Source organism: Sphingomonas sp. DBB INV C78 (assembly GCF_042693015.1).
Classification (GTDB): Bacteria; Pseudomonadota; Alphaproteobacteria; order Sphingomonadales; family Sphingomonadaceae; genus Sphingomonas_E.
In genome coordinates this window covers 2,673,123-2,788,465 of record NZ_CP170544.1, presented here as the reverse complement: position 1 = coordinate 2,788,465, position 115,343 = coordinate 2,673,123, and the positions used below count along the sequence as shown (strand labels likewise).

83 protein-coding genes and 2 tRNA genes (2 of these 85 cut by a window edge) are annotated in these 115,343 nt (G+C 61.1%); 55 read left to right on the top strand and 30 right to left on the bottom strand.

The window, feature by feature from the left end:
* From ACFB49_RS13030 to ACFB49_RS13015, 4 genes are all read right to left on the bottom strand, one after another.
* Positions 1-754, bottom strand: partial view of a FadR/GntR family transcriptional regulator gene (locus ACFB49_RS13030; protein ID WP_380871640.1) — the 5' portion only. Its footprint begins 47 nt before the window's first position; the window shows 754 of its 801 coding nt (coding positions 1-754); its start codon is at positions 752-754; its stop codon lies off the left edge, out of view.
* Positions 755-931: 177 nt separating this feature from the next.
* A complete protein-coding gene (locus tag ACFB49_RS13025) occupies positions 932-2,179 on the bottom strand; it encodes a MaoC family dehydratase N-terminal domain-containing protein (protein ID WP_380871639.1) in 1,248 nt (415 codons plus the stop codon).
* Between the two features lie 206 nt (positions 2,180-2,385).
* The gene (locus ACFB49_RS13020) at positions 2,386-5,607 is read right to left on the bottom strand and encodes a multidrug efflux RND transporter permease subunit (protein WP_380871638.1); all 3,222 of its coding nucleotides are present in this window, start codon (positions 5,605-5,607) and stop codon (positions 2,386-2,388) included.
* A gap of 3 nt (positions 5,608-5,610) precedes the next feature.
* Complete coding sequence (locus ACFB49_RS13015) at positions 5,611-6,708, bottom strand: efflux RND transporter periplasmic adaptor subunit (protein WP_380871637.1); 1,098 nt, start codon at positions 6,706-6,708, stop codon at positions 5,611-5,613.
* Positions 6,709-6,858: 150 nt separating this feature from the next.
* Between ACFB49_RS13015 and ACFB49_RS13010 the strand changes: the two genes are divergently transcribed.
* From ACFB49_RS13010 to ACFB49_RS12960, 11 genes are all read left to right on the top strand, one after another.
* Entirely contained in the window at positions 6,859-7,545 is a 687-nt protein-coding gene (locus ACFB49_RS13010; protein WP_380871636.1) for a TetR/AcrR family transcriptional regulator, read from the top strand.
* Positions 7,542-8,627 carry an amidohydrolase family protein gene (locus tag ACFB49_RS13005; RefSeq protein ID WP_380871635.1) on the top strand — a complete coding sequence of 362 codons (1,086 nt, stop codon included), beginning with the start codon at positions 7,542-7,544 and terminating at the stop codon, positions 8,625-8,627. The genes ACFB49_RS13010 and ACFB49_RS13005 overlap by 4 nt, the downstream gene beginning before the upstream one ends.
* Positions 8,628-8,774: 147 nt before the next feature.
* The gene (locus tag ACFB49_RS13000) at positions 8,775-9,725 is read left to right on the top strand and encodes an alpha/beta hydrolase (protein ID WP_380871634.1); all 951 of its coding nucleotides are present in this window, start codon (positions 8,775-8,777) and stop codon (positions 9,723-9,725) included.
* A gap of 11 nt (positions 9,726-9,736) precedes the next feature.
* A complete protein-coding gene (locus ACFB49_RS12995) occupies positions 9,737-11,671 on the top strand; it encodes an NAD(P)-binding domain-containing protein (protein WP_380871633.1) in 1,935 nt (644 codons plus the stop codon).
* Positions 11,672-11,763: 92 nt separating this feature from the next.
* Positions 11,764-13,311 (top strand): class I adenylate-forming enzyme family protein, encoded by a 1,548-nt coding sequence (locus ACFB49_RS12990; protein WP_380871631.1) that lies wholly within the window; start codon positions 11,764-11,766, stop codon positions 13,309-13,311.
* Between the two features lie 4 nt (positions 13,312-13,315).
* Positions 13,316-15,052, top strand: coding sequence for an amidohydrolase family protein (locus ACFB49_RS12985; protein ID WP_380871630.1), 1,737 nt, complete (start codon positions 13,316-13,318; stop codon positions 15,050-15,052).
* Positions 15,053-15,354: 302 nt separating this feature from the next.
* Complete coding sequence (locus ACFB49_RS12980) at positions 15,355-17,049, top strand: amidohydrolase family protein (protein ID WP_380871629.1); 1,695 nt, start codon at positions 15,355-15,357, stop codon at positions 17,047-17,049.
* A 146-nt stretch (positions 17,050-17,195) separates the two neighbouring features.
* Positions 17,196-18,683 carry an aldehyde dehydrogenase gene (locus ACFB49_RS12975; RefSeq protein WP_380871628.1) on the top strand — a complete coding sequence of 496 codons (1,488 nt, stop codon included), beginning with the start codon at positions 17,196-17,198 and terminating at the stop codon, positions 18,681-18,683.
* Between the two features lie 486 nt (positions 18,684-19,169).
* Complete coding sequence (locus ACFB49_RS12970) at positions 19,170-21,572, top strand: TonB-dependent receptor (protein ID WP_380871627.1); 2,403 nt, start codon at positions 19,170-19,172, stop codon at positions 21,570-21,572.
* Positions 21,573-21,675: 103 nt separating this feature from the next.
* A complete protein-coding gene (locus tag ACFB49_RS12965) occupies positions 21,676-22,776 on the top strand; it encodes an NAD(P)-dependent alcohol dehydrogenase (RefSeq protein ID WP_380871626.1) in 1,101 nt (366 codons plus the stop codon).
* Positions 22,773-24,227 carry an aldehyde dehydrogenase gene (locus ACFB49_RS12960; protein ID WP_380871624.1) on the top strand — a complete coding sequence of 485 codons (1,455 nt, stop codon included), beginning with the start codon at positions 22,773-22,775 and terminating at the stop codon, positions 24,225-24,227. The genes ACFB49_RS12965 and ACFB49_RS12960 overlap by 4 nt, the downstream gene beginning before the upstream one ends.
* A 750-nt stretch (positions 24,228-24,977) precedes the next feature.
* Here ACFB49_RS12960 and ACFB49_RS12955 read toward each other — a convergent pair.
* The 5 genes from ACFB49_RS12955 to ACFB49_RS12935 form a co-directional block, all read right to left on the bottom strand.
* Positions 24,978-25,319 (bottom strand): 2Fe-2S iron-sulfur cluster-binding protein, encoded by a 342-nt coding sequence (locus tag ACFB49_RS12955; RefSeq protein ID WP_380871623.1) that lies wholly within the window; start codon positions 25,317-25,319, stop codon positions 24,978-24,980.
* A 78-nt stretch (positions 25,320-25,397) separates the two neighbouring features.
* On the bottom strand, positions 25,398-26,477 hold the full coding sequence (locus tag ACFB49_RS12950; protein WP_380871622.1) for a Zn-dependent alcohol dehydrogenase: 1,080 nt from the start codon (positions 26,475-26,477) through the stop codon (positions 25,398-25,400).
* A gap of 27 nt (positions 26,478-26,504) precedes the next feature.
* Complete coding sequence (locus ACFB49_RS12945) at positions 26,505-26,888, bottom strand: VOC family protein (protein WP_380871621.1); 384 nt, start codon at positions 26,886-26,888, stop codon at positions 26,505-26,507.
* A gap of 97 nt (positions 26,889-26,985) precedes the next feature.
* Entirely contained in the window at positions 26,986-28,590 is a 1,605-nt protein-coding gene (locus ACFB49_RS12940; RefSeq protein ID WP_380879956.1) for an ABC-F family ATP-binding cassette domain-containing protein, read from the bottom strand.
* A 369-nt stretch (positions 28,591-28,959) separates the two neighbouring features.
* A complete protein-coding gene (locus ACFB49_RS12935; RefSeq protein ID WP_380871620.1) occupies positions 28,960-29,895 on the bottom strand; it encodes a DUF2971 domain-containing protein in 936 nt (311 codons plus the stop codon).
* A gap of 670 nt (positions 29,896-30,565) precedes the next feature.
* Here ACFB49_RS12935 and ACFB49_RS12930 point away from each other — a divergent pair.
* Both ACFB49_RS12930 and ACFB49_RS12925 read left to right on the top strand, forming a co-directional pair.
* Positions 30,566-31,495 (top strand): hypothetical protein, encoded by a 930-nt coding sequence (locus ACFB49_RS12930; protein WP_380871618.1) that lies wholly within the window; start codon positions 30,566-30,568, stop codon positions 31,493-31,495.
* Positions 31,446-32,060, top strand: coding sequence for a hypothetical protein (locus tag ACFB49_RS12925; protein ID WP_380871617.1), 615 nt, complete (start codon positions 31,446-31,448; stop codon positions 32,058-32,060). Before ACFB49_RS12930 ends, ACFB49_RS12925 begins: the two co-directional genes overlap by 50 nt.
* A 166-nt stretch (positions 32,061-32,226) precedes the next feature.
* Here ACFB49_RS12925 and ACFB49_RS12920 read toward each other — a convergent pair whose 3' ends face one another.
* From ACFB49_RS12920 to ACFB49_RS12905, 4 genes are all read right to left on the bottom strand, one after another.
* Entirely contained in the window at positions 32,227-33,306 is a 1,080-nt protein-coding gene (locus ACFB49_RS12920; protein ID WP_380871616.1) for an alpha/beta hydrolase, read from the bottom strand.
* Positions 33,221-36,103 carry an ATP-binding protein gene (locus ACFB49_RS12915; protein WP_380871615.1) on the bottom strand — a complete coding sequence of 961 codons (2,883 nt, stop codon included), beginning with the start codon at positions 36,101-36,103 and terminating at the stop codon, positions 33,221-33,223. Before ACFB49_RS12915 ends, ACFB49_RS12920 begins: the two co-directional genes overlap by 86 nt.
* 95 nt (positions 36,104-36,198) lie before the next feature.
* Positions 36,199-37,035 (bottom strand): SDR family NAD(P)-dependent oxidoreductase, encoded by an 837-nt coding sequence (locus ACFB49_RS12910; RefSeq protein WP_380871614.1) that lies wholly within the window; start codon positions 37,033-37,035, stop codon positions 36,199-36,201.
* Between the two features lie 12 nt (positions 37,036-37,047).
* Positions 37,048-38,157, bottom strand: a complete 1,110-nt coding sequence (locus ACFB49_RS12905; protein ID WP_380871612.1) for a redoxin domain-containing protein — start codon at positions 38,155-38,157, stop codon at positions 37,048-37,050.
* A 209-nt stretch (positions 38,158-38,366) separates the two neighbouring features.
* On the opposite strand from ACFB49_RS12905, the gene ACFB49_RS12900 reads away from it, so the two are divergent.
* The 3 genes from ACFB49_RS12900 to ACFB49_RS12890 are packed head-to-tail and all read left to right on the top strand — an operon-like array spanning position 38,367 to position 40,896.
* Positions 38,367-39,638, top strand: a complete 1,272-nt coding sequence (locus tag ACFB49_RS12900; protein WP_380871611.1) for an epoxide hydrolase family protein — start codon at positions 38,367-38,369, stop codon at positions 39,636-39,638.
* Positions 39,639-39,667: 29 nt separating this feature from the next.
* Positions 39,668-40,081, top strand: a complete 414-nt coding sequence (locus ACFB49_RS12895; RefSeq protein ID WP_380871610.1) for an organic hydroperoxide resistance protein — start codon at positions 39,668-39,670, stop codon at positions 40,079-40,081.
* 26 nt (positions 40,082-40,107) lie between these two features.
* A complete protein-coding gene (locus ACFB49_RS12890; protein WP_380871608.1) occupies positions 40,108-40,896 on the top strand; it encodes an alpha/beta fold hydrolase in 789 nt (262 codons plus the stop codon).
* Between the two features lie 86 nt (positions 40,897-40,982).
* Here ACFB49_RS12890 and ACFB49_RS12885 read toward each other — a convergent pair whose 3' ends face one another.
* The 5 genes from ACFB49_RS12885 to ACFB49_RS12865 all read right to left on the bottom strand — a co-directional run bounded on the left by ACFB49_RS12885 (position 40,983) and on the right by ACFB49_RS12865 (position 45,362).
* Positions 40,983-41,516, bottom strand: a complete 534-nt coding sequence (locus ACFB49_RS12885; protein ID WP_380871606.1) for a cytochrome P460 family protein — start codon at positions 41,514-41,516, stop codon at positions 40,983-40,985.
* Between the two features lie 10 nt (positions 41,517-41,526).
* Complete coding sequence (locus ACFB49_RS12880) at positions 41,527-42,573, bottom strand: alpha/beta hydrolase (protein ID WP_380871604.1); 1,047 nt, start codon at positions 42,571-42,573, stop codon at positions 41,527-41,529.
* Between the two features lie 168 nt (positions 42,574-42,741).
* Positions 42,742-43,473 (bottom strand): SDR family NAD(P)-dependent oxidoreductase, encoded by a 732-nt coding sequence (locus ACFB49_RS12875; protein ID WP_380871603.1) that lies wholly within the window; start codon positions 43,471-43,473, stop codon positions 42,742-42,744.
* 79 nt (positions 43,474-43,552) lie between these two features.
* Complete coding sequence (locus ACFB49_RS12870; protein WP_380871602.1) at positions 43,553-44,089, bottom strand: TetR/AcrR family transcriptional regulator; 537 nt, start codon at positions 44,087-44,089, stop codon at positions 43,553-43,555.
* 229 nt (positions 44,090-44,318) lie between these two features.
* On the bottom strand, positions 44,319-45,362 hold the full coding sequence (locus ACFB49_RS12865) for a GlxA family transcriptional regulator (protein ID WP_380871601.1): 1,044 nt from the start codon (positions 45,360-45,362) through the stop codon (positions 44,319-44,321).
* Positions 45,363-45,424: 62 nt separating this feature from the next.
* Between ACFB49_RS12865 and ACFB49_RS12860 the strand changes: the two genes are divergently transcribed.
* The 3 genes from ACFB49_RS12860 to ACFB49_RS12850 all read left to right on the top strand — a co-directional run bounded on the left by ACFB49_RS12860 (position 45,425) and on the right by ACFB49_RS12850 (position 48,054).
* Entirely contained in the window at positions 45,425-46,135 is a 711-nt protein-coding gene (locus ACFB49_RS12860) for a dienelactone hydrolase family protein (RefSeq protein WP_380871599.1), read from the top strand.
* 60 nt (positions 46,136-46,195) lie between these two features.
* Positions 46,196-47,032 (top strand): alpha/beta fold hydrolase, encoded by an 837-nt coding sequence (locus ACFB49_RS12855; RefSeq protein WP_380871597.1) that lies wholly within the window; start codon positions 46,196-46,198, stop codon positions 47,030-47,032.
* A gap of 350 nt (positions 47,033-47,382) precedes the next feature.
* A complete protein-coding gene (locus ACFB49_RS12850; protein ID WP_380871596.1) occupies positions 47,383-48,054 on the top strand; it encodes an isochorismatase family protein in 672 nt (223 codons plus the stop codon).
* A 331-nt stretch (positions 48,055-48,385) separates the two neighbouring features.
* Here ACFB49_RS12850 and ACFB49_RS12845 read toward each other — a convergent pair whose 3' ends face one another.
* Positions 48,386-49,666, bottom strand: coding sequence for a DUF1214 domain-containing protein (locus ACFB49_RS12845; protein WP_380871594.1), 1,281 nt, complete (start codon positions 49,664-49,666; stop codon positions 48,386-48,388).
* Positions 49,667-50,010: 344 nt separating this feature from the next.
* Here ACFB49_RS12845 and ACFB49_RS12840 point away from each other — a divergent pair, with 344 nt between their 5' ends.
* A complete protein-coding gene (locus tag ACFB49_RS12840; RefSeq protein WP_380871592.1) occupies positions 50,011-50,496 on the top strand; it encodes a GNAT family N-acetyltransferase in 486 nt (161 codons plus the stop codon).
* Positions 50,493-51,539: a hypothetical protein gene (locus ACFB49_RS12835; RefSeq protein ID WP_380871590.1), complete on the top strand. Its 1,047-nt coding sequence runs from the start codon at positions 50,493-50,495 to the stop codon at positions 51,537-51,539. Before ACFB49_RS12840 ends, ACFB49_RS12835 begins: the two co-directional genes overlap by 4 nt.
* A gap of 9 nt (positions 51,540-51,548) precedes the next feature.
* Here ACFB49_RS12835 and ACFB49_RS12830 read toward each other — a convergent pair whose 3' ends face one another.
* From ACFB49_RS12830 to ACFB49_RS12800, 7 genes are all read right to left on the bottom strand, one after another.
* Positions 51,549-52,835 (bottom strand): hypothetical protein, encoded by a 1,287-nt coding sequence (locus tag ACFB49_RS12830; protein ID WP_380871588.1) that lies wholly within the window; start codon positions 52,833-52,835, stop codon positions 51,549-51,551.
* Between the two features lie 110 nt (positions 52,836-52,945).
* Complete coding sequence (locus ACFB49_RS12825; RefSeq protein ID WP_380871587.1) at positions 52,946-53,461, bottom strand: hypothetical protein; 516 nt, start codon at positions 53,459-53,461, stop codon at positions 52,946-52,948.
* A complete protein-coding gene (locus tag ACFB49_RS12820) occupies positions 53,409-53,885 on the bottom strand; it encodes a hypothetical protein (RefSeq protein ID WP_380871586.1) in 477 nt (158 codons plus the stop codon). The genes ACFB49_RS12825 and ACFB49_RS12820 overlap by 53 nt, the downstream gene beginning before the upstream one ends.
* On the bottom strand, positions 53,885-54,355 hold the full coding sequence (locus ACFB49_RS12815; protein WP_380871584.1) for a hypothetical protein: 471 nt from the start codon (positions 54,353-54,355) through the stop codon (positions 53,885-53,887). Before ACFB49_RS12815 ends, ACFB49_RS12820 begins: the two co-directional genes overlap by 1 nt.
* 135 nt (positions 54,356-54,490) lie before the next feature.
* Entirely contained in the window at positions 54,491-57,829 is a 3,339-nt protein-coding gene (locus ACFB49_RS12810; RefSeq protein WP_380871583.1) for a UvrD-helicase domain-containing protein, read from the bottom strand.
* Position 57,830: 1 nt separating this feature from the next.
* On the bottom strand, positions 57,831-58,430 hold the full coding sequence (locus tag ACFB49_RS12805; RefSeq protein ID WP_380871581.1) for a hypothetical protein: 600 nt from the start codon (positions 58,428-58,430) through the stop codon (positions 57,831-57,833).
* Positions 58,431-58,433: 3 nt separating this feature from the next.
* Positions 58,434-59,171 carry a sigma factor-like helix-turn-helix DNA-binding protein gene (locus ACFB49_RS12800; protein ID WP_380871580.1) on the bottom strand — a complete coding sequence of 246 codons (738 nt, stop codon included), beginning with the start codon at positions 59,169-59,171 and terminating at the stop codon, positions 58,434-58,436.
* Positions 59,172-59,862: 691 nt separating this feature from the next.
* Here ACFB49_RS12800 and ACFB49_RS12795 point away from each other — a divergent pair.
* From ACFB49_RS12795 to ACFB49_RS12730, 14 genes are all read left to right on the top strand, one after another.
* Positions 59,863-61,224, top strand: a complete 1,362-nt coding sequence (locus ACFB49_RS12795; RefSeq protein ID WP_380871577.1) for a hypothetical protein — start codon at positions 59,863-59,865, stop codon at positions 61,222-61,224.
* Between the two features lie 31 nt (positions 61,225-61,255).
* Entirely contained in the window at positions 61,256-61,984 is a 729-nt protein-coding gene (locus ACFB49_RS12790) for a type II toxin-antitoxin system PemK/MazF family toxin (protein WP_380871575.1), read from the top strand.
* A 64-nt stretch (positions 61,985-62,048) separates the two neighbouring features.
* Entirely contained in the window at positions 62,049-62,645 is a 597-nt protein-coding gene (locus ACFB49_RS12785; protein WP_380871572.1) for a hypothetical protein, read from the top strand.
* Positions 62,646-63,475: 830 nt separating this feature from the next.
* On the top strand, positions 63,476-64,435 hold the full coding sequence (locus ACFB49_RS12780) for an ArdC family protein (protein WP_380871569.1): 960 nt from the start codon (positions 63,476-63,478) through the stop codon (positions 64,433-64,435).
* Positions 64,432-64,662 (top strand): RNA polymerase sigma factor, encoded by a 231-nt coding sequence (locus ACFB49_RS12775; RefSeq protein ID WP_380871567.1) that lies wholly within the window; start codon positions 64,432-64,434, stop codon positions 64,660-64,662. The genes ACFB49_RS12780 and ACFB49_RS12775 overlap by 4 nt, the downstream gene beginning before the upstream one ends.
* A gap of 61 nt (positions 64,663-64,723) precedes the next feature.
* Positions 64,724-65,635, top strand: a complete 912-nt coding sequence (locus ACFB49_RS12770; protein WP_380871566.1) for a HEPN domain-containing protein — start codon at positions 64,724-64,726, stop codon at positions 65,633-65,635.
* A 579-nt stretch (positions 65,636-66,214) separates the two neighbouring features.
* Entirely contained in the window at positions 66,215-66,598 is a 384-nt protein-coding gene (locus ACFB49_RS12765) for a DUF2958 domain-containing protein (RefSeq protein WP_380871564.1), read from the top strand.
* Between the two features lie 115 nt (positions 66,599-66,713).
* Entirely contained in the window at positions 66,714-68,519 is a 1,806-nt protein-coding gene (locus ACFB49_RS12760) for a ParB/RepB/Spo0J family partition protein (RefSeq protein ID WP_380871562.1), read from the top strand.
* 440 nt (positions 68,520-68,959) lie between these two features.
* On the top strand, positions 68,960-69,280 hold the full coding sequence (locus ACFB49_RS12755) for a DUF736 domain-containing protein (protein ID WP_380871560.1): 321 nt from the start codon (positions 68,960-68,962) through the stop codon (positions 69,278-69,280).
* A 335-nt stretch (positions 69,281-69,615) separates the two neighbouring features.
* Positions 69,616-69,774, top strand: coding sequence for a hypothetical protein (locus ACFB49_RS12750; RefSeq protein ID WP_380871559.1), 159 nt, complete (start codon positions 69,616-69,618; stop codon positions 69,772-69,774).
* 309 nt (positions 69,775-70,083) lie between these two features.
* The gene (gene rlxS / locus ACFB49_RS12745; RefSeq protein WP_380871558.1) at positions 70,084-72,102 is read left to right on the top strand and encodes a relaxase/mobilization nuclease RlxS; all 2,019 of its coding nucleotides are present in this window, start codon (positions 70,084-70,086) and stop codon (positions 72,100-72,102) included.
* A gap of 173 nt (positions 72,103-72,275) precedes the next feature.
* The gene (locus ACFB49_RS12740; RefSeq protein WP_380871556.1) at positions 72,276-74,291 is read left to right on the top strand and encodes a conjugal transfer protein TraG; all 2,016 of its coding nucleotides are present in this window, start codon (positions 72,276-72,278) and stop codon (positions 74,289-74,291) included.
* Positions 74,288-74,689 carry a CopG family transcriptional regulator gene (locus ACFB49_RS12735; RefSeq protein ID WP_380871554.1) on the top strand — a complete coding sequence of 134 codons (402 nt, stop codon included), beginning with the start codon at positions 74,288-74,290 and terminating at the stop codon, positions 74,687-74,689. Before ACFB49_RS12740 ends, ACFB49_RS12735 begins: the two co-directional genes overlap by 4 nt.
* A gap of 81 nt (positions 74,690-74,770) precedes the next feature.
* On the top strand, positions 74,771-75,010 hold the full coding sequence (locus tag ACFB49_RS12730) for a helix-turn-helix transcriptional regulator (protein ID WP_380871551.1): 240 nt from the start codon (positions 74,771-74,773) through the stop codon (positions 75,008-75,010).
* A gap of 98 nt (positions 75,011-75,108) precedes the next feature.
* On the opposite strand, the gene ACFB49_RS12725 is transcribed toward ACFB49_RS12730, so the two are convergent.
* Both ACFB49_RS12725 and ACFB49_RS12720 read right to left on the bottom strand, forming a co-directional pair.
* On the bottom strand, positions 75,109-76,449 hold the full coding sequence (locus ACFB49_RS12725) for a tyrosine-type recombinase/integrase (RefSeq protein ID WP_380871549.1): 1,341 nt from the start codon (positions 76,447-76,449) through the stop codon (positions 75,109-75,111).
* Between the two features lie 168 nt (positions 76,450-76,617).
* Positions 76,618-76,707, bottom strand: a tRNA-Ser gene (locus tag ACFB49_RS12720).
* Between the two features lie 122 nt (positions 76,708-76,829).
* Here ACFB49_RS12720 and hspQ point away from each other — a divergent pair.
* The 16 genes from hspQ (at position 76,830) to ACFB49_RS12640 (ending at position 106,627) form a co-directional block, all read left to right on the top strand.
* Entirely contained in the window at positions 76,830-77,210 is a 381-nt protein-coding gene (gene hspQ / locus ACFB49_RS12715; RefSeq protein WP_380871547.1) for a heat shock protein HspQ, read from the top strand.
* Positions 77,211-77,286: 76 nt separating this feature from the next.
* Positions 77,287-77,655, top strand: a complete 369-nt coding sequence (locus ACFB49_RS12710; RefSeq protein ID WP_380871545.1) for a BlaI/MecI/CopY family transcriptional regulator — start codon at positions 77,287-77,289, stop codon at positions 77,653-77,655.
* Complete coding sequence (locus ACFB49_RS12705; RefSeq protein WP_380871543.1) at positions 77,652-79,235, top strand: M56 family metallopeptidase; 1,584 nt, start codon at positions 77,652-77,654, stop codon at positions 79,233-79,235. Before ACFB49_RS12710 ends, ACFB49_RS12705 begins: the two co-directional genes overlap by 4 nt.
* 116 nt (positions 79,236-79,351) lie before the next feature.
* Positions 79,352-81,052 (top strand): AMP-binding protein, encoded by a 1,701-nt coding sequence (locus ACFB49_RS12700; RefSeq protein ID WP_380871541.1) that lies wholly within the window; start codon positions 79,352-79,354, stop codon positions 81,050-81,052.
* 31 nt (positions 81,053-81,083) lie between these two features.
* Positions 81,084-81,332, top strand: coding sequence for an exodeoxyribonuclease VII small subunit (locus tag ACFB49_RS12695; RefSeq protein ID WP_380871539.1), 249 nt, complete (start codon positions 81,084-81,086; stop codon positions 81,330-81,332).
* The gene (locus tag ACFB49_RS12690) at positions 81,322-82,239 is read left to right on the top strand and encodes a polyprenyl synthetase family protein (protein ID WP_380871537.1); all 918 of its coding nucleotides are present in this window, start codon (positions 81,322-81,324) and stop codon (positions 82,237-82,239) included. The genes ACFB49_RS12695 and ACFB49_RS12690 overlap by 11 nt, the downstream gene beginning before the upstream one ends.
* On the top strand, positions 82,239-82,742 hold the full coding sequence (gene coaD, locus ACFB49_RS12685; RefSeq protein WP_380871535.1) for a pantetheine-phosphate adenylyltransferase: 504 nt from the start codon (positions 82,239-82,241) through the stop codon (positions 82,740-82,742). The genes ACFB49_RS12690 and coaD overlap by 1 nt, the downstream gene beginning before the upstream one ends.
* Before the next feature lie 68 nt (positions 82,743-82,810).
* The gene (locus tag ACFB49_RS12680; protein WP_380871533.1) at positions 82,811-83,509 is read left to right on the top strand and encodes a peptidylprolyl isomerase; all 699 of its coding nucleotides are present in this window, start codon (positions 82,811-82,813) and stop codon (positions 83,507-83,509) included.
* A 22-nt stretch (positions 83,510-83,531) separates the two neighbouring features.
* Positions 83,532-84,557, top strand: a complete 1,026-nt coding sequence (gene queA / locus ACFB49_RS12675; RefSeq protein WP_380871531.1) for a tRNA preQ1(34) S-adenosylmethionine ribosyltransferase-isomerase QueA — start codon at positions 83,532-83,534, stop codon at positions 84,555-84,557.
* A gap of 39 nt (positions 84,558-84,596) precedes the next feature.
* Positions 84,597-84,670 (top strand) — tRNA-Gly (locus ACFB49_RS12670).
* A gap of 197 nt (positions 84,671-84,867) precedes the next feature.
* Positions 84,868-86,064 carry a tyrosine-type recombinase/integrase gene (locus ACFB49_RS12665; protein ID WP_380871528.1) on the top strand — a complete coding sequence of 399 codons (1,197 nt, stop codon included), beginning with the start codon at positions 84,868-84,870 and terminating at the stop codon, positions 86,062-86,064.
* Between the two features lie 466 nt (positions 86,065-86,530).
* Positions 86,531-88,726 carry a type I secretion system permease/ATPase gene (locus ACFB49_RS12660; protein ID WP_380871526.1) on the top strand — a complete coding sequence of 732 codons (2,196 nt, stop codon included), beginning with the start codon at positions 86,531-86,533 and terminating at the stop codon, positions 88,724-88,726.
* Complete coding sequence (locus ACFB49_RS12655; RefSeq protein ID WP_380871525.1) at positions 88,723-90,192, top strand: HlyD family type I secretion periplasmic adaptor subunit; 1,470 nt, start codon at positions 88,723-88,725, stop codon at positions 90,190-90,192. Before ACFB49_RS12660 ends, ACFB49_RS12655 begins: the two co-directional genes overlap by 4 nt.
* A gap of 244 nt (positions 90,193-90,436) precedes the next feature.
* Positions 90,437-91,204, top strand: coding sequence for a hypothetical protein (locus tag ACFB49_RS12650; protein WP_380871523.1), 768 nt, complete (start codon positions 90,437-90,439; stop codon positions 91,202-91,204).
* A gap of 478 nt (positions 91,205-91,682) precedes the next feature.
* Complete coding sequence (locus ACFB49_RS12645) at positions 91,683-106,082, top strand: cadherin domain-containing protein (RefSeq protein ID WP_380871521.1); 14,400 nt, start codon at positions 91,683-91,685, stop codon at positions 106,080-106,082.
* An 89-nt stretch (positions 106,083-106,171) separates the two neighbouring features.
* Positions 106,172-106,627, top strand: a complete 456-nt coding sequence (locus ACFB49_RS12640) for a toxin-activating lysine-acyltransferase (RefSeq protein WP_380871519.1) — start codon at positions 106,172-106,174, stop codon at positions 106,625-106,627.
* Between the two features lie 388 nt (positions 106,628-107,015).
* Here ACFB49_RS12640 and ACFB49_RS12635 read toward each other — a convergent pair whose 3' ends face one another.
* Together ACFB49_RS12635 and ACFB49_RS12630 are read right to left on the bottom strand one after the other, a co-directional pair.
* Entirely contained in the window at positions 107,016-108,065 is a 1,050-nt protein-coding gene (locus ACFB49_RS12635; RefSeq protein WP_380871517.1) for an AraC family transcriptional regulator ligand-binding domain-containing protein, read from the bottom strand.
* A 22-nt stretch (positions 108,066-108,087) separates the two neighbouring features.
* Positions 108,088-109,278: a sulfotransferase family protein gene (locus ACFB49_RS12630; protein WP_380871515.1), complete on the bottom strand. Its 1,191-nt coding sequence runs from the start codon at positions 109,276-109,278 to the stop codon at positions 108,088-108,090.
* Positions 109,279-109,630: 352 nt separating this feature from the next.
* On the opposite strand from ACFB49_RS12630, the gene ACFB49_RS12625 reads away from it, so the two are divergent.
* The 4 genes from ACFB49_RS12625 to ACFB49_RS12610 all read left to right on the top strand — a co-directional run.
* Positions 109,631-110,890 (top strand): hypothetical protein, encoded by a 1,260-nt coding sequence (locus tag ACFB49_RS12625; RefSeq protein ID WP_380871513.1) that lies wholly within the window; start codon positions 109,631-109,633, stop codon positions 110,888-110,890.
* Positions 110,891-111,309: 419 nt separating this feature from the next.
* On the top strand, positions 111,310-113,688 hold the full coding sequence (locus tag ACFB49_RS12620) for a TonB-dependent receptor (RefSeq protein ID WP_380871511.1): 2,379 nt from the start codon (positions 111,310-111,312) through the stop codon (positions 113,686-113,688).
* 136 nt (positions 113,689-113,824) lie between these two features.
* Complete coding sequence (locus ACFB49_RS12615; protein ID WP_380871509.1) at positions 113,825-114,595, top strand: SDR family NAD(P)-dependent oxidoreductase; 771 nt, start codon at positions 113,825-113,827, stop codon at positions 114,593-114,595.
* 122 nt (positions 114,596-114,717) lie between these two features.
* A protein-coding gene (locus tag ACFB49_RS12610; protein WP_380871507.1) for an SDR family oxidoreductase crosses the window boundary here: on the top strand, positions 114,718-115,343 show its 5' portion. 223 nt of this gene lie beyond the right edge of the window; only the first 626 of its 849 coding nucleotides appear in the window; its start codon is at positions 114,718-114,720; its stop codon lies off the right edge, out of view.

Genomic DNA, 115,343 nt, shown 5'->3' with positions numbered 1-115,343 from the left:
CGCGCATCCAGATAACCGACTGCTGGGCCGAGCGCCGGGCTTCGATAGTGGCGATCGAGATATCGCTGTCCAGGATGGCATGGGCAACCTTGAGCCGTCGCTTGCTTGCCTCCTCGACGCGCTCCGGCCGTCCCCGGAAAACGTCCAGTTCGGGCGCAATGGTGCTGACGAGCTGAAGAAGGATGTCGAGATAGAGGTGTAGGACCGTGTTTCCGCTCGCTTCGCCGATCAGTTCGCCGAACCTGCGCTCAGCCCGCAGGAAGTCTCGATAGGAGAGCGGTTCCTGGAGCCTCTGCTCCTCTTCTTTGACAAATGCCTCAAGTCCCTTGCGGGCGGGAGAAGAGGAGTTGCGGGCAGCGAGTTCGACAAGTGCGACACGGATAGGTTCAATGGCCTCGAGAATATGTTCAAGACCTGTGTCACGTGTCTGGAGGAAGACGGCAGCCCGATGGGCGACCGCCGAGAAGGTTGGGCGCTCCGCAAAATAGCCGCCCCCCACACCCCGCCTGACACGGACGAGCTCCTCCTGCGATACCAACCCTGCAGCCTGCCGCAGCGTCGGCCGGCTGATGCCGTAGCGCGTGATCAGTACTTCCTCGCTTCCGATCAGTGTACCGGGGTCGACTGCAAGGGAATCCGCCCGCAACGCACTGACGGTACGCAGCACGGCAGAATTGCGGGTGCTTTTCTCTCCGATCAGCAACGGCAGGTTGTCGCCGCTGAGCAAAGTTTCGTCTTCTCCCTTTTTCGACATGTGCCGCCAATCCTCGTTGAGTTGGGTAATTCTGTACCCCTAGCCCAGTCCAGCAACAAGGATCCTATCGCCAATTATACGGAAATCGACGAATTCGGTTGATGGCGTACGCCATTGCGGCATCTCTATAGGGGCCGGACATCCCAGCCCCGCGATCGCCGACCGACGGGCTGATCGTCAATCGCGAAACGACGTCACTGCCGGTGCCGGCGGGAGGCGCACCGGTCCGGTCCGGCGGGAGGCGAGGAGAACTGTCACGCTTGCCCGCACATTTTCCTGTCCGCGCTGGTTGACGCCCCTGACTTCGATCTCCACCGACGGCCCCCACGGCGCATCAGGTGTGACCTCGACTATCGTGCCTGACAGCCAGGTGGTATCGCCAACATAGTTGAAGTTTCGCAGCTCATATCGCAGGCGATACAGCCAGGCATCATTTCCCATGAAGTTCGTGACTGCCTGACAGACCATGACGTAGCGCATCGGGCCGATGTCGTAGGTTCCGAGAACGCCGACCTTCTCGGCAAGCACCGGATCCCAGTGGACGCGCTGGATCGTGTCCCAGGCGTTGAACTCGTTGCGCGAGTAGAAGCCCTTGAGACGCTTTCGGTTCTCGTAGGCCAGCTTGAAGGGCGGGTTGCCATAAGTGAGCCAGCCGGCGCCCATGTGGAAATTGATCAGATCGGTGATCGTCAGCGGCCCCTTGACCATGACCGGAAGCTGCATGCCCGGTGAGACATCTTCAATATAAAGTGTATCCGCGCCACGAATATATTCGGCATCATAGGCTGCCTCTATTTCGGCAAGCTGCTCATCCGAATAATATGCCGCCTCGTCCTTGGTCTTGGCTGCCTTGCTCTTCTTGGAAGATTGCCGCTCGGCATGCACGAACCAGCGCGAGCTGGTCACATAAACATTGTCGTCCCGATCCCAATAGCAGTTTGCATTGTTCACAATCACGCTGCGGCTGGCGAAGCTGCTAACCTTCTCCTCGACATCTGCAACCCATTCGGACTTGAACAGTTCGGTGCCTTCGACGATCGGCTTGTGATAGAAATATTCCGCACCCGAATGATAGAGTTGAACGCCACGAAGCGCGCCACGCGTCGCCTGCTGCAGATCAGATGAAACGGTGCGGGTCCGGTCCCATCCCATTGACCATTCAAAGCCCGGAGGGGCGACCGACGCACCCCAGCACGACCCGCGCGCAATCTCGGGGTTGGCGTAAAAAGGATTGGCGTCGCCGATCGACAGGGCCCATCTGCGAACACAATCCGCCGTCGCCGTCGGATTCCACGGGAAATCCGTATACCCTTTTCGGAGAGTCGGGTTCGGATAGCCGATTCGCATCCGCATCTTTGCGATGTCATCGTCCGTGATCCGTCCACGGATTAGCCCGTCATCGACCTTCTCGCGCGTATCGCTCATGAATGTCCTTCAAGCTTTGAGCCGATTTTCCAGGCTCAATTGCGGTTGTTGCGCAGGCTGTCTTGCGAAGCACATGCGCAGTCTGTCTCCGCTTTCCTACGGACCTGCCCCTTCGACCAGCGGAGGTTGAAGCTAAAACAGGTAGCTCTATTATGCAAGGGCGATGGGAGGCTGGGTCCACGCGAGGTCAAGATGCCGGCCAGCCATCATTCGAGCAGGCCGCCGCCAGGACGATGCGACGCATTCGGGTGCTCTGCCCTGCCTGGCGAAAGGCGTTCGTCGTCCAGCTTTGGCCGCAATCCCTGCTTCAGCCATCGCCGCACGGTCGCGTAGAATAGGGGCGAGAAAAAGATGCCGAGGACTGTCGCGGCTATCATGCCGCCCATGACACCAGTGCCAACAGCATGGCGGCTGGCCGCGCCGGGTCCGCTTGCGACAACAAGTGGGATCATGCCGAGAATGAATGCCAAGCTGGTCATGAGGATCGGGCGCAGTCGTTGACGAGCACCCTCAGTTGCAGCCTCGATGGCCGATCGTCCCGCCTTTTCGTCCTTCAGTGCAAATTCTACCACGAGCATGGCGTTCTTCGCAGACAGCCCGACGATCGTGATCAGCCCGACATTGAAATAGACATCCGCGGCCAGGCCGCGGCCAAGCGAAAACACAACCGATCCCATGACCCCTATCGGCACCACCAGCAGCACAGCGAGGGGAATGGTCCAGCTATCATAGAGTGCCGCGAGCAGCAGAAACACCACGATCAGTGATATCAGAAGCAGCCAGATGACCTGAGCTCCGGCTTGCTTTTCCTCATAAGCCGCCCCCGTCCACTCGAACTGCTGGTCGCTTCGCAAGGTGGTGCGGGCAAGGCGTTCCATCTCCGCGATCGCGTCTCCTGAAGCGGATCCAGGGGAAGGTTGCCCGGAAATCGTCAGCGATGGATAGCCGTTATATCGCTCCAGTTGCTGGGGCGCATCGATCCATTGCACTCGGGCGAATGCGGAGAACGGCACCATTTCTCCGCCACTGTTGCGCACGCGCAAGTCAAGGACATCGTCAGCGAGCATGCGGTGGTCTGAGTCTGCCTGCAGGAAGACCCGCAATACATTGCCATTCAGGGTGAAATCGTTCGCGTAGGCCGAACCGAAGGCGATCGAAAGCGTGGCGTTCACGTCGGCAATCGAGAGCCCCAGTGCACGTGCCTGGATACGGTCGATCTCCACGTAAAGCTGGGGTGCATCCGGCTGTGCTTCGGAGCGAACGCCGGCGAGCTTCGGATTGCGTGCCGCCGCGGCAACAATGGCATTCTGGGCGTCGAGCAATTCCTGCCGGTCCCCCGAGCGGGATTCCAGCTTCATCGAGAAGCCTGTAGCATTTCCCAGCGCTGGAATAGGGGGAGGCGACAGGCCGAATATGGATGCGTCGGGTATGTCGGTGACATAACTCATAACGCGGCCGATGACGGCATCGGCCGAATTCTGCTGGCCGGGCCGCTCGTCCCACGGCTTCAATCGGACGAAGCTCAATGCCGCCGTTTGGCCCTGGCCGAAGAAATTGAAGCCCAAGACTGATACGATCCCGTCGGTTTGCGGCAAGGTGCCGAGATATTTTTCGGTCTGGTCTACTGACAGGGCTGTGCGCTGAAGCGTCGCACCGGGCGGTGCGTCGAAGTTCACAAAGATATAGCCCTGATCTTCGTTGGGAAGGAATCCTCCAGGCAATCGACTGAAGAGAAATCCGGTTAGCAGGAGAAGCAGGGCAAATACGGAGAGCCAGCGCAGCGGACGGTTCATGATCCGGCGGACGCCGCGCTCGTAGCTTAGCGTTCCACGTCCGAACTGCTCATTGAACCAGCAAAAGAAGCGATCGAGAGCGAGACGGCTCTTCGAAAAGCGGGAGTCATCCGCCGCGCCGGGTATCGGGGACTGCGGACTTCGCAGCAGGGTTGCGCACAAGGCAGGTGTCAAGGTGAGCGCAAGCAGAGCGGAGAATAGAATGGAGACGGACAGGGTTACCGAGAATTGTCGATAGATACCGCCTGTGGATCCCGGGAAAAATGCCATCGGGATGAAGACGGCAACCAGGACAAGCGTGATGCCGATGATGGCGCCCGAGATCTGCCTCATGGCTTTGACTGTCGCCTGGGGAGGCGAAAGTCCCTCTTCAGCCATGATGCGGTCGACATTCTCGACGATCACGATCGCGTCGTCGACCAGAATGCCGATCCCCATCACCATGGCGAATAATGAGAGCGTGTTGATCGAGAAGCCGGCGAGGTAGAGGCCAAGACATGCGCCGAGGAAGGCAATGGGAACCACGATCGCCGGGATCAAGGTCGCGCGCCAGCTTTGAAGGAAAAGGAACATCACGAGGAACACCAGCACCATCGCTTCGATCAGCGTGTGAACCACGCTTTCGATCGAGGCATTGATGAACGGGGTCGTGTCGAAAGGAATGCTCCAGGAATAATCGGGAGGGAAGGAGGTCGCCAGTTCGGTCATCCGGCGGTGAATTGCGCGCGCCGTCGCCACGGCATTTGCCCCGTTTGACATCTGGATCGCGATGGCAGCGATTGGGCGACCGTCGAGATTCGCTTTGAAGCCGTAATTTTCTGCACCAAGCTCGACGCGAGCCACATCTCCCAGCCGGACGGTGGCTCCGTTCGGCTGCGACCGGATTATGATCTGACGGAACTGGTCGGGCGTCGTGAATGTGTTCTGGCTGACGACCTTCGCCTGAAATTCCGTGCCAGGGCGGACGGGTTGATCGCCAAGCGAGCCCTGCGGCGTCTGGCTATTTTGTTCCTGCACGGCCGCGAGCACTTCTCCCGGCGATATCGCGAAACCCGCGAGCCGCTCCGGATCCAGCCAGATCCGCATCGCATACTGGCTACCAAAAAGCGTAACGTCGCCGACGCCTTCGATACGGCGCAGTTCATCGACGATGTTGTTCGAGGCGTAGTTGCCGAGTTCGACATCAGTCGCACGGCCGCTTCGCGAACTGAGGGCGACCATTTGCAGGAAGCCGGAATTGGCCTCCTGAATCTGAATCCCCTGTTGGCGAACCTGGGCGGGGAGGCGGGGTTCGACCCGGCTCAATCGAGCCTGAATTTGCGAACGGGCTATATCGAGGTCGGTGCCGGGGGCGAGGGTGATGGCGATTTGCGCCGTCCCGTTGGCTCGGCTTACTGAGTTCAGGTAGACCAGGTTCGGCACGCCGTTCATCTCTTTCTCGACGACCGACGTCACGTTGTGATCCAGCATGACGGCATCAGCACCGGGGTAATTGACCACGACGTTCAGCGTCGGTGGTGCCACGGACGGGTATTGCTCGACTGGCAGCCTGGTCAGGGCAATCGTGCCGGCGAGCGCGATGAAGGCCGCTATTACGCAGGCGAAGACAGGATGTTGTACGAAAAAGCGGTTCATGCCTCAGCGTGGTTCCGGGGCCGGGCGCGCCCGGACCTTGTCGCCATTGCGCACCTTATGCCAGCCGGCCACGATCAGCCTGTCTCCGGCGCGTAGTCCTGAGCGAACGATCCACCGGTTGCCGACCTGGGACCCCAGGTCGACCATATGGATCGAAGCCATGCCTTTGCTGTCGATCAGCGTGACGCTTGCCTGACCATTCTGCATGTGAACGGCGCGCGAGGGTATGGTGATGCCGGACTGAAAGACACCAGCCGTTATCCTCCCGCGTACGAATTGGCCGGGCAGCAGAATATTTGCCGGATTGGCGAAAGTGGCCCGAAGAGTCTGGCTGCCGGTCGAAGGGTCTACCGAAAGATCCGCGAAATCGAGATGGCCGACATATTCGTAACTGCGCCCGTTTCCCATGGTCAGTCGCACCTCGATGCTGCGCAGGGGTTGGGATGACAGCTCGCCCCTGCGGGCTTGCTCCATCAGGGTCTGCAGGACGGCGCTAGACTGGGTGAAGGTCGCATGGATCGGGTTCAGCTGATCAATGTTCGTAAGAAGTGTCGCATTGGTCGCGTCGACCAGCGCGCCTTCCGTCACCTGGGCGCGGCCTACCCGGCCTGAAATGGGCGCCCGGACGGTCGCGTAGCTCAGTTGCAATTCTGCGCGTGATAGGACGGCGCGCGCATCGGCCACGCTCGCCTCGGCCTGGAGCCAATCGGAGCGAGCCCGGTCATATTCCAGCGCGCTCACCGCATTTTCCCGCACCAACGGTCGATAGCGCGCTAATACCTCGGCAGTGTTGTCGCGCTCGGCAACGGCGCGCGCCAATATGGCGCGCGCCTGGGCAAGCTGCGCGCGCTTGTCACGCTCGTCGATCCTAAAGAGGGCCGCGCCGGCAGGCACGTCACTCCCTTCATCGAACAGGCGGCGCTCCACAATGCCGTCCGTCCGAGCTCGGACCTCAGCAGACCGGACCGCTTCGATGCGGCCGGGCAACTCGATCACATTCGGAACGGGCTCCGATCTGATCCGCACAAATTCAACGACCGGTGGCGGAGGACCAGCCATTTGTGGGTCGCTGCAGCCAGCCAAAGCGATCGTGACGAGCATCAGGGCTCCGACACCTTCGCCGCGCACCGCCGGCTCCCTCTGTTGATCATTAGGCACGACGAAGTGCTTTTAATTGGACAGTCCAAAAAAGCAACTCTATAGTGCTTTTATATTGCGGCTGCGAGCGAGCTCACCCTCAGGAGTCGACCCTTGGCAATCAAGACGCGGCGCGGCGCGGGCCGGCCCACAAAAGAATCCGCGGCGGAGATCGCCGACCGTGTCCTGGATGGAGCCAAGCGCGCCTTCTGCCGAAGGGGCATTTCTCGTGCACTGATGGACGAGATTGCCGCGGAGGCGGGTGTCACCAAGCACACCATCTATCGCCGCTATCCTCGAAAGTCCGCCCTGCTCGATGCGGTCGTCGAACGCGAGCTTGTTCGTTTCACGCAATGGATGGATTTGTCTGCGCAAGAGGGGAGCGACCCCCTGCATTCGCTGGAGCAAACAGCAGAACGCTTTGCAGACTATGGCGCCCGGCCGGAGAACGTCACCTTTACATTCTTCCTGCTGGCCGAAGGCGCCTTCTCGTCGCAGATGTTCGAGAAATTCCTTTGTTGGGAGAAGCTTGCTGTTCGGCCGCTGGTCGCAAAAATCTCTGCTGCGCAGGAGGCAGGCTACATCATCCCCGGCGATCCGAAAGAGATATGTGAGATCCTCACCGGCCTGATAGACGGCTTCTCACGCGGTCTGCGGCGCCCCACATCGCTGGATGGATACGCCCTGTGGAGGGCGCATTTCGAAGCTCGCTGGGCAACATTCGTCCGCGCTGTGGGAACAGGCTGGCAGCCCGTCCGGAAGCTGGAGAGCGACGTGGCCGCGCTCGGAGCGGCGGCATGAGCGAGGCTGTCCGCACCCGTTCCTTCCAGCAGCTTGAACCCATAATCGAGCCGGGGCTCCGCATCGTCGATGCGCACCATCATCTATGGGAGCATGCCGCGCCGCCGGGCGGGCCGCGTGATGTCCACCCGCTCCAGGCGATGACCGAAATTCTGCCGCGCTATCTGGTGGATGAGTTCATTGCTGACATTGCATGCGGGCACGCCGTCGAAGGGACTGTGTATGTCCAATCCGGACGAGGCTTCTATTGCGCCGATACGCCCACCCATTTCCAGCCAGTCGGCGAAACGGCCTATGTACGACAGGCGGCAGAGGCCGCGCGCGAACGGACGCGCGTGGATATTTGCGCGGCAATTGTCGGATATGCCGACCTCACGCTTGGAGATGCTGTCCAGCCGGTTCTCGAAGCGCATATCGCGGCCGGAGGAGGGCGGTTCCGCGGCATCCGAAACGGGATGGCTTGGGACGCGGATCAGCGGGTGATGGGGCCATTTGCAGGCCAGGCGGGCCTCTATGCGTCAGACAGTTTCCGCAAAGGCGCGAGGCGTCTGGCTGAACTCGGCCTTTCATTTGATGCCTGGCTGCTTGAGCCGCAGTTGCCCGAGCTGGTCCAACTGGCAAGAGCTTTGCCGGAGCTGACGATCATCCTGGATCATTTCGGCGCGCCTTTGGGGATCGGAGCCTATACCGGCAGCCAGAAGGATCGCTTTCCACTCTGGCGAAAGCAAATCGACGAGCTGGCCGCCTGCGAGAATGTTGTGATCAAGCTCGGCGGGCTCGGCATGCCTCTTGCCGGTCTCGGTAGCTTTCAACGCGCGGTGCCTTTGGGATCGATGGAACTGGCGCAATTGTGGTCACCCTATTTCCGTGCTGCTTTAGATGCATTCGGACCGGCCAGATGTATGTTCGAAAGTAATTTCCCCGCCGAGGCCGGATCCGCATCCTACCGGATAATCTGGAATGTATTCAAGATAATGGCTGCTGATTTGGGGATTGGGGAGAAGGCCATGCTCTTTGAGGGGACAGCCCGTCGGACGTACAGATTGGGTGCCGGCTCACCTCACCAAACTGTCACGAATTGAGTTTGATGTTCATCGTGGGACTTGTATAGAGATACCTGAATCGGGGCGCGATAAGCCCAGATCGGAACCGCTCGGTCCGAAAAAATGGCAAAGTCGCGCCGGGCGATCGCCCGGTGGCGGGAGCAGGGTCGCTTGAGATTGGAGCATATGCTGCACGCTGAGACCGAAAATCTTGTCGAGCTGGCCAGGGGGCGTCCGGGGCCGAAGCTGCGCGAGCGAGAGATCGGGGAGGCCCGGCAAGTCGTTCGCGACAGCTTCGCTGCTTTGGACCAGGACCGAGAGAGCGTCGCCGGAGTTCGCGACCTAATCATCGCCGGCTCCGGGGGAGGGCAGCTTGGTTTGCGGGCATATTGGCCAAGCTCTAGGACCACGGACGATGTCCTCCTGTTTTTTCATGGCGGGGGATGGACTTTTGGCGATCTCGAAAGCCATGACGGGTTCTGCCGCACCCTCACCAACAAGCTCGGTTTGCGCGTCGTGTCCGTTGATTATCGGCTGGCGCCCGAACATGTTTTTCCAGCTGCCCATCTCGACGGCGCTGCGGCACTCGACTGGCTCCAAGGTTCCCCTGGCGAGCTTGGGGAAGCTGTTTCCGGCATAGTCCTGGCGGGTGATAGCGCCGGCGGCAACATTGCCGCCGGGTTGGCTGCTGCCTGTCAGCCCAACGATCTGTTACGGGCGCAGTTGCTTTTCTATCCGGTTCTTGACGTCGCACAGCAGTCGGCGTCGTACAGGGAGTTCGGTGAAGGATATTTGCTCGAGGCCAATGACATGGCCTGGTTCATTGATGCCTATATCCCCGACATCGGGGCGCGCGAAGATCCGTGCGTCTCACCGCTTCGGGCCGCGTTCGAGGCTCTCCCGCCCACAATCATTGTGACGGCTGGATGCGATGTTCTGCGCGATGAAGGGCGCGCTTATGCCGCGAGGCTCGCGCGCTTGGGGGTCGACTGCCACTTTATCGAGGCGCGCGGTTTCACCCATAATTGGGCGACATCTCGACGCGTACTGCCCTCGGCCGTGCCGTTTCTGACGCGGGCTATTGATTGCCTGCGTCTCTTTCTCTCGCCTCCGCTGCGCCAAACCCGGTCAGCTTGAAAGGGATCCGGATGTCTGATGCATTCTCCATTGAAATGTTGGACACAGCTGTTGCCGGAGCGCACGTTCCGACGTTGCAGATGGTAATCTGCCACCTGACCGGTGACACTTCCATTCTTCGGCATGACTGGCGTCCGCGGGTCTCGAGTCACGTTTCTCCGGAATCGCAACTGGACCCTGAAGATCAGCAATATGTGCGCTCAGCAGCGCGTGATGCACTCATGAAATATTTCGAGGCAGAAGCCACCTCCTTGCCCGAGCTCAAGATGGACATGCTCGACAAGATGATCCGCTATCTGATCGGCGATGGGGCACCGCAAGCCTATCTTCCATTTCTGGAAGAGGAACTGGGCGTCGCTGATCTGAGGGCGCCGGACTGGAGCACTGCGGACCTCAAGCAGGGTGCGGCTGGCTTGTCTGCGATCATCGTCGGTGCAGGCATGTCTGGCTTGCTCGCCGCGATCCGTCTCAAGCAGGCGGGGATCGCGTTTACGATTCTCGAGAAGAATCCCGAGGTAGGTGGGACGTGGTACGAAAACACCTATCCCGGATGCCGGGTGGACTCGGACAATCAGCTATATTCATATTCATTCGAGCCGAATGCCCATTGGCCCCAGCACTTCTCGACGCAGGAGATCTTGCTCGAATATTTTAAAGGCGTGGTCGAGAAATATGACCTGCGTCCTCACATCCGGTTCGGCTGCAAAGTCGAAGAGGCGAACTTCGACGATGACGAAGAAACCTGGACGATCAGCTTCACTGATGATGAAGGAAGCGTCGAGGCATTGACCGCGAACATATTCGTAAGTGCCGTCGGTCAGCTCAATGTGCCCCGATACCCCGATATTCCCGGGCTCGCCGATTTTGCGGGGCCATCGTTCCACTCGGCGAACTGGCGGCACGATGTCGACTTGCAGGGCAAGCGCGTTGCCGTCGTCGGTACCGGCGCCAGCGCATTCCAATTTGTCCCCGAGATTGCCCCCGAGGCTGCGCATCTCGATGTGTATCAGCGCACGCCGCCCTGGTTGCTTCCGACCCCCCATTATCATGACCCCGTGAGCTCCGGGCAGCGCTGGTTGCTGGCAAACGTGCCCTTCTACCAGAACTGGTATCGCTTCTGGTTGTACTGGCGCACCGTGGATGGAATGCATCACGCCGTGAAGCGTGACCCTGCTTTCGACGGAGGCGGGCGCGCCATCAGTGCGGCCAACGCTGAATTCCGGGCGGTACTGGAGGGATGGATAACCCGGCAGGTCAGCGACACCGCGAAGATCGGGGATCATGTCGTTCCCAGATATCCCGTCGGTGGCAAGCGCGCGCTGAGAGATTCCGGAAAATGGATCAAGGCGCTTGAACGGGACAATGTCGAGCTGGTGACGGAGCCCATCGCGGCAGTGAGACCGGACGGGCTCGAGATGACTGACGGTGAACTGCGTCCCGCCGACGTGCTCATTTTCGGGACTGGATTTCGCGCGAGCGAGTTCCTGTCGACCTATACGATCAAGGGCCGCAATGGCGTCGACCTTCATCAGTCTTGGGATGGAAACGCGCGAGCTTATCTGGGCACGATGGTTCCCGGATTCCCGAATATGTTCATTCTATATGGGCCCAATACAAATCTCGTGATCAATGGAAGTATCATTCTGTTCGCAGAATGCTCGGTCGGCTACATGCTCCAATGCCTGAAGACGATGATAGAGCATGGCGAGCGCGCGATCGAAGTCCGCCAGGATGTCTTCGACAGCTACAATGCCCGGGTGGACGCCGCGAATGCTCAGATGGCGTGGGGCACCGAGGGCGTATCCAACTGGTATAAGAACGCTCTCGGGCGGGTAAGCCAGAACTGGCCGTTTCCCACGGTCGATTACTGGCAAGCGACACGTCGGGCCGATCCGTCGGATTTCGGCCTCGATGCAGCTTCCTCTCAGCAAGCGTTGGCGGTGTAAGCGCCGTGAAACAGCCGAACCTCAATTTGGATTGGCTTGTGCCACCGACCAATCGGGTGCCCATGCCCGGTGCTCCCGCTACGGCTGCCGGCATGATCGATATGCCGGTCCGGGAATATCCGGACAGGATCGGGCTGATCGGGCGGCATGGCCGCTTGAGTTATCTCGAGCTCGACCGCCGCGCCAATGCCGCAAGCGCTTTCTTGCAGAGCCTGGGCGCGAGGCCCGGGGACCGTATTGCAGCTACCGCGAGCAACGGTGCCGATCTTGTTACGGCATTCCTCGCCTGTCAAAGGATCGGTGCCATCTGGGTTGGCATCAACCGCAATTATGCGCCTGGCGAAAAGCAGTATTTTCTCGAGGATTCAGGTGCGCTTTTCTATCTCGCCGACCGCGATGCGGCGATGCAGGCGGGCGAGTTTCGGGGAGCGATCGTCGAGATGGAGCCAGGCGCCACGGCCTGTGCGTGGGCTCTGGGTTTGATGCAGCATCTGGGGCGGAGCCGGCCGGAGCTCGAACTGGATCCGTGGGCACCGGCGGCAATTGCCTATACCAGCGGAACAACCGGTCGGCCGAAGGGAGCGGTGCACAGTCAACACAATATGATCGTCGCTGCGACCATGTCGCAAGTGATGTCGCAAGATGATTCGGAACTTGTCGTTCGCGGCATGACCTCGCCGATGACCATTCTCAACATGATGATCCTCGGCGCCGTCGCGACGCTTTCGCGCGGTGATTGCCTTGTCTGCATTGATCGTACTGACGCACTCGGAGTTGCGGAATGGATTCGCGATGAACGGATCACGACGACAACTCTTGTCCCAACGATTGTCTATGACCTGTTGACGAGGCCAGACATTCCAAGGGAGGATCTGACTTCTCTGCGCTGGCTCGTCGTGGGCGGCGCAATGGTGCCGGAGGGGTTGCCGCGTCTCTACGAGGAGCGGTTTGGTTCCCGCATGACGACCGGCTACGGCCAGACGGAACTGCCTACCACGATCTCGAGGACGCATGATGCCTCCGCATCGACCCAAGGTGCTGTCGGACGTCCGCTTCCGCATCTCGAGGTTTCCATCCGCGACGAGGAAGATCGCTTGCTTCCCGCTGGAACTGCGGGTGAAATCTGTGTCCGAGCGGCCAGCTCGGGGCCCTATGCGCAGGTATATACGCCCACCTTGGGCTATTGGAACCGGCCCGAGGCCACACAGGCGACAATCCGCAATGGCTGGCTCCGAACCGGCGATATCGGTCATCTCGCGGAAGACGGTGACCTGTTCGTCCATGACCGACGCAGCGATGTGATTATTCGCGGCGGCGCGAACGTCTATCCCGCCGAGATCGAGCGTGTCCTGCGATGCATTCCAGGCGTGACCGATTGCGCCGTCGTCGGGCTGCCGGACCCACGGCTTGGCCAGTCGATCGCAGCCGTGATCGAAACCGCGCCAGGTGGCGATGGGGACGCATTGCTCGCTGCCCTGGAAGCGCAGTGTGCGGTGGACCTGGCAAGATACAAACGGCCGATTGCATGGCGCTTTGTCGATGGGCTTCCGCGCAATGCCGGAGGGAAAGTCGTCAAGGCAGGGCTCAAGAAATTGTTCGAACAGGTTCAGCCGTCGCAGGTGACGGATAGAAAAGGATAATCTGATGAGTGCTGAGCTGGACATCATCGTGCGTGGAGGCACGATCCTGGATGGTACCGGGGCGGCGGCGTATACGGCAGATCTGGGCATATCAGGTGGCAAGATTGCGGAGATCGGCAAGATAAGCCGGCGAGCACATGAAGAGTTGGATGCGCAAGGATGCATCATTACTCCCGGATTCGTCGACATCCACACCCATTATGATGGGCAGGCGACGTGGGAGAACTGCCTTCAGCCGTCTTCGGGCCACGGCGTAACCAGCGTAGTCATGGGCAATTGTGGTGTGGGATTTGCGCCGTGCCGATCAGGGGATCGGCAACTTCTCATACAGCTTCTGGAGGGCGTTGAAGACATTCCCGAAGTCGTCATGACCGAGGGCCTTCCATGGACTTGGGAGACCTTTCCGGATTATTTGAACGTACTCGCATCCCGGACCCTGGACGTTGATTTTGCAGCCCAATTGCCTCACTCGGCACTGCGCGTCTACGTTATGGGCGAGCGTGGGGCGAACCATGAGCCAGCGAATGCAGCCGATTTGGCGGCAATGCGGCGGCTTACAACCGAGAGCATCAAGGCGGGCGCAATCGGGGTTTCGACTTCCCGTTCACTTGCTCACAGGAGCAAGGCGGGCGACCTGGCGCCAAGTGTCGGCACCGTCGAACAGGAATTGCTCGCGATAGCACAGGGACTGGGAGACAGCGGCACTGGCGTGTTTCAGTTGATCTATGACGGGCACAGCGGTGCGGAACATGAATTCAGCCTGATGCGTCGGATTGCGGAAACATCGGGGCGCCCACTCTCATTTTCGCTGATGGATCATCCCAACTGGCCCGGTAGCTGGCGTACGATGCTTTCTGGGCTCGAGAAGGCCGTAGCAGACGGGCTGGAAATGCGAGCGCAGATCTTTCCTCGGCCTGTAGGGGTGCTGATGGGACTGCAACTCTCGCTCCATCCTTTCTCATTTCATCCCGGTTACAAGGCGATAGCCAGCATGCCGCTTGCCGAGCGCGTGGCGCGGATGAGGGATCCTGCCATGCGGGCGCAGCTGCTGGCAGAACAGCCCGAATGCCCCAATCCGATCACCCTTCGCCTGATCCAGCGGGTCAACGAGATGTTCGTTCTGGGCGATCCGCCGGATTATGAACCGGACTCCGCCGAATATATCGGCGCGCAGGCCGCCGCGCGCGGAGTGGCGGCTATGGAGCTCATCTATGACGCGCTTTTGACGGACGAGGGCGAAGCGATCCTGTGCCTTCCCGCCGCGAACATGACCGCTGACACACCGTACTCGACCTCGGCAATGATCCGCCATCCAAACACTGTGTTCGGGCTGGGCGACGGTGGTGCGCATTATGGTTTGATTTGCGATGCAAGCTTTCCCACCCATACCTTGATCCGCTGGGTTCGCGATGCATCCGGCGCGGAGCGCCAGGATCTTAGCCAGGTGATCCACAAGCTGACGGGCGGGCCCGCGCAGGCCGTGGGGCTTTTCGACCGCGGATCCCTGAAGCCCGGGATGAAGGCAGATGTAAACCTCATCGATCTCTCAAGGCTGAAGCTGCACGCTCCGCGCGCCAAGCATGATCTGCCCGCCGGCGCACTGCGCATCCGGCAGCAGGCCGAGGGGTATATCGCAACGATAACGAGCGGCCAGATCACCTATCGCAACGGTGAGCATACCGGAGCCCTTCCCGGGCGCCTCGTGCGCGGAAGCCAGCCATCTCCGGAGGCCCACCTGTAGTGTCCTTGAGGGCTGGCGGCAACGTGACCGCCGCCCTCGCGCCATAAAAAGCACTAGACAGTATCTTTTGCTTGCAACGTAATCAGCTTACTGTATAGGTCATACAGGCTGACGAGCTGGAGTCGATTTCGGCCGCTTCGGTCCTCCGAAACATGGATAGCGCGGCCCTGCCAGGGCCGGCGGAGCAGCCACGTATATCGTTAATCTCGCAATGATAGCGCGAGTATTAGGAAGGGAATGGCAAGGTGTCAGTTGTATATGACATGATCATTCGGGGTGGGACCATCGTTGATGGTACCGGAATGCCCAAATGGGTCGGCGACCTCGGCATCAAGAATGGCAAGATCGCAGCAATCGATAATCTCAAGAGCGCGACCGCAACCAAGGAAATCGATGCCGATGGCCTGATCGTTGCACCGGGCTTCGTCGATGCTCACACGCACTACGACGCGCAGATCTTCTGGGATCCTTATTGCACCATCTCTGGCTGGCACGGTGTCACCAGTGTCGTGATCGGAAATTGCGGCTTCGGCTTCGCTCCGTGCCGCCCTGAGGATCGCGACCGCTCCATGCTCTCTATGACCCGGAACGAGCAGATCGCGCTCGAGGCGATGCAGCAGGGTATGCCGTGGGACTGGACGACGTTTCCAGAGTTCCTCGATTCGCTCGATCGCACGCCGAAGGGCGTGAACGTGTTGACCTTTGCTCCGCTATCGCCGCTTATCATCTATGCAATGGGCTCCTTCGCGGAGGCCAAAAAGCGGCGTCCGAATGAGGAAGAGCTGAAGAAGATCTGCGATCTGATCGACAATGCGATGGAGGCCGGTGCTTGCGGCTGGTCTGTCCAGCGCATGGGTGAACATTCGATCCAGCCCGACTTCGACGGCACGCCGATGGTCACCGACATCATGACCGACGAGGAAGGCTATGCTTTCGCCGAAGTGCTGCGCAAGCGCGGTGCGGGCATCATCCAGCTCACCTATGCGCCGTCTGGCGACAAGATGGCCGAGGACTTCTTTGACCTGCCGACCGTCGAGGGCTGGGTAGAGAAGCTGGCGGAGACTTCGGGTCGCCCGGTTCTCCACAACACGCTGCTGGCAATCGACGGAAAGCCCGAAGTGCATCGGCACGCCGTGGAGTGGCTGCAGGCTTGCCATGACAAGGGGCTCATGGTCTACGGCCACGCGGATACCAACCGTAATTTCCAGCAGTTCAATTTCGAAACCTGGAACGGGTTCGATATTGCGCCCAACTGGAAGGCCGCGCTCATGGGAACGAGCGAGGAGCGGCTCGCCAATCTCAAAAACCCCGAGATCAAGGCGAAGATGATCGGTGACAAGCCCTGGCTCGCGAGCTTTGAGGGCATCGGACTTACCGTCGACGATATCGAGGTGCTCGATGGTGCCGGCTACCCCGAAGTCGAAAAATATGTAGGCAAGAATCTCGGCCAGATCGCTGCGGAGGAAGGCAAGGACAATCTCGAGGTGATGATCGACATTGCGGTCGCCTCGGAGCTTAAGGCCACTCTGCGCACGCCGATCGTGCATCGGCCGAACGCCGAATATATCGCCGAACTGATGCGGAGCGGCAAGGCGCTGCCGGGTATCTCGGATGGTGGCGCGCACATGAAATACTTCGTCGGCGGCGCCTATTCGACCGACTTCCTGACCTGGATGGTGCGCGACACCGGCCTGTTGTCGCTTGAGGAAGCCCATCACCTGCTCTCCGCGCTCCCGGCCCGTGTGAACGGCTTCAGGGATCGCGGTACCCTCGTCGAAGGGCAGGCCGCCGACATCATCATCTACGACATGGATGTCCTGAAGCAGGTGCCTGAGGGGCTGTTCGAGACCCGTCAGGATTTGCCGGGCGGCGACTGGCGCCGCGTGCGTTGGGCCGAAGGTTATCGCTGGACGATCGTCAATGGTGAAGTGACCTTCGAGAACGGGGTTTGCACCGATGCCGTTCCCGGCAAGCTCCTGCGCCATGGCCGTGCCTGATCGGGCCTTCTGCTAGATTGTCCTAAAAGGGGGGAGGAGCGTGGCTCGTGCCGTCATCAGGCGGACAGGGGTCACGCTCTTTTTCCGTTCGCGAATTCCAAGAACAATAACGAGGCGAAAGCGCCTTCTCGACAGTGGAGAGGATCATGACCGTCATGCAAACTCCGTCCAGGGTGCACGAGTTGGATCGCCTGTTCATCGGCGGCGAATGGGTGAAGGCAGCGTCCGGAGCCTGTTTCGAGGTCATTGATTCCGGCACCGAAGCGGTGTTCGCCCGTACCGCCCTGGCTTCCGGCGATGAGATGTCGCGCGCCATCGCGAGCGCACGAACCGCCTTTGATACTGGACCGTGGCCGCGAATGACGCATGCCGACCGGGCCAGCTATTTGCGGGCAATAGCCGCAGGTCTGCGCGAACGCGCAGGCGAGTTGGGAGAATGCTGGACCCGCGAGACCGGCGTGTTGCACAGCGCGGCGCTTCATGTCGGCGCCGGAGTTGCCGGCATGTTCGATTATTATGCGGATCTGGCGGATACATTCCCATTCGTCGCCGAGATGGCTCCGACTGCGGGCGGCGATCATGGCCTGCTGGTGCGGGAGCCGGTCGGCGTGGTTGGCGCGATCATTCCATGGAACGGCCCGCTCGGAATGATCGGGGCGAAGGTCGCACCCGCGCTGATAGCCGGCTGCACAATCATCCTCAAGGCTGCGCCAGAGGCACCCGCCGATCCCATGATTGTAGCGGAAATAGCGGAAGCAGCGGGGCTCCCGCCCGGTGTTCTGAATGTTGTCGTCGCTGATCGGGAGATTTCCGAGCAGCTCGTTCGCGATGCTCGTGTCGACAAGATAACTTTCACCGGTTCAACCGCGGCCGGGCGCCGCATCGCATCGATCTGCGGTGAGAGAATCGCGCGTTGCACGCTTGAACTTGGCGGCAAGTCTGCAGCGGTCCTGCTCGATGATGCCGACATTGAATATGCTGCGCGCCACCTTGCGGCATGCGAAACTTTGCTGACCGGTCAGGTCTGCTCGTCGTTGACGCGCATTATCGTCCCACGTCGGCTGCAGAACGATTTCGTCTCGGCATTGGCGGCGGCGTTCAATGAGGTCAACATTGGCGATCCGTTCGATCCGGCGACCGGCATGGGGCCGCTCGCAACGCAGCGCCAGCGCGATCGCGTGGAACATTATATTGCTAAGGGTATCGAGGAGGGCGGCCGCTTGGTCACCGGTGGCCGTCGACCAGATCATCTTGCAAAAGGATGGTTTTTTGAGCCTACGATCTTCGATAACGTGGATAATGGGTCGACCATTGCCCGCGAAGAGATATTCGGCCCCGTTCTGAGCGTAGTCCCGGCCGACAGCGAAGCGGATGCGGTCCGGATCGCGAACGACACAATCTACGGATTGAATGCCTCGGTATTCACGGCCGATGTCGATCGTGCCCTCGCCATCTCGCGGGAACTCAGATCCGGAACGGTCGGACACAATGCCTGGCGGTCGGATTTTGGTGTCGCTTTTGGAGGCTTCAAGCAATCCGGCATTGGCCGGGAAGGCGGCAGGGAAGGGCTCCTGCCATTTCTCGAAACAAAGTTCATCGTCCTGGACGGAGTGCCGCAAAAGATCGACGCCTGAGCTGCCGGCCAACCCGGGCAGCATTGAGTGCGCGAAGGCCGGTCGGCATGGCATCGGTCGATTCATATAGAGTGCTCTAAATTGGCGCTGATCGCTCATCATTTCAGCATTTTCGAAGCACGGCCTTCCGGCATCATCGCCAACCAAAGGGACTCGAACTTGCAGGATTTCACTTACTTTCGCAGCAAAAACCGCGCCTTCCCGAGCGAGCAAAGCGTCCGGCGATCCGGCCCAGCAGAATGTTGACAGGCACAGATATCGACTGGACGCTGGTTGCTTATTCAGGTATCTCAATAAACTCTTGCTGCCTTGGAGGAGGGATTCGATCAAAGCAGTCACCCTTAATGCGATCAGTGAATTGTCGGCCATCTGGATAGAGCCGGAACGGTTTCGCGCCCGCGTCAGAAAGCGGGTTTCAATTCACGGCGCATCTGGTGACCTTCAGGCAGCAAGAAGAAGAACGAACAGCATAAAGCGGGAGAGGGTATGACTTTGAAAGCATGGATCCTGAGCGGTGCCTCGCTCGTGATCATGTCGTCTGCTGCCTACGGGCAATCGACGGCGCCGAGCGACGACGGTCAGCATTCAAGGGCGGTCGAATCGGGGGGGATTGAGGATATCGTCGTAACGGCTCGCAAGCGGGCTGAGCTGTTACAGAGTGTTCCGGTCGCGATTTCCGCATTTAATGCTGAGAGCCTTGAGGAGAAGCGGATCGTCAGTGTCCCCGATCTTGCCAAGAATACGTCAGGGCTGACACTGCAATCCAGCACTACGACCCAGCAGTTCTCCGTGACAATTCGTGGTCAGAATACTCTGGATACCACACTCAACCTCGATCCGGCTGTCGGCATGTATGTTGATGGTGTTTATGTCGGTCCGGAGATCGGGAATGGCACGGCGCTGAACTTTGATGATGCCGCGAGCGTCGAGGTTCTGAAGGGTCCGCAAGGAACATTTTACGGACGCAATACGTCCGGTGGCGCCATCAAGCTCGATCACGTCGTCCCTGAATATGAGATTGACGGTTGGGCAACGGCCGAACTTGGTAACTATGATTATCGCAAGATTGCCGCGGCGGTAACCGTTCCATTGGTTAATGAAATAGCGACGGTGAGGCTATACGGTCGCTATAGCGACCGTAGCGGTTATGGTTACAACCCGACACAGGGTGTCGACGTCAACGACAGCGAGAATTACGCATTCGCCGGCACATTACGGCTCGATCCGGCTCCCGGACTGCGGATTGTCGTTCGAGGGTCCTACGATCATGACAGCAGCGGCGGGCCGAGCATTCGACCGGTCGCCCTCGCCGGCGGCACGAACCTCATGACACTTGCGATCGCGCTCGAGAACGGGCTTCCCCTGCAACCCGACGGCAGCCTGAGCGATGCGACGGCCGCACAAGCGCGAGAGCTGTATTTCGCGAATGCCCCGAAGGGATTCTACGATATGACCAGCCGTTTCCCGACGCGGAACCGTCTGGAAATCTGGGGACTATCGGGTATCATCGATTACGACGTTTCCGATTACATCCAGATCCGCTCGATCACCGGCTATCGTGACATCGATACGTATCGCGGCGTCGACTTCTCAGGTTCGTCTATCGTCACGAATGTTGCGACGGAGCAGCCCCTCAAATATCAGCAGTTCACCCAGGAACTGCTGCTCAACGGGCGTTCTGTGGATGACAAGCTTAAATATACGATCGGCGCCTTCTATCTCAATGCGGATGGCCGCGACATCGCCCGGGTGGCGACGGTGCCGATCCTCGGCGAGGCTTTCGGTGCTGCCTCGCCGATCCCGACGGGCCTGAGCATCCAGGATGGCGAGGTCGACAACCGCAGCTACGCGGCTTACGCGCAGCTGACCTACGAAATTCTTCCCCGTCTGAATCTTACCGGCGGGATCCGGTATACCAAGGAACATAAGGATCTGACGACGCACAATCAGTTCCAGGCGGGAACCTACAATCGCGAGATCGGCTTTGTGGACGTGCTTCCGCCGGTGCTCAATGAGACGGTTTTCTGCAGCGAGCAGACCCAGGGCGTGGGCGATGCCTGCTCTTCCTTTCAACCTTTCTCGTTCTCGAAAACAACCTATACGGCCTCCGTCGACTACGCGATTGACGACAATATCCTGGTCTATGCCAAATATAGTCGAGGTTTCCGAAGTGGCGGTGGTCAGTTGCGTTTGGGCGGTGCCGGCGCTCCGCCCTTCGGACCCGAGACGGTTGACGATTATGAGATCGGCCTCAAGGCGGACTTGTTCGATCGTCACGTGCGCCTGAACCTGGCATTGTATAATGACGATTATCAGGGACTTCAGAAGACCTTTGTGCAGGTGGTCAACGGTCAGGTCGGTGCGGTTGTTCAGAATGCGGGCAAGGCGCGCGTGCGTGGCATCGAATTCGACGCGATCGTGAAGCCGATCAACGAGCTTACGTTCAGCTGGACGGGTGCCTATACGGACGCTGAATATGTGGACTTCAAAAGTCCGGTGACGGGCGCCGATCTCTCGGCCCAGAAATTCCAGGGTGTCGCGGAGTTCGTTTGGACGCTGTCGGGACAATTCAACGTGCCGACCCCATTCGGGAGCCTCGAGGGCAATCTCGCTTATTGGCATACGAGCAACGTTCCGCTCGATCCGGACGGCGGACCGACCGGTTTCGGAGATGCTCCCTGGAACATCCAGAAGCCGTACGGATTGCTGAGCGCTCGCCTGGCTGCGAATATTCTGGATGAACGTCTCACCATCGCTCTCTGGGGCAAGAACCTGCTCGACAAGAAATATTTCACGTTCAGCACGGATCTTACGTCGTCGCTTGGACAGGCAATCAGCTGGGGCGGAGCCCCGCAGACCTTTGGCGTGGAAGTGAGCTATCGCTTCTAAACCGTGCCCGCGAAATATCTCAACCGCCCGGTCCCGGTGAGGTCGGGCGGTTGCCGCCACCGCTGACGCGGCGTCTCGAGGGATATTCATTGAGGTACTTCATGTGAGGATCGAAGGAGCAATCGTCCGAAATTCGAATGAGTTCGAGTTTGCCGATCTCGAACTCGATTCACCTCGGTCCGACGAGATACTGGTCCGCATCATGGCTGCAGGGATTTGCCATACGGACGTCGCAATCCTCGAAGGCGATATCCCCTGGCCGCGACCAGCTTTGTTGGGACATGAGGGCGCAGGGATAGTCGCTGCTGTCGGCGCCGATATCGAAGATATTCGGCCTGGCGACCGCGTTGTGCTCTCCTTTGCGTCCTGCGGTACTTGTGAGCAATGTTCGGCCGGCGCGGTTTCCTATTGCATGGATTTTGCGACCCTGAATTTTTCCGGTCGCCGGCGCGATGGGTCGCACAGCTGTCACCTGGATGGCCAGCCAGTTGGGGCGTCCTTTTTCAGCCAATCCTCATTTGCCAGTTATGCGCTCGCGCGGCGAAGCAATGTTGTCAAAGTCTCCAGCGACCTTCCCTTGGCCATGCTGGCGCCTTTGGGCTGTGGTATTCAGACAGGAGCCGGAGCTGTTCTCAATCGACTTCGTCCAGCACCAGGAACCAGTATCGCAGTGTTCGGTCTTGGCGCGGTCGGCCTGTCGGCGATCCTCGCTGCCGCCCTCATCGGCTGTTATCCGATCGTTGCGATAGATCTCCATGACCAACGGCTCGACCTGGCCCGCGAATTGGGAGCGACCCATGTGCTCCGCGGCGATTGCGCGGCCCTGCTTGACGAGCTGCGGTCTATTTCGGGTAACGGGTTCGCCTATGCCGTAGAAGCAACTGGCCTTCCGGGTGTCATGGCGAGCGCCGCCACCTGCTTGCGAAAGACCGGCGAGGTCGTGCTTCTCGGCGTGCCGGCCTCCCGTGAAATCCCGTTTCCCTCATCCATCATGCGAGGCGCGACGATCCACACATGCGTGGAAGGGGACAGCAATCCGCATGAGATGATTCCGCGTCTTATAGATCTTCATCACAGCGGGGACTTCCCGTTTGAGAAGATGATCAAGACGTTCGACTTCACGAACATAAACGCTGCTGTCGAGGCGATGAAGGATGGCAGCGTCATCAAACCGGTTCTGTTGATTGGAGAAGAAGCAGCATGAACGCCTCCGATGTCCGGCTCAAATTTGCAGATAAGCTCTATATCGGTGGCGAATGGGTATCGCCTGCCACGGACCGCCGCTTTCATATCGTACATCCGGGCGTGGCCGATATCCGCCTCAGTGTTCCTGAAGCGCGCGAGGACGATATCGACCGAGCGGTCAGTGCTGCGCGGGCTGCCTTCGATACCGGTCCATGGCCGCGGATGGAGCGCGCGGAGCGTTGCGCATGCTTGCTGCGCTGGGCCGACGCGATCGATAGGCGTGCCGAGGATCTTGCGATTGCCTATACCACCGAAGTCGGGGCAACGATCCACGCAACGCGGCAGAACATGGCTTATATGTCCAGTTTGATCCGTCACGGCGTCAAGCTCGCGGAAGACTATGCCTTCTCCGTGGAAATGCTTGTCCCGGGAGGTCGCGCCTTCGTGACGAAGGAGCCGGTCGGTGTCGTTGCCGCGATCGTGCCCTGGAATTTTCCTGCCCATCTAGGCCTCATAAAAATGGTTCCGGCGCTGATCGTCGGCTGCACCATGGTGATCAAGCCGTCGCCGGAAGCTCCGCTCGATATGATCCTGATGGCGGAATGCGCAGACGAAGCGCAGTTTCCGCCGGGCGTACTTTCGGTCGTACAGGCGGATCGTGACGTCGGTGATCGCCTCGTTCGCGACCCGAGGGTCGACAAGGTCAGCTTCACGGGATCGACAGCGGCCGGCCGCCATATTGGCGCCGTCTGCATGGATCGAGTGGCTCGCGTGAGTCTGGAGCTCGGTGGAAAGTCGCCGGCGATCATACTCGACGACATTTCGCTTGATGCGGTGATCCCTAGACTGGTCCGTATGTCCACCCTGATCTCGGGCCAGGCATGCATGTCGCTCACGCGTGTTTTCGTTTCCCAATCACGTGCGAAGCAGTTTGAAGAAGCGCTCGCCGCTGCTTACACCGCGATCAAGGTCGGCGACCCATTTGATGAGGCGGTGGAGATGGGGCCGCTGATCAATGAGCGCCAGCGCGAGCGCGTTGAAAGCTTTATCACGAGCGGGGTCGCCCAGGGCGCGCAGGTTGCGGCAGGCGGAGGGCGCCCCAAGGGGCTTGATGCCGGTTGCTTTGTCGAGCCCACCGTTTTCACAGGTGTCGGCAACGATATGAAGATCGCCCGCGAGGAGATTTTCGGTCCTGTGATCAGCGTGATCCGGTATCGCGATGAGGCAGAGGCGGTGGCTCTCGCCAATGACACACCTTATGGGCTGAACGCAGCGATTTTCACCGACGACGCTGATCGCTTCGCGGCACTGGCCCCACGCATCCGCGCGGGTACAGTCGCTCAAAACGCCCTCGGTCCCCAGATCAACATGCCTTTCGGCGGCTTCAAACAGTCGGGAATTGGTCGGGAAGGCGGCGTGGAGGCCTTTGAGCTCTACACGGAAGTCAAGGCGATCTATCAGGTGACCTGACGCTTGCGCAGCATCATTCGCTAATTCAGCGTCATATCGGTGGTCCCAAGGGAGAAAGGCACGCTCCCGGCCCTGCATGGTTAAGTCCGCTTGGTCGGACGAGCGGATGCTTTCACACCGCCCTGCTGGCTCATTAGGTTGTGTTTGAGTATGGCCAGAAGATAGCTGAGGGCAAGGACTCATGGCTCGAGACGTTCGGCAGAAAGTAGCAAGCTGAAGGCGTCAGCTTCACCTTGGCTCCCGGCTTCGATGCCTCAGGGCGTCTGCTCTTCATAGAGTATTCCAATTCTCTCGGAAGCTGGGGACGCACACCGCCTCCCCATTGCTGCTGGCGATACGATGCGGTCGCCTACGACGTGGCGGGCGGAAAGGTCGGAACCATCCGAATCCTGAGAGGAGGCGTTCGTCTTGATGAAGCCAGGTGCACCGGCAGGACACTGATCCCGCGGTCTCGAGGGCCGCTTACAGTATGTGCGGCGTGCATGACGGTCTCGGGGAGCAAACCATATCGGTGGCTGGCGGGGCGCTTAGACCGTCGATGTCGCAGACCTCCATGCATCGGGCGCGCGATCACGCTTGGGTGCGGCCTTGTCCGCGAAGCCGTGCGAGGTTCTCCTCGCCTGGCAATGATCTGCTTGTCTGCCCGGGCTATGGAGCGTCACGGCCGGTCAAGGCTGTCGTAAAGGAGGCTGCCTGCCGTGACGATCAGGAATATCGCGTCTCAGGCTGAATGGCGACAAGGACCGGATGTCATGCCGCAGGCTTGTCTTCCGTGAGAAAGCGGGCGCGCCGGCACAAGACCGTCGCACGGCCGGTGGGCTGCGCACAGCAGCCAAAACGGACGCGATTGCCCGACGCTCCGACACGCGCGACTGCGCGGAACAAGGCTTGCTCGGCGGGTGGTTCATCTGCGAAATTCTCTTCGCCCTCGAGTATTTCGAAGCGACAGGCACTGCACTGGGCTGCCCCCCGGCAGATCGTCGGCCAGTGCATCCCGTGCCGGGTAGCGCATTGCATCATTGTCTCGTCCGGCAGGCATGTGAGCGTGACGCCCGCAGGCTCGACCGTGACTCTAATCTCTCCACCGGGCATTTGCTATCCTTGAAACATGGCTGAGGAATAAAGAGGTACCTTAATAAACCGCGAGCGGATTACAAGCCGCTCCGAGGGTCAAAAGCCGATGACTATGCGCGTCGCCGCTCCCGCGGCGAGCCGGCCATAGCCTTCGTTGATCTCCTCGAGGGTGATCACGTCCGATACGAGTTCATCGAGTTTGAGCGCTCCCCGGCGGTACAGTTGCACAAGCCTGGGAATGGCAAGCTGGAATGGCACGCTACCCATCAATGATCCGATGAGCCGGATTTCCCGGAACAGGAGCGATCCAAGCGAAAGGTGCAAATCCTCCTCGGGATTTGCTGCTCCCACCAGGATTGCCGTGCCGCCCTTCGCGAGCAGGCTGCACGCATCATGCAGCGAAGCCGGCGTGCCGACGACATCGAATGCGTAGTCCGCGCCGCCCTCCAGAAGAGCGATGACCTCGGCCGCAACATCCGGCGAACTGACGACCGGGGTGGTAGCGCCAAAAGCCCGCGCCAACTCTAGCTTTGCGGGGTTGGTGTCGACGGCGACTATTTGTGCGGCGCCGCAAATTGCCGCGCTCTGGATGACATTGAGGCCAACGCCGCCGCAACCGATGACGGCCACGCTGCTTCCGGGCCTCACGCGCGCCGCGGAGGTGACGGCACCAAAACCGGTGAGAACCGCACAGCCGAGCAATGCCGCCGATGTCGGGGGAATATCGGAAGGCAGTTTCACCAGCGACCTGTGATGCACGAGCATAGCCTCCGCAAAGCCGCCGAGCAGCGCGAGTTGGTAGAGCGGTGTCCCGTCGCTCGATCGCAGTCGCGGACGCCTTTGCCACTCGGCGCGACCAGGCGGCGCATCGCAGAGGTAATTCCGGCCCATCTGACATTGCACACAGGCGCCGCAGAACAGCGACGCGCAGGTCGCTACCAAGTCGCCGGGCCGTATTCCCGGAACATCCTCGCCAACCGCTTCGACGATTCCTACTGCTTCATGGCCGGCAACGACCGGTAGCGGAACGCGCATCCGCCCCAGCATGACGTGATAGTCGGTGTGGCAAAGTCCGCTGGCCAGAACTCTTAACCGCACTTCATCTTCGTCGGGCCGGTCCAGCACAACCGTTTCGATCTCAAACCGTCCCGGGTGGCGAACGACTGCTGCCTTCATGGTTTCCGCCCTTTTTCTGCTAGTCCGTCAACAGAGCAGGCGATGATAAGCGCAAAGCTTATTTCCTGCCGGATCACGCAGATAGGCAAGGTAGACCTTGTGCCCCGCGATAGCGCGTACCCCCGGTGGATCCTCGCACGATGTGCCGCCCGCCGATGTGCCAGCCTCATGCCAGGCATTGATCGCCTGGGGCCCCTCTGCGAGAAACCCGATCGTGCCGCCATTGGCCGACGTCGCCGGCTGCCCGTTCAGGGGTGTGGTCAATGCGAATATGTTTCCGCCGGCACGGTAGATGATGTGCCCAGCGCCGTCGTGTTGACCGGCTGCTATTCCCAGCGCGCCGAGTATCGCGTCATAGAAGCGGCGCGATCTATCAAGGTCGTCGGCACCGATCATGATGTGGCTAAACATATGAGCCTTTCTATAACGATCACTCTATACCCGTCGCGGTACAAGGGGGCTTCGTTCGCCGATTGGGGAGGTCCGTGCCCCGGCGGTTCGGCCTTGATCAGGAGAGGGCAAATTCTGCGCCTTGCGGCGACAGGCTTATTCTCCGGGTTACACCAAGATTGCCAAGAAAGGCTTCGTCGTGCGTTACCAGGAGAAGTGCGCCGTCATAGGCTGTCAGGCCAGCTTCGACAGCCTGAATTGAGTCGACATCGAGGTGATTTGTGGGTTCATCGAGCACCAGGAGCTGGGGCGGGACAGGACCGCCGAGGACGCAGGCCAAGCCCGCACGCAGCATCTGTCCGCCACTCAATGTGCCTACCTGTTGCAAGGCGGCATCGGCCCTGAATAGGAATCCCGCTAACGTCGATCGGCAGTTCTGTTCATCCGATCCCGGGTTGAGCCGCATGAAATTTTCAAGAATGGACGCGCCGGGCTCGAGGATGCTCACGCGCTGATCCAGCATCGCGACCGGCACGCCAACCGTAACGGTGCCGCTCGACGGCGTCAGCTGACCGGTAACAAGTTTCATGAGCGTCGTCTTTCCAGCACCATTCTCGCCCATGATTGCAAGTCGCTCCGGCCCGATCATCGAGAAACTGAGGTCGCGGATGATGGGCTTGTGAGGCTCATAGCCGGCCGTCACATGGTCTACGCTAAGGACCCTCTGGCCACGCGCCAGCCGTGTAGGCGGGAGGGTTATCGACAGCTCCTGAAGGATCTCTATCCGCGCTTGTGCAGCTGCCACGGCATCCTCGGCGCCAGTGCGCACACGTTCGGCAAGTCTGGCGCTTTGCCCTCCACTTGCTTCAGCTGCATTCTTTCGTGCTCCGAGAAGGATTCGCGGCAGATCACCCCGCGTATTGCGCCGGGCCCCGCTGGCATCCCTGCGTTCCTTGCGGTCCACGGCCACCTGGGCCTTGCGCTTCGCTTCAGCCGCTCGCTTTTCGGCATGGGCTAGCTCATGTTGCGCGGCTTCCAGCTCGATTGTCTTGCGCTCGCGGTAATGGCTCCAGTTGCCGCCGTATCGGGTTGCCCCGAGCGACGTCAGCTCGACGATTGCATCCATCTGCTCGAGGAGTTCCCGATCATGGCTGACTACGATGGCGCCGGCACGCCAGCCCCCGAGCAACCCGAGCACCGCGCTCCTCCCGGCGCGGTCGAGGTTGTTCGTCGGCTCGTCAAGCAGCAGGAAGTCGGGCTCGTTGAATATGGCGGCCGCGAGGCTGGCACGGGTTCGCTGGCCGCCCGACAGGTCTGTCAGCAACGTGCTCGGCTCAGCCTCGAGCCCGACGCGGGCGAGAGATAGCGCAACCCGCTCCTCGATTGTCCAATCCGCCTCGGCAAGCTCCTCGAGTGTCGCCTCGCCGGCTTCGGCCTTTCGCAAGATCAGAAGCGCTCGCTGAATTCCGAACAGGTCGGCGAGTGTCTCATGCGAGGCGATCTGGACGATCTGTCTCAATAAACCGAGCGTGCCGTTGACGATCACACTTCCTGTAGCCGGTTCGATCTGGCCGGCCATGATCTTCAGCAGCGTGGTCTTGCCAACGCCGTTTCGGCCGACCAATCCGACACGCTCCTTGCGAAAACTCAGGTCGAGGTCGGCAAAAAGGCTGCGCCCGTCGGGCGTCGAATAGGTGATATCAGAAAGCGTAACCGACGACATGCGCGAACCCAAGAGCAAATAAGGCACTTAATCGTATCTTTTAAACATGTGTCACACGATGTGCAACGGCCTCAGTCCGTGATTAAATCCGACGCGTCGCACGAGAGAGCGTTGGCCCGTGTTCAATGAGGTTAGCTCTGGCAGCGCGGGTGCGGCGGCCTTTGCACGTGTGCGCGTCGCTCCCCCATCGCAAAATCCCGCTAACACTGGCCAATGCAGGCCGTCGGGACATAACGGGCCTGGTGCGCGCTATCAGACTAAGTCCTGGGGGCGACACCTCTAGAGGATGTGAAAATGCGCGATACATCATTCCTTGCTGCCTGCCACAATGGTCTCGACGCTGTGGCTGCGGGCGGCCGAGGCCTTGGTTCAGACCCCGCCCTCGACCGCGGGAATGTCTTCGCCACCTTCCACTTCGGGAGGCTGTTCCTCATCGTTGGTGGAGAAGACAACATCCTTAAACAGGAGGAACGCCGGTTCGCGCACCCCCACGGCCTCGATCTCGTCGCGGGGCACCGCGCGGCGGCGAAGCTTGAAGCTCTCGTCCTTTGGCCAGATTTGCCAGAGTTTGATCTCGGGATGGTCGGTGAGCAACTTCACGACGGTCGTGATCACCGACACGTCGCATCGCATACCGAAATGGATCGCCGTCATCCGGTAGGGGACGCTCGCGGAACCACTCCGCTCGCGGACGTCACGCCATTCGCGCTCATATTTCCACTCAGCCGACTTGGCATAATAATAGGTTTGCATGACCTGTTCACGCGCTGTGGAATCGTCGCGCATTTTCCATGCCCAGAGGTCGGTCGTGCTGACCGCTCGCGGCGCCTTGTAGTTGACGGGCGCCAAGCGCGGATGGGCTTGTTCGGTGGTGTCATATTCGATGCAGATGCCGCGATGCTCGTCGGCATAATGGCTCCACATGAGAACCGATTTCCAGGTTTCCGACAGGGAGACAACGCCAGCGTTGCCGAGTTCATCGTCGAGCTCGTCCTTGATTTCGCTGGCGAGCATGCGGCTCAGATAAGCTTCGACCTTCGGCTCACTTCGATAGTCGCCATATTCCGTCGACATGTAGCGGAGATAGTTGATCCGCTCTGCTGCCTCGTCGCGTTCATATCGTCGGCTGCGCATCTTGAAGAGGAGCTTCTCGAGCGAGGCCCGCCCGATATCTACCTCGATGGTAGGGTCGCAGTCGAGCGGATCGTTGAAGCTGTTGGGCCTAGAATAATAGATCTCGGCCTCGGTGAGCGCCCGTAACGCCCGGACGCTGAAACCGCGATATTTGTATAGTTTGGCTGGCACGCGCGATTCCCCCTAGGGCGTGCCTATCAGATGCGCTCGCGTGCGACATGGCCAATATCGTGAGTAATGACGATTGGTGGTGCGGCGGTCTCGATAGTCCACGGTGAGAGACCATGAGCCGATCGACGGAAGACCTGCCTCGACCAGGCAATTGACGCCGACAGTGCGCGAGGCATGCCGACCGCCACACATCGATGAGCACCTCGCGGTTTGTCGCGGGGCTGGTTAAACGATGGCTACTTTTGGAAAGCTCAACTCGATGGCTGAACGGACGAAATTGGGGCACGCTGCTGCCGCTTCACTCACAAAGCGGAAATGGCGGGTTCCGGCAAGAGTAGTCGCTTATGCGCAGGTCGGGGAGCGTCTGTAATTGGTCGGGTGCTGCTGATTACACCGTCACCCGCCCTGCCGCAAGGATCGCCGACATAACCGCCGTCCAGAGCTCGATTTCGGCGGCCTAATGGCCGCCCTCTGTTCAGATCGGGAACGTCGGCTGACCGCGTCCCCACCATTCAAGATATGGCTACCCAGACCGGGGTTTTTCCCGATGGCGCGTGCCCCATAGGCAGTTGAAAGTGCTCATCTCGAGGAGGTGAGCGTTGGCCCATGGTCTAACTTTGATAGTGATCGTGACATTGGCCTCACCCTCGCCGGGGGATTAGTCGTGCCTATGCGACGAGAAGCAACCGGTTGGACCCTTGCTGCGCTCGGGATGCTGGCATCGACCGCATCCTATGCCCAAACCGGGCGAGCCGATCTGAGCGACGAGCAGCGCGAGCGCATCGAGCGCGACCTCGGCGAACTCAAGGCGATGAGGCACGAGTTCGATGCGCGCATCGAGGCGCTTGAAGCCGAACTGCACAGTACACCGCCTCCCACTGCGGTTGCAGCCCGTCCGCTGATCGAGCCCGGCGCGACGCCCACCTTCGCCACTCCGCCCGGCCCGATCGAGACGGCGAGCAAGGCAATTGGCGGCGCATATGAGCCCGGCAAAGGCATGGTGCTGGCGCGCGGCGACGAGGGCGAACTGGACTTCAGCGCGTTCAGCTACATGCGCTATCTTAACCAGAATGCACTGGACGATACCTATGTGGACAGCTTCGGCCGCACCAAGGCGCTGGATTTGCGGCAGGATCTCCAGCTCCAGAAGGTCATGCTCTATTTCAAGGGATGGCTCTTCGATCCCAAGTTCCGCTACCTCTTCTATGCCTGGACCTCGAACACCAGCCAGGGCCAGGGCGCCCAGGTCGTGCTCGGTGGCAATATCGGCTATAACTTCAGCGACAATTTAATGCTCTATGCCGGCATCGCCTCGCTGCCGACGACGCGTTCCACCAACCTCACCTTCCCCAACTGGCTGAAGAGCGACAATCGCACCATCGCCGACGATTTCTTCCGCGGTTCGTTCACCACCGGCATCTGGGCCCAGGGGTGCGATCATCGATGGCCTGAACTATCGGGTGATGGTCGGCAACAATCTGAGTCAGTTGGGTGTCGACGCAACCCAGCTCGACGACGGTCTCAACACCTTTTCCGGCGCACTGACCTGGATGCCGACGACCGGCGAATTCGGCCCCGCGCAGGGTTTTGGCGACTATGAAATGCACGCCGACCTCGCGACATTGCTCGCTGTCAGCTTCACGCACAGCCGCGAGGACGCAGAGGCGCAGGCCGGCGTCAACGACTTCGAGAACAGCCAGCTCCGCCTCTCGGACGGAACGCTGCTTTTCTCTCCCGGTGCCTTCAACACAACCGGCCAGATCACACGGGCGACCTATGAGATGCTCGCCCTCAGTGCAGGATTGAAATATCGGGGCTGGACGATCGACGGTGAATATTATTTCCGCTGGCTCGATAATTTCACGACGATCGGGCTCATTCCGGTGGACGAAGTGACCGATCAGGGCTTCCAGCTTCAGCTATCGACGATGGCAATCCCGAAGACGCTGCAACTTTATGCCGCGGGTTCGAAGATTTTTGGCGATTATGGCGATCCCTATGACGTCAGCCTAGGGCTGAACTGGTTCCCATTCGACCGCAAGGAAATCAGGGTGAATGCGCAGGCGATTTATCTCCAGCGGTCGCCGACTGGCAATAACAGCGTGCCCTATACGGTCGGCGGTGACGGATGGGTATTCTCGACAGACTTCATCGTAAGCTTTTAACGCTGACCGCCGCGTATGGCTGGCGTCGCCGCCATAGCTGACATCCAGAGCTCGATTCCTGATGCCTGATAGCTGCCTTCCGTTCAGATTGGGAACAATGACGGGGGGCGGGAGGGGGCCAGAGGCGCAACGCCGTCAGCGTTGTCTGGGGCGGGGCGGCTGCATCTCAGCGGCGCAGAAGACGGGCCAGCCAGGCGTCCCTGGCATCCACGCAGGCGACGGAAATCTCTGCCTCCGGGGCAATGTCGTAGAACCCGTGAAATGCGCCACCCCAGACATGCAGTTCGCATGATCCTCCGGCCGCCCATATGTTCCGCGCAAAGTTCACCGCCTCATCGCGAAACACTTCTTCAGAGCCGACATCGATAAAGGTGGGGGGGAGCTCCGAAAGGTTTGTCGCCCGCGCTGGTGCGGTAGCGGGGTCCACCGTTCGGCCACCCCGCCGATCGCCGAGGATGGCGTCCCAGGCGGTGCGATTGCTGATCCGGTCCCACACGCCAACGCCTTCATAGAGTTTCGTCGAGCCGGTATCATCGCGATCGTCGATCATCGGGCATTGCAGCAATTGGCCGCGCAATCCGGGACCACCGCGATCGCGCGCGAGGAACGTGGTGCCGGCCGCGAGCCCGCCGCCGCCGCTGCCACCGAAGATCACCAGCCAATCCGGATCTATTCCCAGCGATTTCGCCTCGCCCGCCATCCAGCAAAGCCCGGCATAACAATCCTCGACGCCAACGGGTGCGGGATGTTCTGGAGCAAGCCGGTATTCGACGGTGACGCAGACCGCGTCATGCGCGAGCGCCCAATTAACGGCTGGCTGCATTCCGGCGAACCGGTTGCCCATGACCATTCCGCCGCCGTGGATGCAATAGATGCCCGGTCCCCGACCCGCGTGGCCGTGTTTGCGGATCACCGAGACCAGTATTTCTCCCCCGTCAAAACCGGTGATCTGGTGATCAATGCATTCGACCGGCGCGTCGCCGACCAGATCCTGACGCTCTATCGTGCTGAGCGCACGAAAGCGGGGCAGGTCGGCAAGAGTCATTCCCCGCGGCACATATCCCTCGAGCGCCGGCAGGATCGCGGCGAGTTGCTCGTCGTATGAAATCTTTTTCGTCATGGGGCCTTCTACCTGCTGTCGTCCCGTAGGAAACGGTGTGTCAGTCGCGGCGCGAGAGGAGCGACGCGAGCAACTGGTGTGCCCGACGCGTGTCCGGTGTTTCGTCGCCAGACTGGAAACCGGCACAGGCGGATTCAAGCAGGGCCACGGCATCTGCGATCCTGTTGTCGTCGGCAAACTGTGCAGCGAGATCGTTGACCACCTTCAGTTCCCAGGCGCGCGCGCCCTGGTCTCGACTGAGGATCAGTGCCTGCTCCAGGAGCGTAGTGCCCGGTTCCACCTGCGCAGACGAATGTCGTGCAATTTCGGCCTTCAGGCGAAGCAATTCGGGCACCGCGAACCGCTCGCCATTCGCTTCGCAGCTGGCGAGCGTGGCATCGACCAGATGCAGCGCTTCGTCTGGACGCTCGTCGGCCGCGAGGCCGCGGGCGAGCGCTATCGAGAAGGACGTCGTCAACAGTTCGTAGCGCGCCGCGCGCAGTCGGGTGAGGCTTTCCTCGACGGCGGCCAGCGCATCGCCGGTGCGGCCCTGCAGAATCGCCAGCTCACCCCGAAAGCCTGAAGCGGCTGCGATATAGGGGCCGAGCGCATTGGCTTCGGCGCACTCGGCGAAGGCTGAAAGCGCGTCGCCGGCAGCTTCGAAATCCTCCATCCACATATGGACTGCCAGCGCCCAGATCAGCGCTATGCAGTGGGTCACCGGATGATCGAGCGCGGCCGCCTCGCGGACGATCTGTCGGGCCAGGCGGCCGGCCTGCGCGGCGCGACCGGTGAGCCACAGCGTTCGCGCCAGGGCGATGCCGGAGCGATTCCTGTGGTCGAAGCCGTAATGGACCGTCCGGCTGCGGGTGGAGGGCGGACTCTTCTGCAGAGACTGTTCCAGTTGGCGTAGCGCCAGTTTCTGGTCGCCGGCCAGATGGTGCGATATGCCCGACAGCGAACAGGCGACGCCGATCGCCTCGGGTGCACCGATAATTGCTGCGACTTCTAACGCCTGCTCGGCGTGGCGGAGCGCCGTCGAATACTCGCCGATGCGTTCATGGTATATGTGCAGGCGGCCGAGCAGACGCAGCTGGTTCCAACGGTCGTCAAGCGCGGTCGCGATCTCCAGCGCACGGGTTAGCGCTCTGCCCGCCGCCTCGCTGTTGCCACGGGTGAACATGAGCGTGATGCCGAGAGCGGCCTGAAGCTCCAGTTCAAGCTCAGTCCCGCGCTGGGCGTCCTCGATTTCGTCGAGGGCGCGTGTGCTCCAGCTGCGGCACTCGATCAGGTGCGAAAGGTTGAGGAAGACCGGCGCGGTGGCGGCAGCAAGGCGAACGGCAATCTTCCGGTCGCCATTGTCCCCGAAGCACCAATCCAGCGCTCTCCGGATGTTGCCGAGTTGCTGGCGGAGCGGTCTTGTGTCCTCGAGCACGCTCTCATCCTGCTCGACCACACCTTCAAGCTCGCGGAGGAAATAGGCCGCGTGGCGCCGCGCGATCATGTCGTCTTCCGCTGGACCGCGGAAGCTCAGTTTTTCCCGAGCGAAAGCACGAGTCATTTCCAGCAGGCGATAGGTGCCGGTGCGGTGCGACCGGTCGGGAACGATCAGCGACTTCGAGACGAGCTCGTCGAGCGCCGCGACCACGTCATCGGATCCGATCTGTGCATCCGCCACGACCTCCAAAGTCGCGTCGATCGAAAAGGGACCGACGAATACCGAGACGCGCTCGAGCACGATCCGCTCGTTTGCGGACAGCAGGTCATAGCTCCAGTTCAGGGTCGCCTGCAGTGTTTGCTGACGAGGCTGGGCGGTTCGTCGGCCCGACCAACCCAGGCTGAAGCGCTCGCCCAATTGCCGGGCTGTGGCGGCGACGCCATGCGTGGCGGCGCGTACTGCCGCAAGTTCGATCGGGAGCGCCATACCGCCGAGCCGCTGACACATGTTGCCAATGAGTCGGACAGCTTCGTCGTCAATGATCAGCGAGCTGTCGGCGGCAGCCGCGCGTTCGCAAAAGAGCTGCACGGCCGGATAAGCGAGCAGTTCTTCATGCTTGAGCCCGGACAGGTCTTCGGGATAGCCGAGCGCATCCAGACGGAGAACATGCTCGTCCCGCACGCGGAGCGGCTCGCGCGAGGTGGCCACCAGGCGCGCGCCGGCGGCCCCGTCGACGATCTGCTCAACAATACCGGCGACCGGCTCGATGACATGCTCGCAATTGTCGAGGATGAGGAGGAACGGTCGGTCACCGAGATGCCCCAGAATCGCTCCGACTGGATCGCCGCTCTGCACGAATATTCCCATTGCGCCGGCAATCATCGACGGCACCACTGCCGGGTTCTCCAACATGCTGAGGTCGACAAATGCTACTTGATTCTCGAACGTAGCGGCCAGCCGGTGAGCGATCTCGATCGTGAGGGATGTCTTGCCCACACCACCCGCGCCGACGATCGTGAAGAGGGGCGTATCGGCGACGCGCTTCAACAGAAATTCGACATCGCGTTCGCGCCCGATGAGATGCGGCAGCCGTCCGGGCACATTGATGCTGCGCGGGCTGCTCCGCGCCGCTCCATTGGCAGGAGGTGGTGCCATTCCGCTGCCCTGATGCTCAACCGCAGCGACGAATGCGTATCCGACACCGACCTGCGTCGCGATATAGCGTGCTCCGTCGACGCCGTCGCCCAGCAGCTTGCGCAGGCCCGCCATATGGAAGCGCAGGCTGCCATCCTCGACCACCACGTCGGACCAGACGCGCTTGAGCAGCTCGCGTTTGGACAGAACTCTTCCGGGCTGTTCGGTCAGCACCACAAGCAGATCGAAGGACCGTCCGCCGATTTCCAAAGGCTCGCCATTCTTTGTCAGAAGCCGCTTGTCCGGTGACAGGCAGAAGGGGCCGAAGCAGATGCGCTCGCCATGAAGCTGCTTCTCTGGGGTCTCCACCATCTCGCCAATCCAATATCTGGTTGGCTCGATCCATGCCGTGGCCGGCGGCGCATCTCAATCCCGACAAAAGATAATGTTTTCGAATTCTTCGGAGTTCAGGACGGCGCCGGATAGTCGCTGGACCGACTGAGATCACGCCAGCGTGCCAGTTCCTCAAGGCGGGTCCGGTCGCTGCGCTCGATCGCGACAATGGCATCGCTACCGAGCGGCAAGCGCAAGGGAGGCGCCTGCGATCCAACGACGTCCAGGATCGCCCGGGCGCCGCGGCGGGGATCTCCCGGCTGCTTGCCGTCATAGACCCCCTGCATTCTCGCGGCATTGCCGACCACAGCATCATATTCTGCCCGGCCCGCCTCCAGTTTGGTCGAGGATCCGGCGAAGTCGGTCCGGAAGCCACCGGGCTCGATGATCGTCACCCGCACACCGACCAACCTCATCTCCTGCGCCAACACCTCCGAGAAGCCCTCCACGCCCCACTTGGCCGCGGAATAGGGCGCGCGTCCCGGCGCGCCGATACGACCGCCAACCGAGGAGAACTGCACGATATGGCCGCTACCGCGTTCTCGCATATGGGGGATTACGGCCTTGGTCATGATGATCGTGCCGAACAGGTTGGTCTCGATCTGTTGGCGGAAGGAACTGAGCGGCGTATCCTCGACCGAACCGACGTTGCCATAACCGGCGTTGTTTACCAGCACGTCAAGCGTTCCGAACTCGGCGATTGCTCTCGCCACTGCTGCTGCTGCATCCGCCTCGCTCGTGACGTCGAGTCGGGCTGTTGCGAGCTTGCCCGGACGGCCGGCACCCAGGCCGTCGAGCTGGGCGGGGTCGCGCGCTGTCGCCAGCAAATTGTCGCCGGCGTCGAGGATAGCTTCACCGAGGGCGCGTCCGAATCCGCGCGAACTGCCCGTCACAATCCAGGTGCGTGCCATCTCTCCTGCTCCTCAACCGAACGTGAAGACATAAGCGCGGACGCCCGGACGCGAGAATTCGACCTTGACCGTCCGGTCCGCGATCGCCCCCGATTGGCGGACGAGCTGATAGAGCCGGTCCTCCTTCACCTCGCCCCAGCCCGCGGCATCGACATCCAGGCCGTGGCTCGCGCCCGGAGCCCGACCGTCGATCGTCACACGGAAACGGACGGGGCGGCCGTCGGGCGCGCCACCGAGCACCAGATGCGCGTCGCGGGCGTGAAAGCGAAAGCGGACATTGCCGGGTCCGCTGTCCAGCATCGCGAACTCGCGACCTACCTTCCACTTGCCTGTGAGATCCCATTGATTGAGCGTCAGTGCGCCGGCGGAGCCGTAGACGCGGGGGGCATCTGCGTGGAAGCCGCCGGGCGAGGCGAAGTCGACCGCCTTGGCATAGCCGATATAGGCTTCGGGCGAATGGAGGTCCGCCCAGTCGGCCGCGGCCTCGATGCCTTTGCCCCGGATCGGGGACATGGGCACGTTTGAAATGTCTCGGCCTGCTTCGGCCAGCAACTTGCGGATCAGCTGTTCGGCGTCGTCGTAATTGCCCTCGCCAAGCCGATAGCCGCGCACCTTGCCCGTGGCATCGATGAAGTAGAAGCCGGGCCAGCCCTGATTGCCGAAATCACGCCACACCGCATAGCCATTGTCCTGAAGGTTCGGGTAGCGGATCTGGAGTTGGTCCGCCGCAAGCCGGACCTTGGCGGACTCTTTCTCGAAGCCGAATTCGGGCGCGTGCACGCCGATCACTTCCAGCCCCTTGCCGCCATATCGCTCACTCCAGGCACGCAGATAGGGGAGGGCGCGCAGCGAGTTGATGCAGGAATAGGTCCAGAAATTGACGATCAGGACCTTGCCGCGGAGCGACTTCGGGCCATCCGGCAAGGGGGTTAGCCAGGGCCCGGCGCCCTGTAACATGTTGAGCGGCCCATAAGAGGTATCGATGGGCGCGGTGGCGATGGCATCGGTGTTGGGGGCAGGAGTGTGGGCCAGCCCAAGCGCGTCGCCGAAGCAAATTGTGGTCGTGGCTACCGCTGCCACGATTGCGGCCGTGACAAAGCCGAGCGAGCGTCTCCGGGTCATGGTACCTGCCTTCTTCCTGCGGGTGACCGCACATGTAGGGTGCCGCGGCGGCGCTGCCTGTTAGCGCTCGTCATGATCCTGTTAGATTCTGAAAGGGTGTGTTGCAGGTGCACCCGCCTCGCGAGCGCTAACACCACATCATCCCGATTAACGAGCGTCGCGGCGGTGCTCCTCTATTTTGGCCGCCATCCCCTCGGCAGGAGCAGCCAATGTTCGCAAACAATTCCGCGTCGCGTCGCCAGTTCGTCGTCGGTGCCGCGCTCGCCGGTGCCGCGAACGTCATTCCATCTCAGGTTTTCGCAGGACCGGAAAGCACGGCGATCCGGCCGTTCAAGGTCGCGATTCCCGCAGACGACATCGCTACGATGCAACGCCGGATCACCGAGACACGCTGGGCCGATCCACAGCCGACACCTGACGATGGCCAGGGCGTGCGCCGCCAGACGCTCGAGCCGCTGATGCGGTATTGGGCACGCGGCTATGATTGGCGCAAGATCGAGACGCGGCTGAATGCGCTACCGATGTTCCTGACCGAGATCGAAGGCCTCGATGTTCATTTCATCCATGTCCGCTCGCCGCATGACAATGCACTACCGATGATCCTCACGCACGGCTGGCCGGGCTCGGTCCTCGAATTCCTCAACGTCATCGAGCCTCTCACCAACCCGACGGCACATGGGGGAAAGGCTGAAGACGCGTTCCACCTCGTGATCCCGTCGATCCCCGGATTCGGCTTCTCGGCCAAGCCGACCAGGCCTGGCTGGGGCTCGGATCATATCGGCCGTGCCTGGGGGATGCTCATGCTGCGGCTGGGCTACGACCGTTTCGTCAGTCAGGGCGGCGATTGCGGCTCGGTGATCTCGCAGCGCATGGCGCTCCAGCACGTACCGGGGCTGGTCGGCATCCACCTCAACATGCCGGCGGTCGTTCCCGCCGACATCGCCCGGATCCTCGCGGTTGGTGATCCCGCGCCGGCGAGCTTGTCGGCAAAGGAGCGTGGCGCGTTCGACCAGCTCGAGGCCTTTTACCGCGACAATTCGGCGTATGCGGCGATGATGAATACGCGGCCGCAGACCATAGGCTATTCGCTGGTCGACTCGCCGGTCGGCATGGCCGCCTGGATGTATGAGAAGATCGCGCAATGGACTTACAGCGATGGCCAGCCCGAGCGCGTCCTCGGCCGCGACGCGATCCTCGACGATATCTCGCTCTATTGGTTGACCGGGACAGGCGCCTCTGCTGCCCGGATCTACTGGGAGGATCACTCCAACAATTTCAACGCGCGCGGCATCATCGACCTGCCAGTCGCTGTGAGCGTGTTCCCCGGCGAGATATTCCGCGCACCCAGGAGTTGGGCCGAGCGCTGTTACGGGAATCTCTTCTACTTCAATGAAGCCGACAATGGCGGCCACTTCGCCGCGTGGGAACAGCCCCGGCTGTTTGCCGACGAGGTACGCGCCGCCTTCCGTCCGCTGCGCTGACCCTAATCCTGATCCCGAGGAGAAGAACCATGTCCGATCCCAAGACCGTCTATACTGCGCATGTCCATGTGACTGGCGGCCGCGAAGGATCAGCACGCAGTTCGGACGACCGCCTCGAGGTTGGGCTTTCGACACCCGGCGGACCCGGTGCTGGCACAAATCCCGAGCAGCTCTTCGCGGCCGGCTGGTCCGCCTGTTTCGAAGGTGCGATGGCGATCGCCGCCAGGAGCAAGGGCATCGTGCTGCCACCCGGTCTTGCGATCGATGCCGAGGTCGATCTTCGGCACGGTGAGGACGGCTATTCGCTGGCCGCCCGGCTGAACGTCAGCGTTCCAGGCGTGGAACCAGACGTCGCCCGCCAGCTCATCGAGGCCGCGCATCGCACCTGCCCTTATTCGAAGGCGATCAAGGGCAATATCGACGCCGTCGTCGCGCTCGTGTGACCCGTCCATTCACGAAGGAGACCGACATGAAGAAGCTGATTGCCGGCGGACTGCTGCTCGCCGCTGCCGCGCTCCCGCTCGCGGTGCAGGCTCAGGGCATGAACGCGCCTGCCAAGCCTACCATTGTGCTTGTCCACGGCGCATTCGCGGACGCGTCGAGCTGGAACGGGGTGATCACCATTCTCCAGCGCGACGGATATACCGTAATCGCGGCGCCTAATCCGCTGCGAGGCGTGCGCACCGATGCGGATGTCGTCAGCAGTCTGGTCAGAAGTATCGACGGCCCGGTTGTGCTGGTCGGGCATAGCTATGGCGGCTCGGTGATCAGTGAGGCGGCCGAACGCGCGTCCAACGTCAAGGCGTTGGTCTATGTCGCCGCCTTCGCACCCGAAGCGGGCGAAACGGCGCTGGGCCTGACTGGAAAGTTCCCGGGCAGCACGCTCGCCCCGACGCTGGCCCCGCCGGTGAAGCTCGGCGATGGCGGCAACGACGTCTACATTCTCGAGGCGCGCTTTCACGACCAGTTCGCAGCCGACGTGCCCGCGGCCGAGGCGCGGCTGATGGCCGCTGGCCAGCGACCGATCGCCGAGGCGGCGCTGGGCGAAGCATCCACCGCGCCCGCTTGGAAGCATATCCCGTCCTGGTTCATCTATGGCGACAAGGACAAGAACATCCCCCCTGCGACGCTGGCATTCATGGCCGATCGAGCGAAATCGCGCAGTACGGTGGTGGTGAAAGGCGCCTCGCACGTGGTGATGGTGTCAAATGCACCTGCCGTCGCTGGACTGATCGAAAAGGCGGCAACCGCTCAATGACCTTCGGGTGCCGGCGCCTCCCCCACTTCGGCGCCCGCCGCGGCCGGCTTCGCTCGCGCGTCGTCGGCCGCGGATAATGTCATGGCCTAGTCCGAGTAGCCGGTGAACACGAGGTCCGCATTCTTGTCGAGCGCTTCCAGCTTCACGTGGCAGGTGAAGCAGGATTGGGTGAGCTTGGCATCCTTGTTGGCCACGCTATTCTCGAACTGGCCATAGCCCCAGCCGCCGCTCGCGGCGTAACGCTTCGAATCCTTGACGCTCAGCTGCACATTGGTCGGTGGGCCGGCAACGAAGGATTGGGGTGCAGGGAAGACGGTGTCATTGCGCGGCGACGATTGGAATTGCCAGGCCAGCCGCACGATGATCGTGCCGTCGGGGAAGGGGCGCTTGCCCTCGCGAAAAGCCTTCACCGCGATGTCGTTGCCGAGGATTGCGCGGATATCGTTGTTCATGCCCGCTTCGTGCGCGACGCTGATCAGCTTCCAATCGCGATACCCTTCAGGAAGCCGCACACCGTAGATCGGCGAACTGTCATGTTGGGGCTCCCGGACGGCGACCATGGCCGACACACCGAACAACATAGCCGCGAACGCGAGGCTGCACGTGGAAAAACGCTTCATGGTCAACTCCTCAGCCGGTCAATGTGGCGACGTCGATTACGGCTTGTGCGAAGTCCCGGGGAGCTTCCTGTGGCAGGTTGTGGCCGATGCCGCCCCTGATCAGCCTGTGCTCATAAGAACCGGTGAACCGTGAGCGATATTGGGAAGGGTCGGGGTGCGGCGCGCCATTGGCGTCGCCTTCCATGGTGATCGACGGGATCGTCACCGGCGGCGCCGCAGCCAGCTTCGCCTCGACGGCATTATATTGGGGATCGCCCTCGGCCAATCCCAGCCGCCAGCGATAATTGTGGATCACGATGGCGACGTGGTCGGGATTGACGAACGACGCAGCCGAACGGTCGTAAGTCGAAGTGTCGAACTTCCATTGGGGCGAGGCGAGCTCCCAGATCAGTCGGTTGAACGACTTGGTGTTCGCAGCATAGCCGGCCTTGCCGCGGTCGGTCGCGAAATAGAATTGGTACCACCATTGCAGCTCGGCTTGCGGCGGCAGCGGTTTGGCATTGGCGGCCTGGCTGCCGATCAGATAGCCGCTGACCGAGACCAGCGCCTTGCAACGCTCGGGCCACAGCACCGCCATGATGTCCGCGGTCCGGGCGCCCCAGTCGAAGCCCGCAACGATCGCCTGCTGGATGCCGAGCGCGTCCATCAGTGCGATCCCGTCCGCTGCGAGCGCAGCCTGTTGCGCGTTGCGCTGCGTATCGGTCGAGCGGAAGACGGTGGTGCCATAGCCCCGCAGATGCGGGACGATCACGCGATAGCCGCGCGCGACGAGCAGTGGCGCCACTTCGGCGAAGGCATGAATATCGTAGGGCCAGCCATGGAAGAGCAGGACCACCGAACCCGAGGCCGGGCCCATCTCGACATAGCCGATGTTGAGGACGCCAGCGTCGATCTGCTTGACCGGCCCGAAGGACGGCGCGACCCGCTGTGTTTGTTGCGGCGCGGCCGCAGCCTTCGCCGCGAACGTGCCTCCAACGAGCGCCGCCGCGATCGCGCCTGCCCCGTGGATGAACCCGCGACGATCGGGCGTGAAGGCTTCGGACGTGGGCTTCGACATGACTGGAACCTTTTCGACAGCTTCGGAAACGGCATCGTTGGTAATCCCAGTCGGCAGGGACCGCCCGTTAATCGTTGTGATCTGGTGTGAGCGAGAGCGGCAGCGCAAGAAATGCGCCGGCGCTCTCAAACATATCTCGGCCGTTCGTTCGGTCCCCCGCCCGAGCGGTCAGAGGGTAAAGCCGCCGTCGATGGTTAGGCTGGTGCCGGTGACGTAGCCCGCCTCCTCGCTCGCCACGTAGGCGATCAGCCCGGCGATCTCGCTCGGTTGCGCGACCCGCTTGAGCGGGCTCATTCCCGCCAGCGCCTCAAGCGCCCCCACGTTGATGTCGGTGTCGGTCGGCCCGGGCTGGATATTGTTGACCGTGATCGCCCGGGGAGCCAGGTCGAGCGCCACGCCCTTGACCATCGCGGCCAGCGCCGCCTTTGTGAACTGGTAGACGCTGGCTCCGGGCGTGCCGGTCCGGATCGCGACATTGCTACCGATGGTGACGACCCGGCCACCATCGTTCAGATGCGGTACCGCGGCCTGTATCGCCAGGAAAACGCCGCGGACGTTGACGTCGAGCATTCTGTTGAGTTGATCGACCGGGACGCTCTCGATCGTGCCAAGCGCGAAGATTCCCGCATTGACGACAAGCACGTCGATCCGGCCGAACCGGGCGACGACCTGCTCCACGGCCGCCAGAATCTGCTCGTGATCGGCACTGTCGGCCTTGATGGCGAAGGCTTCGCCGCCCGCCGCGCCAACGTCGGCCGCAACGTCGGCCGCCTTGTCTTCGCGCGTCGCGAAGGTGAAGGCCACCTTGAAGCCGTCCTTCGCCAGCCGCATGACAGTCGCGGCGCCGATCCCACGCGAACCGCCAAAAACCAGAGCTACCTTATGGGGATAGATCGTCATTACCATTCTCCTTTATTGACTGAATAGTCCATAATTAGGTGCAAGCTGTACATTCCCGGTCTCCTTGGACGGGGGCCATTTATTTCGTTCTGATCAGGTCCACGGTAAAACGCGCCAGGCCGTGCAGATCCGCGAGGCTGCCACCCGCACGTGCGGCTGTCTGCAGACCGGTCATGGTCATCTGGATGAAGCCCGCAGTTGCGCCCGCGTCGAGCGTCGGGTCGATCTCGCCCTTCGCCTGACCCTCGCCGATCCGTTCGATCAGCCGGCCATGCAACACCGGGCTCGCCTGCTCTCGCAGCGCCACGAGTTCAGGGTCGGACATGCCGAACTCGCCTACCGATCCGACGCCCATGCAGCCCAAGGCCCGCCTCGCGTCGTCTTCCTGCGCCAAGCCGACCAGAAGGTCTTCGATCCCGGCAATCGGCGACGCGGGCGCGGTAAGGCGCCGTACATGATCGCTGATCGATCCGCGCTGATAGGTGCGCAAAGCTTCGACGTAGAGCTGACGCTTGTCGCCAAACGCGTTGTAGAGGCTCTGCCGGCCGATCCCCATGGCGCCGAGCAGGTCTTCGGTCGAGGTCGCGGCGAAGCCCCTGGACCAGAATACCTCCATAGCCTTCTGCAAAGCAGCGTCCCTGTCGAATTCGCGCGGTCTAGCCATAGGGAGCAAATAGGCATTATGGATTGATCAGTCAATAATAACTTTGGCGGGAAGGTTGGGACGCGGTTCGTCGGCGGTAGCCGGATTGCGGCTCGTCGCGGGTCGCTCGAAAGCGGTCGTTGGCGCGCTTTGGACCGTGGCCTTACAATTGAACGCACCGTCGCGAAGTTGAGTTCTGTCTCTAGGAGGCGGCCGCTGTTGGTGCATCGCTTCCAGAAGTGCCTTGCGACGCGAAGCGGCGGCGATAATCGGATGGAGTCAGGCCCACGATACTCTGAAAGACCCGACGAAATCCTCTTGTGTCCCCATATCCGACGCTCATGGCGATCGTATCGACGGAGGCGCGTGAGAATTCCAGCATCTCTCGGGCCCGGCTGACGCGAAGTCGTTGCTGATACTCAGTGGGCTTCATACCCGTGGCGTGGACAAATCGGCGGAGAAAGGTGCGCGGTTCGAGGCCGGCATAAGTTGCTATATCGGCCACGGCGACTGCGCTGTCACGCTTCGTCGCGAGCCATTGCTGGGCCTTCAGGATAGCTGCGTCGCCATGCTTGGTTCGCGGCTCGAAACCGCTGTAGAAACGCTGTTCGCGCCCGGGTGGATCGACATTCATGTAATGGGCGGTGTCATGCATCACCGCAGTTCCCAGAAATCGCTCTGTCTGGCGCAGTCCGAGATCCGCCCACGCCATTGCGCCTCCCGCGGTCATCACGTCTCCATAGTCAATGACCATATGATTGGACTCGAGAAGCACTTCGGGAAAGCGCGATGCAAAATCCTCGGTAAAGGACCAATGGGTCGTCGCTTGCCGGCGATCGAGCAGACCGGTCTTGGCCAGCATGAATACACCGCCACACACGGCCGCGAGAGAAATGCCTTCGGCGTGCCGGGCGCGCAGCCAGTCGACTAATGGGCTTTGATGGTTCGGCTCTCCGATCGCCCGATGGTTGTTGGGAATGATGATCAGGTTGGTCTTGTGAGGAAGGCCGGGCGCACTGTCATATGTGCATTCAATCTGCCTCGTGTCGTCTGAGGCCAACCAGTGGGTGATGCGAACGGGGTTGATGGTACCGGATCCCTGTCTCTTCGCCGCGAACTCGCTCGCATAGGTGAAGAGGTCGGTGAGACCATAGAGGCCGCCGCGTGCCGTGCCTGCGTCATAGGCAAGCGCCACCTCAAAGCGCGTTACCGGCGTGCTGACACTTTTGACCCCCGCTTTTGTCATATCCCACCCTCGTGATGACAGTCTGGATACCTAAACTCGTTTCATATCAACCGGAGGGCACTATGGACGAGGCGATCAGCATATCAACGGAGGGCGGTGACTTTTCCGCTTTTGTGGCGCGACCTGCTCATGGTCCTGCACCAGTGGTGGTTGTTCTCCACGAGGTCTTTGGCGTCAACGAGGACATTCGCCAGACCTGTCGCGAACTTGCCGCGGCCGGCTTCATTGCAGTCGCGCCGGATCTGTTCTGGCGGCAGGAGCCGGGGGTCGATCTCAACAGCTGGTCAGAGGAGGAATGGAAGAAAGGCCTGGCGCTCTACACCGCCTATGATCGTGACGTCGGCGTCCGGGACATCGTTGCGACGATTGCGGCGGCGAGGCGTCTCGACGGTGCCACCGGCAAAGTCGCTGTCATGGGGTTTTGTCTCGGCGGACTGATGACCTTTTTGACGGCGGCTCGTCACACGGTCGACGCGGCGGTTGCCTATCACGGAGGCGACACCGAGCGTTATCTCGACGAGGCAGGGGCAATCACGGCACCTATGATCATGCACCTCGCGGAGGAAGACGAATTCATCAGCAAGGAGGCCCAGGCCTCCATCAAGAACGCTCTCGAGAGGATCCCAAATGCCACGGTGTACAGCTATCCTCGCCAGAACCACGCTTTCGCCCGGCACACTGGCCTGCACTATGATGCCGCGGCTGCAGCGCTTTCATTCGAACGGACGGTCAAGTTTCTGACAAACGCGCTCGACCTGCGCCGAATGTCCTGAGCATCCACGTTCACTTTACGACAATCATCTGGATCGGATCTCAACCGGAAGGAAGCAATCATGGCTGACGGCACTTTCACGACCGAGGACGGCGCAACAATCTTTTACAAGGATTGGGGGCGGAGGGACGCCCAGCCGCTCGTTTTTCACCATGGCTGGCCGCTCAGCGCGGACGACTGGGATGCCCAGATGATGTTCTTCCTGGGCGAGGGCTTCCGTGTGATTGCGCACGACCGCCGTGGCCATGGTCGCTCCAGCCAGACTGACACCGGCAATGAGATGGACACCTACGCCGCCGATGTCGTGCAACTGGCAAGGACGCTCGACCTCAAGAACGCTGTTCACATCGGCCACTCCACGGGTGGCGGTGAAGTCGCGCATTATGTTGCTCGCGCTGAGCCGGGTCGGGTCTCAAAGGCGGTTCTGATTGGTGCGGTGCCGCCGATCATGCTCAAGACCGAGGCCAACCCTGCCGGGCTTCCCATTGAAGTGTTCGACGGGTTCCGCGCCGCCCTGGTTGCCAACCGCGCCCAGTTCTTCCTCGAGATTCCGACAGGCCCCTTCTACGGATATAATCGTGCAGGCGCCGAGGTGAGCCAGGGTGTGATCCAGAATTGGTGGCGACAGGGCATGATGGGCGGTGCCAAGGCCCATTATGACTGCATCAAGGCCTTTTCGGAGACCGACTTTACGGAAGACCTCAAGAAGATCGACGTACCTGTCCTTGTGATGCATGGCACCGACGACCAGATCGTCCCCTATGCGGACTCCGCTCCCCTGTCAGTTAAGCTCCTGAAGAACGGCACGCTCAAATCCTACGAGGGCTTTCCGCACGGCATGACCACGACCCACGCCGAGATCATCAACACCGACCTGCTCGCCTTCATCAAGAGCTGAGCGCAGCGGCCATTGGCAAACCTCCCGCCCGGCAAGATGCGCCATAATCTGCATCTTCCGGGCGATGGAGACATTCGGGAAATGTCCCTGTTCGCAGATGGAAGGAGCCGCTGTTATTGAGCATTCGCGTCCTGCGGACCGATTCCCAATCTCGTCCGCCATTCTCGCTTCCCGAAGTTCGGTATTCACCGTCTGGGAACAGCCCTGACCTGTTCACGCAGGAGTTGCGCGGCTCGTTTGGTTCACTGCGGTGACAGGAAAAGCCTGGCCGGTCGCGTCTCGCCCGCCCAGCTCTCCACTTTGCGGCGCTCACCTGTGCTCGAACCATCCTCACATTCATGGAGATGAAAATGACGAACAATACTAAATCCAGTGTTCTGCCCACCGGTGGCGGTCAGGCGCTTATCGATCCATCGAACTCGGTTATTCTGCTGCTCGACCATCAGGCGGGCCTGTTTCAGACCGTAAAGGATATCTCGATCGCCGATCTGCGCCGCAATGTCGAATTGATCGCCAGGCTGGCTACCCTGCTCGAGATTCCCGTGATCACGACTGCATCGGAGCCGAACGGTCCGAACGGACCGCTCATGCCCGAGATCCATCAGCATGCCCCGCACGCGGTCTACGTTCCGCGTAATGGCGAAGTGAACGCCTGGGATAATCCGGCTTTTGTCGACGCCGTCCGTGCGACAGACAAGAGCACGCTCATCATGGCCGGCGTCTGGACCAGCGTCTGCGTCATGTTCCCGGCGCTCGATGCCAAGGCTGGGGGCTTCGACGTTTATGCAGTGATGGACGCCTCGGGCGATCCGAGCGAATTCGCATCGCGCACGACGCTCGCTCGTTTTACGCAAGCCGGGATCATACCGACTTCGACCAATGCGCTGCTGTCGGAACTGCATCGGACGTGGCGGCGTCCGGAGGCGGCCGAGCTCGCAACCCTCTATGGGCTGGCTGCGCCTAATTACGCCGCGGTCGCGGAGAGCTATGCCAGGGCTCAGGAAGTCGCGAAGCAGAGCTGAATAATTTCTGCCGATGGGCGGGCGTTTCGCGAGAAGACGGGACGCTCGGCCCGAATGTAGCCAAGTGCCTGGCGCTTTGAGAGAACGATGCCAGCTCGTATGGATGGGTGAAATGTCGTGGGATCCGGAATGGCCGCTTGCCGGCGGAAATTGAGAAAAGCCGACCCTGCCACCGGCCCACCGCCAACGTTCGTCATCCAGCGGTGCCGCCGCCGAAGCAGTCGTCCACACCATCTCGCGGGCTCGCCGAAACCCGCCCTATGTTCATGTCGGATTCCGTACAGCCGACGTGCCGATGAATGCTCCACGCGATCGAGGGCGGTGTTCTTCCTCAGCGCTTGATCAGCGACGGCGGAAAATAGCTGCCATCCGCGACACCGCCGCGGGGGCCATAGAAACGGAACGTGAGGCTCCAGGGTTTGCCTTTGGTGGGGAGCCAGTTGCCTTGTGGTGCGTCGGTCGGCTGGTCGGGCGCAAAATAGAGGGTCAGGGAGCCGTCGTCCGAATAGGTCAGCTTCGACTCCTTGTTCAGAAGAAAGCGATCGAGCGGGTTGGGCAGCACGCGGCGGTGAAGCCGATCGACCGCGATCACCGACCAGAAATATTTGGCATATTTCGACGGCAAATCGTCGGCGGGAAAGGTGAGCGTGTAGATTCCGTCGGCCTCAAGATCTTTGCCCTGGCTATCCAGCGCACCACGGTAATAGAGCACTTCCTCGAACACGTTGGCCCAGATGCCACCATAGTTGACCGTGGTCCGCGTCATCCAGTCATCGCCCCAATGGCCGCAGCAGGCTGGACGCGCCCAGCCGTTCCGGATCGAGCCTCGCCCGATATAGGGGGCAGCCGCGCCAAAATCCCGGTGTGCCTTCTGGCGGACGATCTTGTCGATCCGTTCGCGCTCGACCGGATCTTCGATAGCGGCGGCGATCGCCCGGCTATTGGCCTGGAGCGTTTCCATGCCGGGGCTCAGATCTCGTTCGGTATCAAGGGCGAGCGTGGCGGAATCGAACGCCTCGACGCCGGGGAGGGCTGCCATGTCGAACATCACCGATCGCGGGATGGCCGGCAGTTCGGGATTGCCATGGATCTTGAACTTGAACTGGTGCTGGAGCGTGATGGCCTCGTCCCACTTGGCACCGAGTTCGACACGGAGAAGCACGCGTGAGACCTTTACAGGCACATCCACGCGCTTCGCGCCGATGGCACTGTCGACATTGCTGCCCTCGAGGCAAACTGCGAACAGACCGTCCGGGTGATCGGGATAGACGCGCTCGTTGATGTTGGCGATGGTTTCGCCCCAGCCGTTCAGGAATTCGACGACATAATAGCGGCCCTCGATGACGGGCACCGTAACCAGCAGGAAGCTGTGCTCGTCGATCGCCACCCAGGCCTCGGAGTAAGCGACGTCGAGGTTGGGGTTGGGCCAGTCGACCTGGCCGGGCTTACGGTGGAGGAGCTGGTTCCAGACAAATCCCTCCTCGTCGAAATCTACCTGTTGCTGGCGGATGATCAGGAGGCGCCCGAGCAGGTAGATCCAGGCGTCGCTGATGTCCTGATCACTGAGCCGGGCAGCCACCGACTGTGTGGGCTGGGGTTCGACGGTGGTCATCACGTGCGTTCCGATCCGTACGAGGAGAGTTCGGAGCCGTCCGACCACAGGCGGATCCGTTTCTTCATTCCTATCGGGCTGCAGTCATGCTTCAATCGGGCGTGTCACTGAGATCGGGCAGGGATTTCCCTTACACGCTCAACGGCCTGCTTCGCCGACGAAGCGGACGTTCGAGCGCCGCCCGGCAACGCCTTATAGCAGCCGTTCGTTCACGCTCTGTGGTCGCTCCAGCGAGTGTTGATCTCGGGCAGAAGCCAAAGAAGACTCTTCCCTAAACGAGATTTTGGCGGTCATAGATATGAGACTAAAGGTCCAAACTCAGGCGCAAGAGAATCAATTTTCAGATGACGCTTCGTGCGACCCATCCGTCCGCAATGTCGGCTCAAGAGATTGACAGTTTCACGGGGTTCGTCGTTGCCGCAGGTGAGATTAATCCCGCGACGATGCCGGCACTGATCGAGCAGGCATTGTCGTTGCTTACGCTCTATGACGGTGACAGGCTGATCGGGACGGCAGCGATCAAGCGGCCGATTGCCGCACATCATCAGAATGAATTCGCCAAGGCCAAGGTCGGGGCTTTGGCCGCGAACTATCCATTTGAACTCGGTTGGGTGGTGGTGGACAGCGCCTTCAGGCGGCAAGGCCATGGTCGCGCCTTAGTTGCCCACGCGATCCGCCAGCTCGATGGCCGCGCGGTCTATGTTACGACCAAGTCCGACACGATGCGCGCCATGCTCCCGGAATTCGACTTCAGGCCAATAGGCGAAAGCTATCCTTCCGAACGTGAACCGGCCATGTCGCTCAGCATCCATGTCCGCGAGGCGTCATGACTGACACGACGATCTACGCTGTCCGGGCGAGCTACGATGCCTACTATAATTGGTGGTATCTAGAGAACCTGATGTTCGGCGCGAACGGCGAGCCTGTGTGGAAGCGCCGGCGGCCGCAACTCGGGGGCGGCGTGCCTCAGCGCGCCGAGGTCGAGCAAGACGAGGCCGAAGCCAAGCATCTGGCGCGAAAACTGACGCGCGAACTGGTTCAAGATTTCGATATAGCGGTGCTTGGAGAGAATGGACAAAGCTCAACATTGTTAAAGCTGTCTAAGGCATATCTCGCCTCCCGCCGTCGCGAAGACGAAGAGGCGATGATGTTCGTCGAGGGCAAAAAGCGTCACACCGGCAAGGTCGCTCCGTCCAGAACCGCTATCACCGCGGGTAGTGAAGACGATGCGGACGACATCCATTGCGCCCTACAGGAGCTGCCGTATCTTCGCACCATCGTCGTCGGCCGCGGCATCACTCGGTCACTGGCCCATTCCACGGATGGCTTAAATTGGCGGCGGCTCACGAATGGCTATATCTCACGGCAAGGCGCGATTTGGGGGCATCGAGCGAGGATCGCCGACGCTTTTGGCTTGCACCCGGCCCAACATTGGGGGCGAACCAAGGCGGCGATCCGAAAGATGTTGCTCCCGCGAGCAATCGACATGCTCCAGCTGCAGCCGATGAAGGAGATGCTCGCCGAAGCGCTCGCCGCGGGGCGCCATGCCGTCGTGCTCGACCGGTTCGTATTCTGGTACGAGCCCGAAGGCGGCATTGGCTGGACAGTCAAGGAAATCGGGGCGCACGACTCAACACATGCCGACGCTGTCGAATGGGCGGTAGGTACGATCATCTCCAAGAATTTTGGACGCATCGTCGTTCTGCCTTTCATCAAGGACGATGGCGCCCATGTCGCTGGTCATACCCGTAACGCCCCAGGCGACGGCCCGGCAAAGCCCCGCAAACCGGGTGAAGCCAAGGAAATCGCGTTCACGCGTCTTCAGGGCGACGCGATGCTGGGCCTGCTTGGCGAGTTGCCTTACGGCCCCTGATAACCACGATCACTCGATCGATTGCGCTTGCGCCGTCGCAAAGGTGATGATGTCGGCGTCCTGCCCAACCACGGCGCTTCGATGCGCGACCGACCGTAAATCAATATTCGCAACGGTTGCGCGGGGTGCACCTGCGACGGCACGGACGGCTTGGGCCAGCACGATCGCCGCTGCCGTCACGCCGACGAAGGGCGCGCCCACGGCGACGTCGGCAAGAAGCGTAAGGCCGCACTCGTCAAGCTCGCCCTTTTTCCGCAATTCGACATAGGCGGGCTGATCCTTGAGCTTGGCAGCACGGCTGATGCCGCCGTCCGCTTCATCGACCTGCGCGGCCGTCGGCCAGATCGCGGAAGAACGCTGTGTCGCCGGGAAGCTATGCATCCGGATCAAGCGGAAGTCTTCGGCGCCGTTGCCGAGGCCAGCCTCAATGACCATCGGGAAACCGGCTTCGTCGAGGATCCGTCGCGCAACTGGATTGTCGACACCGCACAATGCCAGTCCGGGCTCCTGATCGGATCGACGGAAGTCGACATCGAACCGGCGTTCGATGATAGCGGTATCGAACCCGCGTTGCTCGGCCCAGCGCGCGCAGATCCGGGTCTTGCGGTGGCCTTGATCTGCGCCGGTGGTGAGCAGTGACGTGCTCTTCGTCGACTTGCCCGCGCAATCCACATCCTGGAGGAAGAGTCGGACGCTGCCGCGATCGGCAAATGGGAGCATCCCGATCGCCCAAAGATAGGCCTGGCCGAGATGGCCGAGCCCGATTAGCCAAAAATCGGACGGCAGGTCCGTTATCACGGGACCGTCACTGCGCGAATCCGTCCAGTCCGCCTCGTCATCAAGATCCCAAAGCGACAGGCCGACGCTGCGATGCCCGGCGAGCGGTTCGCCGTTCAGATGCGCGAACACCTCGGCAACAGCGAGGGCTCCGGCCAACATGCCGGACAGCGCAAACTCGGTGCGTTCCGCCAGCCTCGCGCTTGCTAGGGGAATCGCGCCGGCACGCCATCCGTCGAATGTCGTTCTAATGGCAAAATCAGCTAGTCCAGCCGCGACTGTTCCGCCGATGGCGACAATCGGCGCACCCGGAGCGTGCGGTGCCGCGGTCCCACCCAGTTCGACCACGGCATCAGCCAGGGTTGCTCCAGCTGCGATCGGAACCAGCAGGGGCACGTCAAGCATGCCTTCGACGGTCACGCCACCGAGGAACGTCCGCACTCCACAGTTGAGCGCGGTGAGGAGGCTCGCTTGATGGGTTGGGCTCACCGCGGCCTCCGCGTCGATCGTCAGGTGCATCGTGAAGGTGGAAAGTTTGGCGATCGCCTCCTCGACACTGGCGGCAGCGCCGGTGTCGAGGAACAGTTTTGCCGTGCGGTTCAGCGTATCGATGATTTTGTCGTCCATGATTAGGCCCGTTCGATCTTTAGAGAGGGACGCAGGAACTTGGGCTTGAGCCGGTCCCAGTCGAAGTTGCCGCGGTAACGATAGAGGCAGATTGCCTTCAGCTGCACCGGCTCGGCGGCGAAATCCGGGATGATCATCGCCACATGCCCGGGCTCGGCGATCATCGGGTGCCGGCGATCGGATTCGCTCTGGCCCGCCCCACAGGGATGGGTATGCACGTCCGCGACGACGGACAGCCCCGAGCGGCGGCAGATCGCCCAGAGATCAGCCATGCAGGCGCCATCAATGACGATGATCCCAGTATCGAAGGCATGCGGGTCGATTTCATCATAGAACACGATCGACGAAACATGGCGGGGCTGACCGGGCGGACCCAGCAGAAACGCGCCACTTTCGCGGACACCGCGGCCGCGCGCCCGCAAACCGTTCAGCAAGTCCGACCAGATGGGGACCGGGATCGACAGCTCAGGCGGCCGCGCCAACAGCCGCCAGATGCTGGTGAGAGGCCAGAAGGTCATGGATGATCTCCAGATAGTGAATGATGCCGCGTGGCGGCGACCAGGCTTTTTCAGGATGCTGCACCAGCCATTGCTCGTGGCCGGCGAGCGCCAGCCGGTCGCAGGGCAGGTAGAGCGCCGCGGCGTTCCAGTTCGGATTGAAGGCCGCCGCGACCCGGCCCGTGCCCTGCGGCCACCGGCTGTTGGCCAGCGGAGCATTGGCCTCCAAGTCCCACGGCCTCGCATTGGGCAATGCCGCGGGATAGCCTGGAAGATCGAACCGGAACGCCCAGTCCGTGCCGTCATGCGCGCGCACCGTTATGACCGAGTGCGGCCAGTCGATGCGGACGAGCCGCCACTGCCCTTTCGCCTCGCCGATCTGGAAGTCCGGGCGTTCCACATGGCTGCGGAACGCCCGTTCATCGGCGCCGATGGTCGGCTCCATTAGCCCTGAACCAGCTGCTTGCGGACGAGGTCGAACTCAATGGCGCAGCCGTCCGTCTTCAGGCTTCCAAGGTGCGCATTCTGCGGCGGTTGGATATGCGTGCCGCTGATCTGAAGCACATGCTCCTGGGCCTCGGCCTCATCGAGACCGGCCTTCTTGGTTGCCCACTTGGTGACGCGCCTGATCGTCGTGGCGGGCGCGAACTTGTGGTTGAAGGTGTCAGCCTTGTAGTTGACCGCTACCTTGATCTGGCGGCAGCGGTGGAGGTGGAAGATCGGGTTATCGAGACCGTGCAGCGGACGATCTTGGGCCATGGGCTCGTCTTCATCTTCCTTGAAGACGAGCATTTCGGCGATGTTGGGATGACGGCCGTCCAGGCTGGCGATGAGCGTCTTGACGAGCGCGGCTTCCGCCAGCTCGAAGCGCTCGAGAGGTTCGCCTTCGATGGCGGCAAAGATGATCGTGGACATTGTGTGCATTTCCTTTTCGATGCCGGGCAACCGGTGGCTGCCTCACCCAACTGATCGGGTGAGGCGGGCCAAAAAGGAAAAATCAGCGGAGAAAAATCTGATGGTCACCCACGCCGGCCGTCAGGCCGGCATTAGTCATTCAGGGGATGGGCAGACGAACAGGTAAGGGCAGCGAGGGCATCGGAAATCGCTCGTGATCACCGGATATTTGCCCGCACCGATGTCGTCGATCGCGGATTCGCAGTCTGCGATGCGCTTGTTATATTTCGCTGCCGTCTGGCCGATCTCGAGCACGGATTCGCCCAGGAGATAATGGTTCTCGACACGTGCGCCAGCGCCCAGCGTCTCGCGGGCCGCCTTCAACAGGATCGTCGCCGACAGGCGGTCGGGGTCGCCGCTGGAGGCCTTTCCCGAGCGCAGGTTACGAACGACAAGCGTACCGTCGATCTCGAAAATGCGATCGGCTAGTGCGCCGATGGCATTCCCGCCGATCGTCGTGATGAACTCGCCCGGACGTGCGGTCGTGCCCGCTGCCGCGATATGAAGCCTGCCGAGCATCGACATCACGAGCCGGCGATAGGCGTCGCCGAACGCATGCTCGGCAAGTCCGCTGGCCGCCCAAGCCTCGTCGAAAATGCGCTCTGCTTCCGCCGGATCATACGCCTGCGCTTCGTCGAGGTCGCGGGCATAGCGGATCACAGCCTGGACGCAGCCATGGGCATCGAGATACGCCCCGGCGCGCGTTCGATGCCGGAGGTTCAGGACCCGCTCATAGTAGAACCGTCGGGGACATGAAGAGAAGTTGTCGATGTCACGCGCCGTAAGGTCTGTCGGCGGTGGCGGTATTAGAATTGGATTGAGTGTCGCCACCGGATGAATCCGCGGCACTGGGGCAGCTGCGAAAGCGGTCGTTGTGGTCACCCGCTCCAGGAAGCGCGACGGGCTTGCATTCCGGGATCCTCGGCGAGACGGCCTGTAAAGCCTCAAATGCGTCTTGGCGCGCGACAGGGCAACAAAAAGGATGCACTCCTCTTCGGCTTCGTGCGCGTCCTCATCCTGGACCTGAAGGATCATGCCTGTAGGAGGCGGGCAGACGGGCGGACGGTTCGCCGACGGTATTGCGCCGGCGTACAACCCCGGCAAATGAACCGCCTCGAACTCGAGGCCCTTGCTGGCATGCACGGTCATCAATCGTACGCCATCGAGCTCGTCGAGCTCTGGTGGAAGCTGGCGCAAATCGCGCTCATCGGCGAGCAGGATCATGTGCCTGATCCGATCGAGAGCGCGCCGAATAGGCGTGCCACTGCCTTGGACTGGCATATTGCGGAGGCAATCTATCAATTGCCGTACAGCGACCTTGCGCATTTCGTCGGAAGGTGCCTGCCCGGACAGAACCGTGCGGACATAGTCGCTGCGGTCGAACAGGTATTGGCTGACCAGCAGCCACGGCGTGGTGCCTTGTGTTGCTCCATGAAGATGCTGGGCCAGCGTTTGAAGGCCGGCGCGTCCTTCCGGCGAAAGATCGCTCAGTTGCTCGAGCCGCCTGAGCAGGTCGAATGCCCGTTGCTCGGTGGCGCGCGCGTGTTCGACGAGTGTGAGCGCGTCGCTCTGAGGGATGGCATAGTCGGGAAATTCAGCCACACGGATGAGGCTCGTGCCGCTGCTGTCCGCAATCAACGAGAGCACGCACAGCAAATCGCGCACTTCGGGGCGTTCGAAGAGTGGGCCAAGATAGAGGACCGGGATGCCGCGAGCTTCAAGTTCCTCCGCGAAGCGTGCAAGATTGCCGTTGCTGCGTGACAAGACGGTTTGGTCTCGCAGCGCGACACCCGCCGCCTCAAGTTCGCGGATCGAACCGGCAAGCGCGTCCATTTCAGCGGCGTCATCGGTGGCAGTGAGCAAGCTGGGAGCGATCTGGCTTGGTCCCCGGGTAGCGGTCAGCGTCGCGGCACCTGCATAGCGCGAGACGCTCATCGTCGCAGCAAAGCGCGAATATGCGTTCACGATTTCAGTCGTCGAGCGATAGTTTTCGGACAGACTGTCACGCCCACCGCGCGGATAGTCCCGTTCAAATCGCGCGATGTTCGATGCCGACGCGCCACGGAAACGGTAGATCGACTGCCGCGCATCACCGACGACCCACAGGTTTTCACCGTCCTCTCCGACGAGTTCGCGCACGAGCATGGCGCTGGCAAGGTTGATGTCCTGATATTCATCGACATGGATATGCGTGAAGCGCCCCCTCATCAACGCGCCAAAATCCATGTCATTACGCATCATCATGATGGGGCGCATGATAATGTCGCCGTAATCGACTGCCTTTTCCTCTTCGAGCCGGCGTTGGTAGTGCGCATAAACCGTGGCCACTTCCGCCGCCTTGGCGGCAGCTAGGCGCTCTTCGTCGGTAGTGGCATTCGTACGCATCGCTGCCGCAAGCGCCGCATATTGGTCGGGTGTGCACAGCTCGTCCTTGGCGCGTGAGATGGCGCGCAGAATGTCGCGCAGCGCCAGTGCGGGCTCGTACAGATTGAGGTAATGGGTCAGGCCAAGCGCTGGCAGCGCTTCCTCCAGCATCGCGACGCTCTCACTTGAATCCACCACTTTCGGATCGGCTGGCAGACCGAACAGTTCGTGATGCTTGCGGATCGTATCGAGACCGAAGGCATGAAATGTCCCAGTCCAGATATTGACGACTTGACCACCGGCGACAGCTTCGACGCGTTCCGCAAGCTCCAGCGCCGCCTTGTTCGAGAAGGTAAGAGCGAGAATGTTTTGCGCCGGGACCCCCTTGCTGAGCAGGTCGGCGATGCGTGACACGAGAGTCTTGGTCTTACCGGTGCCCGGGCCGGCACTCAGCAAATAGGGCCGCCCGCGGTGATCGACGGCACGCTTCTGAGCTTCGTTACAGGTGGTTTCGGCTGGGCGGGCCGGCCGGGCTACGTCCGGGAGGTCCGGAAGCAATAGTCCGTCAGCCAGTTGCTGTAGCGTTGTGTCATACGGAACGCCGAGTAGCCCAGCGATCTCTGTGGCATTCCGTCCCTCGAGGTAGAGGCGCTTGGCGATCGCGCGCGGCAGAATGAACTCACGCGCGAACGTGTTTGCTTGGGCCTCACGCCGCTCCTTGATCCCATAGGTCTCAATGCGCTGATTGGGATCACCACCGTTTGAGGCTGCTCGCGGATAAAAGCCAGCCTCGGGTCCAGCATGAAGTTCGAAATGCCCGATCTCGTGCGCGACGACCTCAGCCGACCGTTCGGCGCCGAGGTCATCACGGTAGAGGACCTGCTTGAACCTGCGTTCCAACAGACCGTGCGCGCCTTCGAGCTCCGGATCGTCCGCCGCGAGCGGCCGCAACTTGAGCTTGCGGTGGCTCGCGGCCGCCTGGATCGCATCTGTAGCGGTGGTCAGATCGGTTGCCCCGATTTCGGCCCGCAATCGATGAGCTGCGGTTCGGACGGCGGCGAATCCGTCCATCTCAGGCGGCCATATCCGGAAACCAGAAGCGCTTCTGCGAAAGGTCGAGCATCGAAGTTTTGACGGCTGTTTCGAAACTGACCTTGCCGGGCGCAGTCCGGCCTTGCGGCGCGAAATAATCGGCGCCTGCCGCTGCCGGCGCTCCATCGAGGAAAGCGTTGAGCACCGATGGCGAGCTCTTCAGTTCGTCCGCGAGCCAGACCAGCAGCTGGCCTGGTATAGTATCGACATCAATCAAGCATCGGCAAAGCTTGCGCAATATGCCCGTATCGATCCGGCAGTTGGCTGCGATCCGGTCAATATCGTCAGAGTCCATCGCGTCGAACGGATCGGAGGCCTGCGATTGCACTGGCGCCCAGAAGCGCTCGAGAATCGAATGATGATTGCGCGCCGTGCGCTCGCCCGTCGGATCCTCGTCGCCAAGATCGCTCCCTTCGGACGCGACCCATTCGGCGACAAAGGCCAAAATGTCTTCACGAAACGCGGGGTTCAGCGCAGCAAATCGCAGCACATCGTCACGGGTGGCGTCGTCCTCCAGCATGTCGTGAAGTGTTGCCAGGACGTCGTCGAGTGCTTCGGTGCTCTGAGGTTGCTTGGTCATGGTTCAGGCCCTTGTCTCGCGCGCTTTGTCGCGCGTGCGCTTGATGAGATATTTGACCTTCGTGTCCGAGCAGCCCATCGCGGCTGCCGCTTCGGCGTAGGTCAATCCCATCACGTGGATATGCCCCACCGCGATCCGTTCCTCGTCGGTCAGTAGGGCGTAGATGCTTTGGAGCTCAGCCTTGATCTCCGCGAGTGGCGTCCCCGCGCGCCCGGCACGGGCGGCAAGGGCGTCAGCGATTTCTTCTGTGCTCACCTCGGCATCAGGAGGTGCCAGATCCTCACGGGAGATCTCTGTCGCCACGCGTAGCTTCATCTTTGAGCGGGCCGTCAGATAGAGCCGCTCGGCACCCAGCTTGAAGCTGCATTCGAAGATGTCGAGATCATTCTCGTGAATGAGCTCGAACACCTTGCTCTGGACGATGGTGTGAGCGCGCTCGCGAAAATTCTCGGGGAGGTCCCGCAAAATTCGATCGCCGGAGCGCTCGAGCCGCGAGAAGAACGCGACCACCATCGCGTCATATTGCGGGCTTGGCCGGTTCGGCCGAAAGTTGCGAATGAGATAAACGAGGGTCTGCGGCCTCGTACGGCCCAACGCCGCGAGGCGAAAGGCATCATACAAGGGGAGGGCAAGCGTCGCCGCTATCTCCTCTTCGACGGCAGGCGGTCGCTTATAGACTTTTTGCTTCTTACTGACCTTGGCAAGCGGCTGCACGATGCTGTTTCCTCGTTCATCGGCCATCGACTGCTCACCCGATCGGATTGGGAGTGGCAAAAAGGAAAAAACAATTTTGCGGTCGGGATTTTTTCGGATTCATCGATTGGACGGTGCAACGCCGAGGCCCCCCAATAGGTGCGCGAACTCGCGATCGATCCGCACAACCGGCGTCGACCTCTGCATACGTGTACAAATATTGCGTCATCCGGCCGCCCCTCTATCTCGCCCTCAAGCCGAGAGAGATGATGAGCAGCGATGTCCGAATAGTCCATGTTCAATCGCGCAAAGAAACCGGAATGGAGCTTAAGGTGTGATGCTCGCCTTACTTTAAGCAGATTGGGCGTTCGAGTTCGCGCTTGCTTGCAGCAATGCCCGCGGCACGGATGGCGTCGACAGCCGCTGAAGCGGAACCTCTCGTGCCATCAGCGAAGTTGGATACCGTGAGCCCGACCAGCCGCATCAGCTTTCGGGTGGAAGCACGCTATTGGCGAGTTCACTAAACCGTTCACTGTCCCTCGGCTGCGGATTGGCTAATCGCTCAGCAAGGGGCAGCGCCCTTAGCGCCTCCCAAGTGTGAACATATATCACCCCTATCCACAGGTTGTACGCAAGGGATCTGGATGAGGAAAGGGGAGAGCCTCTTGCGAAACTCTCCCCGAGCACCTTGCGGTGTAATTCCAAAAGGCCGTGAGGCCGAAGCAGCCGAAGCTGTGAGTTGGATATACGCACCGGGGCATTAAAATTCAATGTACGGCAGATAGCTAAACCGCAGATTTCCGCCATTCTTCCGATCCGGATGGGAGTTCGGCATGATCGCTTGTCCTTGATGCCCTTGACAGGTTCCGGTGTTCTTGATGGCCTTGATTACCTTGATTACCTTGAACACCTTGATTCCCTTGATGGGGACAAAATAGCGTGCTACCACGGCCTCGTGGAACGATCGAGAAATGCGCCTTTGGACGGTTCGGCGTCCCCTGATGTCGAATCAACTGGCGCTGATCGCGTTCGCGGTCGCGGTCGGGGTGGCAATTTTCTTGCTATCGACCGCACTGCTTGGGAGCGCCTTTGGGAGGTCGAAACCGGCAACAGGCTGAACTTGGTAACGGCCTTCATTGTGCTTCTCGCGGGGACCGGCAGCGATCATCAACTCAGCAAATGGTCGGCCAAGGCGTGCGAGCAGCATACCGGCATGGGAAAACCCCGGGCCAAGGTGGCTATCGACGAGCTGATCCAACATGGCTTCGTTGCGCATACCGAGCGCTCGACGAAGCTCTATCCTCAATATCGTTTGCCGCCGATCCCGCTCGACAGTGACCCGATCTTTCTGCCTGTCGCGTTGGTGACAGGTATTGAGACGGAAGCCTCCATGCTTCGCCGTGTCCGTGAGACCGGCGATGCCCTGCTGCTGCGGATGTTGGTAGATCTATATGGACTGGTCCAGCTTGATGCGACCTTTGGCGTGCCGATCGCAGCGCTGAGCCAAACCCCGCCGGAAGGCTATCCTGCCCGCAAGGTTTTCGAGATTGGCGTTCATTCTGTCTGGGCTCTTCGACTTTCCGGCGGTTCCAAGACCGCAAAGGGAGACTGGGCCACCCATCATCGCATTGAAAGCCGCAGCAATGATGGGGCTTGGGGAAATTTCTGGTCGCGTGTCGCGATGCTCGAGCAGGTCGGCGCCATCTGGTACGAGGCCTGGATCTTTGACAGCGAAGATCCAGACGCTGAACCGTTGTTTCCTGTCGATTTTGCGGCCCTCTATGGCCAAGTGGAAGGGGACGACGCCTATCAGCTCACCCGGACTATGCTTGATGCAGCAGCAAACCTCTCCGAAGAGCGCAACGACCTGCTCAACCGCTATGCGCTCGACATGCTGGTGACACTGGCGCAGCACCGTCGCGCGCCGGGTATTCGCGGCGTGGCGCGTATGAGGATCGAGGCCGACACACCGGGCAGGCGCCTGTCCTACTACAAGCGCCGCACCCAAATCGAAACGTACGAGGCAGGCTTCACCCAGATCGCCCTTGATGCGCTACGAGGGAACTATAATCGGCCGATGAACACGGCCACGCCGCAATAGACGACTAATCATCTGGGAAAAGCAGCATTCCATGTGGAACGACGAAAATTCAGAAGATCAGAAATATGTGAAATTGCCGTTCCCGTCTGAGGCTGAGTTGCTTGCTGCGGGCTATGCACCCATCCCCACCGACCAGGATTTGCTGGCGAAAGGCTTTGTGCCAGTCAATTTCAAGAACATGCCTGCTGTCGAGAGCATGGTCACGGAAGCGGGACACCCGTTCCCGCAACATCATGAGATCATTAAGGCTGGATATATTCCGATCAGCCGCCGCGAGCGGCGCATCCAGAGCCGCCCCCGCGTTGGCCAGATGTATTGGGTCGATTTTCCGCATGACGCCTATGTGCCCGAGTTCGTCAATGAACATCCGGGCATCGTCATTCGCGCTGCTAACTCGCTGAGCGACACCTGCATCATTCTGCCTGTTACTAGCGCACAGCAGAAAGCGGGCACGCACTTCCACCAGCTTTCGAAAAATCCTAATCCAAAAGGCCATGCTGAAGGCCGTACCGCGTATGTCGTGTGCGATCATCTTTATACGGTCCACGTTAATCGCCTGCGACCGGTACTGTCGTTGAAACATTTACCCGTGTTCCCCAAGGTCGAACCGCACGACATGATTGCAATCTTCGGGATCGTCGAAAAGGTCCTGGCTCTCTCGTCAGCCGCCTCGCACGCGGCGGTCGCGACGGCGTCACCCCCGCCCGCGACGCACCCAAAGCAGCCAGGACCGAACACACTCACGCTGAAAAAGAAGTAGACGCGTGTCGGTGTGGGCGGAAAGGGCAGCTGCGGCTCTGTTACCGCTTAGTCAGGCACCCTTCTTGGCCGCTGCGCTTCGGGAATGGTCTTATACGGGTCGCTTTTTCGATTTGGAGGCGACGGACGGAACCTGCGAGCTGTGTGGCCAACAGGATCTTCGTTATCATTTCGAGATCCACAATCTACTCGCCCAGTCGAGCCTCCTCGTCGGCTCAGAGTGCATCAAGCGGTTTGAGATAATCGGCATCGATGAACACGGCTGCTGGATCGATGCGGATGCGACGGGCAAACTGGTTGATCGGCATCGTCGCGGTCTGGTTGAGGATGCGCGAAAGCAACGAGTGATGACCGCGCTGCTCAAGCTTGGCCGGAAGGTGCAGGACTTCGATGCCCGGGACTTCATCGATTTCGTCGACGACAAGGGCGCGTTTACGCCCAATCAGGTGGCGATGATCTTCTGGCGCCTTGGTAGTGCCGGCATCGACTATCGGCCGACAGATTGGAAAGTGCGAATGCGCCGGGATAGCGATCTTGCACAGCTACGCACCATGACGCGGGCGGCTTTCATGCGTGTGATGGCGGCCCTGACTGCCTCGCAAAAGCGCAAGATCGCAGCGATCGAAGAGCGGTTTCGTGGCCATGGCCAGAGTTGGCGATAGCCAGATTTATCCTGCATCTCTGGCGAGCGGCGAGCGAGGGTCCGGTACTGGGAGGACGATTAGAGCAACCAGCGACCAGGACGGAGCGCGAAGCTGTTGTCCCCCTGGCGAAACGACCGGCAGCTTAGTGGGACCGGAAACCGGAGTCCGGACAGTCGCCAATTCTGACGGGGCGGTCATACGAGAGGCATGGAGTAGGATGCAACGAATGACTGCTATCCGCTAGGCGCTTCCTAATTCTCGACTGTCGAGATCGTCCGACCGAGCCGCCGTTGGCCGACCGATCTGAGCGGTGGTGAACGAAGGGCAGCTTGCCTTATCCGACGTTCTAAATCCGGACTGTCGCCATCGTCCGACCAAGCGGACCGTTAAAGAGCGGCAAGCATTGTTTTCGTCCGGTGCGTCCCTGCAGCTCGGCTGGAGCCACCTTTGCATCTAATGGGCTAGTGATGAGCGATGGAGCCTGCCGTCTCCGCCCTTTGGGCGGCCGGGCTCCATTCCGCTGACGCTCCACCGAGCCAACGGCTGCGCCGCCGTCTCGGCCCATTCGGGTCAGGATCCCTGACGGTGGCCCGGATCGCTGATCCGGCCTGGCGGTCATCGTGTGGTGTCACACGATGGCGTTGCCGGTTTGACCGGCCGCGGCCGGGCGGTGGGAGCAGCGCTCGCCTCTAGGCCCGCCGCGGCGTGCCGCAACCCGCTGTCGCGGGTCCTCCATTCCATTCCGGCCTTCGGTGCGGCCCGCCTCTGCCGGCGGGCCTGCCGGGTCGCTCCTTGCCGCTCCCCCGCCCATCCGGGGCCGGTTGCGGTGATGTTCAAGGAGCAGATCCATGGCACGCAATCTTCATCGTCAGGTCCGTCATGCGTCGGTCGCGCAAGCTTCGATCGAGCACAGTAATGGCCATGCGCGTGGGCGTCCGAGCCTCTACGCCGAGGTCACGCAACGCATCATCCGCGAGTTGGAAGAAGGGCGATTGCCCTGGGTCCAGCCATGGGATCGCGCCAGGGTCGACACCGGCCTGCCACGCAATGCCGCCAGCCATCGGCCCTATTCGGGGATCAATGTCCTGATCCTGTGGGGCGCCGTCATCGAGCATGGCTATGGCTCGCAGGGCTGGCTCACCTATCGACAGGCGCGCGAGCTTGGTGGACATGTCCGCGAGGGCGAGCAAGGCGTCACCGTCTGTTTTGCCGATCGCTTCTGCCCGCAGGCCGAGCAGGAACGCGCGGTGCAGGAGGGCGGGGAGGCGCGCTCGATTGCCTTTCTGAAGCGCTTCACCGTCTTCAATGTCGATCAGTGCGAAGGCTTGCCGCCATCGCTTCTGGCCTCACCAGTCCCCTTGCCCGAGCGCGAGATCGTGCCACTGGCCGAGGAGATCATCACCAATACCGGCGCGGATTTCCGGATCGGGGGCGAGAAGGCTTATTACCATCCGGGCGCTGATTATGTGCAGGTGCCGCCCCAGCCGGCCTTCCATCATCAGATCGATTTCTACCGCACTGCCTTCCATGAACTGGGTCACTGGACGGGCCATGGCACGCGCCTGAACCGTGACCAGTCGGGGCAGTTCGGGTCGGTGGATTATGCGAAGGAAGAGCTGATCGCCGAGATCGCCAGCGCGTTCGTCTGTGCCCAGCTCCGCATCAAGCCCACGGTCCGCCATGCCGATTATGTCGGTGCCTGGCTCGAGGTGATGACGGGCGACGAGCGCGCCATCTTCCGGGCCGCAGCGCAAGCCGCCCGGGCCTCGCGCTGGATTCTCGACCAATGTCGGGAGCCACGCCCGTGAGCGAGGACAAGAAGCAGGATCGCGTTGACGCCGCGATCCTGCGTCTCCTCAAGCGAGCATTCCTTGCGCTGCCGAAGGAGCAGCAACAGGTGTTCGGCCTCAACCGCTTCGCCGGGCTGGACTATGAGCAGATCGCTCTCCTGACCGGTAGCGACCCGGCGACCGTCGAGCGCCACGTCGCCGACGCGCTGCTGGCGCTGGCCCGCGCGACGCCCCGGCTCGAATGAGCCGGGGCGTCGACTTCGATAAGGGCTTGGCAAAGCCGCCGATTGCCGCGAGTCTGGTCTTATGAAGCATTCCCTCGACCATCTGCCCGAAGGCAAGCGCCGCGAGCTGGCGTTCGTGGTCGAGACGCTGCGTGAGGGCTTTGCCACGGCGATCGCGACGAAGCGCGCCGATCGCCTGAAGAACGGCCAGATCCTCAAGATCATCCTGTTCGGCAGCTACGCGCGAGGCGACTGGGTCGAGGATCCGGTTGGCCGCTATTTCTCGGATTATGACCTGCTGGTCGTCGTCGACCATGAGGATCTGACCGACGTTCCCGAGTTCTGGCTAGAGACCGAGCAGGTGCTGCTCGATGCGCTCTCCGAGGGCATCAAGCTTCGCACGCCGGTCAGCCTGATCTATCACAATCTTGATGATGTGAACGAGAAGCTGGGCCTTGGCCGCTACTTCTTCATGGACATCATGCGTGACGGGATCAGCCTCTATGGCGTTCCCGGCGTCACCTTCGTCAAACCCGAACCCCTGTCGCCGGAACAGGCGCTCAAGGAGACGCAGGATTATTTCGACGAGTGGTTCGAGAGCGCTGACAATTTTCGGCGCCTCTCAGAAGATGCGGCGGCGAGGGGGATGCTGAAAGAAGCTGCATTCCTCATGCACCAGGCCACCGAACGCTTCTACCACTGCCTGTTTCTGGTTCGGACGCTCTACAGCCCCAAGACCCATAATCTGAACCGGTTGCGCGAGCAGGCGGAAGGGCTAGAGCCGTCCTTGAAGGCCGTCTGGCCGACCGAGACCAAGTTCGAGAAGCGTTGCTACGAGCTGCTGCGCGCGGCCTATGTGAAGGCCCGCTATTCCCGCCATTATCGTATCACCGCCGAGGAATTGGCGTGGCTGGGCGAACGGATTTCGCTGCTCCAGCGGCTGGTGCGCGATGCCTGCGAACGGCGTATTGATACCCTCGCCAAGGTGGCGTGACCCGAATTCAGCCGGTCTCTGACGCTCGGCGAACATCGATGCCCGCTGGTTCAGACCTAGTCTCGGTTAGAACCCTTTAGCATTCTGAATGCCGTTTGCGGTTCCGACGACCAGAAACTGAAGTCTAACTCTCGGCACGGCGAAGCCGCCGCGCCTGGCGCTCATGCCTGATCGCGGCCTCGCGAAGACGGCGCACCACATCGGCGTCCTTGCTCTCCGCCGCCTTCAGCCGGGCCACTCGGGCAAGTTCCTCAAAGTAATTTGGGTCACGAATCTCTTCCACGCCGGTGCCCTAGCATGGACTGAGCCAAGTCGGCGCTAACGCCGCTCAATGATGTCGCCGCGCTGGAGCGCGGCGGCGCTGTTTGTTGGCCCCGGCCGAGCAGGGGCACGCGGACGCTCCCGCTTCGGCCCGCCGCAGTCCGCCGCAACCTCGGATCCTGCGAACCCGAGGTCCTCCGCTGACGCTGCGGCCCTGTCGGGTGCGGTGGCCCGCTCTTTCGGGCCGCCGGGTCGCTTGCCGCCCACCCCCGCTCTTCGGGGGCCTGTGATTTTTCAGGGCAGGCAGGGAGACAGGCGATGATCCTCGTCACGCAAGAGTTGCGTCTCGCGTTGCGTGCGAATGCGCTGGCCGCAGACCAGCCGGGCCATGATCCGGCCCCCGTCGTCAAACTCTTCAATCCGGTGGGGGCGGGAATATGGCTTGCCACCGAACTGGACGAGGATGGCGACACCCTGTTCGGCTTGGCCGATCTCGGCTTTGGCTGTCCCGAACTCGGCTCCTTTTCGCTTTCGGAGATCATTTCCGTGCGGCTGCCGTTCGGCCTCGCGATCGAACGCGACCTTTGCTTTGCCGGCCGCTTCCCTCTCTCGGTCTATGCCGAGGCTGCGCGCCGAGCCAGCCACATCATCGAATTTGACGAGCAATTGAAGGCGGCCGCTGCCGAACTGGCGCGTCGCTGACCGGGCTTCCGCAGAGCTGCGGAGGACGTGGCGGCGCGTTCCCACCGCCGATCAAAGCCGGTCCCGTCAGAGGATTCATGAACAGACGGGACCGGTACCCCCATGGAGTAGTGCCATGAAACTCGACTTCATCGACCTTGGCAAGCTGGCCGTCTCGCCCGCCAACATGCGCGCCGGCCGCAAATGCCCCGACATCAGCGACATCCTGCCATCCGTCCGCGCGCGTGGTGTGTTGATGCCCATCCTCGTGCGACCGTCTCCCGACGCAGAAGGCTATGAGATCGTCGCGGGCCGGCGTCGTTTCGAGGCGGCACGCACGATTGCCGCAGAAGGGCAGGGGGAGGGCGAAGCCTTGCCCTGCGCCATCCTCGACGATGCCGATGATGCAGCCGCCATCGAAGCCTCGCTCATCGAGAATATCGCCCGGCTCGATCCCGACGAGGTGACCCAGTGGGAAACCTTCACGCGGCTGGTGAAGGAAGGCCGCACGCCCGACGATATTTCGGCGACCTTCGGGCTTCCTGAAATGGCCGTCCGGCGCATCCTCGCGCTCGGCAATCTCCTGCCGCGCATCCGCGACCATTATGCGCGCGGGAAGATCGACGCCACGACCGTCCGCCATCTGACGATGGCGAGCAAGAGCCAGCAAAAGGCTTGGCTGGCGCTGTTCGACGATCCCGAAAATTATGCACCGACCGGCTACCAGTTGAAGGCCTGGCTGTTCGGTGGGCAGTCGATCAGCACCGCTCACGCGCTGTTCGCTCTGGACGCCTATGCCGGTCAGATCGTCGCCGACCTGTTCGGCGACAGTGGTTATTTCGCCGATGCCGATGCCTTCTGGACCCAACAGAATGAAGAGATTGAGGCGCGGAAGGCCGCCTATCTGGAGGCGGGTTGGGCCGATGTCGTGATCATTCCGCCGTCTGAGCAGTTCCACAGCTGGGAATATGAGAAGGCAGCCAAGCGCAAGGGCGGGCGCATCTATGTCGATGTGCGATCCACCGGCGAGGTCAGCTTCCATGAGGGCTATGTGACCCGCAAGGAAGCGAGCCGGATCGAACGCGGCGAAGGGCCCGGCACCAAACCGGCCCGGCCCGAGATCACCAGCACGATGCAGACCTACATCGATCTGCATCGCCATGCCGCCGTCCGGACCGAACTGCTGCACCACCCGCCCGTGGCGCTGCGATTGATGGTCGCCCATGCCATATGCGGCTCGCCGCTCTGGGGCGTGAAGCCTGAGCCGCAGACGACCCGCAATGACGATGTCCGCGAAAGCCTCGAAACCTGCCTCGCCGAGACGGATTTCGACCGTCAGCGGCGCGTCATTCTCGACCTCATCGGTTTTTCGCCCGAGGAACCGACCGTGACCGGGGGCAATGGCGCTGAACATGGGTTGGCAGGTATCTTCGTTCGCCTGCTCGAATTGCCCGACGCCGCTGTGATGGAGGTCGTTGCCATCGTCATGGGCGAGACGCTGGCTTCGGGCAGCGCGGCGGTGGCGGCGGTGGGCCTGCATATCGGCGTCGATATGGCCCGATACTGGCAGGCCGACCACGCCTTTTTCGCGCTCATCCGGGACCGCGAAGTGCTGGACCGGATCGTCGCCGACGTGGCCGGCGAGAGGGTCGCGACGGCCAACGCCAAGGAAAAATCGGCCACGCTCAAACACATCGTGACTGACCATCTCGAAGGCAATGACGGTCGAGCCAAGGTCGACAATTGGGTGCCGCGCTGGATGGCCTTCCCGCCGTCCGCCTACACGGCACGCGGCGGGGTCGGCACGGTCGCCGCGCACGCCCGGATCGAGGGTCTGTTCGGCGCGTCGGACGAACCCGATCCGGCCGCACCGGCCGTCGCCAACGCGCTGCCCGTGCCCGAGAGCGAGGTGGATGCGGTGCCGGTTCCGCTCGCGGCCTGACGCGACAAAGGGGGCTTGCCATCCGCAGGCCCCCGCTGCCGGCCCCTCTCTGGAGCCTTGCCGGTCCCGGATCCCGGCGCGCCCCGGCCTTGCGGCCGGGGCGATTTTCCGTGTGCGTTCCATTCAGCGGATGTCTTGGCCGATCGCATCGCTTTGGGCGTGAATGCCGATAAAGCAGGTCGTCTCCGCATCTCACCCGACCATTCCGGCTCCTCGGGCGCATGACCTGGGACGGGCGCCCGGCCTTCGAAACCATCGCCTCAGACTTATTTCCCCGCCGGCATAAGCCGGCTCCTCGCGGTCGCTTCGCTTCAAATAAGCCCGTCGGCTCCGGTCCTCCGCTGGCGCTCCGGCCTTGCGGTTCGAAGGCCGTGCTTACCCGTCCCGCAGGTCCGCCCGTCGCCCGGAACGGTCCGGGCGCAGTTCCAAGGAGACGAACAATGCCCGCAATCGGTTATGTCACGCGCAACGGCGAAGGCTTCAAAGGCCAGCTCCGCACGCTTTCGATCCGCGCCGATGTCGAAATCACTCCCAACCGCGCCAAGGCCAATGAGGCGCAACCCGACTATCGGGTGACCACCGGCGGCGTCGAGATCGGCGCTGGCTGGATCCGGACCGGCGAGATGTCCGGCAAGGATTATGTCTCGCTCAGCCTCGCCGCGCCCGAGTTCGGCCCGCGCCGGCTCTACGCCAATCTTGGCCGCGCGGCAGGGCAGGATGACGACGACGCTTATGCCGTCATCTGGAACCCGGCCGACTGAGCCGAACCGGCCCCGCGCCCGACCGGGCGCGGGGCTTTTTGCTGCTGATGTCGAAGGGCGTCGGCGTTTGCGTCGAGGGGATATCTGCTCAGTTCCGCCTAGGATGCGGGATGGATCGGGCCGCCTCAAGGGACGACGGGGCCCCACCATTTTCCCAGCCCAGAGCGGGGCCATTCCGCGCCTCGACGGGCGTGGCTGGGCTGAGAAAATCGTAACCCCCATCGCCGCGCTGCGCGCGGTTGCGGGCGCGCTTGAGGGCGCGCCCTTATCCCTTGACCCGGCCCGATCCACCCCGCGCGGAGACGTCGTCTTTCACGAGTTTCGAGGAGACGGATATGGCGATCGAGGTCGAAATTGAGGAGCTGCGGGCGGAGCTTTCGAACCCTTTTGATGCATCGGAACGGGCGCTGATCCGGGCCGAACTGGACGTGGCATTGGCACGCAAGATCGAGGCGGATGCTGCCTGGGAGAGGATGCTGTCGGCGGCGAATTGATCGAGGAGGGAGGCAGATCGGGAGCGGTGCGTCGGGCGCGGCGCATCGCTCCTTTTCCATGATCGCGATCGTGCAGGGGCGGTGAACGGGGACAGGGAGCGAGGTGCGGGGAGGGGAGGCGCGTAAGGCAAGATAGAAAGCTACGGCACTGCCGGCATCTGCCGGCGTGCCCTAAGCTATTGTCTGCACATCCTTTGTTCGAGAGACCCGAACGGTGCCGTTGGCATGACCACAGTGCCATCTCGCTCGAAATCAGCTCAATTCCGCCATTCGGGCCGGCACCGGTTTTCATGTGCGTACGAGCCCCGCATGCTGACGTCACCCCTGGCTGAACGGCGGCCCGACATGGCAACCACCGACGATTTCGAACCACGGCTCGGCCGCATGCGTGGCAAGATCCATCCGCCGCGCCCGCGCAAATTCCTCCATCACGTCCTTGCTGCCGCCAACCAGGCGCGAGGCGGTGCCACGGGCAAGGGCAGGGATAGCAGCTTTACCGGGAGCCGGATCGGCCGTGGCGCCGGCGTCGGCCGTGTCCTCTCGGCGCGCGACGGCCATGCTGCGTTCCGTCAGCGCCGGGTGATCGTCAAGGCGAGGATCGTGTCCCTGCGTGGCAAGGGCCTGGGCGCCGCCAAAGCGCATCTGCGTTATGTTGAGCGGGACGGCACGACGCGCGATGGCGGGCGCGGCGATCTTTATGGCCCCGATGCCGACAAGGTGGAGCGCTCGAACTGGCTGGAACAGGCGAAAGAGGATCGCCACCAGTTCCGGTTCATCGTCAGCCCCGAAGACGGCATGGAATATAAGGATCTCAAACCCCTGACCCGTCGCCTCATGTCGCGGATGGAAGAGGATCTGGGAACGAAGCTCGACTGGGTCGCGGTCGATCATTTCAACACCGGCCATCCCCACACCCACATCATCCTGCGCGGCAAGGACGAACGCGGGGAAGATCTGGTCATCGCCCGCGACTATATCCGGCAGGGTTTGCGCGAACGCGCGTGCGAGCTCGTCGACCTCGATCTTGGCCCTCGGACCGACCGCCAAATTGAACAGCGGCTGCGCGCCGAGATCGAACAGGAACGCCTCACCAGCATCGACCGCCAGCTGATCCGCGACGTCGAACACGACATGCTCGTGACCGCCGAGGCTCCACGCGCCTTCGACCAGAGCTTGCGGATGGGCCGCCTGCGCAAGCTTGAGCGCATGGGTTTGGCTACCGAGGTCGGCTGCAGCCACTGGCGCCTTTCGCCGGATCTCGCCGAGACGCTGAAAGTGATGGGCGAGCGCGGCGACATCATTCGCACCATGCAGCGCGACTTTGCGCGACGCGGCCACGGTCCCGCGATCGCCGAGCAGGTGATCTACGACCCCCTTGCCAGCGAAGCCCGGTCGCTGGTCGGACGCGTCGTCAGCCGTGGTCTGGCCGACGAATATCAGGATCGCCACTACATGATCGTCGAAGCGACCGACGGGCGCGCTCATTATGTCGATATCGGCAAGGGGCCCCAGGTTGCAGCGCTGCCGGCCGGCGCGATCGTCGAAATTTCCCCGGCCGCCATTGGCGCGCGACAGGCCGATCGGACCGTGGCCGACGTGGCTGCTGCCAATGAAGGACGTTATTCGATCAACGCCCATCTGCGCCACGACCCAGCAGCGAGCCTCGACTTTGTCGAAGCCCATGTCCGCAGGCTCGAGGCGATGCGTCGGGTTACCCGGGATGTCGAGCGTGAGGTCGATGGAAATTGGGTCATCTCCTCCGATCATCTCGATTGTGCCGCGGCCTATGAGGCGGCCCTTGCAAAGGACCGGCCCGTCACGGTTCAAACGCTCTCCACGCTGCCGCTCGAGAAAATGATCGACGTCGACGCGGCGACCTGGCTCGACAAGTCACTGCTCGCTCCTTCGCCCGACCCGATGCGCGACGCAGGGTTCGGCCGCGATGTTCAGTCCGCTCAGGCACAGCGCCGACAATGGCTCGTCAACGAGCAGCTTGCCGAGGAGCAGGGCGGCAAAACGTTCTATCAGGCCGGAATGATCGAAACGCTGCGTCGTCGCGAGCTGTTGCGCGTGGCCGCGCAGCTCTCCGAGGAGCTCAAGCTGCCTTTTTCCCGGCCAGAGGCTGGCGACCATATCGAGGGACGGCTCGCGCGCATCGTCGAGATGACCAGCGGTCGCCATGCGTTGATCGAGCGGTCGCGCGATTTCACGCTGGTTCCCTGGCGCCCCGTGCTCGAACGCCAGTTGGGCAAGTCCATCGCCGGCATCATGCGCGACGAGGGCATTAGCTGGACCTTTGGCCGCCAGCGGGGGCCGAGCATTTCCTGACTTGGATGATTCGCTCGGTGCTCGGCCGCGGCCGTCGAATGGAGTGATTTTGACAGTGCCCGATGCGCCTGCCGACCGTGAAAAGCACCTCAGTTCCGCGTAGGGACCATATCGGTATGACTTGATGCATGCGATTCTTCGGGAGGAAATCGGCTTTCTCCCGGAGTTTGATCGTGACCCCGACCAAGCTGCTGCTCGGCCAGATCCTGGTCGTCTTCGCAATCGTGATTGGCGGCGTCTGGGCCGCGACCCAGTGGTGCGCCACGATGCTCGGCTATCAACCGCAGCTTGGGTCTCCCTGGTTCCTGCTGTTCGGCTTGCCGATCTACCGCCCCTGGTCGCTCTTCCCTTGGTGGTATTATTACGACGCCTACGCGCCGCACGTCTTCGACAAGGCGGGCATGCTGGCCGCATCCAGCGGCTTGCTCGGCTGTGTCGCCGCGGTCATGGGCTCGCTCTGGCGCGCGCGGCAGGCACGGCACGTCACGACCTATGGCTCGGCGCGCTGGGCCGGCAATCGCGACATCCGGCGCGCCGGCCTATTTCTTGATGCCGGCGTGATTCTTGGCCGCTTGCGCAGCCACTACCTACGCCATGACGGTCCGGAGCATGTCCTCGCCTTCGCTCCCACGCGGAGCGGGAAGGGGGTGGGGCTGGTCATCCCGACATTGCTGAGCTGGACCGGATCTGCGGTCATCCACGATATCAAGGGCGAGAACTGGCAACTGACCGCGGGATGGCGGTCGCGCTTCTCTCACGCTTTGCTGTTTGATCCGACAAACGCCGCGTCGGCGCGATATAATCCGCTCCTGGAAGTACGGCGCGGCGCGAACGAGGTCCGCGACGTCCAGAATATTGCGGACATGCTCGTCGACCCCGAGGGGGCGCTCGAAAACAGGTCGCACTGGAGCAAAACCTCTCATTCGCTGCTCGTCGGCGCCATTCTCCACATCCTCTATGCGGAAAAGGAGAAGACGCTGGCACGCGTCGCCTCCTTCCTCTCCGATCCTGCGCGGCCGTTTACGTCGACGCTCGAACGGATGATGATGACCAATCATCTCGGCACCGAGGATGTGCCACGGGTTCACCCGGTGGTGTCATCGTCGGCGCGAGAGGTGCTCAACAAGTCCGAGAACGAACGCAGCGGCGTGCTCTCGACCGCAATGTCTTTCCTCGGCCTCTATCGCGACCCGAACATTGCCGCGATCACCTCGGCCTGCGATTGGCGGATTGCCGACCTGACAGAGGCGGCCCATCCTGTCTCGCTATATCTGGTCATTCCGCCTTCTGACATCAGCCGGACCAAGCCGCTGGTCCGGCTCATTCTCAACCAGATTGGCCGGCGGCTGACCGAGAAGCTCGATGGGTCCGGAGCCGGCCCGGCCAGGCGCAAGCTTCTCATGATGCTGGACGAGTTTCCGGCTCTCGGGCGACTGGACTTCTTCGAGACGAGTCTCGCTTTCATGGCGGGCTATAACGTGCGGGCCTATCTGATCGCGCAATCACTCAACCAGATCGAGAAGGCCTATGGTGAGCACAACGCCATTCTCGACAATTGTCATGTCCGCATCGCCTTCGCGACCAACGACGAGCGTACCGCCCGCCGCATCTCCGACGCGCTAGGGGTCGCGACTGAGCAGCGGGCGATGCGCAACTATGCGGGCCATCGGCTCGCGCCCTGGCTCTCTCACGTCATGGTCAGTCGGCAGGAGACAGCGCGTCCCCTGCTGACCCAGGGCGAGATCATGCAGCTTCCGCCTGACGACCAGCTGGTGCTGGTGGCGGGCATGCCGCCCATCCGGGCGAAGAAGCTGCGCTATTATGCGGATCGCAATTTTCGCGGACGCATTGTCGAACCGCCAGTGCTGGCGGCCGGCCGCTTTGCCGACTTGCCTCCGCCGCGGAGCGATGACTGGACCGGGCTTGTCGCGTCGCCCGACCATCGCCTTGCGGTACGCGACGACAAGCCCGCCAATGACGATGATGAAACTGGCCCCGGACTTCAACGTCATCCGGGCCTGGAGGAGCGGACATCGGCCCCCGCGGCGCCCAGGGACGTCGACATCATCGATACGGATCGAGACGACGCCGATGGCGCCGCGGACAAGCGGATGATGGATCGGGTCCGCAGAGCCCTGATCCAGGAGCATGTCATCAATCGCGATAATGGCCCGGATCTCGAGCCATGAAGGTCCGCCAGAACCTCTACATCGACCGCGAACTCAGCGAGGCGCTTGAGGCTCTGGCGCTGAAGCCGGGAGGCAACAAGTCGCGGATCGTCAATGAAGCGATCCGCGTCTGGCTGGCGCGCCGGGCAACGAAGGAGCTTGATGATCTGCTCAAGGTCCGGCTCGACCGGCTTTCCCGCGACATCTCCGCCTGTCGCCGCGATGTCGAAGTGGTGCTCGAGGCACTCGCGCTGTTCGTGCGGCATCAACTCACCGTGACAGCACTTCTCCCGGAGGGCGACTCAGCGGCGCGAGCTGTCGGCAACGAAAGATTCGAACGCTTCATCGTTCAGCTTGGGCGCAAAATTGCGGTGGGCGAGCGCACGCTCGACAAAACGGGTGTGGGAGCGCCGGGATGATCACCTCGTATATAAATCTGGTTCCGCCAGTGTCGAAGCCGCCGAGGTCATCGACCTCTATCAGTTCTCTGGAATTCACGAATGGTTGAGATGTCGAGTGGCGGGGATCGCCTGATCCGCATGCCTGAGGTCTGCCGCCGTGTCGGTCTCGGCAAATCGATGATCTACGAGCTGATCAAGGCGGGCCGGTTTCCGGCGCCGTACAAGATCCCGGCTCCCGACAGCCCCTTGCCGTTCGCCTCGCGCTGGAGTGAAATCGAGGTCGTGGCCTGGATCAATGATGTGAAGGATGGGTTTGAGGGCAAGCGGCGCAAGGTGTGACAGACCACAGGCATCTGCCGCACCTTCCGCGCCGAGATGTTGCTCATCTCGGTCGCGGAAGCGCCGGGGATCCCGCATCCGGGGCCGGACCGTAGAAGCTAATGTGCGGCCGTCCGGACAGGGAACAGGAATTCAGGCCCCACCGGGCGAGGGACGCGTCGCCGGCTGTTTTCCCCAGTGGCTTTGGCTGGCCTGATCGCCAGTTCGACGGGCGCCGGCAGGCCTTCGCACAACATATCGGCCCAGGCTTGAGCGAGTTCCCGTCGGCGAGGCATGTAGGCCGCGCGATTATAGGCACCCTCCACCTTTTCCTTCGGGACATGCGCGAGCATGAGATCGATGACTGCCCGGTCGTGTTCCTTGCCTTCGCGCTCGGCCCATTCGTTCATGATCGTCGAAAAGGCCGCTCTGAACCCATGGGGCACGTGGTGGCCGTGATAGCCTGCCCGGTTGAGAAGGTAGCCAATCGCATTCTCGCTCATTGGGCGATTCCAGAAGCGGCTGCACGGGAACAGAAGGTCGCCCTCGCCGGTGAGCGGCCAAAGAGCACGGAGGACGGCCATTGCCTGAGGTGTGATCGGCACGAGATGGTCACCATGGAGTTCCGCCTTCCGGTCCAGGTCGCCTTTCATTCGCGATGCGGGAATTCGCCAGAGCGGCGATTGGCCGTTGAGATCCTCGAACTCCTCCCAGCGTGCACCGCGCAGTTCGTTTGGGCGTACGGCGGAGAGCGCGAGGAACCGCAGCGCCAGCCGGGTAACTGGTCGCGCAAAATCTCCTTCGGCGTCGATGATCATTTGGCGAAGGCGATTGAGGTCGGTGATGGCCGGTTGGCGGCCTCTTCTGGTTGGCATCAGCACCGTGCCGAGCCTTTCGGCCGGGTCGGTCGAGGCGATGCCCCTGGCGATCGCATAATCGAAGACAGCAGAGATCCGCTGGCGAACGCGCCTTGCTGATTCGATGGCGCCCCTCTTCTCCATCGCCTGCAGCACGCTTAAGATGTTGGGCGGGGTCAGCTCGCTAACGGGAAGCTGGCCGATCTTGGGGAACACGTCGCGTTCCAGACTTCTCATCACATCGGCGGCATGGACCTTGGCCCATTGGCCCTTGGCTCTCGCATGCCAGTCGCGCGCGGCTCGCTCGAATGTGTAGCGGCTGATTTCGAGGTTGGTCTCGATGCTAAGTTTCTTGACGACCATGGGATCGCGCCCATGGTCGAGCAGCTCACGGGCGGCGTCTCGTTTCAGACGGGCTTTGGCGAGACTGACCATGGGGTAGATGCCAAGCGCCATGGACTTCTGCTTGCCGTCATAGGTGTAGCTCCAACGCCACAGCTTTGAGCCATTCGGGTTGACGAGCAGATAGAGGCGAAGGCTGTCAGTAAGCTTGTAGGACTTGGGCCGCGCCTTGGCGGTCCGTACATTTGCATCGGTAAGCACGGGTCATCTCCGGTACCACGTTTTTGAGGTGCCGGTACCACGCGGTCGTACCACGAGCCCTTCGAAAGGTGGCGGACGACTACGGAAGGTGCCGGGCCACAAAGCCTTGGTTTTCTGCGGAAATTGTCCAGATCAGTGGACTGTCGTGGACCCCCGTGGAGGAGCCTCTGGCGGAGAGGGTGGGATTCGAACCCACGGTACAGTTGCCCGTACGCCGCATTTCGAGTGCGGTGCTTTCGACCACTCAGCCACCTCTCCGCTGAAGAACGAGGCCGTTGGAAACGGTGCGTCCGGTCGATGAGGGGCGGCCCTTAGCGGAACGAAACGAGCTTGCCAAGCGTCGTGCTTGCGTCCTGCCCGACAAACCCTAGATTGGGATCATGATGAAGGACATTTCGCTTTCCGTAGATCGTCAGGCGCAGTTGATTGCCCCCGCCGTTACCCACGCCCGTTTCACCATCGGGGACGTCGTCCGGCACCGCCTGCTGGAATTTCGCGGGGTGATCTTCGATGTCGATCCCGTCTTCGCAAATAGCGAGGAATGGTATGAGGCGATTCCCGAAGGGGTTCGCCCGGCGCGTGACCAGCCTTTCTACCACCTGCTCGCCGAGAATGCGGACTCGAGCTACGTCGCTTATGTGAGCCAGCAGAATCTGGAACATGACGGCAGCGACGAGCCGGTCGATCACCCGGCCATCTCCGGCATTTTCGACGACTATGTCGACGGCCGCTACACGCTGCGCCGCGAGCACCGCCACTAAAGACATCCCGCACATCGCGGCTTGACGATTACACTCGTAGTCGAATATGACTACGAGTGTAATCGGAGGGACGCCGATGGTCGAGCGAATCAGCGACGGTGAACATGCCGTCATGGATGTGTTGTGGGAGGAGTCGCCGCTGACCGCGGCCGAAGTCGCCGAGCGGATCGATTGCGCCCGCGGCTGGAGCGATCGCACGGTCAAGACGATGCTGGCCCGGCTGCTGGCCAAGGGCGTGCTCGCACATGAAGAGGATGGCCGCCGCTATCTCTATCGCCCGCTGGTCGAGCGTGCGGATTATGCCGCCCGCGAATCGCGCCGCCTGATCGATCGCCTGTTCGGCGGCCGCGCCGCGCCGCTCGTCGCGCATCTGGCCGAACAGGACCAGCTTACGCCCGACGACATTGCCGAGATCGAGGCGCTGCTGAAGGCGCTCAAGCAATGAGCGCCGCCTGGATCGCTGAGAACCTCGTCGCGTCGGCATTGCTGATGGGCGTGGTCCTGCTCGTGCGCGGGCGCGTCGCCACCGCTTTTGGCGCGCGGGTCGCATATATGCTGTGGGCGCTGCCGGTGCTGAGGCTGGTGATGCCGCCCTTGCCCGAAGCCGCTCAGCCGGTGGTGGCGCATGTGCCCATCCGGATCGATCTTTCCGGGCTGGAGCAGGCCGCGGCCGCCTTCCCGGCTTCGGGCGGCGGGTCGGAAGCCCTGGCCTCTTCGGGGCCGGACTGGTTTGCGATCGCGCTGGCTGTCTGGCTGGGCGGCGCCGCGCTCCATTTCGGCTGGCAGATCGGCATCTACCGTCATTTCCTGAAGATGGCGCTTAGGGGTTCCGCCTTCCTGTGCCGGCGCTGCGGCATTGCCGTGCATATGAGCGCGGGCGTGGACGGCCCGGTGGCGGCCGGAATCCTGCGCCGCCACATCCTGCTGCCCGGCGATTTCCGCCAGCGTTATACGCGGCAGGAGCAGCGGCTGGTGCTCGCCCATGAAGTCGCGCATCACGTCCGCGGCGACCTGATCGCGAACATCGCCGCGCTCGCATTGCTTTCACTGCATTGGTTCAACCCGCTCGCGCACATCGCCTATCGCGCCTTCCGCGCCGATCAGGAACTGGCCTGCGACGAAACGGTGCTCGCTGCCGAACCGGCGGGGGAGCACCATGCCTATGCCACCGCGCTCGTGAAATCGGCTGTCGGGGCCACCCCTGCCGCCGCCTGCGCGCTCGGCGCTGCCCGCATCAAGAGGAGATTGAGGATGATGGCCACGATCAAGACTGGTCGCGTGCGGCGCATGGCGGGCTCGGCGTTGGCCGGCGCGCTGGTGGGCGCGGGCCTGGTGCTCACCGCGTCGGGCGGGATCGCGGCGAAGACGGGCCTCGAAATCCCCCGGCTCGCTGCGGTCGATCCGGTGACGGCGCCGGCGCCAGTGCCGGCGGTCAAGCCGGTGCCGGTCGTCGCCTCGGTGGTCGCGCCCGACGCATCCTCGATTGCCGAGCCGGCCGATGCTCCGGTGCCGCCAATGGCCCCCGTCGCACCGACGCCGGTCGTTGCCTCCGATCCCGAAACGGTCGCCCAGAATGCCGAACTTGCCCGCGAACGGGCGGCAGAGGCGCGGGAGCGGGCGGCGGAAGCGCGCGCCGAAGCTCGCGAACGTGCGGCCGAAGCGCGCGAGATCGAGCGCGAGGCACGCCAGGCCCAGCGGGAGGCGATGCGCGAAGTTGCCGATATGGATATCGAAGGCCAGGTGCGCGCCGCCATGGCGGAGGCCCGCGCCGATCTGGAGCGCGAATGCGGCAATCGGCCGGGCGCGAAGCGCGTCTCCGCCAGCATGGACCATGGCCAGGCGATGGCGGTGCTCGCGAGCAACTGTGTCGATGTCCGTGCGATCCGTGCAGAGGTCGCCGATGCGCTGCGCGAGGCGCGCGACGACATCCGCCGTTCGGATCTGACGTCGGATCAGCGCCGTCGGGCGACCGCGGCGCTGGATGCCGAGATCGCGAAGCTCCGCCGTGACGGCTATACCGATTGATCGACGGGAATGCTTGTGCCCTGCGGGGCGGGTGGAGATAAGCATTTGAGCTGTAATGCCTCTTCGCCGGGACGCGCGGATTTGCATCTCTGAAACCTCCAGTTTACGTAAGCGTAATGGTTGATCCGGCTTCCGTCTGGCGCACCGCCTATCGCCATCCTGTGGCGTGGGATGCGCACTATCCGTCCATGAGCCTGCCCGAAATGTTCGCGGCTTCGGCCGCGCAATGGCCGGATCGTCCGCTGATCGACTTTATGGGCCGTAAATATAGCTATGCGGAAACCCTTGCCGGCGTGCGCCGCGTCGCCGCCGGCCTTGCTGCGCTCGGGGTAGGGAAGGGGGACCGTGTCGGCCTGTTCCTGCCCAACGTGCCCCATTATGTCGCGGCTTATTATGGCGCGCTGGCGGCCGGCGCCACGATCGTCAATTTCTCTCCGCTCTATACCGTCGATGAGCTTGCCCATCAGGTCGAGGATTCGGGGACGAAGATCCTCTTCACCTTGTCGGCCTCGGCGCTGCTGCCGACCGCGCTGGAGGTGATGGAGAAGACGGGGCTGGAGCGGCTGGTGGTGGGATCGGTGGCGGGCGCATTGCCCGCGACCAAATCGCTCTTCTACCGCCTGTTCCGCGGCAAGGAGGTCACGCCGCGGCCGCATGATCCGCGGATCATCGCTTTCTCGAAGCTGATCCATAATGACGGCAAGGCGCCGGACGTGACGATCGATCCGGATCGCGACGTCGCCATGCTGCAATATACCGGCGGCACCACGGGCACGCCGAAGGGCGCGAAGCTCAGCCATCAGGCGATGACCGCCAATGCCCGCCAGATCGTCGCCATCGATCCGCGCCATGAGGATGTGGACCGGATCATCGGTGTGCTGCCGCTATTCCACATCTTCGCCAATGCGACAGTGCTCAACCGCACCGTGCTCAATGGTGGGGAGATGGTGCTGCTGCCGCGCTTCGATGCGGGGCAGACCTTGGCCGCGCTCGCGCGGACGCACGCGACTTCGTTGCCGGGGGTGCCGACCATGTATCGCGCGCTGCTCGATCATCCCAAGACGGCGCGGACCAATTTCTCCTCGCTGCGCATCTGTATTTCGGGCGGGGCGCCGCTGCCGCAGGAGCTCAAGACCCGGTTCGAGGACGTGACGGGCGCGCGGCTGTGCGAAGGCTATGGCCTGACGGAAAGCGGCATCGTCAGCGCAAATCCCTATGAAGGCGAAAATCGCACCGGCACGATCGGCCAGCCCTTGCCTGCGACCACCTTTCGCCTGGTCGATCGCGAAGATCCCCATCGCCCCGCCGCCGATGGCGAGCCGGGCGAGATTGTGATTCACGGTCCTCAGATCATGATGGGATACTGGAACCGGCCGGATGCCGATGCCGACATCTTCGTCGATGGCGGCTTGCGCACGGGCGATGTCGGGCTGATCGACGCCGACGGCTATATCCGCATCGTCGATCGGTTGAAGGACATGATCGCGGTCGGCGGGTTCAAGGTCTTCCCCAGCCAGGTCGAAGCCGTGCTCTATCGCCATCCAGCGGTGAAGGAGGCGCTGGTGATCGGCATTCCCGATCCCTATCGCGGCGAAAGCCCGAAGGCGTTCGTCACGCTCCAGGAAGGCGCGCAGGTCTCGGGCGAGGAGCTTCGCGCTTGGCTCAACCCCCAACTCGGCAAGCATGAACGCGTGGTCGAAGTGGAAATCCGTCTCAACCTCCCCAAGACGCTGATCGGCAAGCTCAGCCGCAAGGAACTGGTGGCAGAGGAAGCCGCCAAGGCCGCCGCCGCGCCGGTATCGACAAGCGCGGCTTGACCCCCGCCTTCCCGCCCGCCACAAGCCGGGCATGGGGCAGGATGAAGACACCATTTCCGAACTCTCGTTCGAGGACGCGCTGAAGCGGTTGGAGGCGATCGTGCAGCGGCTGGAAAGCGGCGAGGAGCCGCTCGAAAGTTCGATCAAGCTTTATGCCGAAGGCGATGCGCTCCGCGCCCAGTGCGAAAAGAGGCTCAAGGATGCGCAGGCGCGGATCGAGAAGATCGGGTTGGGTGCGGACGGCCGCCCGGCGGGCGCAACGACCTTCGATGCCGGCTGATGATGGCGTGATTGCTCCGCCGGTCGAACTCCGGGCGGCGATGGAGCAGGTGGCGGTTGAGGTCGACCGCCACTTCGATCTGCTGCTGGAAGTGCCGGATGATGCGCGGCGCTCGCTCTATGCTGCGATGCGCCACGCCGCGATCGGTGGCGGCAAGCGGCTGCGGCCGCTGCTCGTCTGTGCGGCCTGCGATCTTTTCCATGTCGATCGCCAGGCGGCGATGCGCGTCGCCACTGCGATCGAATGCATCCACGTCTATTCGCTGGTCCATGACGATCTGCCCTGCATGGACGATGACGATGTCCGCCGCGGCAAGCCGACCGTCCACAAGGCGTTCGACGAAGCGACAGCCGTGCTCGCCGGTGACTCGCTTCACGCAATCGCGTTCGAGTTGCTGGCCGAAGAGGCGACGCATTCTGATCCGTTCGTCCGGATCGAGCTTGTCGCCGAACTCGCCCGCGCCGCGGGGCCGGCCGGCATGGCGGGCGGGCAGGCGATGGACCTCGCCGCCGAAACCGAAAGCTTCGACCTGCCGACCGTCACCAAGCTCCAGCAGCTCAAGACTGGCGCGCTGATCGGCTTCTGCCTCGAAGCCGGGGCGATCATGGGCCGGGTGCCGCCGGAAGGGCGGGGGCGCCTGCGCAACTATGCGCGCGACATCGGCCTCGCCTTCCAGATCGCTGACGATCTCCTCGATGTGGAGGGTGATCCAGAGGCGACCGGCAAGGCGGTGGGCAAGGATGCCGCTGCGGGCAAGGCGACCTTCGTCTCGCTGCTCGGGCAGGATCGGGCGCGGCAGCAGGCGGAAATCCTGGTCGAACAGGCGATCGCGCATCTCGCCAGCTTTGGCGAGGAAGCCGATCTGCTGCGTGCCGTTGCCGCCTACATCATTGAAAGGGACCGTTGATGGCGCGCGTCGGCGTCTATCCTGGCACGTTCGATCCGGTCACGCTCGGCCATATCGACATCATCCGTCGCGGCGCCAAGCTGGTTGATCGGCTGGTTGTCGGCCTGTCCACCAATCCGGCCAAGACGCCGATGTTTTCGATTCCGGAGCGGCTGGCGATGATCCGCCGCGAAGTTGCCGCGATCCCCGGCGATATCGAGGTGGTGACGTTCGATTCGCTGCTGATGGACTTCGCCGACCGTGAAGGCGCACGGGTCATCGTGCGCGGGCTGCGGGCCGTCTCCGATTTCGAGTATGAATATCAGATGGCGGGTATGAACCAGCAGCTCAACGATCGGGTGGAGACGGTCTTCCTGATGGCGGACGTCGGCCTGCAGCCGATCGCGTCGCGGCTGGTGAAGGAAATCGCGCTCTATGGCGGCGCGATCGACAAGTTCGTGCCGGCTGCCGTCGCACTTGAAGTGCAGGCGCGGGTGGCCGAAATCGGGGTGAAGGGCGCCTGATCATTCAGGTGCGGGAAATGGGGTTCGGGGCAAAGGCGCGGGCCGCCCCGTCGGGAGATGAAGTGTCGATGCGTTTGAAGCTGTTGGTGGCCGCGGTCTCGGGCCTGTTCGCATTCCATCCCGCCATCGCGCAGGATGCCGCGCCGGCGGCGCCAGCGGCGCCGGTGGTTGCGCCCGCGCCGCAGATCGATCCGGCCAACGTGCTCGATCTGGAGCTGTCGACCGGCGGCACCGTCAAGATCCTGCTCCGCCCCGACAAGGCGCCCCATAATGTGGAGCGGATTCGTACGCTCGCCAACAAGGGCTTTTATGACGGCCTTGCCTTCCATCGCGTGATCGAAGGCTTCATGGCCCAGGGCGGCGATCCCAAGGGCGACGGCAGCGGCGGTTCGGAGCTGCCGGACCTCAAGGCCGAGTTCAACGATCTGCCCCACGTCCGCGGCGTGATGTCGATGGCCCGGTCGGAGTCTGAGGACAGCGCCAACAGCCAATTCTTCATCATGCTGTCGCCCAATCTGCGGCTCGACGGCAAATATACCGCAATCGGCCGCGTGATCTCCGGCATGCAATATGTCGATGCGATCGAGAAGGGCGAACCGCCGGCCAATCCGACGAAGATCGTCCGCATCCGCACCGAAGCGCTGGAGCCGACGATGCCGGTGGCCGTGGCGGCTACCCCCGCGGCCCCGGCCGAGGACGAGGTCGGCAAGCAGGCGGTGGAAAGCGTGCTTCGCGGCGATCTCAAGGAAGAAAAGCCGAAGAAATAGGCCGCGGTCTGGAAGGACCGGCATGCGCGTCGACCTGTTCGATTTCGATCTTCCGCCCGAGCGGATAGCCCTGCGTCCCGCCAGCCCGCGCGATGCGGCGCGGATGCTGGTGCTGGATGGTGCCGGGCTGGCCGATCGCGTCGTCCGCGACCTGCCGGATATCCTGCGTCCCGGCGACACTCTGGTGTTCAACGATACTCGCGTCATCCCCGCCCAGCTTGAAGGGCGGCGGGGCGAGGCGCGGATCGGCGCGACCCTCCACAAGCGCGAAGGGCCGCGCGCCTGGCGGGCCTTCGTCCGCAACGCCAAGCGCCTGCGCGATGGCGACCAAGTGGAGTTCGGCGCGGGCGTCACCGCCATTGCCGCCGGCCGTGGCGATGACGGTTCTGTCCTCCTGGAATTCGAAGGCGACGAGCCTGTCGAACTGCTGCTGGAACGCGCCGGCCGCATGCCGCTGCCGCCTTATATTGCCGGCAAGCGCGCGGCGGACGAGCGCGACCAGCAGGATTATCAGACGATGTTCGCGGCCGAGCCGGGTGCGGTCGCCGCCCCGACCGCCGCGCTCCACTTCACGCCCGGCCTGCTGGAAGCGCTGGAGGCACGTGGCGTCGGCCATGTCACGCTGACGCTCCATGTCGGCGCCGGCACCTTCCTGCCGGTCAAGGCCGACGATACCGACGATCACCGGATGCACGCCGAATATGGCCGCATCGACGCCGCCACCGCCGATCGGCTGAATGCCGTCCGCGCCGGCGGCGGCCGGGTGATCGCGGTCGGCACCACCTCGCTCCGTCTGATCGAAAGCGCTGCGGGCGAGGACAATGTGATCCGCCCCTTCGACGGCGACACCGCGATCTTCATCACCCCCGGCTACCGCTTCCGCGGGATCGACGGGCTGATGACCAACTTCCATCTGCCGAAATCGACATTGTTCATGCTGGTATCGGCGCTGATGGGGCGCGATCGGATGCAGGCGGCTTATGCCCACGCCATCGCCAGCGGCTATCGCTTCTATTCCTATGGCGACGCCAGCCTGCTTATCCCCTGATTGCCAAGCGCGCTTGGTCACGCTATCCGGCGGGCACAGGCGGGTATGATGTAATGGTAGCCTGTCAGCTTCCCATGCTGAACGCGCGGGTTCGATTCCCGCTACCCGCTCCAATTCTCAGACCGCCGCCGTCCACTGGCGTCTTTGCAAGCCGCAGAAATCAGGGATATTTTACCGGCAACTGACCGCTGGAGATCGCGTGCATTTGCCCGCAGCCAGGCGAAATGGGGGCCTTTTGGGGGCCTCGTTCCATCGGTCGATTTGTCGAGGCCCCCAAAATGGGGGTTCGCTGCTGGAAGGGTTTGAGAAAGTGGCACTTACTGACGCGGCCGTCCGGAATGCCAAGCCGCGTACGAAGGCGTACAAATTGGCAGATGGCGGTGGATTGTATCTTCAGATCCAGCCGAGCGGCGGAAAGTTGTGGCGGCTGAAATATCGAGTCGATGGCAGGGAGAAAAAGCTCAGCATCGGTCTCTATCCCGATGTCGGTTTGAGTGAGGCTAGACGAAGGCGAGAGGCGGCGAGGGAGCAGCTAGCCTCGGGCCAAGACCCTTCTCGAGAAAAGCAGAAGGAGCGGTTGCGGGCCCAAGCGATGGCCGCCTGCACCTTCTCCCTTGTGGCGGCGGAATATTGTGAAAAGCGCAAGCAGGACGGTCACAAGCCTTGGGCGTCTGCAACGGTTATTCGCAGTGAGTATCTTCTCAGCCTGCTGTCCCGATCGATCGGACGGTTGCCGATCACAGACATCGGGCCTGCAGATGTTCTCGCAGCCGTTCGTCGAATCGAGCGAAAAGGCAATCTGGAGAGCGCTCGTCGCACGTTGCAGTTGGCCAGCGCGGTGTTCCGCTATGCGGTCGCTACTGCGCGACTGGGATCCGATCCGACTCGTGACCTGCGCGGGGCATTAGCTTCGCCCAAGGTAAAGCACTATGGCGCCGTCACTGAAGCGAGCCGCGTGGGCGAACTTCTCCGGGCGATCGACGGCTATCAGGGCTTCGGTATCACGAAACAGGCGCTACAAATTGCGGCGCACGTCTTCGTCCGGCCTGGCGAATTGCGCCACGCTGAATGGAGTGAGCTGGATTTATCCGCGGGCGTCTGGACGATCCCGGCGGAGAAAATGAAGATGCGGAGGCCCCATCATGTTCCTCTGTCGTGTCAATCGATTGAGTTGTTCAGGGAGATGCGGAGCATAACTGGGCCGGCCGGTTATGTTTTTCCGTCAGTCCGCACCCGCTCACGTCCGATGAGCGAGAACACCATGAATGCCTGCTTGAGGCGGCTTGGCTACGCCAGCGACGAAATGACAGGACACGGCTTTCGCGCCATGGCCAGTACCTTGTTAAATGAGTCTGGCAAATGGTCGCCGGATGCAATCGAGAGGGCGCTCGCCCATGGTGATCGAGACAAGGTTCGTGCAGCCTATCACCGAGGCGCTCACTGGAACGAGCGGGTGGAGATGGCCCAATGGTGGTCGGATTATCTCGATGAGTTGCGCGCGGCCTAGCCGCGCGCTGTGGTAACTGCGCATGCGTCACTGTCTGTGTCCCAGATGATTTCCCTCCAACCGGACGCGGCCGAAATCTCTCGTCAAATGCTCGACAGACAACGGTGTGTGAAACCCTCGGACCAGGCAAGCCAATCGTCTGTGCTCCATATGGAGGCGAAATGGTGTGTAGGGAGCGGTCGCAGCCGCGACCGGCAATCTAAATCGCCCATCTTGAGTACGCGACTTGTGCCTTTCTCCAAAAGCAACACTCAATTTTGGCCAAATCACTCAAACGAAGCTTGTTTTATCGTTTCGATAGAGAAATAATCGCTTTTGTTTCGCAGTCGGGTTGATACCTAGGACATGCTATCGGGGGGTATGCGAATTTGTTGGCGCGCGTGCCTCCCGGGGAGCTTGTCTTTCCCGGAGAGTGGCTTGAAGCGACTTGCGTTCGATGGTCGGCTGACCATCCTTGTTAGTTCCAATGGCTGACACAAGCCAGGCGGCATCGTCGTCAACGCTGCACGCGGCAGAGCGCGGCGTGGCTTTTCTTGCTGGCGATTCTGGGTTGGCATGCTTCGTCCTCCTCGCGAAATTTCTAGGCGTGCCAGCGGACCCCCAGCAGATCGCGCACGATCGAGGCAAGGGAGATGCTGCCTACACATTTGAGGATCTCGCGCGAATCGCCAAGCGACTTGGGCTCGTTGCGCGGTTGCGTACCGCAGGCCCGTCGGAATTGCAGAAGCTGCCTCTCCCGGCGCTGGCGCGCTGTCGCGATGATGAGACCATCATCCTGCTTAAGCTTGAGGATGATGGAGAGGCGCCTCGGGCGCTCGTTCAACGGGCGGACTCGCCGAGGCCTGAGATCTGGACCCAGGACGAGGTTGCGGATCGCCTCTCAGGTCACGTGATGCTGATGACCTCGCGTGAGCAGATAGCGGGTGAAGGTCGCCCGTTCGATATCAGCTGGTTCATTCCCGCGCTGGTCAAATATCGAAAGCCTCTGCGGGACGTCCTGATCGCATCCTTCTTCCTCCAGCTCATGGGGCTGGTGTCGCCCATCTTCTTCCAGCTCGTGATCGACAAGGTGCTGGTGCATCATTCGATGTCGACGCTTGACGTGCTTGCCATCGGCCTCACCGTCATCCTTCTCTGGGAGACGATCCTCTCGGGGCTACGGAACTGGTTGTTCGCCCACAGCACCAACCGGGTCGACGCCGAGCTTTCGGCGACCATGTTTCGTCATCTCTTGAACCTGCCGCTTTCTTATTTTGAGGCGAGGCGAGTGGGTGACAGCGTTGCGCGGGTGCGTGAACTCGAGCGCATTCGAGAGTTCCTGACGTCGAATGCGGTCACGGTAGTGCTCGACCTGTTCTTCACCGTCATCTTTTTCGTGGTGATGTATCTCTACAGCCCGATGCTGACGCTGATCGTGGCGCTCTCCATCCCCCTCTATGCCCTTATTTCGATCATGATCACGCCTACGCTTCGCAGCCGGCTGGACGAGAAATTCCGTCGCGGTGCCGAGAATCAGGCCTTCCTGGTCGAAAGCATCACCGGCATCGGCACGTTGAAAGCAATGGCCGTCGAGCCGCAGATGCGCGACAAATGGGAAAAGCAGTTTGCCGGTTATACCAATACCGGCTTTTCGGTGGCGACGCTGTCGAACTGGGGCAGCCACCTCATCCAGGCAGTGTCGAAGCTGACGACTGTCGCGATCCTCTATTTTGGAGCGCGCGCCGTGATCGCTGGCGACCTGACCGTTGGCGCACTGGTAGCTTTCAATATGATGCAGGGGCGGGTGGCTGCCCCTATCCTACGGCTTTCCCAGCTGTGGCAGGATTTTCAGCAGGTCCGGATCTCCGTCGATCGTTTGGGTGACGTACTCAATACCCCGGCCGAGCCGGAGCATAATCCCAATCGCGCGAGCCTGCCCCAAATCAAGGGCAGGATCGAGTTCGATAAAGTGCGCTTCCGCTACCGGCCCGACGCGCCTGAAGCGCTGCGCGGTATGGCACTGGATATCGCGCCGGGCGAGGTGCTCGGCATCGTCGGCCCGTCGGGCTCGGGCAAGTCGACCCTCACCAAACTGGTCCAGCGTCTCTACACGCCTGAGCAGGGCCGTGTGCTCGTCGATGGCGTCGATCTCTCGTTGGTCGACCCCGCGTGGCTACGTCGTCAGATCGGTGTGGTTTTGCAGGAAAACATCCTGTTCAATCGGTCGGTTCGCGACAATATCGCGCTCGCCGATCCCACGCTCTCCATGGATGCGGTGATTGCTGCAGCGACCCTGGCCGGTGCTCATGATTTCATTCTTCAGCTTTCCCAAGGTTATGACACAATCATAGACGAGCGGGGCTCCAACCTCTCCGGTGGCCAGCGCCAGCGGATTGCGATCGCGCGCGCGCTTGTCGGAAACCCCAGGATCCTGATCCTGGACGAGGCGACGTCGGCGCTCGATGCGGAGAGCGAAGAGATCGTCCAACGCAATCTCCAGAAAATCACGAACGGCCGAACCGTCCTGATCATTGCCCATCGCCTCTCGGCCGTCCGGCAGTGCGACCGGATCGTGACCGTCGAGGCGGGTGAGATCACAGAGGAGGGCCGTCATGAGACACTCGTCCGTAGTGGCGGGCGCTATGCCCAGCTCTATGCCAAGCAGATGGGGGTCGCAGCATGAGTGTCGCTGCGGCATTTTTGGAGCGTTTTCCGGCGACGGCGCATCATCTTTCCGTCCTTCGAGAAGCGTGGCGAGCGCAGAATGTGGCCGACACGATCCGCCGCCCCATGAGCGATCATGAGTTTTTGCCCGCAGCCCTCGAGATCATGGAGAGGCCGCCGAGCCCGGGGCTGCGCTGGCTGTTGCTGACGCTATGCAGTCTGTTTGCCATTGCCATCCTGTGGTCGATCATCGGCAAAGTCGACATGGTGGCCGTGGCAACGGGCAAGGTCATCCCTTCGGCCAACGTCAAACTCATCCAGCCGATCGAGATCGGTTCCGTCCGCGCGATCCATGTGAGGAACGGCCAGCACGTAAAGAAGGGGCAGCTTCTCATCGAACTGGACCCAACGCTTGCCGGTGCGGACGAGGCCCAGGCTGCGCAGGGACTGCTTTCCGCGCGGCTCGTCGAAGCCAGAAATGATGCCCTGTTGGCCCACCTCCGGGGCGAGTTGGCAAAGTTCAACGCGCCGCCCGGGACCACGCCTGAAATTGCCGAGACACAGGCGCAATTCGTTCGCACATCCATAGCAGAATATGAGGCGGAAAGGGCTTCACTATCCCAAAGCAGGGCCGAGCAGGAGGCCGAGCTTACGGGGGCGCGGGCCGAGATCATCAAGCTGAGGCAGACGCTGCCGCTCGTCGACCAGCAGTTGAGCGCGCGACGGGAGCTCGCTGAAAAAGGGTATTTCTCAAGGCTCAAGATGCTTGAATATGAGCAGCTCCGTCTTGAACATGTGCAAAATATCCAGGTGCAGGAGAGCGAGGCCGCCAAGGCCCGGGCGGCGATCCTTAATCTCGATGCTCAGCTGGCGCGTCTTCGGGAAACATTCGGTCGAACCGCGGTGACTGAACTCGCGGAGGCTGAGGACAAATCGAGCCTGGCTGCCGAAGAGCTGCGCAAGTCCGCCCGCCGTCGCGAGTTTCAGCAACTGCGCTCGCCGGTCGACGGCACCGTGCAGCAGCTCGCGGTCAACACGGTTGGTGGCGTTGTCCAACCTGCTCAGCCGATGATGGTAATCGTCCCCGACGACAGCGCCATCGAGGTGGAGGCGCAGATCCTCAACAAGGATATCGGTTTCGTCCGGGAAGGTCAGCCCGTGCGTGTGAAACTGGAAGCGTTTCCGTTCACAGATTATGGCCTGATCGAAGGTGTGGTCGACAGCATAAGCCGCGACGCCATTGAGCAGGGTCAGTCGGCGAACGGTGCCGCACGGGACTCAAACGGAAGGCCATCACCGACCGGCTTGATTTACGCGGCTCGCATAAAGCTCAATCGGCGCACCATTAGGATTGCCGGACGACAGCAGCCGATCGGACCCGGTCTTGCCGTCCAGGCAGAGATCAAGACGGGCGAGCGCCGGATCATGCGGTATTTGCTCTCGCCAATAGCCAAGAATCTCGATGAAGCTGGAAAGGAGCGTTGACAGCTATGTCACGTCGCAACGTGGAGATCACGCTTTCCAGCGGCGCAATCCAAAGGTCGGCTCGGATTTCTCCCTCAGTCCCGCTCCGGATGTGCAAGCATGATAACTGTCACCGCTTGTTCTGCTCGGACCATAGTCTTAGGAATGAAGGATCAAGCTCCAAGCCAAACATTGATAGTGCCCTTACGAATTTGTCGCCATCAGATGATTTGTTATACTCGACTGCAAAGAATTGGAGCGAAAAGTGAAAATATTGCACAATTCTGGAGCTGTCGTTTCCATACCGATATTACTCGCATCGCTTAATGGGTGCGCGACGGACGAATATGCGGGCATCGCTTTAAGTGACGGCGCCATGAACCCCGCGCTTAGTGAGCTTGCACGGCGGGCGCAAGGCGGCAGCCAGCGGGCTCAGTTCGAATTAGGGCTCATGTATGAACTGGGCGACGGTGTAGAGCTAGATCAAGGCCGCGCCCGACAGTTATATCTTGCCGCAGGGGCAAGTCGTGGTGGTTCTACCTTAATTCACGTCCCACGGGGAGCGAGGAAGTCCCCGTCGGCAAATCCTCTATATAGCGGTTCCGAAAAAAGCGGAATTCCAGAGGCGAAGGTACGGCTCCAGAAAATCGACCGACAAGGTATTCTTTCAGCCCGCAAAATGGAGGTGACTGGGACGTTCACAAAGATTGAAGACGATTCCCCAGATATTTGTCCGATAATCCGTCGAGAACTAGGAGATGTGTTTCATCTTGAGAAAGATAGTCTCTGTGTTTCAGAGGCCTACAGAGAAGCGGCGACTAAGAGAATATTTTATACCGTTCAATATACCGATGAATTTGGAGAAAATACAGAAGCATCGGCCATCGATCCAGACGGAATATACGAACCAAAATACTCTTTTCGTTTTTATGATCTAGGGCGTGAGCAGGGAAGGTACTTATACATATCCTTTGAAAGACGAGGAATGCCAAGGATAGATATTATTATCCGGCGGTTGGAAATCGAAGACTGATTAAGTCGATCGGATTCGCGGTTATAATTATCAGATTGATTGGCAGAGGATTACCATGACCACTCCCACTCCCACTCCCACTCCCACTCCCACGCCCCTGTACAGTTCATCCTCTCGAACGATCAACTTTAAGGATCTCGCTGAGCTTTTAAGTGACGTCGCTTCGACCGCAAGGGATCCTCGAAGTAATCTCCTCCCAGCATTTGTTGGTCGGAGATACATTGATGCCAAGGCTAAGTCCAATCCGGCGGGAGAATGGGATCTTAGAAGATATGAGGCCCAAAAAATTACCTATGGCGGCATAGAGTATGACATACCTAGGAGGGATTATGTAAATTTTGACTCCTCCCAATTTAAGAATGTCGAGCTAGGCTGGGCGCTAATCAATTACGCCGTTGATAATAATTTACAGATTGCCGGACTCGCCGATACCCTCTCGGCATTTTCGGGCTTGCACGCAAAAGGATACAAAAATCTATTGAGCGTCGGGCTGCAGGGGCCCGGTCTAAAGGATCTTGCGACTTCTCCGGCCGGGGGGCAGCGCGGCGTGGGCGCGGGGCCGTCCGCAGGCGACTTCGAGCTCGAGCTGTTTGTCAATCTTGAGAAAAGCCTGAGCAATGCCGAGGTAACCGAGGTTGTTAATCACGAAATCGGTCATGGGCAGTTTGGGGGGCATGCTCTTGCTCTGGGTCCGAATCCCGATTGGAACGCGCTGCTGAGTTCCATCCAATTCGCGCAATCCTTCTCAGCGGTTAAAAGCGCGGTATCGAACGATGGAACTTATGATTTCGGGTTCGATTTCCGAAGAGTTACGTCCCAAATCGCGAGTCATATTAAAACACAGACTGGTTCGGATAAATTCTCTCTTCTCGGCACGGAATATGACGCGTCGTATTACGTCAAATCTCCGGATTCGGTGAATCAATATATCGATGACCGAACCGAACTCGTGGCCGAGTCATATCTGAATGATTTTAATGCCAAAATGTATATTGCCCTGCGGGCTCTTGTTTCGGGTGGGAAGCCGCTTCCAAGCGAATGGACCGTCCAGAAGAGAGCCGACGTATTGCAGGATCTTGTGAATAGAGATTACCTGCAGTTAAAAAACCCTGTGCCGTCAGATGCTTCAGATCAACAGAGGCTGGAGTGGCTGGCGAATGCGAAAAATTATAGGGCGAAATTTGGTGGAAACCAGCGAGATTATGACAGAAATGGAACTATATCAGACTTGGGTGATGGATCCTCAATAGTTGCGTCCGGTCATGGCGGGATTTCTGTATTAGATATCTTGTCGAACGTTGTTGATAAAGTAGAAGTTTTAAGTTCTGACGTTATCTATAACGTAACAAATATTGACGGTGGACGACTTGGGGCGGCAATGGGGTCTGTGCTTGGTAATCGTTTGACTTCAGACCAGTTTTCGCAAATCGCCCTGTCGGGAACACTTGCGACTTTTTTGGGCGCGGTCGGAGAGTTTATAGACGAAGATATCTTTGGCGGCGTGAGTTCTACGGAATTTTTGAATAACGGTGTCGAAGGGTTTGGGGCATCGCTGTTCGAAAACATAAAGGGGGCTGGAATTGGCGCTCTATCGTCGTTTCTAACCGCAGAGTTTGTAAAGGCAGTCGGTCTCCATGGCATCGCCGCTGATGCCACTACCAGTCTTGGTAGTTCGGCGATTTCGACGATTATTTCTAACTTGGATAATCTCGGTAAAACCTACACTGTTGTTGAGAATGGTGTCACGGTAACTAAATCTACGACTGCTTTTTCTAATGTCGGACCGGCAGTTGCGAGTGCTGCGGCTTCGTACCTGGGCTCCAAGCTCTCTAGCGCTGTCTACACCCCAGAAACACTCGGGGGCCAAATTGGTGCAGCGGTGGGGGCGGCATATGGTTCGTGGGCCGCGGCAAGTTATTTAGCAGTGGCTGGAGTGAATCCACTAACGTTCGCAGCCGCGGTTATAAGCATTGCGATTTGGCAATTTATTGGTGGAGTCATCGGATCCGTCTTTGGCGGTACGCCGCGTTCGGGCGCTGACGCCGCATGGGACGAAACAGAAAAAGAGTTCGTGGTCGCAAATGTGTACTCAAAAAAAGGGGGATCGAAAGAAGCGGCAAGAGGGCTCGCTGGAGCTGTAGCGGACAATTTCAATGCTGTCCTTGCGGCATCCGGCGCGACATTGCTCGATCCGCAAGACGTTCAGTCCGGCAATTATGGAATGCGCAAGAAGGATTACGTATACCGTCCGGTGTCGACAAGAGACAAAGATGCGATCACTGCGCGCTTCAGCGGTAAAGAGGGTGTGCAGGAACTGATCGCCCACGGTACCTATCTTGGTCTGAGCGATATGATTGGTCAGATGGCGGGCGGCAATGTCTATGTAAAGCGGGCGATCAGCGCGTCACTGATAAATGCCGCCGGCAATCCGAACAGCGGGGTACCAGGCGCAGCGGGCATGTTCGAAATGACCGCCTTGCTTGGCGATGTATCGGTTGCCGCCGATTATGCCAAATATCTCGGAAGCACGACAGTGATCAGCGCGATGATCGCTGCTGACCCGGAATCTGCGTTTACCGCGGGTTGGCTTGTGACGCTCTCACGCGCCTCCGAACTGGGACTAAATAAGCGAAGCTACACCGACTGGGTAGGCGGCTATGGGACATTTCTCGATGAAGTTGCCGACGGCGCGCTTGGGGGTGAGCGTTTGAGCGCGGCTCAACTTGAGGCCAATGTCGATCCGAAAAGCGGCGCTCGATACTGGTCGGTTACCGGTAGAGACGGAGAATTTCTGGGCTTCAGCGAGGATACAATAGAAAGTGGTTCGACGACCGCGATTATCGGCGGCGGCGGCAATGATGTGATCGACATTCGGACAGAACGGCTATCCGATCAAGGAGGTTATACTGTCGATGGCGTTGCGCAGAACGATATTGCCGTTTCGGGCGTGGATTTCACAGCGACCACCGGGACCATTAATTTTGCTGCTACCGATCTCCGTAAGCAGGTGAGCGTTGCCGTCGGCAGTGACGCCGATGTTGTCATCGAGCGTTTCATGGCATCGCTTTCGAATGCAACGGGCATGAGCGCCGTCGGCGGCGCGGCAACCGCTACGATCGTGAGCGATGCGGGTGCGGCTTCGTCGCTCTTGGTTGGTCGGAGCTATGCGTACGAAGGAGACGGATACGCCGCCTTCCGAATCAGCCTCTCGAAAGCTGCTACGCAGGGGATTACGGTGTCGCTGGCCCTTGCCGACGGCAGGGGATCGGGCCTTGGCGTCGACTATGGCGCCGCTGGCACGGGCGGCCTGCAGGTCTCCTCTGATGGCGTGACCTGGACCAATGCCAGCAGCGCGACCTTTGCAATCGGTGCGACTGAGCTGTTCGTCCGCACGCCGGTCGTCGCGGACAACGTCCCCAACCCGGAATATGTCGGCCCGATCACCAATCCGGTCACCGGCGTCGTCACGCCCGGCAACGGCAAGCCGCAGTATCTCAACATTGAAGGAAATGAGACTTTCACCCTCACCGCGACAGTGACGGCAGGCGCGGGGGCGCTCGCCAATGGAGCCTCGCCAGTTACGGGCAAGGGCACGATCGTCGACGGCAACAGTGCGGTGCCGCTGGTCTGGATCGACGACGTGATCGTCCATGAAGGTGGTAATGCGACCTTCACCATTTCGCGCAGCCGCCCCGCGAGCGGCGCGGCCAGCGTCAATTTTGCCACGTCCGACCGCCGTGAGCTTGAGATCGATGTCGCGGCCACCATCGACGGTGGAGCGGGCGATGACACAATGTACGCGTCCGATCTCGGCGACAACATCTTCGGCGGTGCCGGCAATGACACGTTGTATGGTGGCAGGCTCGACGACTGGCTGCTCGGCGGCGACGGCAACGATGTGCTCGATGCAGGATCGATCGGTGCAGGCAAACTCGGCGGCGATGGTAACTATCTTAACGGCGGCGCGGGCAACGACGTGGTCCGCGGTCGCGAGGGTTCCGACTGGCTCGAGGGCGGTGAGGGCGTCGACACGCTGACCGGCGGTGCTGGCGATGACATCCTTGCGGGCGGGGCCGGCGAAGGGGACGACCTCAGGGGTGGCACGGGCAATGACCAGTATCTGGTGCGCCTGGGCGACGGCGCTGACCTGATCGAGGATGAGGCGGAATCCGCGCCCCAGGCCCAGGCCGGTGGCGGAGATTATATCAAGCAGCGCATGGCCGGCATTCTTGCCGGCACGATCAAGAAGAACTGGCTGGGCGATGCCCCCGGCGTCGCCAGCAAGACGATTGTCGGGGGCGAGGATGCGATAGCATTCGGCCAGGGCATCGGCATGGGCGACATCCAGCTCGTCCGGTCCAGCACCGACAGCGACGACCTGATCGTCCGCGTGATGCAGACGGTGAACGGCGCGACCACCTTTTCCGGTACGCAACTGACTGTGAAGGATTGGTTCGCCAACTCCTTTAAACGGGTCGAATGGCTGAAGTTCGCCGACGGCAATGAGATCCGGATTGGCGACATCGCCAGCTTCATCGTCGGCGGCGACAGCGCCGACGTGCTGATCGGCACCAATGGCAACGATTTCGTCTATGGCGGCGGCGGCAATGACGCCATCTATCTGTTCGCCGGCAATGATATCGGCAATGGCGGCACCGGCGACGACATGGTGGCCGGCCATTCGGGTCGCGATCTGCTGATGGGCGGGCTCGGCATCGACCAGCTCATCGGCGGCAAGGGCAATGACGTGCTGTCCGGGGACGGCGGCGGCGACGATCTCTACGGCGGCGAGGGGAACGATATCCTGTCGGGCGGTCGCGGCGACGGCGACGTCGTGGTCGGCGGTGCTGGCGACGACATCTTCAAATATTCGCGCGGCGATGGCCGCGACATCATCTTCGACGAATTCAAGGGGACCTGGACGTCCGTCTGGACGCAGGGAGGACAATGGGCCGCCGGCTATCAGTATAATACCGAAACCGGTGAAGTTACCGGCCCCGGTGGCGCCTATCTGCGCAAAAATGTCGGCACGACGGAGCAGCCCGACCTGCAATGGCTGGGGCGCTTTGACTATGATGATCTGACGGGGACGTTGCGCTATTTCAATCCGGCGGCGGGCACTGCAATCGTCGCAAACAGCGGCATCGACACCATCGAATTCGATCCCGGCATCAACATCCAGGATATCGTGCTCTATCGCCCGGATGGCACCAACGACATCGTCCTCGGGATCGCCGGCGAGAATGCGCAATTCTCGTCATTCGGATCGCTGACCGACAGCATCACGGTGAAGGACTGGTATGCTCTTCCTGCCCAGACTTGGGAAAGGGGCCCGGGACGGATCGAGAAGTTCGCTTTCTACCAGACGGGCGTCATCGATGCGGCGCTTGCGAGCACGACCAATCTTGTCGCTGGCACAGACGCTGCGGACGGCACTATGACCGCGGCGCTGGCGGGAACCATCAACGCGGACTGGATGACCGGCGGCGCAGGCGACGACGTCCTCGCCGGAGGCTGGGGCAATGACATCCTAGTTGGGAACTCCGGCAATGATTACCTCCGCGGCGAGGGTCAGAATGACATTCTCTATGGCGGCGCGGGTAATGATATCCTGGACGGCGGCGATCATGCCGACATTCTCATTGGTGGCGACGGCATCGACACCGCGACTTACGCCGGCGCCATGTCGTCGATCAGAATTCACCTGTCGGCCGCATGGGCGAATGCGGTAGCCGGCGTCGGCGATGAATATTATTCGATTGAAAACATCGTAACCGGCGCAGGCGCCGACTTAATCGGCGGAGACGATGATGACAATGAACTGACCGGCGGACAGGGTAACGATATCCTGCTGGGCGGCGCAGGCGACGACACATATGTATGGAACGCCGTGGATGGCGCCGACGTAATCCGGGAGTTTGCGTTCACGGTCGAAGAGGCCGTCACCACAACTGGCGCCCTGGCTGACGGTTACCAGGTGAGCCTGTGGCAATCGACGGGCGTGCTCCAGCCCGGCTATTCCGACCGTTATTACTGGCGGTTGCAGATCAAGAATGCCGGTGGCGACATCGTCTATGATTATAGTCAGTTTGCGCCGGTCAACGGCGACGCGACCCAGCCCGAGCCCGCACCGGCCACATATTTCTCCGCGGGCTGGCTCGGAGGTTTTTATAAGTCGGTCCACGCCTACCTGCCGTCGAACGGTCAACAAATCATTCGCGAGAAGGCGGATCTGTCGGTCAATGCCGGCGACGACACGCTCGAATTGGGTACGGGCATCAGCCTGAGTGATCTCACCTTCCACGTCCAGGGCCAGGATCTCATCGTTCGATATGGCGGATCGGGCTCAAGCCAGATTACAATTCAGAACCACTTTTCGACGAATAGCCGTGTTGAAACATTGCAGTTCGCCGATGGGCTTGGCGTGTCGCTGGCCAGCGTATTGCGGGCGACCAGCAGCACACAGGTTCTCGGAACAGCGGCAGACGAATTGCTGGTCGGCCAGGCCGGCGCGCTTGTCGACAATCTCAACGGCGGCGCCGGCGATGATGTGCTGAGCGGTGGCGGGGGCAACGACAGCCTCTTCGGCGGAAGCGGGGATGACCAGCTCGAGGGTGGCGCGGGCGCTGATCTTATTGACGGTGGGACGCATTCCGCTTCCACCAACGGAGGCTGGGGAGATACCGTTCGATACGTCCGGTCGTCCGCCGCGGTGCAGATCGACCTTCGCAACACGACAACGGGCCAGTCCGGTGGCGACGCGGCCGGGGACGTGCTGGTCGGCATCGAGAATATCACGGGCTCGATGCACGGTGATACGCTGACGGGCGACGACGGCGGCAACCGGTTCGATGCGCTGGACGGCGACAATGTCCTGAGCGGTAATGGTGGCGACGACGTGCTGCTTTCCGGCACCGGTGTCGACCAGCTCTACGGTGGCGACGGCGATGACGAGATTGTCGCAGGCGCTGGCGACGACTCCGCCTGGGGTGGCGAAGGTAATGACAAGCTCATCGGCCAGGAAGGCAATGACCAGCTCTACGGCGGGGCTGGAAACGATTCCATCCTTGGTGGAGAAGGAGACGACAACAGGCTCGACGGTGGCACGGGCGATGACGTCATCAATGGCGAGGCTGGGAACGACAAGCTTTACGGAGGCTTGGGCAAGGACATTCTGGTAGGGGGTGCGGGCAACGACCAGCTGTTCGACGATGGCGGCGACGACACCTATAATTTCGACGCCTTTTCCGGCCAGGACGTGATCGTCGACAGCGACGGCAAGAACAATATCGTCTTCGATCAGTCGGTGGCGTTCGAGCAGGTCTGGCTCAGCCGATCGGGCGATGATCTGCGGATCGGCGTCATCGGCGGCAATGGCACGATCACCGTGACAGACTATTTCGCAACGGCCGGTATGGGCCGCATGTATGCGATCAGCACGATGACCCACAGCCTGTTCCTGGGCCATGCCGATCCGCTGATCAGTGCGATGACGGCGGCAGGGGTCACTACTCCGGCGAGCCTGCCGGCGGCGATCCGGTCGCAACTTGCTACTTACTGGCACGCTGGGGGCAAGGCCACGCCGACCGCCACGCCAGTTAGCCTTACGGTCAACGAGGATGTGTCGGGCGGCCTTGCCGGGCTTGCGGTTGTAGATCATGACGATAATGTCACGGGTTATGCGCTGGGCGCCGGCCCGAGCCATGGCTCGGTGACGGTCAACGCCACGACCGGCCAGTTCGATTTTACACCTGCTGCCGACTATTACGGCGACGACAGTTTCACGATCATCGTTTCGGACGCCGACAATCAGTCGGTCGAAGTGAAAGTCAACGTCTACGTGGCGGCCGTCAACGATGCGCCGCGCGCACTCGGGTTGGCGGCAGGCGAGACGCTGGCCATTGCGGAGGCCGCACCGGGATCGTCAACTGGCGCCGACAGCCCGGTCGCCCAATTTGCGGCAACCGACATCGAGGGAGACAATCTGACCTTCTCGCTGGCAGACGACGCCGGCGGCCGGTTCGATATGACGGGCGACGGCCTGCTGATCGTCCAGACTCCGGGGTTGCTCGATCGTGAAAACGCGGCGTCGCATGTCATCCGCGTCAAAGTGCAAGACGTCCACGGCGCCGCATTTGAACAGGATTTCACGGTCACTGTCACCAACGTCAATGAAGCGCCGCTGGCGCCGGTTCTGACGCAGCAACGCGGCATGGTTGGCGAGCCCGCCAGCGGCAGTCTCGCCGAAAACTGGGTGGCCCGTTTCTCGCTGAGCGATCCCGACGGGACGGTGCCTACGCTGCGGCTCACCTCCAATCCGGCCGGCCGCTTCCAGGTCGTCGGCAACGAGGTTCGGTTCGCCAACGGCTATCAGCCGAACTTCGAGGCGCTCTACCAGTCGGGCCTGACGGCCGTCGACAGCGACGGCGACGGCTTCATGGAAGTCACGCTGACGGGCACGGTCGATGCGACAGATGGCAGCCTGTCCTCGTCAGGGGGCGCCAGCTTCGCGATCACCATCGAAGACGCAAATGAGGCGCCCACCGCGCTCAATTTTGCGCCATCGGTAACTTCGGTTGCTGAGCGTGATCATGTAGCCGGGAGCACCACCTTGCCGGCGATCACGATCGGTACGTTGAGCACGATTGATCCCGATATCGCCGGGTTCCTGACGGCATCCTACACCTATACGGTGTCCGACAGCCGCTTTGAGATCATCGGCAATGTCCTGCGCTTGAAGGTGGGGGCAGCTCTCGATTTCGAGGCGGGGGCGACAGTTAGCGTCACCGTAACAGCAACCGACCAGAGTGACGCGCCGCTCTCGATTCAGCGTAATATCGCCATCACGGTCACCAATGAGGATGACGTCTTCGAGGGTGACGCCAACGCCAACATAATCGCAGGCCAGCAGAATCGCGACCGCATCTACGGGTTCGGCGGCAATGACACTCTCAACGGTGGGGCGGGCGATGATCTTGTCGACGGCGGCGCCGGTGACGATCGGCTAATCGGCGATGACGGTATCGACACCCTTTACGGCGGCGATGGTGCAGATATTCTGGTCGGCGGGTCGGGCAACGACACGCTCGACGGTGGCGACAACGAATTTGGCACCGTCGATCGACTCTATGGTGGCGACGGTAATGATATTCTGACTGGCGGCGCTGGGAATGATGCCCTGGCGGGGGGGCAGGGCGCCGATCAGCTTATTGGAGGTGCTGGGGCCAATGATCTCGCAGACTATCGCTGGCTCTCGGAAGGGGTCGTTGTAACTGAAGGGGTAACGGTCGATCTGCAATCGCCGTCTCTCAACACGGGAACGGCTTTCGGCGACACCTATATTGGCGTCGAGGATATCCACGGGAGCCACCTGGCTGACGTACTTAGCGGCGATAGCGGCGCCAACTACATCGCAGGCGTAGGCGGAGACGACACTCTGCGTGGCCGGGCAGGTGACGACCGGCTCACAGGCGGCATTGGCAACGATACGCTCTACGGCGACGACGGCAATGATACGCTCGAAGGCGAAGACGGCGACGACATTATCTACGGTGGCACCGGCAATGATGTGCTGCGGGGTGGGGCCGGCAATGATCAGCTTTTCGCTGAAAGCGGCGACGACTATCTCGATGGCGGAGCGGGAAGCGATACGCTGAACGGCGGCGCCGACAACGACACCTATATCATGACCCGGACATCAGGTGCCGACACGATCGTCAACTATGATCCGTCGGGTGAAGATATCGATGTCCTGGGTCTCCAGGATCCCGAACCGATCAACGATCGGGATCTGTGGTTCGAGAAGGTCGGCAATGATATGCGGATCAGCGTGATCGGCACGACATCGAGCGTGTTGATCAAGGACTGGTACACAATCTCCGACCCGACCAGTCGCGAAAACTTTAAGATCGATTTTATCGTCGCTGGTGAGCGCATCAGCGACGAGATCAACGCCGAAGGCCTGGTCCAACTGATGGCCGGCCGGACGAAGCCGGCAACGACGGCGGCGCGCGACACCTTGATGGCGGACCCGACCTATTATGCCCAATGGATGAATTATTGGGGCGACAATACCCCGCCGGCCATAGCCGCTATCGGCAACAAATCGGTCAATGAGGACAGTGTACTCAGTTTCACCGTCACCGCCACTGACGCACCTCTGCCAAATACCGGGATCCAGATGTCGGCTAGCATCATCTCGGGAGGATCGGTGATCGCGGCGTCGGGGTTGGTGTTCGGAATACCCAATACGGCAGGACAGCGCAGCTTCACGATAACGCCGATCGCGCAGGCCAGCGGCACGGCCGTCATCCGCGTGCTGGCGACCGACGCGGGTGGCATTACCACGTCCCAGGACTTCACGCTTACCGTCAATGCAGTCGCAGACACGCCCGTGATTACCCAGTTCGACGGTCGATCGGGAACATCCGGGGGAAGCGGAATTTCCCTCGACCTCAATACCACTTTCGCCGACACGGACGGTTCGGAGCTGCACGAGCTTTGGATTAGTGGAGTGCCGTCTGACGTTAGCCTGAGTGCCGGGACATTGGCGGCGGGCGTATGGAAACTGACTCCGGCACAAATGGCTGGACTCAAGGTCCTGGCGCCGGTCGGCTGGAGCCAGGATCTCACGCTCACCGTCACAGCACGGGCGACCGAGATCGCGACCGGGCAATTGGCGACGGCGACCAAGACCACCACGGTCGCCATCAATGCGCCGCCGACCGGCGCGACATTCTCCGGTTCGGTCAATGAAAATGCTGCATATAATTCGCTCGTGGGCACCATCACGGGCATCGATCCCGATACCAACGATGTTTTGACCTATGAGCTCGTAGACACTCGTTTCCAACTGGACGGAAACCTGCTCCGAGTAAAAAATAGCGCGCTGATAAATTACGAAAATGCGACCTCACACAACATCACAGTGCGGGTGAGGGACGCATCCGAGCAGTATAAGGATGTGACGCTCACCGTTAACGTCAATGACCTCAACGAATCGAACAGGTTTTCAACAGCTTACACTATGACAGCAACCGAGAATATTGCGGGTATGGCGATTGGAACCGTGAAGGCAGACGATGACGACAAATCGGGTCTCAATTCGACGCAGATATATTACTTCTTGAACGGCTCTACGCTTGGCGCGCTGTCGTCGGACGGCTGGTTCAGGATCGACCCAAGCAGCGGCCAGATAACCGTAGAGGCTGCACCTGATTACGAGACCGCGAAATTTCGGGACTATACCGTAGTTGCTCGGGATAGGTCAGGCGGGACCGGCTACAAGGAGGCGCAGACCACTGTCCGGGTGAATATCGGCAATGCGAATGAAGTGCCGGCATTCACCGCATTCGGCCCGTATGCCGTAGATGAGAATCTGGGGACAGGAACGCCTGTCGGCAAAGTGACGGCTGCGGATCCGGACGAAGCCAGCGTAGCTTTCGGTCAACTCCGATATTATTTCCGTACAGCCACGGGCGGAGTGAGCGACCTGTCGGTGGATGGTCGTTACACGATCGACGCCGCAACCGGTGATATTAAGGTAAAAATCGCCGGCGACTACGAAGCGCTGCCGCAAAGCAAATATTTTGTAGTGGTTCGAGATAATGGAGGCGTCGGAACCTTCAACGCGATTGAGAAAGAGATCACGATCAACATCGGGGACGTAAACGAGCAGAATAGCATCCCGGCGAATTATACTAGGCAGGTGGCTGAAAATAGCGCTTCAAACACCCTTGTGGGCAGCAGCGTACAAGCGACTGATCTGGACAAATCCGGTCTCAACGCACAGCAGAAATACGGCTTCCTGATCGGAGGCGCGTCGAGCCTGACATCGGCCGACGGTTGGTTCAAGATCAATGGTGATACGGGGCAGATCAGCGTGGGGGCCGTCGCGCCCGATTACGAGACGGCGCCATTCCGTGACTATATCGTGGTCGCTCGCGACAGGGCGGGTGGAGCGAACTTCAAGGAAGCGCGGACGACGGTCAGGATCAACATCACTCCGGTCAACGAGCAGCATACGGTGACGGCCGGCGTGTTCGAAGTCATGGAATCCGACGTCGCCCTTGGGCCGCAGATGCCGGTCCTGTCCGTGGGCGGCACGGCGACCGGAGCCATCAATCTTCTCAATATGCTGGTTACAGACCCCGAACCCAAAACCAATCTGCGGGTGCAGTTCTCAGACGGCACGACATCCAAGGATGGCTGGCAAATTGAGGCCGATGGGAACTTGCGTATGATCGGCGAGATGGATTTTGAATCCCGTGCCGAGGTCTGGCTCCCCTCCTCGAACCCCTATCTGCCTTATTATTCCCATACCGATCCGAACCTCGCCGTGTTTAATTTCGACCTTCGCGTGGTCGACATTGGTGCGAGCCCCCAGGCCACCCAATACACAGATTTGACTATCAAACTCAAAGATCAAAATGAGGCACCCGCGGTTTCTGCCCAAGGGAGGGATCAAGACGCTGGTGTTCAATTGATACAACAGGATAATTACAATTATTGGATACTTTCTGGAGCTTCTGCAACCGCACATTATGTTCAGATATTTGCGCTGGACCCCGAACGCGCTGGGCTAACGTATACTTTGGCTGCGCCACCACAGTACAACGAATATAGCAAGACGGCCGGAGGGTCAGGAATTTCGGCGACGAACTATCCGACAATTTCCGTAGATAGCACCGGTAAGATCAACTTCTATACACCGGGGCAGAGTGGTGGCGCCTGGCAAGGCGGCACAAAAATCGGCGGCATTACATACTCGTCAAACGTGCAGGCCACGTTCAGTGTAAACGTGAGTGACGGCGTTAACACCGTCACGAGGGATTTCTCGATAATCTTTGTCAAGAAAGGACAATCTGCCCCTCCCATCGTGCTCGACCTGGATGGTGATGGCTTGGAGCTGGTCAGTCTCGACACCTCATCCGTCAGCTTCGACATGGACCTCGACGGCATCGCCGACCGAACTGGTTGGGTGGGTGCCGACGACGGCTTTCTGGCGCTTGATCGCAACGGTAATGGGACGATCGACGATATCGGTGAGATTTCCTTCGTTGGTGATGCCGAGGGGGCAATGTCTGACCTCGAGGGCCTGCGCGCATTCGATTCCAACGCCAACGGCTTCTTCGACGCTGGTGATGACCGTTTCGGCGAGTTTAAGATCTGGCGTGATGCAAACCAGGATGGCCTCAGTCAGGCGGGCGAGCTGCACGGCCTTACGGATATCGGCATTGTGCAGATCAACCTGAGCATGAATCTGACCGGCGAGGAGCTGGGTGGGTCTGACAACATAGTTTACGCCACTAGCGAATATCTGCTGTCCGATGGTACCAGTCATTCTATCGGCGACGTCCTGCTCGGATTTGATCCTTCGGTCCCCGACACGATAGCGCCGCCGATCGTCTTCGATTTCGACAATGACGGCGCAGGCCTCGTCTCGCTGGCTGCAAGCAAGGTCCGGTTTGACATGGACGGCGACGGTGCCGCGGAGCGGACAGGCTGGATCGAATCCGGCGACGCGTTCCTGGCGCTGGACCGCAATGGCGACGGCAAGATCAGCGACATCGCTGAAATATCCTTCGTCGGCGATCTGATCGGCGCCAAGACCGATCTTGAGGGCCTCCGGGCATTCGATACCAATGACGACGGCGAACTCACCGCGCTCGACGAACGGTTTGCGCAGTTCAAGCTCTGGTTCGACAACAACTCAAACGGCGTGTCCGATGCTGGCGAATTGCTGAGCTTCGCGGAATCCAACATTGCCAAGCTGAGCCTTAGCGCAGTGGCGCCGTCCTCGCAGGCGAACGACGGAAACATCGTCTATGGCAAGGGCAGTTACACGCTTACTAACGGAACCACGAGGACGTTGCTCGATGTCGGCTTAGGCTATTCTCGCGGCGATGGCAGCGGCGCGATTGATCGAGCGGCGTGGACTGGAGCGGGGACACCCTCGACGTCGCCGGAGGTCGCCAAATTGCCCGCAATCAATGTCGAGCGGCAGGAGTTTGAGCGCAAATCGAAGAAATATATGCTCTCGACCTTGGGTGGAAACCTGTTCGTTCGCTTCCGGGATGGCACCGCAGCTTCTGACGACCGTGCCGGTCTCATCACGCCCGCAAGTATGCTTAAATTCCACAAAAAGACCTTCGGCATCCTCGCGCCCGTGATTCTCGACCTGGATGGTGACGGGATTGAAATGCGATCGATCAAGAAAGCCAAAGCCAGCTTCGATATGAATGGAGATGGCACTGCCGACAATACCGGGTGGGTCGGGAAGGGCGATGGCTTCCTGGTCATCGATCGGAATCGCGACGGCCTTATCACGACGGCGTCCGAGCTTAGCTTCCTTTCCGAGAAGTCCAATGCCGCCAGCGACCTGGATGCCCTGGGAGCGCTGGACTCGAACAAGGACGGGAAGCTCGACGCAAGCGACGCGCGCTTCGGCGAACTCCAGGTCTGGGTCGATCGCGATGGCGACGGGGTGACTGACACTGGCGAGCTAAAGGCGCTGGTTGATCACGGCATCGCATCGCTCAACCTGTCGGCGCGTGCCGTAAATCAGGATGTTGTGATCGGTGCAAATGCTTTGATCGCGACGTCGACTTTCACCCGTACTGACGGGTCGACGGGGAGTATTGGAGACGCCGCACTGGCTTATCGTCCAGGCCCGGGCCAGACCAGCCTGTGGCAGCGCATTTTTGACAAGACGCGGGATGAGACGGATGTTGCCCCTTCGGCTTCGGTCGAGATGGGAGACGCCCGCCTGGCGCTGATGGTGCAGGATATGGCGGCATTTGGGGCGCGCAGTGGAGAGGGCGAATGGCGTGACCGGGCAGCTGAGCTTGCTCAGCGCTATGATTATTTCGCTGCTTAAAATAGGACGGGATCATGAACTCTCAAACTTCCCCAGGGGCGGCCAAGGACGCCCCCACGCCGCCTACTGTCAGTCATCTTCTGGGGGAGATGACCTGGCTTCTCAGCCAGTCGCCCCTGCATCGCGCACTAACGATCGGCGATCTTGAGTGGCTGATCATGCCTGCGCTGATCCATCAGCAATTCTACATCTTCCGGGACGGTGAGAAGCCGGTCGGGCTCGCACTCTGGGCAAAATGCAATGCAATAGCCGCAGCAAAGCTCGAAGGCGGGATGATAGAGCCGGCAAACCGGCTGACGCTGGAAGAGTGGAAGTCGGGTGATGCGATCTGGCTCGTCGATATGATTGCGCCATTCGCATCGGCAGAGAATCGTCACCGAGAGGTAATGATGGCGGATCTTATCTCCGGACCATTGAGGGGCTTTGCCTTCAACTTTCATCAGACCGACCCGGTATCGGGCAATCGATCGGTGCAGCACGTCGCGGCCGACGCTGGCGATAAGCTGAAGGAAGTAATCGAGAGGGCGCTTGCTACCCAGGTCTAATCCAAGGGACGCCGGGGTGCGGTGTGTACCTATTTGTGTACCCGCTTTTTTCCTTGAGATGACGCAGCACGGGCTTAATATCTGCGGTGATTGCAGAATTCTGTGATCTTCGGTTAGCTGGAAATCGGCGGTCGGGAATTTTGGTACCGGTGTCCTGTCGAGGATGCCATGACTCCGACGATATCGCAGAGCGGGCCGCTCACGCCGACAAAGCCGCCGTTCAGAGCTCGATTTCAAATGCCCAATACCTACCGTTCATTCAGCAAATTGGAGGTGGAGTTGGCGACGCATTGGCCGTCGTGAAGGTCTGGCCTGCCTGGGAGGACGATAGCGTCCACCGCTGCTCAAACGAAAATCAACGATCCGGTTCGGATAGCGAACTCCGAGCTTAAGTCGACGAAGCATCTCGGCGTGACTGGGCGACTTTTCGGAACGCGATAGGAGTAGTGCCGCTCCATTCCACGAACGCGCGCGTAAACGCCTTGGTGCCACTAAAATCTAGCATCGTCGCGACCTGGTCGAAGTGCGCGTTGTCGGCAGCCAGTAATTCTCGCGCGACGCGATACCGGATATTGGCTTTGATTTCGCGGATCGAACCACCCTCGGATTCCAGGTGTCGCCGAAACGTAGCACTGGACATGCCGAACCGCCTTGCCAGTTCGACATGGTCCGGAAGCGGGCGAGAACTCAGCATCGCGTCCCGGTAAAGTGCAGTGACCTGGGCCGAGAGGCTCACGGTCGTATCTGCGGGCAGTATGACGTCGAAGGGGAATGATTGGAGAAACTGGCGCATTTCAACACCGTCCCGGACTACAGGGCGGTCCAGCGCCTGCGCCGGGAAGATCAGACCGTCCATCTGTCCGTTGTAGCCGACCGTGATACCGAACACGGCAGAAATGGACGCGGATTCATCGTCCATTGCCATCGCCAGCTCATACTTGGGACCTATCGGTTGACCGATCAGCCACTCGAACAGCCTGGTGAAGACGAGAAAAGCATTCAGCGTAAAGAATGTGCGCCATCCCTCCTCGACGGGGCCGAGGTGGATCCCCATCCTCATCATATCATCGGCTTCGACCGTATCGAGCCAGCCGTACGCTCGTCCGCAAATCTCGAAGAACCGCGACTGGCGCTGGATCACTTCCCTTAACGACGAGCTCGTCACGAGCGCGTGACACATCAGGTCGAAATCTTCTCGCGACAGACCTGTAATGCCTGCCGGAACATAGACCTGACGGATGCTGTTGACGCAGTGCTGGCTGATGCGCGCGAAGTCCGTGACCGGCAAATGCCGGACACGTCGCAGGAGGAGATCCTCAAAGGAATAGGAGAAGCGGCACTCGCGAAGAATCGCGGTGGCGGAGAGGCCAACGCTCTCCGCCTTGCGCAGCAGGAGGACGAGCTGTTCGGTCGGCGCATATTTCTTGTCGCTGCTCACGGCCGTCGCTCCCCAGCGTTCCTCAGATCTCGTCAGGAACCTTAAAATACTCCTGATACTTTCTGTAGCTCTCGCGTTCCGCCGCTGTTCGCGCGTCACCCTGTCGCGACTTCTGGTATTTGGAAGAATTGCCATGGCCTGACTGATGCCGGCTCTTCAGCCACGCGAGCATCGAGGATAGCACCTCGGGTTTTAGCTCGAGATGCAGATCCCAATATATCCCCTCGATCACCGTCTTGGGATCGGCGATGAAGTCGGAATATAGCGAATTGGCGTAGTAGCCCTTGCGCAGCACCCCGTTTCCGATCGCCGCAATTACGTCATCCCACATCGCTACCCGTGAGCCGATATCCGCCCAGGCGCTCGCCGTATCCGGATAGAGAAAGGGATTGTCCGTCCGCCAGTAATAGATGGTCCCCGATGTGTTCACGACCGAATCTGCGGTGACGATGGGATCCCGGTGAGGAAGGATGATCTTTGCGTCAGGATAGGCCTTCAGGAGTGCCTCGATCCGCTCCATGTGGGTAGGGTTCTTTAGCAGCCAATGCTTCTGCTTATATTTGAACTGGAGGAGCTTCAGGATGCGCTTGTGCCAGTGGAAATGGTAATCGGCGGCCCGCTCGCGGAAATACCGCTCATATGTCGGGATCTGAAAGGCGTTCACCCACACTTCCGAAAAGAAGGCGAGATAGGTGAACTCGATATCCTCCACGGGTAGTTCCGGGCCTGTGGGATGGACACCTTTCCATTCGGGCGAGATCGCGTCGATTATGTCGATCCGGTCCTGTGCCTTGCGGATACGCGGATCGGTTCGATAGGTGGCCTCTTCGGGAGGAGGCGCCGGGTAGAGAGCCTCCCACCGACGGACAGAACGAAATTGTGGATCGTGCGACAGCGTCTCGTGAAGGATGCTGGTGCCCGACCGTCCGAGGCCGAGGATGAAGACGGGTTCGACAATGGCTTCGTCTTCGATTTCAGGGTTAAGCCGATAGGCTTCTTTGACCCGGAGCCTGGCCTCGAGATAGCTGACCAGTTCCGAGCGCGTCAGGATTCTTCCGAAGAAGTTGAGCCTGGCTTCCTCCTCGATAGCCTTGATGAGCACCCGGAAGTGCTCGATCCAACCGTCGTCGCCAAAATCATCCAGCCCTGTATTGCGACGGGCGGCGCTGAACAGCGACTCTTCGTCGAGGGGAATGACGGCCTGGCCATCCATCTTGTCGCCAAGCTTGTTTAGCATCGTGAGCCATTCGGGTCGCGGGGCCGGCTGCCACGTCTTGCGGCGATCCTCGCTTCCGAGCTCGTTGGGGTTGCCCATGCATCTCTCCTTGGGATTCGGCAGGAGATGTTTCCTGTCCCGATCGACGCGATGGCTAGGGCGTGGCTGCGCTTCTCGTCCAGCCCAGCCGGGAACGGAAGTGCGCATCAATGGTGTAATTATGCTCAAACGCAAGTGGTGCGGCGCACTGTGAGCACATTTGAGGTCAGTCCAAGCAGTTCCGTGATCTGGGTCCGATTGCGCGGGCAAGTTTCGACCGACATCAAAGGTCCGGCGCGCGACCAAGTGCGTGGGGGCGCTGCGCGAACAGAAGGACATAGTTATGCCAATTTCTCAGCCTCCTCTCGATACGCCCGATCAGAGATGGGTAGAACGATTGGCGCTCAGAATTCTTGGTGACAGATCGCTGGCAGTTGTCGGCGAATCTGTTGCGCAGCATTGGATCGCGCAAATCACGCCGGACGAAGCACAGCTTGGCCAGTTCGAACTGGAACTCGAGCGGGCTGTGTTTTGCGGCTTGATGAACACCGCCAACGCCGATCCCAGGCGGCCACTCATCCACGCATTTGGCCGACTGGAACACGAGGTTGATGGAAAGACTGTGCCGGCCACGCGGACGGCGCATACGAATCTCGATTATGTCTATCGCTTCGTGCCCCTCGACGGGGCTTCGTCGCTTCATATCCGGGGCCGGGTGCACGACGGGCAAGCGCCGCTTGCGATAGAATATGCGCTTCTGACGGCGGGCCAGGTTTATCAGAAGACGCTCGCGCTCGCTGACATCGCCATAAGCTCCGACGGCACCTTCGACATCTATGTGGACGGCGAGGAAGCGGGCGATCGGCAAAATCATTTCCAGGTCGATCAAGACAGCTATCAGCTCCTGCTGCGCGACGTGATCGGAGACCCAAGATCACAATTGCCCCTGGATCTTGAGATCGTCCGGGCCGCTCCTCTTCCAGATCCGGCCTCCATAGAACTGCCGGTTCTGGATGCCACCGCCCAGGCCCATATCCAGAAGCATGTCGACGACCTGATCTTCACGACCAGGAATTTCGCCATGGCCGGGCTGGCCAATCAGTTCGGCGACCCCGCCATCAACAAGACCGGCATTTACTCGGCATCGCAGGCTTATTCGATCGGTCATGTCCGTCTTGACCGCGATGAAGCGATGATCATCACCTTGACGCTTGGCAGCGCGGCTTATGCGACCGTCCCGCTTACGAACATCTGGGGCGGCGTGGGCGAGATCCTCGCCGTCCGCTCGAATGTCTCCACGCCGCTTGCCACGCGAAACGGCGACGGAAGTTTCACCTTTGTCATCAGCCTCACGGATCCGGGGACCTATAATTGGGTGGAGATCGGTCCCGACGGCACCGGCTGCCTCTTCATGCGCTGGGTCGGTCTTACCGACGGCGTGGCGCCTGAAATGTCCGCGAGCATCGTGCATCTGGACAATTGGAGGCCGCCGGCCGAACTCGTCCGGAATGGCCGTCCGGATGGCGGGAAGGATTTGCGGCGCGAGGGTTACTGCCGTGTCATGGCGTAACTGGAGGCAGCCGCAAATTGGCGCAGCTTTAGTCCCTGCCTCCACCCGTGCTTCCCATCACTCTCGACCGCGGGCATCGCGCGGCCAGCGAGCAGATCGGGATATGTCACTGTTCTCCATTCAAAAAAGCTGACGGCCGCAGGCGAATGGAAAACACGCGGCCGGCGTGAGCATTTTTAGGGATCGACTGAGCATTGTTGGGACATGTCGCGTCTTGTAATTCACCGGTCTTCGGGCGATCCAAGCTGCACAGCTCGCGATCCAATCAGTTCACCTGATGATGCGATCAAACTGTCGAACTAAATTAAGATCGGCAAGATCCAGATTATAAATCTGGTGAAAGCTAATGCTCGGATCGTGACCAATAAAAGGTAAGCGCAACAGTAGAGATTGCGCGGAAATAATTTAGGGAGAGAGAAATGAAGTCGTGCATTTTCTTGTCAGGTGCTGCGGCGCTGTGTTTTTGCTATCCTGCTTATTCACAGGTCACTCCCCCGGCTGGCACCAGCGTGTCGCCCGAAGCCGACAAGGCATTAGAGCAGACAGGATCTACAGAGGCATCCTCGGTTGATGATGGCCTTGGCGACATCGTCGTGACCGCTCAGAAGCGGTCCGAGCGGCTGCAGCAAACGCCACTGGCCGTCAGCGCGGTGACCAGCGACACGATCAGGAGCCGTGGCATTGATTCCGTCGCCGGTCTGACATCCGTCGCGCCGAGCGTGTCGGTTTCGGTGGGGGCATCGTCTGCGACCAATGTCTCTCTCTTCATCCGCGGCATCGGTGAGATTGAACAGGTCCTGACGTCCGACAGTCCCGTTGGCCTCTATGTTGACGGCATCGTCGTGGGACGTTCCGCTGGCGCAGCTTTTGAAATCCTGGACCTCGAGCGGATCGAGGTTCTTCGCGGCCCTCAGGGCACGCTTTACGGCCGCAATACGATCGGCGGTGCGGTGAACTTCATCACGGCCAAGCCGTCGGACGACTTCGGCGTCACTGCCCAGGCATCCATTGGCAACTACAATCTCGCGAAGGGTGGATTCACCCTCAACACCGGCGATTTTGGCGGATCAGGGCTGAAGGGGCTCATCAGCTTCGTGCACAAGCAGCGCAGCGGCTATGTAAATAATCCCCTTGAACCGGATGATCGCGATCCAGGCGCCTATAATCTCGACGCCGTTCGCGCCGCGTTGCGCTACGAGTCGGATGCGTTGACCATCGACTATGGCTTCGACTTTTCGGTTCGCCAGAGCATTGCCGGCGCCTTCCAGTTGACGGCTGTGCGTCCCGACGTACTGGATTACCTGAACGCGTCGCCTGGGTTAGGCGGATCAGCGCCGGTCGTTTCCGGCAGCCGGCTTGACCAGCTGGCACTCGCCCCGGTCGGCCGGATCAGGGATGAAGTCGAAGGCCACACCCTGACGGTCAACATCGAACTTGGTGATGTCACCATCCGCTCGCTCACTGGCTATCGACGCTGGCACGGACTGAATCAGCTCGACACGCTGGGCGGTAATGCCGGTCTCGTGGGTTTCACGGTGAGCCCTGCGATCCTCGCTCCGCCGAACCCGTTCATCCCATTAGGTGTGGGGCCAATCAATCTCTTTACGGCCAAGAACGATCGCAAACAGCACCAATGGTCGCAGGAATTCAATGTCCTGGGCAACATCGGCGATCGTTTCAAATATGTCGTTGGCCTCTATTATTTCGACGAGAAGGCACGCGAGACCAACCCGACCAACTTCCTCTTGGTCCTACCGTCGCCAGTTCCAATCCCGATTACGCCGGACGTCACGCTCAATGGTTTTGGCGTGCCGTTGGCAGGCCTGCTTGCATACCAACATGAATCGGAATCGCGTGCTGCCTTTGCGCAGGCGAGCTATTCGCTGACGGACCGGCTTAGCCTCACCGGCGGCATACGCTACACCGAGGACGAAAAGCATCTGACGCAAACCTCGCCCTATGTGCGATCGCCGGACGCAAGCTTTAGCAAGACGAACTTTGCCGTGAGCCTGGATTTCCAGGCCACTCCGGATCTGCTGGCCTACGGACGGGTATCGACAGGCTACAAATCAGGTGGTTTCAACGCGCGCTCGGCGAACTCGAGTTTTGATCCGGAGTCGCTGACGTCCTACGAGGCAGGCATCAAGAGCGAGTGGTTCGACCGTCGCCTCCGTATGAACCTCACCGGCTTTTACGCCGACCACAAGGATGTCCAGCTGCAACAGACGCAGGCGGGCACGGGAGGAGCCCAGACGGCGACCGTCAACGCTGGTAAGGCGCGATATTGGGGTGTGGAGGCCGAGGTCGCCGCGAAGCCAACGCCGGAACTCACGCTTGCCGCCAATGTCGGTTATGTGAACCGCAAGTATAAGCAGTTTCTGATCCTCGATCCCGTCACCGACACGTTTGTTGACGTCAAGGATAGCGCCCATTTCGTGGTCGGGCCCACAACGACGATCAGTGCCTTGGCGCAATATGAATTCCCGCCTATGAGTGTCGGTCAGGTCGTTGCCCGCGTGGACTATGATTATCGCGGCAAGATATATTTCAACCCGACAACCGTGGGCGCGCCCTTCAATGATGAGATCCGCGGGGACGGGCGCAATCTGGTTGGTCTCCGGCTTGCCTTGCGCGACGTCAAACTGGCCGGTGGGTCAGCGGAAATCGCCGCCTGGGGCAAGAATGTCTTCAACGAGAAATATCGCGAGTTCGGCATCGATTTCGGAGCCTTGGGCTATGCCGGCAACATCTACGCCGAGCCGGCGACCTACGGCCTGGATTTCACGCTGAAGTTCTAGAACAGCTCTCCCCGACTTCCTCCGAGGAGTGACTGCGTCAGGTGGACACTGATTGCATGTGTCCACCTGACGCCATTTCCATAAATCTTGTGGCCCGCCTGACCATTCGAATTCCCGTGCCGCAGAAAGGATCGATATGACCAACGACTTTCCCGAAGGCGCGGTGATGGTGTTCGGCGGCAGCGGCGGCATCGGCCAAGGCGTTGCGATCGAATTCGCCAAGTCGGGCACCGACGTCGCGATCTGCTATCGCTCCAAGCAGGACGTCGCTGAAAAGACGGCCGAGGCGATCCGCGCGCATGGCGTGAAGGCGAGCATCCACCAGGTCGACGTGCGGGACAAGGCGCAGGTCGCAGCCGCTGTCGTCGCAGCCGCCAAGGATCATGGCCGCGTCCATTCGATGGTGTGGGGTGCTGGCCCGCTGGTGCCGCAGATCCACATCGCCGAGTGGACCCGGGATCATTATCGCAACGCGATCGACGTCGAAGTGCTCGGCTTCTTCACCGCCTCGCAGGTGCTGATCGAGCATTTCCGGGCGAACGGCGGCGGCTCCTTCTGTCATCTCGGCTCGGCCGGGCATGACTGGTGGCCGGCGATGGACGGGCTTTCGGTCGCGCCCAAGGCGGCGAACGAAGCGCTCATCAAGGGCATCGCCAAGGAAGAGGGCAAGTTCGAGATCCGCGCCAACTCGGTGCTGGTCGGCGTCATCGACGCGGGCATGTTTCACGAACTCACCAAGCAGGGCGTGTTCGACGAGGAGTGGGTGAAGGAGACCCACAAGCTGCTCGCGCTGAAGCGCTGGGGTCAGCCCGAGGATATTGGCCAGGCGGCCGTGTTCTTCTGCTCCAATCGGGCGCGTTATGTGACGGGCCAGACGATTTCGGTGTCCGGCGGCTTCGGGGTCTGATCGAATGGCGAACGGAAGCGCGAGGGCGATAAAGCTGCTGGCGCACCGAAATCAAGCCGAAGGCAAGGACAGGGTCAGCGCAGATTGATCTCTGGCGAGCCCGCGAACTGAAGGAATGCGAGATGGAAGCCAGGAAAGTGGCGGTTGTGACAGGCGCAGCCAGCGGAATTGGACGCGGGCTCGCCAGGATCGCTGATGAGCGTGGCATGCAGGTCGTCATCGCCGACGTCGATGAGGCCGGCCTCGCGCGTCTGGCGGCCGATCTCGGAGGCAGGCCGCTAGCGGTGCGCACAGACGTCAGCGACACGGTGAGCGTCGATGCGCTCGCGGAGCGCGTCTTCGCTGAATTTGGCCGCACAGATATCCTCTTCAACAATGCCGGCCTTCTCTCCGGCGGGCTGAGCTGGAAGATCCCCACAGATCGCTGGCGCCGCATCCTTGATGTCAATGTCATGGGCGTGGTGAACGGTGTGGCGAGCTTCGTTCCCCGCATGATCGAAACCAATCTGGCGTGCAGGATCGTCAACACGGCATCGATCGGTGGCTTTGTATCCAGCCCCCTCATCGCGCCTTATACCGCCAGCAAATTCGCGGTGGTGGCGCTCACGGAAGCGCTTGCGATCGAGCTCCAGCTTGAGAATTCCAAGGTCGCCGTATCAGTCCTCGCTCCCGGCGCGGTCAGATCGGAAATCTATGCGGAAACCCGCGGCGCTCGGTCAGAGGATTCGGTTGACCGTTCCATCTCGGC

Bases quoted from the DNA above. Each gene is read 5' to 3' on its own strand.
- ACFB49_RS13025 (WP_380871639.1), bottom strand. From the start codon at position 2,179: ATGAGCGATACGCGCGAGAAGGTCGATGACGGGCTAATCCGTGGACGG.
- ACFB49_RS13020 (WP_380871638.1), bottom strand. From the start codon at position 5,607: ATGAACCGCTTTTTCGTACAACATCCTGTCTTCGCCTGCGTAATAGCG.
- ACFB49_RS13015 (WP_380871637.1), bottom strand. From the start codon at position 6,708: ATGCTCGTCACGATCGCTTTGGCTGGCTGCAGCGACCCACAAATGGCT.
- ACFB49_RS13005 (WP_380871635.1), top strand. From the start codon at position 7,542: ATGAGCGAGGCTGTCCGCACCCGTTCCTTCCAGCAGCTTGAACCCATA.
- ACFB49_RS13000 (WP_380871634.1), top strand. From the start codon at position 8,775: ATGCTGCACGCTGAGACCGAAAATCTTGTCGAGCTGGCCAGGGGGCGT.
- ACFB49_RS12995 (WP_380871633.1), top strand. From the start codon at position 9,737: ATGTCTGATGCATTCTCCATTGAAATGTTGGACACAGCTGTTGCCGGA.
- ACFB49_RS12990 (WP_380871631.1), top strand. From the start codon at position 11,764: ATGATCGATATGCCGGTCCGGGAATATCCGGACAGGATCGGGCTGATC.
- ACFB49_RS12985 (WP_380871630.1), top strand. From the start codon at position 13,316: ATGAGTGCTGAGCTGGACATCATCGTGCGTGGAGGCACGATCCTGGAT.
- ACFB49_RS12980 (WP_380871629.1), top strand. From the start codon at position 15,355: ATGCCCAAATGGGTCGGCGACCTCGGCATCAAGAATGGCAAGATCGCA.
- ACFB49_RS12975 (WP_380871628.1), top strand. From the start codon at position 17,196: ATGACCGTCATGCAAACTCCGTCCAGGGTGCACGAGTTGGATCGCCTG.
- ACFB49_RS12970 (WP_380871627.1), top strand. From the start codon at position 19,170: ATGACTTTGAAAGCATGGATCCTGAGCGGTGCCTCGCTCGTGATCATG.
- ACFB49_RS12960 (WP_380871624.1), top strand. From the start codon at position 22,773: ATGAACGCCTCCGATGTCCGGCTCAAATTTGCAGATAAGCTCTATATC.
- ACFB49_RS12955 (WP_380871623.1), bottom strand. From the start codon at position 25,319: ATGCCCGGTGGAGAGATTAGAGTCACGGTCGAGCCTGCGGGCGTCACG.
- ACFB49_RS12950 (WP_380871622.1), bottom strand. From the start codon at position 26,477: ATGAAGGCAGCAGTCGTTCGCCACCCGGGACGGTTTGAGATCGAAACG.
- ACFB49_RS12945 (WP_380871621.1), bottom strand. From the start codon at position 26,888: ATGTTTAGCCACATCATGATCGGTGCCGACGACCTTGATAGATCGCGC.
- ACFB49_RS12940 (WP_380879956.1), bottom strand. From the start codon at position 28,590: ATGTCGTCGGTTACGCTTTCTGATATCACCTATTCGACGCCCGACGGG.
- ACFB49_RS12930 (WP_380871618.1), top strand. From the start codon at position 30,566: ATGCGACGAGAAGCAACCGGTTGGACCCTTGCTGCGCTCGGGATGCTG.
- ACFB49_RS12925 (WP_380871617.1), top strand. From the start codon at position 31,446: ATGCCGACGACCGGCGAATTCGGCCCCGCGCAGGGTTTTGGCGACTAT.
- ACFB49_RS12915 (WP_380871615.1), bottom strand. From the start codon at position 36,103: ATGGTGGAGACCCCAGAGAAGCAGCTTCATGGCGAGCGCATCTGCTTC.
- ACFB49_RS12910 (WP_380871614.1), bottom strand. From the start codon at position 37,035: ATGGCACGCACCTGGATTGTGACGGGCAGTTCGCGCGGATTCGGACGC.
- ACFB49_RS12905 (WP_380871612.1), bottom strand. From the start codon at position 38,157: ATGACCCGGAGACGCTCGCTCGGCTTTGTCACGGCCGCAATCGTGGCA.
- ACFB49_RS12900 (WP_380871611.1), top strand. From the start codon at position 38,367: ATGTTCGCAAACAATTCCGCGTCGCGTCGCCAGTTCGTCGTCGGTGCC.
- ACFB49_RS12895 (WP_380871610.1), top strand. From the start codon at position 39,668: ATGTCCGATCCCAAGACCGTCTATACTGCGCATGTCCATGTGACTGGC.
- ACFB49_RS12890 (WP_380871608.1), top strand. From the start codon at position 40,108: ATGAAGAAGCTGATTGCCGGCGGACTGCTGCTCGCCGCTGCCGCGCTC.
- ACFB49_RS12885 (WP_380871606.1), bottom strand. From the start codon at position 41,516: ATGAAGCGTTTTTCCACGTGCAGCCTCGCGTTCGCGGCTATGTTGTTC.
- ACFB49_RS12880 (WP_380871604.1), bottom strand. From the start codon at position 42,573: ATGTCGAAGCCCACGTCCGAAGCCTTCACGCCCGATCGTCGCGGGTTC.
- ACFB49_RS12875 (WP_380871603.1), bottom strand. From the start codon at position 43,473: ATGACGATCTATCCCCATAAGGTAGCTCTGGTTTTTGGCGGTTCGCGT.
- ACFB49_RS12870 (WP_380871602.1), bottom strand. From the start codon at position 44,089: ATGGAGGTATTCTGGTCCAGGGGCTTCGCCGCGACCTCGACCGAAGAC.
- ACFB49_RS12865 (WP_380871601.1), bottom strand. From the start codon at position 45,362: ATGACAAAAGCGGGGGTCAAAAGTGTCAGCACGCCGGTAACGCGCTTT.
- ACFB49_RS12860 (WP_380871599.1), top strand. From the start codon at position 45,425: ATGGACGAGGCGATCAGCATATCAACGGAGGGCGGTGACTTTTCCGCT.
- ACFB49_RS12855 (WP_380871597.1), top strand. From the start codon at position 46,196: ATGGCTGACGGCACTTTCACGACCGAGGACGGCGCAACAATCTTTTAC.
- ACFB49_RS12850 (WP_380871596.1), top strand. From the start codon at position 47,383: ATGACGAACAATACTAAATCCAGTGTTCTGCCCACCGGTGGCGGTCAG.
- ACFB49_RS12845 (WP_380871594.1), bottom strand. From the start codon at position 49,666: ATGACCACCGTCGAACCCCAGCCCACACAGTCGGTGGCTGCCCGGCTC.
- ACFB49_RS12840 (WP_380871592.1), top strand. From the start codon at position 50,011: ATGACGCTTCGTGCGACCCATCCGTCCGCAATGTCGGCTCAAGAGATT.
- ACFB49_RS12835 (WP_380871590.1), top strand. From the start codon at position 50,493: ATGACTGACACGACGATCTACGCTGTCCGGGCGAGCTACGATGCCTAC.
- ACFB49_RS12830 (WP_380871588.1), bottom strand. From the start codon at position 52,835: ATGCACCTGACGATCGACGCGGAGGCCGCGGTGAGCCCAACCCATCAA.
- ACFB49_RS12825 (WP_380871587.1), bottom strand. From the start codon at position 53,461: ATGACCTTCTGGCCTCTCACCAGCATCTGGCGGCTGTTGGCGCGGCCG.
- ACFB49_RS12820 (WP_380871586.1), bottom strand. From the start codon at position 53,885: ATGGAGCCGACCATCGGCGCCGATGAACGGGCGTTCCGCAGCCATGTG.
- ACFB49_RS12815 (WP_380871584.1), bottom strand. From the start codon at position 54,355: ATGTCCACGATCATCTTTGCCGCCATCGAAGGCGAACCTCTCGAGCGC.
- ACFB49_RS12810 (WP_380871583.1), bottom strand. From the start codon at position 57,829: ATGGACGGATTCGCCGCCGTCCGAACCGCAGCTCATCGATTGCGGGCC.
- ACFB49_RS12805 (WP_380871581.1), bottom strand. From the start codon at position 58,430: ATGACCAAGCAACCTCAGAGCACCGAAGCACTCGACGACGTCCTGGCA.
- ACFB49_RS12800 (WP_380871580.1), bottom strand. From the start codon at position 59,171: ATGGCCGATGAACGAGGAAACAGCATCGTGCAGCCGCTTGCCAAGGTC.
- ACFB49_RS12790 (WP_380871575.1), top strand. From the start codon at position 61,256: ATGTGGAACGACGAAAATTCAGAAGATCAGAAATATGTGAAATTGCCG.
- ACFB49_RS12780 (WP_380871569.1), top strand. From the start codon at position 63,476: ATGGCACGCAATCTTCATCGTCAGGTCCGTCATGCGTCGGTCGCGCAA.
- ACFB49_RS12770 (WP_380871566.1), top strand. From the start codon at position 64,724: ATGAAGCATTCCCTCGACCATCTGCCCGAAGGCAAGCGCCGCGAGCTG.
- ACFB49_RS12765 (WP_380871564.1), top strand. From the start codon at position 66,215: ATGATCCTCGTCACGCAAGAGTTGCGTCTCGCGTTGCGTGCGAATGCG.
- ACFB49_RS12760 (WP_380871562.1), top strand. From the start codon at position 66,714: ATGAAACTCGACTTCATCGACCTTGGCAAGCTGGCCGTCTCGCCCGCC.
- ACFB49_RS12755 (WP_380871560.1), top strand. From the start codon at position 68,960: ATGCCCGCAATCGGTTATGTCACGCGCAACGGCGAAGGCTTCAAAGGC.
- ACFB49_RS12750 (WP_380871559.1), top strand. From the start codon at position 69,616: ATGGCGATCGAGGTCGAAATTGAGGAGCTGCGGGCGGAGCTTTCGAAC.
- rlxS (WP_380871558.1), top strand. From the start codon at position 70,084: ATGCTGACGTCACCCCTGGCTGAACGGCGGCCCGACATGGCAACCACC.
- ACFB49_RS12735 (WP_380871554.1), top strand. From the start codon at position 74,288: ATGAAGGTCCGCCAGAACCTCTACATCGACCGCGAACTCAGCGAGGCG.
- ACFB49_RS12730 (WP_380871551.1), top strand. From the start codon at position 74,771: ATGGTTGAGATGTCGAGTGGCGGGGATCGCCTGATCCGCATGCCTGAG.
- hspQ (WP_380871547.1), top strand. From the start codon at position 76,830: ATGATGAAGGACATTTCGCTTTCCGTAGATCGTCAGGCGCAGTTGATT.
- ACFB49_RS12710 (WP_380871545.1), top strand. From the start codon at position 77,287: ATGGTCGAGCGAATCAGCGACGGTGAACATGCCGTCATGGATGTGTTG.
- ACFB49_RS12705 (WP_380871543.1), top strand. From the start codon at position 77,652: ATGAGCGCCGCCTGGATCGCTGAGAACCTCGTCGCGTCGGCATTGCTG.
- ACFB49_RS12700 (WP_380871541.1), top strand. From the start codon at position 79,352: ATGGTTGATCCGGCTTCCGTCTGGCGCACCGCCTATCGCCATCCTGTG.
- ACFB49_RS12695 (WP_380871539.1), top strand. From the start codon at position 81,084: ATGGGGCAGGATGAAGACACCATTTCCGAACTCTCGTTCGAGGACGCG.
- ACFB49_RS12690 (WP_380871537.1), top strand. From the start codon at position 81,322: ATGCCGGCTGATGATGGCGTGATTGCTCCGCCGGTCGAACTCCGGGCG.
- coaD (WP_380871535.1), top strand. From the start codon at position 82,239: ATGGCGCGCGTCGGCGTCTATCCTGGCACGTTCGATCCGGTCACGCTC.
- ACFB49_RS12680 (WP_380871533.1), top strand. From the start codon at position 82,811: ATGCGTTTGAAGCTGTTGGTGGCCGCGGTCTCGGGCCTGTTCGCATTC.
- queA (WP_380871531.1), top strand. From the start codon at position 83,532: ATGCGCGTCGACCTGTTCGATTTCGATCTTCCGCCCGAGCGGATAGCC.
- ACFB49_RS12660 (WP_380871526.1), top strand. From the start codon at position 86,531: ATGGCTGACACAAGCCAGGCGGCATCGTCGTCAACGCTGCACGCGGCA.
- ACFB49_RS12655 (WP_380871525.1), top strand. From the start codon at position 88,723: ATGAGTGTCGCTGCGGCATTTTTGGAGCGTTTTCCGGCGACGGCGCAT.
- ACFB49_RS12640 (WP_380871519.1), top strand. From the start codon at position 106,172: ATGACCTGGCTTCTCAGCCAGTCGCCCCTGCATCGCGCACTAACGATC.
- ACFB49_RS12630 (WP_380871515.1), bottom strand. From the start codon at position 109,278: ATGGATGGCCAGGCCGTCATTCCCCTCGACGAAGAGTCGCTGTTCAGC.
- ACFB49_RS12620 (WP_380871511.1), top strand. From the start codon at position 111,310: ATGAAGTCGTGCATTTTCTTGTCAGGTGCTGCGGCGCTGTGTTTTTGC.
- ACFB49_RS12615 (WP_380871509.1), top strand. From the start codon at position 113,825: ATGACCAACGACTTTCCCGAAGGCGCGGTGATGGTGTTCGGCGGCAGC.